Origin of the sequence: Sphingopyxis flava (assembly GCF_900168005.1) — a bacterium.
Lineage (GTDB): Bacteria > Pseudomonadota > Alphaproteobacteria > Sphingomonadales > Sphingomonadaceae > Sphingopyxis > Sphingopyxis flava.
The window spans coordinates 57,036-155,155 of the sequence record NZ_FUYP01000009.1 but is presented as its reverse complement, the minus strand read 5'-3'; the positions used below and the strand labels follow the sequence as shown (position 1 = coordinate 155,155).

The 98,120-nt window shown below is 63.9% G+C and carries 90 protein-coding genes and 3 tRNA genes; 60 read left to right on the top strand and 33 right to left on the bottom strand.

Annotated features, from left to right (window positions below; genetic code table 11):
* Positions 1 to 97: 97 nt before the first annotated feature.
* From B5X69_RS21425 to B5X69_RS09430, 5 genes are all read right to left on the bottom strand, one after another.
* Complete coding sequence (locus tag B5X69_RS21425) at positions 98 to 877, bottom strand: energy transducer TonB (RefSeq protein ID WP_079638449.1); 780 nt, start codon at positions 875 to 877, stop codon at positions 98 to 100.
* Positions 816 to 1,493: a Fe2+-dependent dioxygenase gene (locus B5X69_RS09445; RefSeq protein WP_079638448.1), complete on the bottom strand. Its 678-nt coding sequence runs from the start codon at positions 1,491 to 1,493 to the stop codon at positions 816 to 818. Before B5X69_RS09445 ends, B5X69_RS21425 begins: the two co-directional genes overlap by 62 nt.
* A 76-nt stretch (positions 1,494 to 1,569) precedes the next feature.
* Positions 1,570 to 3,876, bottom strand: coding sequence for a catecholate siderophore receptor Fiu (locus tag B5X69_RS09440; protein WP_079638447.1), 2,307 nt, complete (start codon positions 3,874 to 3,876; stop codon positions 1,570 to 1,572).
* A gap of 118 nt (positions 3,877 to 3,994) precedes the next feature.
* The gene (locus B5X69_RS09435; RefSeq protein WP_079638446.1) at positions 3,995 to 4,717 is read right to left on the bottom strand and encodes an energy transducer TonB; all 723 of its coding nucleotides are present in this window, start codon (positions 4,715 to 4,717) and stop codon (positions 3,995 to 3,997) included.
* A gap of 36 nt (positions 4,718 to 4,753) precedes the next feature.
* Positions 4,754 to 5,620, bottom strand: coding sequence for an alpha/beta fold hydrolase (locus B5X69_RS09430; protein ID WP_079638445.1), 867 nt, complete (start codon positions 5,618 to 5,620; stop codon positions 4,754 to 4,756).
* Positions 5,621 to 5,709: 89 nt separating this feature from the next.
* On the opposite strand from B5X69_RS09430, the gene B5X69_RS09425 reads away from it, so the two are divergent.
* A complete protein-coding gene (locus B5X69_RS09425) occupies positions 5,710 to 6,501 on the top strand; it encodes an SDR family oxidoreductase (RefSeq protein ID WP_079638444.1) in 792 nt (263 codons plus the stop codon).
* A gap of 65 nt (positions 6,502 to 6,566) precedes the next feature.
* On the opposite strand, the gene B5X69_RS09420 is transcribed toward B5X69_RS09425, so the two are convergent.
* Both B5X69_RS09420 and cpdR read right to left on the bottom strand, forming a co-directional pair.
* A tRNA-Val gene (locus tag B5X69_RS09420) sits at positions 6,567 to 6,641 on the bottom strand.
* 71 nt (positions 6,642 to 6,712) lie between these two features.
* Positions 6,713 to 7,090, bottom strand: coding sequence for a cell cycle two-component system response regulator CpdR (gene cpdR / locus B5X69_RS09415; RefSeq protein WP_053554171.1), 378 nt, complete (start codon positions 7,088 to 7,090; stop codon positions 6,713 to 6,715).
* 209 nt (positions 7,091 to 7,299) lie between these two features.
* Here cpdR and B5X69_RS09410 point away from each other — a divergent pair, with 209 nt between their 5' ends.
* Positions 7,300 to 8,100 (top strand): N-formylglutamate amidohydrolase, encoded by an 801-nt coding sequence (locus tag B5X69_RS09410; RefSeq protein ID WP_139375730.1) that lies wholly within the window; start codon positions 7,300 to 7,302, stop codon positions 8,098 to 8,100.
* A gap of 167 nt (positions 8,101 to 8,267) precedes the next feature.
* Here B5X69_RS09410 and B5X69_RS09405 read toward each other — a convergent pair.
* A tRNA-Pro gene (locus B5X69_RS09405) sits at positions 8,268 to 8,344 on the bottom strand.
* A 259-nt stretch (positions 8,345 to 8,603) separates the two neighbouring features.
* Here B5X69_RS09405 and thyA point away from each other — a divergent pair.
* From thyA to B5X69_RS09385, 4 genes are all read left to right on the top strand, one after another.
* The gene (thyA, locus tag B5X69_RS09400) at positions 8,604 to 9,539 is read left to right on the top strand and encodes a thymidylate synthase (RefSeq protein WP_281250926.1); all 936 of its coding nucleotides are present in this window, start codon (positions 8,604 to 8,606) and stop codon (positions 9,537 to 9,539) included.
* A 94-nt stretch (positions 9,540 to 9,633) separates the two neighbouring features.
* Positions 9,634 to 10,947, top strand: coding sequence for a 3-methyl-2-oxobutanoate dehydrogenase (2-methylpropanoyl-transferring) subunit alpha (locus tag B5X69_RS09395; RefSeq protein ID WP_079638442.1), 1,314 nt, complete (start codon positions 9,634 to 9,636; stop codon positions 10,945 to 10,947).
* Positions 10,948 to 10,967: 20 nt separating this feature from the next.
* Positions 10,968 to 11,972: an alpha-ketoacid dehydrogenase subunit beta gene (locus B5X69_RS09390; protein ID WP_079638464.1), complete on the top strand. Its 1,005-nt coding sequence runs from the start codon at positions 10,968 to 10,970 to the stop codon at positions 11,970 to 11,972.
* Between the two features lie 4 nt (positions 11,973 to 11,976).
* Positions 11,977 to 13,272, top strand: a complete 1,296-nt coding sequence (locus B5X69_RS09385) for a dihydrolipoamide acetyltransferase family protein (protein WP_079638441.1) — start codon at positions 11,977 to 11,979, stop codon at positions 13,270 to 13,272.
* A gap of 39 nt (positions 13,273 to 13,311) precedes the next feature.
* Here the strand turns inward: B5X69_RS09385 and B5X69_RS09380 are convergent, their stop codons facing one another.
* Positions 13,312 to 13,890: a hypothetical protein gene (locus tag B5X69_RS09380; RefSeq protein WP_245798683.1), complete on the bottom strand. Its 579-nt coding sequence runs from the start codon at positions 13,888 to 13,890 to the stop codon at positions 13,312 to 13,314.
* Between the two features lie 143 nt (positions 13,891 to 14,033).
* Between B5X69_RS09380 and B5X69_RS09375 the strand changes: the two genes are divergently transcribed.
* Both B5X69_RS09375 and B5X69_RS09370 read left to right on the top strand, forming a co-directional pair.
* On the top strand, positions 14,034 to 15,233 hold the full coding sequence (locus B5X69_RS09375) for an AI-2E family transporter (RefSeq protein ID WP_245798682.1): 1,200 nt from the start codon (positions 14,034 to 14,036) through the stop codon (positions 15,231 to 15,233).
* A gap of 43 nt (positions 15,234 to 15,276) precedes the next feature.
* Positions 15,277 to 15,353 (top strand) — tRNA-Asp (locus tag B5X69_RS09370).
* 82 nt (positions 15,354 to 15,435) lie between these two features.
* On the opposite strand, the gene B5X69_RS09365 is transcribed toward B5X69_RS09370, so the two are convergent.
* From B5X69_RS09365 to B5X69_RS09350, 4 genes are all read right to left on the bottom strand, one after another.
* The gene (locus B5X69_RS09365) at positions 15,436 to 15,669 is read right to left on the bottom strand and encodes a DUF2842 domain-containing protein (RefSeq protein ID WP_079638439.1); all 234 of its coding nucleotides are present in this window, start codon (positions 15,667 to 15,669) and stop codon (positions 15,436 to 15,438) included.
* On the bottom strand, positions 15,666 to 16,247 hold the full coding sequence (locus tag B5X69_RS09360) for a 5-formyltetrahydrofolate cyclo-ligase (RefSeq protein ID WP_079638438.1): 582 nt from the start codon (positions 16,245 to 16,247) through the stop codon (positions 15,666 to 15,668). Before B5X69_RS09360 ends, B5X69_RS09365 begins: the two co-directional genes overlap by 4 nt.
* A 221-nt stretch (positions 16,248 to 16,468) precedes the next feature.
* A complete protein-coding gene (locus B5X69_RS09355; RefSeq protein ID WP_079638437.1) occupies positions 16,469 to 16,957 on the bottom strand; it encodes a cell division protein ZapA in 489 nt (162 codons plus the stop codon).
* Entirely contained in the window at positions 16,950 to 17,156 is a 207-nt protein-coding gene (locus B5X69_RS09350) for a hypothetical protein (RefSeq protein ID WP_079638436.1), read from the bottom strand. Before B5X69_RS09350 ends, B5X69_RS09355 begins: the two co-directional genes overlap by 8 nt.
* Before the next feature lie 289 nt (positions 17,157 to 17,445).
* Here B5X69_RS09350 and tkt point away from each other — a divergent pair, with 289 nt between their 5' ends.
* The 5 genes from tkt to B5X69_RS09325 all read left to right on the top strand — a co-directional run bounded on the left by tkt (position 17,446) and on the right by B5X69_RS09325 (position 23,362).
* Positions 17,446 to 19,413, top strand: coding sequence for a transketolase (gene tkt / locus B5X69_RS09345; RefSeq protein ID WP_079638435.1), 1,968 nt, complete (start codon positions 17,446 to 17,448; stop codon positions 19,411 to 19,413).
* A gap of 36 nt (positions 19,414 to 19,449) precedes the next feature.
* Positions 19,450 to 20,457: a type I glyceraldehyde-3-phosphate dehydrogenase gene (gap, locus tag B5X69_RS09340; RefSeq protein ID WP_079638434.1), complete on the top strand. Its 1,008-nt coding sequence runs from the start codon at positions 19,450 to 19,452 to the stop codon at positions 20,455 to 20,457.
* A gap of 83 nt (positions 20,458 to 20,540) precedes the next feature.
* On the top strand, positions 20,541 to 21,737 hold the full coding sequence (locus tag B5X69_RS09335) for a phosphoglycerate kinase (protein ID WP_079638433.1): 1,197 nt from the start codon (positions 20,541 to 20,543) through the stop codon (positions 21,735 to 21,737).
* Positions 21,738 to 21,836: 99 nt separating this feature from the next.
* Complete coding sequence (locus tag B5X69_RS09330) at positions 21,837 to 22,706, top strand: fructose bisphosphate aldolase (protein ID WP_176141557.1); 870 nt, start codon at positions 21,837 to 21,839, stop codon at positions 22,704 to 22,706.
* Positions 22,706 to 23,362 (top strand): O-methyltransferase, encoded by a 657-nt coding sequence (locus B5X69_RS09325; RefSeq protein WP_079638432.1) that lies wholly within the window; start codon positions 22,706 to 22,708, stop codon positions 23,360 to 23,362. Before B5X69_RS09330 ends, B5X69_RS09325 begins: the two co-directional genes overlap by 1 nt.
* Before the next feature lie 86 nt (positions 23,363 to 23,448).
* Here the strand turns inward: B5X69_RS09325 and B5X69_RS09320 are convergent, their stop codons facing one another.
* Complete coding sequence (locus tag B5X69_RS09320) at positions 23,449 to 23,862, bottom strand: hypothetical protein (protein ID WP_245798681.1); 414 nt, start codon at positions 23,860 to 23,862, stop codon at positions 23,449 to 23,451.
* A 35-nt stretch (positions 23,863 to 23,897) separates the two neighbouring features.
* Here B5X69_RS09320 and thiE point away from each other — a divergent pair, with 35 nt between their 5' ends.
* The 4 genes from thiE to B5X69_RS09300 all read left to right on the top strand — a co-directional run bounded on the left by thiE (position 23,898) and on the right by B5X69_RS09300 (position 28,365).
* Positions 23,898 to 24,536 (top strand): thiamine phosphate synthase, encoded by a 639-nt coding sequence (gene thiE, locus B5X69_RS09315; RefSeq protein ID WP_079638430.1) that lies wholly within the window; start codon positions 23,898 to 23,900, stop codon positions 24,534 to 24,536.
* Positions 24,537 to 24,813: 277 nt separating this feature from the next.
* Positions 24,814 to 26,778, top strand: a complete 1,965-nt coding sequence (locus B5X69_RS09310) for an OPT family oligopeptide transporter (protein ID WP_079638429.1) — start codon at positions 24,814 to 24,816, stop codon at positions 26,776 to 26,778.
* A gap of 105 nt (positions 26,779 to 26,883) precedes the next feature.
* Positions 26,884 to 27,447, top strand: coding sequence for an elongation factor P (gene efp / locus B5X69_RS09305; RefSeq protein ID WP_079638428.1), 564 nt, complete (start codon positions 26,884 to 26,886; stop codon positions 27,445 to 27,447).
* Positions 27,448 to 27,546: 99 nt separating this feature from the next.
* On the top strand, positions 27,547 to 28,365 hold the full coding sequence (locus tag B5X69_RS09300) for an inositol monophosphatase family protein (RefSeq protein WP_079638427.1): 819 nt from the start codon (positions 27,547 to 27,549) through the stop codon (positions 28,363 to 28,365).
* Between the two features lie 37 nt (positions 28,366 to 28,402).
* On the opposite strand, the gene B5X69_RS09295 is transcribed toward B5X69_RS09300, so the two are convergent.
* Positions 28,403 to 28,885 (bottom strand): YbjN domain-containing protein, encoded by a 483-nt coding sequence (locus tag B5X69_RS09295; RefSeq protein WP_079638426.1) that lies wholly within the window; start codon positions 28,883 to 28,885, stop codon positions 28,403 to 28,405.
* A gap of 216 nt (positions 28,886 to 29,101) precedes the next feature.
* Here B5X69_RS09295 and B5X69_RS09290 point away from each other — a divergent pair, with 216 nt between their 5' ends.
* From B5X69_RS09290 to B5X69_RS09180, 24 genes are all read left to right on the top strand, one after another.
* Complete coding sequence (locus B5X69_RS09290) at positions 29,102 to 29,476, top strand: NADH-quinone oxidoreductase subunit A (RefSeq protein ID WP_079638425.1); 375 nt, start codon at positions 29,102 to 29,104, stop codon at positions 29,474 to 29,476.
* On the top strand, positions 29,473 to 30,027 hold the full coding sequence (locus B5X69_RS09285) for a NuoB/complex I 20 kDa subunit family protein (RefSeq protein WP_139375729.1): 555 nt from the start codon (positions 29,473 to 29,475) through the stop codon (positions 30,025 to 30,027). Before B5X69_RS09290 ends, B5X69_RS09285 begins: the two co-directional genes overlap by 4 nt.
* Positions 30,027 to 30,923: an NADH-quinone oxidoreductase subunit C gene (locus B5X69_RS09280; protein ID WP_079638424.1), complete on the top strand. Its 897-nt coding sequence runs from the start codon at positions 30,027 to 30,029 to the stop codon at positions 30,921 to 30,923. The genes B5X69_RS09285 and B5X69_RS09280 overlap by 1 nt, the downstream gene beginning before the upstream one ends.
* Before the next feature lie 35 nt (positions 30,924 to 30,958).
* Entirely contained in the window at positions 30,959 to 32,176 is a 1,218-nt protein-coding gene (locus B5X69_RS09275) for an NADH-quinone oxidoreductase subunit D (protein ID WP_139375734.1), read from the top strand.
* Positions 32,176 to 32,844: a complex I 24 kDa subunit family protein gene (locus tag B5X69_RS09270; RefSeq protein WP_079638422.1), complete on the top strand. Its 669-nt coding sequence runs from the start codon at positions 32,176 to 32,178 to the stop codon at positions 32,842 to 32,844. The genes B5X69_RS09275 and B5X69_RS09270 overlap by 1 nt, the downstream gene beginning before the upstream one ends.
* Positions 32,844 to 33,002: a hypothetical protein gene (locus tag B5X69_RS21420; protein WP_176141556.1), complete on the top strand. Its 159-nt coding sequence runs from the start codon at positions 32,844 to 32,846 to the stop codon at positions 33,000 to 33,002. The genes B5X69_RS09270 and B5X69_RS21420 overlap by 1 nt, the downstream gene beginning before the upstream one ends.
* A complete protein-coding gene (nuoF, locus tag B5X69_RS09265) occupies positions 33,002 to 34,291 on the top strand; it encodes an NADH-quinone oxidoreductase subunit NuoF (RefSeq protein ID WP_079638421.1) in 1,290 nt (429 codons plus the stop codon). Before B5X69_RS21420 ends, nuoF begins: the two co-directional genes overlap by 1 nt.
* The gene (gene nuoG, locus B5X69_RS09260; RefSeq protein WP_079638420.1) at positions 34,291 to 36,303 is read left to right on the top strand and encodes an NADH-quinone oxidoreductase subunit NuoG; all 2,013 of its coding nucleotides are present in this window, start codon (positions 34,291 to 34,293) and stop codon (positions 36,301 to 36,303) included. The genes nuoF and nuoG overlap by 1 nt, the downstream gene beginning before the upstream one ends.
* Positions 36,300 to 37,343, top strand: coding sequence for an NADH-quinone oxidoreductase subunit NuoH (gene nuoH, locus B5X69_RS09255; RefSeq protein WP_079638419.1), 1,044 nt, complete (start codon positions 36,300 to 36,302; stop codon positions 37,341 to 37,343). The genes nuoG and nuoH overlap by 4 nt, the downstream gene beginning before the upstream one ends.
* The gene (gene nuoI, locus B5X69_RS09250; RefSeq protein WP_079638418.1) at positions 37,340 to 37,828 is read left to right on the top strand and encodes an NADH-quinone oxidoreductase subunit NuoI; all 489 of its coding nucleotides are present in this window, start codon (positions 37,340 to 37,342) and stop codon (positions 37,826 to 37,828) included. Before nuoH ends, nuoI begins: the two co-directional genes overlap by 4 nt.
* 12 nt (positions 37,829 to 37,840) lie before the next feature.
* Entirely contained in the window at positions 37,841 to 38,452 is a 612-nt protein-coding gene (locus tag B5X69_RS09245) for an NADH-quinone oxidoreductase subunit J (protein ID WP_079638417.1), read from the top strand.
* Positions 38,449 to 38,754 (top strand): NADH-quinone oxidoreductase subunit NuoK, encoded by a 306-nt coding sequence (nuoK, locus tag B5X69_RS09240; protein WP_053554267.1) that lies wholly within the window; start codon positions 38,449 to 38,451, stop codon positions 38,752 to 38,754. Before B5X69_RS09245 ends, nuoK begins: the two co-directional genes overlap by 4 nt.
* Positions 38,755 to 38,758: 4 nt before the next feature.
* Positions 38,759 to 40,807, top strand: coding sequence for an NADH-quinone oxidoreductase subunit L (nuoL, locus tag B5X69_RS09235; RefSeq protein WP_079638416.1), 2,049 nt, complete (start codon positions 38,759 to 38,761; stop codon positions 40,805 to 40,807).
* Complete coding sequence (locus tag B5X69_RS09230) at positions 40,804 to 42,345, top strand: NADH-quinone oxidoreductase subunit M (RefSeq protein WP_079638415.1); 1,542 nt, start codon at positions 40,804 to 40,806, stop codon at positions 42,343 to 42,345. The genes nuoL and B5X69_RS09230 overlap by 4 nt, the downstream gene beginning before the upstream one ends.
* On the top strand, positions 42,342 to 43,781 hold the full coding sequence (gene nuoN / locus B5X69_RS09225; protein ID WP_079638414.1) for an NADH-quinone oxidoreductase subunit NuoN: 1,440 nt from the start codon (positions 42,342 to 42,344) through the stop codon (positions 43,779 to 43,781). The genes B5X69_RS09230 and nuoN overlap by 4 nt, the downstream gene beginning before the upstream one ends.
* The gene (locus tag B5X69_RS09220) at positions 43,664 to 44,503 is read left to right on the top strand and encodes a biotin--[acetyl-CoA-carboxylase] ligase (RefSeq protein WP_342745792.1); all 840 of its coding nucleotides are present in this window, start codon (positions 43,664 to 43,666) and stop codon (positions 44,501 to 44,503) included. The genes nuoN and B5X69_RS09220 overlap by 118 nt, the downstream gene beginning before the upstream one ends.
* A gap of 2 nt (positions 44,504 to 44,505) precedes the next feature.
* Positions 44,506 to 45,291, top strand: a complete 786-nt coding sequence (locus tag B5X69_RS09215; protein WP_079638412.1) for a type III pantothenate kinase — start codon at positions 44,506 to 44,508, stop codon at positions 45,289 to 45,291.
* Positions 45,288 to 46,922, top strand: coding sequence for a ribonuclease J (locus B5X69_RS09210; protein ID WP_079638411.1), 1,635 nt, complete (start codon positions 45,288 to 45,290; stop codon positions 46,920 to 46,922). The genes B5X69_RS09215 and B5X69_RS09210 overlap by 4 nt, the downstream gene beginning before the upstream one ends.
* Before the next feature lie 21 nt (positions 46,923 to 46,943).
* Positions 46,944 to 47,204, top strand: coding sequence for a DUF1467 family protein (locus B5X69_RS09205; protein WP_079638410.1), 261 nt, complete (start codon positions 46,944 to 46,946; stop codon positions 47,202 to 47,204).
* 354 nt (positions 47,205 to 47,558) lie between these two features.
* A complete protein-coding gene (locus B5X69_RS09200; RefSeq protein WP_079638409.1) occupies positions 47,559 to 48,809 on the top strand; it encodes a lipoprotein-releasing ABC transporter permease subunit in 1,251 nt (416 codons plus the stop codon).
* Complete coding sequence (locus B5X69_RS09195; RefSeq protein ID WP_079638408.1) at positions 48,802 to 49,479, top strand: ABC transporter ATP-binding protein; 678 nt, start codon at positions 48,802 to 48,804, stop codon at positions 49,477 to 49,479. Before B5X69_RS09200 ends, B5X69_RS09195 begins: the two co-directional genes overlap by 8 nt.
* Before the next feature lie 27 nt (positions 49,480 to 49,506).
* Positions 49,507 to 49,983 (top strand): glutathione peroxidase, encoded by a 477-nt coding sequence (locus B5X69_RS09190; RefSeq protein WP_079638407.1) that lies wholly within the window; start codon positions 49,507 to 49,509, stop codon positions 49,981 to 49,983.
* Between the two features lie 118 nt (positions 49,984 to 50,101).
* Positions 50,102 to 53,593, top strand: a complete 3,492-nt coding sequence (gene dnaE / locus B5X69_RS09185; RefSeq protein WP_079638406.1) for a DNA polymerase III subunit alpha — start codon at positions 50,102 to 50,104, stop codon at positions 53,591 to 53,593.
* A 105-nt stretch (positions 53,594 to 53,698) separates the two neighbouring features.
* Positions 53,699 to 55,303, top strand: a complete 1,605-nt coding sequence (locus B5X69_RS09180) for a long-chain fatty acid--CoA ligase (RefSeq protein ID WP_079638405.1) — start codon at positions 53,699 to 53,701, stop codon at positions 55,301 to 55,303.
* 123 nt (positions 55,304 to 55,426) lie between these two features.
* On the opposite strand, the gene B5X69_RS09175 is transcribed toward B5X69_RS09180, so the two are convergent.
* The 4 genes from B5X69_RS09175 to B5X69_RS09160 form a co-directional block, all read right to left on the bottom strand.
* Entirely contained in the window at positions 55,427 to 56,512 is a 1,086-nt protein-coding gene (locus B5X69_RS09175; protein ID WP_079638404.1) for a PA0069 family radical SAM protein, read from the bottom strand.
* Between the two features lie 72 nt (positions 56,513 to 56,584).
* Positions 56,585 to 57,109, bottom strand: coding sequence for a molybdenum cofactor biosynthesis protein B (gene moaB, locus B5X69_RS09170; protein WP_079638403.1), 525 nt, complete (start codon positions 57,107 to 57,109; stop codon positions 56,585 to 56,587).
* Positions 57,099 to 58,868 (bottom strand): lytic transglycosylase domain-containing protein, encoded by a 1,770-nt coding sequence (locus B5X69_RS09165; RefSeq protein WP_079638402.1) that lies wholly within the window; start codon positions 58,866 to 58,868, stop codon positions 57,099 to 57,101. The genes moaB and B5X69_RS09165 overlap by 11 nt, the downstream gene beginning before the upstream one ends.
* Positions 58,869 to 58,871: 3 nt before the next feature.
* Positions 58,872 to 59,660 carry a uracil-DNA glycosylase family protein gene (locus B5X69_RS09160; protein ID WP_079638401.1) on the bottom strand — a complete coding sequence of 263 codons (789 nt, stop codon included), beginning with the start codon at positions 59,658 to 59,660 and terminating at the stop codon, positions 58,872 to 58,874.
* 119 nt (positions 59,661 to 59,779) lie between these two features.
* Between B5X69_RS09160 and B5X69_RS09155 the strand changes: the two genes are divergently transcribed.
* The 8 genes from B5X69_RS09155 to B5X69_RS09120 are packed head-to-tail and all read left to right on the top strand — an operon-like array spanning position 59,780 to position 69,585.
* Positions 59,780 to 61,435: an electron transfer flavoprotein-ubiquinone oxidoreductase gene (locus tag B5X69_RS09155; RefSeq protein ID WP_079638400.1), complete on the top strand. Its 1,656-nt coding sequence runs from the start codon at positions 59,780 to 59,782 to the stop codon at positions 61,433 to 61,435.
* Positions 61,436 to 61,475: 40 nt separating this feature from the next.
* Complete coding sequence (locus B5X69_RS09150; protein ID WP_176141555.1) at positions 61,476 to 63,104, top strand: tetratricopeptide repeat protein; 1,629 nt, start codon at positions 61,476 to 61,478, stop codon at positions 63,102 to 63,104.
* Positions 63,101 to 63,949, top strand: coding sequence for a 4-(cytidine 5'-diphospho)-2-C-methyl-D-erythritol kinase (locus B5X69_RS09145; protein WP_079638399.1), 849 nt, complete (start codon positions 63,101 to 63,103; stop codon positions 63,947 to 63,949). The genes B5X69_RS09150 and B5X69_RS09145 overlap by 4 nt, the downstream gene beginning before the upstream one ends.
* A complete protein-coding gene (locus tag B5X69_RS09140) occupies positions 63,946 to 64,677 on the top strand; it encodes an N-formylglutamate amidohydrolase (protein WP_079638460.1) in 732 nt (243 codons plus the stop codon). Before B5X69_RS09145 ends, B5X69_RS09140 begins: the two co-directional genes overlap by 4 nt.
* Positions 64,678 to 64,736: 59 nt before the next feature.
* Positions 64,737 to 66,599 (top strand): dihydroxy-acid dehydratase, encoded by a 1,863-nt coding sequence (ilvD, locus tag B5X69_RS09135; protein ID WP_079638398.1) that lies wholly within the window; start codon positions 64,737 to 64,739, stop codon positions 66,597 to 66,599.
* Positions 66,596 to 66,991 (top strand): hypothetical protein, encoded by a 396-nt coding sequence (locus B5X69_RS09130; protein WP_139375728.1) that lies wholly within the window; start codon positions 66,596 to 66,598, stop codon positions 66,989 to 66,991. Before ilvD ends, B5X69_RS09130 begins: the two co-directional genes overlap by 4 nt.
* Positions 66,992 to 67,042: 51 nt before the next feature.
* Positions 67,043 to 68,389 (top strand): NAD(P)H-hydrate epimerase, encoded by a 1,347-nt coding sequence (locus B5X69_RS09125; protein WP_079638397.1) that lies wholly within the window; start codon positions 67,043 to 67,045, stop codon positions 68,387 to 68,389.
* Positions 68,386 to 69,585, top strand: coding sequence for a class I SAM-dependent RNA methyltransferase (locus B5X69_RS09120; protein ID WP_079638396.1), 1,200 nt, complete (start codon positions 68,386 to 68,388; stop codon positions 69,583 to 69,585). The genes B5X69_RS09125 and B5X69_RS09120 overlap by 4 nt, the downstream gene beginning before the upstream one ends.
* A 33-nt stretch (positions 69,586 to 69,618) precedes the next feature.
* Here B5X69_RS09120 and B5X69_RS09115 read toward each other — a convergent pair whose 3' ends face one another.
* The 9 genes from B5X69_RS09115 to B5X69_RS09075 form a co-directional block, all read right to left on the bottom strand.
* Positions 69,619 to 70,056: an MAPEG family protein gene (locus tag B5X69_RS09115; protein WP_079638395.1), complete on the bottom strand. Its 438-nt coding sequence runs from the start codon at positions 70,054 to 70,056 to the stop codon at positions 69,619 to 69,621.
* Positions 70,057 to 70,066: 10 nt separating this feature from the next.
* The gene (locus B5X69_RS09110; protein WP_079638394.1) at positions 70,067 to 70,498 is read right to left on the bottom strand and encodes an MAPEG family protein; all 432 of its coding nucleotides are present in this window, start codon (positions 70,496 to 70,498) and stop codon (positions 70,067 to 70,069) included.
* An 84-nt stretch (positions 70,499 to 70,582) separates the two neighbouring features.
* A complete protein-coding gene (locus B5X69_RS09105; protein WP_079638458.1) occupies positions 70,583 to 71,959 on the bottom strand; it encodes an alpha,alpha-trehalose-phosphate synthase (UDP-forming) in 1,377 nt (458 codons plus the stop codon).
* Complete coding sequence (locus B5X69_RS09100) at positions 71,956 to 73,749, bottom strand: glycoside hydrolase family 15 protein (RefSeq protein WP_176141554.1); 1,794 nt, start codon at positions 73,747 to 73,749, stop codon at positions 71,956 to 71,958. The genes B5X69_RS09105 and B5X69_RS09100 overlap by 4 nt, the downstream gene beginning before the upstream one ends.
* On the bottom strand, positions 73,734 to 74,465 hold the full coding sequence (gene otsB, locus B5X69_RS09095) for a trehalose-phosphatase (RefSeq protein WP_079638393.1): 732 nt from the start codon (positions 74,463 to 74,465) through the stop codon (positions 73,734 to 73,736). The genes B5X69_RS09100 and otsB overlap by 16 nt, the downstream gene beginning before the upstream one ends.
* 66 nt (positions 74,466 to 74,531) lie before the next feature.
* Positions 74,532 to 75,725, bottom strand: a complete 1,194-nt coding sequence (locus B5X69_RS09090) for a type III PLP-dependent enzyme (RefSeq protein ID WP_079638392.1) — start codon at positions 75,723 to 75,725, stop codon at positions 74,532 to 74,534.
* 154 nt (positions 75,726 to 75,879) lie between these two features.
* Positions 75,880 to 77,052 carry a carboxynorspermidine decarboxylase gene (locus B5X69_RS09085; protein WP_079638391.1) on the bottom strand — a complete coding sequence of 391 codons (1,173 nt, stop codon included), beginning with the start codon at positions 77,050 to 77,052 and terminating at the stop codon, positions 75,880 to 75,882.
* Positions 77,053 to 77,067: 15 nt separating this feature from the next.
* Positions 77,068 to 77,418, bottom strand: a complete 351-nt coding sequence (locus tag B5X69_RS09080) for a DMT family protein (RefSeq protein WP_079638390.1) — start codon at positions 77,416 to 77,418, stop codon at positions 77,068 to 77,070.
* 85 nt (positions 77,419 to 77,503) lie between these two features.
* The gene (locus B5X69_RS09075) at positions 77,504 to 78,712 is read right to left on the bottom strand and encodes a saccharopine dehydrogenase family protein (protein ID WP_079638389.1); all 1,209 of its coding nucleotides are present in this window, start codon (positions 78,710 to 78,712) and stop codon (positions 77,504 to 77,506) included.
* A gap of 67 nt (positions 78,713 to 78,779) precedes the next feature.
* Here B5X69_RS09075 and B5X69_RS09070 point away from each other — a divergent pair, with 67 nt between their 5' ends.
* The 4 genes from B5X69_RS09070 to B5X69_RS09055 all read left to right on the top strand — a co-directional run bounded on the left by B5X69_RS09070 (position 78,780) and on the right by B5X69_RS09055 (position 82,520).
* A complete protein-coding gene (locus B5X69_RS09070; RefSeq protein WP_079638388.1) occupies positions 78,780 to 79,769 on the top strand; it encodes a threonine ammonia-lyase in 990 nt (329 codons plus the stop codon).
* A 50-nt stretch (positions 79,770 to 79,819) separates the two neighbouring features.
* A complete protein-coding gene (locus B5X69_RS09065) occupies positions 79,820 to 80,275 on the top strand; it encodes a hypothetical protein (RefSeq protein WP_079638387.1) in 456 nt (151 codons plus the stop codon).
* Between the two features lie 21 nt (positions 80,276 to 80,296).
* Positions 80,297 to 80,893, top strand: coding sequence for a GNAT family N-acetyltransferase (locus B5X69_RS09060; protein WP_079638386.1), 597 nt, complete (start codon positions 80,297 to 80,299; stop codon positions 80,891 to 80,893).
* A gap of 82 nt (positions 80,894 to 80,975) precedes the next feature.
* Positions 80,976 to 82,520, top strand: coding sequence for a DUF1570 domain-containing protein (locus B5X69_RS09055; protein ID WP_079638385.1), 1,545 nt, complete (start codon positions 80,976 to 80,978; stop codon positions 82,518 to 82,520).
* Positions 82,521 to 82,582: 62 nt separating this feature from the next.
* On the opposite strand, the gene hemA is transcribed toward B5X69_RS09055, so the two are convergent.
* A complete protein-coding gene (gene hemA / locus B5X69_RS09050) occupies positions 82,583 to 83,803 on the bottom strand; it encodes a 5-aminolevulinate synthase (RefSeq protein ID WP_079638384.1) in 1,221 nt (406 codons plus the stop codon).
* Between the two features lie 115 nt (positions 83,804 to 83,918).
* Positions 83,919 to 84,725, bottom strand: coding sequence for a glutamate racemase (gene murI, locus B5X69_RS09045; protein WP_079638456.1), 807 nt, complete (start codon positions 84,723 to 84,725; stop codon positions 83,919 to 83,921).
* A gap of 131 nt (positions 84,726 to 84,856) precedes the next feature.
* Between murI and plsY the strand changes: the two genes are divergently transcribed.
* The 4 genes from plsY to topA all read left to right on the top strand — a co-directional run bounded on the left by plsY (position 84,857) and on the right by topA (position 91,111).
* Positions 84,857 to 85,459 carry a glycerol-3-phosphate 1-O-acyltransferase PlsY gene (gene plsY / locus B5X69_RS09040; protein ID WP_079638383.1) on the top strand — a complete coding sequence of 201 codons (603 nt, stop codon included), beginning with the start codon at positions 84,857 to 84,859 and terminating at the stop codon, positions 85,457 to 85,459.
* Positions 85,460 to 85,823: 364 nt separating this feature from the next.
* Positions 85,824 to 87,359 carry a VWA domain-containing protein gene (locus B5X69_RS09035; protein WP_245798680.1) on the top strand — a complete coding sequence of 512 codons (1,536 nt, stop codon included), beginning with the start codon at positions 85,824 to 85,826 and terminating at the stop codon, positions 87,357 to 87,359.
* Positions 87,360 to 87,473: 114 nt separating this feature from the next.
* Positions 87,474 to 88,466 (top strand): hypothetical protein, encoded by a 993-nt coding sequence (locus B5X69_RS09030; RefSeq protein WP_079638382.1) that lies wholly within the window; start codon positions 87,474 to 87,476, stop codon positions 88,464 to 88,466.
* A 98-nt stretch (positions 88,467 to 88,564) separates the two neighbouring features.
* On the top strand, positions 88,565 to 91,111 hold the full coding sequence (gene topA, locus B5X69_RS09025) for a type I DNA topoisomerase (protein ID WP_079638381.1): 2,547 nt from the start codon (positions 88,565 to 88,567) through the stop codon (positions 91,109 to 91,111).
* 312 nt (positions 91,112 to 91,423) lie between these two features.
* On the opposite strand, the gene era is transcribed toward topA, so the two are convergent.
* The 3 genes from era to lepB are packed head-to-tail and all read right to left on the bottom strand — an operon-like array spanning position 91,424 to position 93,812.
* Positions 91,424 to 92,317 carry a GTPase Era gene (gene era / locus B5X69_RS09020; protein ID WP_079638380.1) on the bottom strand — a complete coding sequence of 298 codons (894 nt, stop codon included), beginning with the start codon at positions 92,315 to 92,317 and terminating at the stop codon, positions 91,424 to 91,426.
* Entirely contained in the window at positions 92,314 to 92,997 is a 684-nt protein-coding gene (gene rnc, locus B5X69_RS09015; RefSeq protein WP_079638379.1) for a ribonuclease III, read from the bottom strand. The genes era and rnc overlap by 4 nt, the downstream gene beginning before the upstream one ends.
* Positions 92,994 to 93,812, bottom strand: coding sequence for a signal peptidase I (gene lepB, locus B5X69_RS09010; RefSeq protein WP_079638454.1), 819 nt, complete (start codon positions 93,810 to 93,812; stop codon positions 92,994 to 92,996). Before lepB ends, rnc begins: the two co-directional genes overlap by 4 nt.
* A gap of 203 nt (positions 93,813 to 94,015) precedes the next feature.
* Here lepB and pgi point away from each other — a divergent pair, with 203 nt between their 5' ends.
* The 3 genes from pgi to B5X69_RS08995 all read left to right on the top strand — a co-directional run bounded on the left by pgi (position 94,016) and on the right by B5X69_RS08995 (position 98,086).
* Positions 94,016 to 95,521, top strand: a complete 1,506-nt coding sequence (gene pgi, locus B5X69_RS09005) for a glucose-6-phosphate isomerase (RefSeq protein ID WP_079638378.1) — start codon at positions 94,016 to 94,018, stop codon at positions 95,519 to 95,521.
* Positions 95,522 to 95,628: 107 nt separating this feature from the next.
* Positions 95,629 to 96,975, top strand: a complete 1,347-nt coding sequence (gene gor, locus B5X69_RS09000) for a glutathione-disulfide reductase (RefSeq protein ID WP_079638377.1) — start codon at positions 95,629 to 95,631, stop codon at positions 96,973 to 96,975.
* A gap of 94 nt (positions 96,976 to 97,069) precedes the next feature.
* On the top strand, positions 97,070 to 98,086 hold the full coding sequence (locus B5X69_RS08995) for an NAD-dependent epimerase/dehydratase family protein (RefSeq protein WP_079638376.1): 1,017 nt from the start codon (positions 97,070 to 97,072) through the stop codon (positions 98,084 to 98,086).
* The last annotated feature ends 34 nt before the right edge of the window (positions 98,087 to 98,120 follow it).

Sequence of the window (98,120 nt, the reverse complement as noted above, 5' to 3'; positions counted from 1 at the left end):
CCATGCCGACCTCCTGCTCAGCCAGCAGGTTGAATCAGAAATCGACCCCCTAGGGAATCCCCTGTCGATTCAATCAAACCGAAATCGACTCTAGGCGCTATTTTGCACGCAGGATGAAGGGGATTTCGACCAATCCCTTGACCATCACCGCTTGCCCCCTTCGTATCGTCGGCGCCCAGCGCCATTTGCGTACGGCGCGCAGCGCTGCCTCGTCGAGACGCCGGAAGCCGCTGCTTTGGGCGACCGAAATAGCCGCGACCGAGCCATCCACATCAAGCGTGAGCGCGAGAAGCACCGTGCCCTCTTCGCGCTGGCGCCGGCTTTCTCTCGGATAGCTCGGTGGGGTTGAAGAGAGCATGTGCGCGGAAAGATCGTCCGCCTCGACCGTCGCAGGTGGCGCCGGGGGCGCGGGAGGGGCAGCGGGAGCCGGGGCCAGGGCCACCGGCACCGGCGGCGGAGGTGACGGGTCGGGCACAGCGAGCAGCGGTGAGCGCTCGACCGGGATCGGGGTCAGCGGGCGCGGAGCTGCGACCGGCGCCTGCTGCTGCTCGGGCACATCGCGCGGCGCTGCGGGCGGGGGAGGGGGCAGCGCGGCAGAGAGGTTGATCACTGCGAGCCTGGCCGCCTCGGTCTGCGCGCGGCGGTAGTTCGTCTGGAGCAGGGCCGCGAGTACTGCCGCTGCCACCATCAAAGACAGCGCCGCGGCGGGCAGATTGAGCTTGCGATCCTCGCCGTAGCGTCCGGAGGCTGCTCGCGCGCTCGGGCGGGCGAGATTGGGCCGCCCGGTCTCCCCGCTTTGCGGCAGCTCGAGCGCGTCAGGTCTCGGACCAGTGCCGGAGGAGGTTGTGGTAAACGCAAGTGAGTTGGAGGACAGCATCTTCGTCGGCTCCGTCGAGCGTGAGTTTCTGGATCGCGGTATCCATTTCGAACAGCATCCGCCGCTGCTCGTTGTCGCGCACCAGGCTCTGGATCCAGAAGAAGGAGGCAAGCCGGGCACCGCGGGTCACCGGTTCGACGCGGTGGAGGCTGTTTGCGGGATAGAGGAGGGCATCGCCCGCGGGCAGAGCGATCCCGCGCCCGCCGGGGCTCCCGCTGATGATCAGGCGGCCGCCCTCATACGCGTCCGGGTCGCTGAGGAAGAGCGTGCAGGACAGATCCGATCGCAGATGCTCGCCATTTGCAATGTGCATCACGGCACCATCGACGTGAAAGCCATATTCGCCCCCTCCCGCATAGCGATTGAAACGCGGCGGCAGAATCTTGCGCGGAAGCGCCGCGGCAAAAAAGGTCGGATTGCGCTTCAGCGCGGCAAGAACGGCGGCGCTGAGTTCAGCCTTGAGCGCAGATGTGTCGGGCAGTTGTTCGTTGTGCTTGACCTTCGCGCCCTGCGCCCCGACCGTCTCGCGCCCGTCGGTCCATTCGGCGCCCTCGAGGCGGCGGCGAAACTCCGCCACCTCATCGGCCGTCAGCACCTTCGGGATATGCAGCAGCATGGCTGAGCTCCAAATGTCTTTTCAAACGGCGAAGGCGGGGGGCAAGCCCCCCGCCAGGCCCCGGTGCCCTTCTCCCTCAAAAGCGGAAGTCGGCACTTAGCAGAAAGGTTTGCGGCTGCCCCGGGACATAGCGGTAGCCGCTCTTGTTGATCGCTGCGACATAATCTTTGTCGAACAGATTATAGGCGTTCGCACGCAGCATGATGTTATCGGTGATCGCGTAGCCGAGCATTGCATCGACGACGGTATAGCCCTCGGTGCGGGGCGGCGTGCCGACCGCGCCATCGGTGCCGCGCCGCATCCCGCTCGTGTAGCGAACGCCCCCGGCCACCTCGAGGCCAAAGGGGGTACGATAGCTGGTCCAGGAGGAGAAGCTGTCGTCGGGCGCGTAGGTGAGGCCGCTCGTGCCATCCACCGCGACGGGGTTTCCGTTTGTAACCTTCGTTTTCTGATGCGCATAGCCCGCCGAGATCGACCAGGCGTCGGTGATATTGCCGACAAGCGAGAGTTCAAGGCCCCGCACGCGCTTCGAGCCGCTCTGGATGTCGGACGGGTCCGCGGCGTTGATTTCGTTCAGCACCCTCGTCTGGAAGAGGGCTGCATTGAACGCGAGCGCGCCATCGAGAAGGTCCCACTTCAGGCCCGCCTCGATGGTTTTTGCCTTCTGGGGTGCGAAGTCGGGGTTGTTCGCATTGTCGCCGGTCGCAAGCGTGAAGGCCTCGCCGCCCGGGGGCTGCTGCGAGATTGCATAATTCACATAAAGGCTGACCGGCTCAGCGGGCTTCAAGACCGCGCCGAGCTTCCAGCTGAACAAAGTGTCCTTGGATTCAAGATCGGCGGTGGTGACGATCGACCCGAGGGGCGCGGTGCCGCAAGGCACGGCGCCGCGGCCTGTGCCGTTGTTGCAGACCGCATTGCTGAAAAAGCTTGTCTTATAGTGATCGATGCGCACGCCGCCCGTGACCAGGAGCAAGCCGCTAAAGAGCTTCGCGGTGTCGAACGCATAGAAGGCAAGGGTATTGGTCTTGCCCCGCGCCGCGGCACCATTGCGCGAATGGGTGTAGTCCCCGGTGTCGTTCCAGTCGGGACTATAAAGATTGGCGGGCGGCAGCGTACCCGCCGCGCTGTGGCTGTAGAGGATTTGCTTTTCGCCCGTAATCTCGGCGCCGATGCTGAGATTATGCTCGACTGCGCCGGTGGCAAAATCGGCCCGAAGGTTGAGCTGGTTGGTAAGGATGCGATTTCTGCTGTCGCGGATCGTCGGGTTGCCGCGCGTCATGCGATAGGCTGAAAGATCGTCAGGATTGGCGGGATCGCCACTAATATTGGCTCCCGTCGACATGAAGGCGGTCAGCAGATAATCCTGCCTTGTCTCACCGGCGCGTGCGACATTGGTCAGCCGAACGCTATCGGAAAAATCATGCTCGATGATGAGCGTTGCCATTTGCGCTGTTACATCATCGTGATCCTTGCGCGTGCCGTAAAAATTCTTCGAGTCAACCGGATGGCCCGCCAATGGCTCCAGTCCTGCCTGCGGCTGCCAGCCGGGAAGCGCAATCGTTGGAACATAGCCGTCGGGAATATTGTCCTGGTCGACATAGAGAAGGTTAAGCCAGGCGCGAGTTGAGCTGTCGAGCCCGAGGCCGAGCGAGGCGGCAAGACCAACGCGCTGATTTTCGACATGGTCGCGCCCGGCCACGTCGCTGTCCTGCCACAGGAGGTTCAGCCTGAGCGCGCTGCTGCTAAGCGCGCCCAGCGTCTGGTTGACGTCTGCCGTCACCCGCCTTTGCCCGTCAGTCCCGACCGATAGCGCGCCCGAAAGAGCGCTTTCCAGCGACGCACGCTTGCTGACCATGTTGATCGCGCCCGTGGGGGAGGTGCGGCCATTGTCCGTACCCGCCGGTCCCTTTGCGACCTCGACCGCGTCGGTATTGAAGACATCGCGCGAGATTGCGCCAAGATCGCGGATCCCGTCGACGAAGATGCTGCTCGACGTATCGAAGCCGCGCATGCGAACCGAATCGCCGCTCGTCGTGTTGCCATTTTCACCGGCGTAGAAGGTGCCGACGCCCGGGCTGTTGCGCAGCACCTCGCTCAGCGTCGTCGCGCCCTGTTCGGTGAACAATTGCTTGTCGATGATCTGGATGGTCTGGGGCGTGTCGCGCAGTGGCTGGGTGAATTTGGGGGAAGACGGCCTGTCGACCTTGTAGCCATCCTCGGCGATTGCGGTGTCGATGACCGTGACGCCGCCGAGGACCGGCTGTTTTGTCTGCTGTTCGCTCTCCTGCGCCGCTGCGGGAGAGGCCGCAAAACCAAAGCAGCTCAGCGCCAGATAGGCAGGCGCGGCCGCTGACATGGTTTCGCGCAAACGCAAGATTGACATTTATTTCCCCTTTTTTCGAGAGTTTCATGGAGCCGTGCCGCCGCTATTGCGAATCGCTCGCAGAGTCAATGAGATTGCGAATCGTTCGCGATATTGTCGCAATGCCTGAATCGGTCGTTCAGCGGCTGCGCTCGAGCCACCAGCTTTGGCGCCAGCCATATTGGCTCGCGACAGGCACTCCGCGGCCGTTCGTCGCCGGCTTGAAGCGGAAACGCTCCTCGATAAGGCGGCAGGTTGTCGCATCGAGCAAGGGATCGCCGCTCGAACGCGAAACACGGCAGCCGCTAACCTGCCCGGACGGCTCGATCGTGAAGCGCACCTCGACCTCGCCCCCGACCTTGGCGCGCGCCGCGGGCCTTGGATAATCCTTGTCGCGGATCGTACCGCTGACCCACACGGGACGCGTTCCGCCGCCGGTGCCGCTGCCAGACCCGCCCGCGCCGCTTCCCTCCCCGCGTCCGCCTGCACCCGATCCCGCGCCGGGTTCCGCCGCTGCCCCCGCCGAGGCATCGCTGCCCGTCCCGGGGGCCGGCGCGGCGGGGACGGTCGGTTTTACGGGTGGCAGCTTGGGCTCGGGCGCCGCGATCGGGGCCGCCTTGGCCTTCTCGTTCGGCTCGCCGGCCTTGCCGCTTGCCACCTCGTCGAAGCGAGGCTTGAGCGGCGGCTCTTCACGCGGCTGCGGCGCCGGAATCGAGATCGCGCTGATTGCGGCATCGGCAATTCGCACGACCGAGAGATCGAGCCCCCTCAACAGAGCCATTCCGACGGCCGCGACAACGAGCAGAGTGCTGCTTGCCGCAACCCAGCGCTGCCGTGCCGATATCTGACCGCTGTAGCTCATTATTCCATCCCGGCGGCCGAGCGCCTCGGGAGGAAATTACAGAAATTCGTCTAGCGTGGACATGAACCGTTCGAACTGGTCGTGATGGAGCCAGTGGCCGGCATTTTCGAATTCGATCACCTTGGCATTGCGAAAATGGACGAGCCGGCCGTCCTTTTCCGGGTTCGAGGCCCAGCTGTCGGCGCCGTAGAGCAGCAATGTGGGGCAGGTGATCGCCGACCACAGCGCCTCAATATCGGCTTGCGGCATGTCGAACACCGACCAGACGTTGAGGTAATTGTCGAACTTCCAGCTCCAGCTGCCATCCTCGTTGCGGTTGATTCCCTGAACGGTGAGGTGGCGCGCCTGCTCCGGGGTCAGATAGGCATTTTCTGCCATCATCCGGGCGAGGGCGTCGTCGAGCGTCGCATAACGCTTGGGGATCCTGCCGGCCGCTGCGCGCTTGTCCTCGATCCACTTGCGGAAGCGATCGGCAACCGGCACCGCCGCGCGCTTTGCGCGCTCCTTGGGGGAGGGCCCAAGACCTTCGATCGCGACGATCTTGCGGACATGGTCGGGGTAAAGACCCGTGTATCGCAGCGCGATATTGCCGCCCATCGAATGGGCGACAATCGTGACAGGGGCGAGGTCGAGCTGATGGATGAGCTGCGCGAGGTCATAGACGAAGGCGTCCATGTCGTAATTGGCGTCGGGCGACCAGGCGCTGTCGCCGTGGCCTCGAAGGTCGGGTGCGATAATATGATATCGCTCTGCGAGCTTCTCAGCGACCCAGTCCCAGCTTCGGCAATGGTCACGTCCGCCGTGTACGAGCAGCAGCGGCGGAGCGCCTTCATTTCCCCAATCGACATAGTGCAGCTTGAGGCGCTGCGAAATGAAGCTGTTGGAGGTGGGACCTCTTGCCATCGGTTCGTCCTTGCTGTCTGGTTGGGTTTCAAAAGGCGACCGAACCCGATCCGTCAACCCCGGATCGGGCGCTTCAGGGAGATAGCAGCATGACCAGTTTTCGCGACAATCTGTTCGAGGGCAAGACGGCGTTCGTCGCCGGCGGGACGAGCGGGATCAACCTCGGCATCGCCAAGCGCTTTGCGCAATTGGGGGCGAAAGTCGCGGTTGCGGGCCGCGACCCTGACAAGGCTCAGCGCGCCGCCGCGGAAATCGGCCATGATGCGATCGGCCTCTCGGGCGACGTGCGCGATTACGACGCGATTCGCGGCGTGATGGAGACGGTCGCGGGCAAGCTCGGCGCGATGGACTTCGTCATTTCTGGCGCGGCGGGCAATTTTCTCGCCCCCGTGCTGGGCATGTCGGCGAACGCCTTTCGCACCGTTGTCGACATCGACCTCAACGGCACCTTCAACGTCTTTCGCGGCTGCCACGATCTGCTCAGCCGCCCGGGCGCCTCGCTGATCGCGATCACGGCGGGGCAGGCGGTCAACGCGTCGGCGCTTCAGGCGCACGCCTGCGCCGCGAAGGCGGGGATCAACCAGCTGATCCGCGTGCTCGCACTCGAATGGGGGCCCGATGTGCGCATCAACGGCATCTCGCCTGGCCCGATCGCCGATACCGAGGGTATGAAACGTCTGGCGCCCGATGCTGCCACGCGCGAGGCGCATTATGCCCGGATCGCGATGAAGCGTTGGGGCCGGATCGAGGAAGTCGCCGAATCGGCCGTGTTCCTCTGCTCGCCTGCCGCCGCCTACATCACGGGGACGATCCTCGACTGCGACGGTGGCAGCCAGATCGGCGACGCGTCGCGCGGGGACCCTGCGCGCGGCATGGCTTGATCGGGCCCGAGGGCGATGAAACGCAAAAACGCCGCCAACCCCTCAAGGGTCGGCGGCGCTTTGAATGGTGGGCGTGGCAAGGATTGAACTTGCGACCCCTGCGATGTCAACACAGTGCTCTACCACTGAGCTACACGCCCATCCCTTGGGGTGACGCGCCCCCTAATCACCTCGACGCGGCTTGGCAAGCCCTTCGCACGTCGAGGCGGTGTTATTGTTGGCTTGACCGGTCGGCGCGGCCGAAGAGATTGTCGACTTCGCGTACCAGATCCTTGAGGTGAAACGGTTTCGACAGCAGTTTCGCTTGCGGGACATTTTCCTCGGCGCGCAGCGAGACCGCAGCGAAACCGGTGATGAACATCACCTGCGTCTGCGGGGCGGCTTTCGCAGTATGCTGCGCAAGCTCGATTCCGTCCATCTCGGGCATGACGATGTCGGAGAGCAGCAGGTCGAACGTGCCCGAATCGATGTAAGGCACCGCCTCGGTGCCGCGATCGACCGCGGTGACGTGATACCCGGCGCTGGTCAGCGCGCGCGCGAGATATTCGCGCATCACGTCATCGTCCTCGGCGAGCAAGATGCGAATCATGTGAACTTCATGCCCCTGGTCCCGTGCTGCCGCCCTTTGGGGCGAAGCCTTCTAATGACGGCCGATATAGCGCGAGAGATTTAACAAATTGACCCTGCGCGGCTGGATTTGGGCGCGCTTTTTTGGCACCCCTCATTTCCATGCCGCGCCGCTCCATCCCGCCGCCTTCTATCGCTGTCAACCGCCCCGCGGCGGATGGAAGCGTGATCGTGTCGGTTCCGCATGCCGGGCGCATTTATCCTCCCGAAATACTGGCCGCGACGCGGGTGCCGCGCGAACAGCTTGAGCGGCTCGAGGATAGCTGGTGCGACACGATTGCTGCGCGGGCCTGCGAGGCAGGGGCCGTGGTTGTCGAAGCCCTCTGGGCGCGCGCCGTTGCAGACTGCAACCGCGGCGAAGGACAGATGGCACCGGGCGAGGTCGACGCATCGCTGCACACGCAATTTTCGGCTCCCGGACGCAAGGAACGCGCCGGCCTTGGCGTTATCCCGACTCGGCTTGCCGGTTGCGGCCCGCTTTGGCGTCGTCCCATTGATCGCGCAGCGCTGCACTGGCGCCTTGAGTCTTTTCACCGGCCCTATCATGCCGCGCTCGCGGAGGAACTGGCGGCCGCGCGGCATCGGTCCGGTCGCGCGGTCCTCATCGATCTTCATAGCATGCCGCCCATCCCCGGGGGCCAGCCGGGGCACGGCGCGCAGATTGTTGTCGGCGACAGGTTCGGGACAACGGCTGCCGCCGGGCTTGTCGATCTGGTGATGGAAGCGGCGAGGGGACTGGGTGTGCCCGCGGTACGCAACCAGCCCTATGCGGGCGGCCATATTGTCAGGACGCACGGGAAGCCCGAGCGCGGCGTCCACGCCATTCAGATCGAGATCGACCGGAGCCTTTACCTCGCCTCCGACCGTTTGCCGGATCGCGCCCGGGCCGCTCGGCTTGCCGACTGGTTCGCTCATCTGGCAGCGCGGCTCGCCGCGGCGGGCGACGATTCGCTCCCGCTCGCGGCTGAATAAAAAACCACCTCGTACCAGGGTACGAGGTGGCCAGGGTCCAGGGAGGACGCACCCGCGTCATGCGACGGGGCACTCGCCGTAATGGAAAGGGGGTAAACCAGAACGGCGTGACACCAATCTAGGTGTTCCGCACGCAGGTTACAAGAGCGGTGATTGCAGATGGAAACTGGTCGGGGAGAGAGGATTCGAACCTCCGGCCCCTGCCTCCCGAAGACAGTGCTCTACCAGGCTGAGCTACTCCCCGACCGATCCTGCGCTGGCGGACCAGCGCGAAGGCAGGGCGGTCCTCTAGACGCGCGTTTCGTGAACTTCAAGCGCCAATCAGCACATTGCGCGCGATTGCCGGTTCAAGGTGCGAAGAGGGGCGCAAAAGCCAAACGCGCGGCACGCCCAATCCATAAGGAACGCCGGGGTGAAGCTGATCTGGAAGAGACGGGTGCCCGCGAAAGCTTGCCGCCCAGGCGCGCGGGCCTTAGCAACGATGCGCAACCCGGGAGCGATTCTTGCCTGATTCCGTTCATTATGAGCTTCAGTATCTCGACCTGATGCGGCGGATCTGGAGCGAAGGCGACGAGCGCGTCGATCGCACCGGGGTCGGCACGCGGTCGCTGTTTGGCGAAACGATGCGATTCTCGCTCGCTGACGATGCCATTCCGCTGCTGACGACCAAGCGCGTCTATTGGAAAACCGCGCTGCGCGAGCTTTTGTGGTTCCTCACCGGAAACACAAACATACGTCCGCTCGTTGCCCAGGGCGTGCGGATCTGGACCGACTGGCCGCTCGAGCGCTACCGCCGGGAAAGCGGCGAGGCAATCAGTGCGGCGGAATTCGAGGCGCGCATTCTCGCCGACGAGGATTTCGCCGCGACCTGGGGCGACCTGGGGCCGGTCTATGGGCATCAGTGGGTCGATTGGCCGCGCTATGAGCCCGTGGAAGGCGGGCTCTATCGGCGCGCCGCGCGGGGGCATAACCAAATTGCGGCGCTCGTCGAAGGTCTGCGTAACAGTCCGGGGTCGCGGCGCCATATCTTTACCGGCTGGAACGTCGCCGATCTCGACCGGATGGCGCTGCCGCCCTGCCACATGACATACCAGTTTCACGTTCGCAGCGACGGCGGGCTCTCGTGTCTGCTCTTCCAGCGTTCGTGCGATCTGGGCCTTGGTTTTGCCTTCAACATCTTCGAGGCGGCGCTGCTGACGCGGATGATCGCTCAGCAATGCGACCTTCACGCGCGGGAACTGGTGTGGACGGGGGGCGACGTGCACCTCTACCTCAATCACGCCGACCTCGTCGAAGCGCAGCTTGGGCGCGTTCCAGGCGGCGCGCCGAAGCTGCGGATCCTGCGGCGCGCGGAGACTATTTTCGATTACCGATTTGAAGATTTCGAGGTCGAGCATTATGCACCGCAGGCCCATATTCCGGCCCCCGTGGCGGTCTGAGGCGCGGCCATTGCATTGGCGCAAGGAAAGCAATAATATGTCGCCAAATTGAAATATAAGGGCGCAGCGATTCGCGCCTCGAAGGGACGAAGCTATGCCCAAGACGCCCCCCGAGCGGAGAGAGGGGAGCCAGCCAGCGAGCAATTTGCCGCCATTGTCGCTCCACATTCCCGAACCGCGCTACCGCCCTGGCGACACGCCTGATTTCGGCGATATCGACATCCCCGCGGTCGAGGCGACCCCGCGCCCAGGTGAAGCGACCAAGCCCGAAGCAATGCGCCACCTTTGCTACGGACTCGTGCGGGTGCTCGACTTCGATGGCGAAGCGAAGGGACTGTGGAACCCCAACCTCGCACCCGACCGGCTGCGTTCGATGCTGCGCACGATGGTGCTGCTGCGCGCGTTCGACGACCGCATGTTCAGAGCCCAGCGCCAGGGCAAGACGAGCTTTTACATGAAGTCGACCGGCGAAGAGGCGACCTCGGTCGCCTCGACGATGGCGATCGACCGGACCGACATGGTGTTTCCAAGCTATCGTCAGCAGGGGATACTGATCGCGCGCGACTATCCGCTGATTCAGATGATGAACCAGATTTATTCAAATCGCGGCGATCATCTGCTCGGGCGGCAACTGCCGATCATGTACTCAGCGCCCGAGCACGGATTTTTCAGCGTTTCTGGCAATCTCGCCACCCAATATCCACAAGCCGTGGGCTGGGCGATGGCGTCGGCATCGAAGGGCGACACCCGAATCGCGACCGCCTGGTGCGGTGAGGGCTCGTCGGCCGAGGGCGACTTTCATTCAGCGCTCACCTTCGCCACTGTTTATAATGCCCCCGTCATCTTCAACGTCGTCAACAACCAATGGGCGATCTCGAGCTTTTCCGGCTTTGCCGGAGGAGAGCGGACCACCTTTGCCGCGCGTGCCGTGGGCTATGGTATCGCCGGCTTGCGCGTCGATGGGAATGACCCGCTCGCGGTATATGCCGCAACCCAGTGGGCCGCGGACCGGGCGCGGACCAATAATGGCCCGACTTTGATCGAGCATTTTACCTATCGCGCCGAGGGGCACAGTACCTCCGACGACCCGAGTGCCTATCGCGCGGCGCAGGAAGCGCGCGCGTGGCCGTTCGGCGATCCGATCGCGCGGCTTCGCCAGCATCTCGAGCGCCTCGGCGAATGGGACGCCGAGCGTCACGAAGCGCAGGCGAAGGAGCTCGACGAGCTCGTCAAGACGACGCAGAAGCAGGCAGAGAAACTCGGTATTTTGGGTCACGGCATGCATCAGCCGTTCGAAACGATGTTTGAGGATGTGTTCGAGGAGATGCCCTGGCACCTCAAGGAACAATGCGCGCAGATGCTTGCCGAGCAGGAAGCGAAGTTCGGCCCCGACTGGAAGCCCGAATAATGGCGGACGACACCAAGACCATGAACATGATCGAGGCGATCAACAGTGCGATGGACGTCATGCTGGGGCGCGACGACAAGGTTGTCGTGCTGGGCGAGGACGTCGGCTATTTCGGCGGTGTGTTTCGCGCGACCGCTGGATTGCAGAAAAAGCACGGAAAAACACGGGTTTTCGACACGCCGATCAACGAATGCGGCATCATCGGTGTGGCGGTCGGCATGGGGGCTTATGGGCTGCGCCCGGTGCCCGAAATCCAGTTTGCCGATTATATCTATCCTGGTCTCGACCAACTCGTGAGCGAGGCGGCGAGGCTGCGCTACCGCTCCGCGAATGACTTTATCTGTCCCATGACCGTGCGAACGCCGTTCGGCGGCGGCATCTTCGGCGGTCAGACGCACAGCCAGTCGCCCGAGAGCATCATGACGCATATCTGCGGCGTGAAGACCGTGATCCCCTCGAACCCCTACGACGCCAAGGGGCTGCTGATCGCTGCGATCGAGGACAATGATCCTGTCGTGTTTCTCGAGCCGAAGCGCATCTACAACGGCCCGTTCAGCGGCTATTATGACCGTCCGGTCGAACCCTGGTCGAAGCATGCGGCAAGCGCGGTGCCCGAGGGCTATTACCGCATCGACCTTGGCAAGGCTGCGACCGTCCGCGAGGGCGAGGCGGTCACCGTACTTGCCTATGGCACGATGGTTCATGTGGCCAAGACGATCATTGACGAAATGGGCGCCGACGCTGAAATCCTAGACCTGCGCACGCTGCTCCCGCTCGATATCGAGGCGATCGAGGCTTCGGTAAAGAAGACCGGTCGCTGCCTCATTATTCACGAAGCGACACGGACCTCGGGCTTCGGCGCTGAACTTGCGGCCCTTGTGCAGGAACGCTGCTTCTATCACCTCGAAGCGCCGGTCGAGCGCGTTACGGGCTTCGACACGCCCTACCCGCACAGCCTCGAATGGGCCTATTTTCCGGGCCCCGTCCGTATCGCAACAGCGCTGAGCAAGATTTTGAAGGACTGACGTCATGGCCCGCTACTCATTCCGTCTGCCCGACATCGGCGAAGGCATTGCCGAGGCCGAGATTGTCGCCTGGCACGTGCGTGTCGGCGATCGCATCGAGGAAGATGCTCAGCTCGCCGACATGATGACCGACAAGGCGACCGTCGAAATGGAATCGCCGGTCTCGGGAACGGTGGTGGAAATTGCCGGCGAGGTCGGCGATCTCATTGCGATCGGCTCGACGCTTGCGGTGATCGAGACCGACGGGGATGTGGACGAGGTTCGCGAGGAGGAAGCGCAAGAGGTTGCGGCGGAAACGCCGGGAGCAGAAGAGGTGTCCGAGGCCGAGACTGCAAAGGCTGCACCCGAGCCGGTGCGCGCCGAGCCTGCCGAAATGCCCGCCCCTGTTCCTCGCGCGACGGAAGCTGCAGCGCCAGCCGCAAAGAGCGCAGGGCCTGGAAAGCCCGTGCTCGCATCTCCCGCGGTTCGCGCGCGCGCCAAGGATTTGGGCATCGACCTTTCGCAGGTTCACAGCGATGGCGAGCGGATCCGTCATTCGGACCTCGATGCATTCCTGCGCTACAATAGCGGCGAGGGCTATCACGCGCCGGGCGCGAGCCCCGCGCGCGCTGACGAGCCGATCAAGGTGATCGGGATGCGCCGCAAGATTGCGGAAAATATGGCGGCGTCGAAGCGCGCGATCCCCCATTTCACCTATGTCGAGGAAATGGACGTGACGGCGCTTGAAGAGATGCGCGCCGACCTCAATGCCAATCGCGGCGAGCGCCCCAAGCTGACGATGCTGCCTTTCCTGATCGTCGCTATTTGCCGCACGATCCCGCAGTTTCCGATGATCAATGCGCGCTACGATGATGAGGCAGGCGTGGTGACGCGCCACGGCGCGGTGCACCTCGGCATGGCCACGCAGACCGATGCCGGGCTCATGGTGCCCGTGATCCGCGACGCGCAGGACAAGAATGTCTGGCAGCTTGCCGCCGAAATCAGCCGCCTTGCCGAAGCAGCCCGTACAGGCAAGGCGACGCCCGCGGAGCTAACGGGCGGAACGCTCACAGTGACCTCGCTCGGGCCGCTCGGCGGCATCGCGACAACGCCGGTCATCAATCGGCCGGAGGTCGCGATCATCGGCCCCAACAAGATCGTCGAGCGCCCCGTTTTCGACGGTGACGACATCCGCCGCGCCAAGCTGATGAACCTGTCTATCAGCTGCGATCACCGTGTCGTCGATGGCTGGGACGCTGCAAGCTATGTGCAGGCGCTCAAGAAGTTTATTGAAACGCCGGTGCTCTTGTTCGCCGATTGATGGCGGGCGACGCGAAGCGCGATCGCCTCGCGCCTGTATTTAGCGGACCACGCCCCGGAACATGAGCTTGCCCGAGCCTCCTGCGGGTACCGGCTTTTGAATCGCCCAGCGAAGATGTGTGACGTCGGCGGGCTGTGCGGGGCGGCGCGTACCGTCAGCAAGCGCGACGGTCATTTCACCCAGCCGGCCCCAGCTGCGTCCGCCATCGACGGACACGAGGGCGCCCTTGTCTCCGGCATCCGCGTATCGCACCGCGGCGGGAAGGGGATTGGTGATGACGAAGCGGTCCGCCGCGCGCTCACTGGCGTTGCGGTAATGGAGGACGAACACGAGCCTGTCGCCGGGCGCGACCGCTTTCGGTTCTTCGAGCAGGATACGCGTTCTTCCCGCGCCGTCTCTCGTCACACGCTCGACGAAGATATTATTGTCGAGCGCGATCTGGTCTGAAGCCAGCGCCTCAGGCGGTGCGAGCGCCGCGCAGGCAATAAGGGCGGCTGTCCGCATCACGAGCTGGCGAGGCCGCAGGGGAGAGGCGAAGACGCGCGTCCGGCTCTCGCCGGCGGCATGCACGAAAGGCAGGAAGGCTGGAATGATCGCGTCTCCGGAGGCTGATCCCAAGGCAGGTCTTGGAACCGAAAGGGAAATTAATGGTTAACATCGCAGTTACTTTGTTGACCGGCCCGGAGGGGCCGGCCAGCACCCGGCTGGCGCGGCGAGCAAAGCTCGCGTAAGAAGAGGCGATTGACCGGGAGACAGGAAAAGTGGCGGACGACGGGGGGAAAAGGGAGGCTCGCGGCCCTCGCGCCAATCCCCTGCATCAGATAGAAGTCGATGATCTTCGTCGCGACCGGCTGCTCGCGGCCCTGACGCTGATTATCGGTGCCGCATTTTGTCTCGGTCTTCCCTTCGCGCTTCAGGCGGGCGCAGAGTTTTTCCTGCCTCTGACCGCAGCGATCGTGATCGCGATCGCGCTCGTTCCGGTGCTCGAGTGGCTCGAGCGGCGCGGCGTGCCCTCGGGGCTTGCATCCTTTCTGTCGCTTGCGGCCTTCCTGCTCGGGATCAACGCGGCGCTCGCGATCATCGTCGTGCCCGCGACCGGCTGGTTCACGCGGCTCCCCGAATCGATTCCCCGTATCCAGAGCAATCTCGCGCCGCTGATCGACTTTTATTCCACCTTACAGAAATTTGTCGACCGGACGCTCGCTTCGGTGGCGTCAGGCAGCGAGGCGACCGCACAAGCGATGGCGGCAACCGCGCCGACCTCGGTCGTCGATTATTTCATCTCGGCGGCGCCTTCCGCGGCGATCCAGCTCTTCTTCGCGGTCCTTGTCGTCTTCTTCTTCCTCGCGGGCTGGACGAGGCTGCGCAATGCGACGATCCGCCGCCGCGGCAGCTTTGACGGTGCAATGCAGACCGCGCGGGTCATACAGAATGTCGTCGATGCGACCGCCGATTATCTGGCGACCATCTCGATGATCAACGCCGTTCTCGGGCTCATCGTCGCGCTCTTGCTGTGGGCGCTTGGCATGCCGTCGCCCTTCATGTGGGGCGGTATCGTCGCGATTTGCAATTTCGTGCCGTATCTGGGGCCGATTGTGGCCGCGATCCTGCTCGCGCTTGGCGGACTCATGACATTCGACGCGGTCGGATTTGCGCTGCTGCCCGCCCTGATCTTCATCGGCGTCCACCTCGTCGAGGCGAATCTGATCACGCCGCTCGTGCTCGGCAGAAGGCTTACCGTCAACCCGCTGCTGATTCTCGTGTCGCTGAGCTTTTGGGGCTGGGTGTGGGGAACCCCCGGGGCGCTCCTTGCCGTGCCGCTGCTGCTCATTCTCCAGACAATATTGCATTCGACCGGAACGCCCGATTTCGCCGGATTCCTGTTCGAGCGCGGGACGCTGACCACCGTCGATGAGATGCGCGCGCGTTTAAATCGCGACGAGACCCAAAGCGACGGTTGACAGGTCGCGACGCGGCGCATATTGGCGCGGCTCCCGAGCACACGCGGGTGTAGCTCAGTTGGTTAGAGTGCCGGCCTGTCACGCCGGAGGTCGCGGGTTCGAGCCCCGTCACTCGCGCCATTTCCTGTCCTTCTGGACGAAATGGCCACCGTAGCTTGGGAGTTCATGTCATCGCGAGGCAAGGGCCGGCGGGCGCGGATTCTTAGCCGCGCCAGCGCCCCAGCTCCATCCAGCGCAGCAAGGGCTTCAGCGGCAGGATCCAGACGATACCCGCGGCGAGGTAGAAGATCGCCTGGACGAGAATCGGCCAGCCGCCGACCCACGGGGACAGGCTGACGATGACGGCGGCCCAGACTGTGATCAGCAGCAAGATCAGAAAGATGCCCGCGGGCTTGCGCCAGCTTGGTTGCTGAGGACTGGCGGGCTCTTCACTCACAAGCGGTCTCCACAGACGATCAATTCCTGCTCGGTCAGCACGGCGTCGAGCCGCGCATCGGTCGATTCGGCGGGTATGGCATCGACTTCCTGAACCGACCAGCCGACACCGATACGAATGATCTGGGGATGCGCCGCGAAATAGCGGTCATAATGCCCCCCACCCTGGCCGAGACGGCCCCCGGTCCGGTCAAAGCCGAGAAGCGGACAGAAAATGAGCGCCGGCTCGACAGGGCGTCCCTCGTCAGCAGGCTGATGCGTGCTCCACGGCCCCTTCGCCAGCGCCTCGCCCGGCGCCCAATGCCGGAAATCCATGGTCTCGCTGCGCTCGCGGTGGAAGGGAAGGACGAGGGAATAGCCTGCGAGCGCCGGGAGGATATCGGGCTCGTCGCCCCAGGCAACATAGGCTGCGACCGGTTCGCGTCCCGCGATGAGGTCGGCGAGCGACTGGGGGAGGGTGCGGAAGGCAGCGAGGCGTGCCATGCCATCCAGATTTGCAGTAAAATGCCGGCGGCGAAAGCGGAGCCGCTCACGCAGGGCCTGCTTTTGCCGGACCGCCTCGAGGGAGATGTCGGTCATCGCCGTTCCTGGCTCTTTCTATCGGCGGGTTGGCGGGACCGCCGTGGTCGTTTGCCGGAAAATCCTCTGACGCCAGTAACGTCAGGTGGGGGCCATATACGTCGGGCCAGGGCCCGGGCAGGGACAGCTCCCTTGGATGATGTATCGCCTCAGGGATATTCGCAGCGGCTCGTGCCGGGCAGTGCCCGCCGCACCCTATTTAGGGACGCGTGGTCAGCGTCTCAAGGGATTTGCTCGACTTTCGTTGCGAGCGCCTCGATCCAGTCCGCAATCTCGATCAGCGCGCGGTCGTGACGGCTCGAGGGCGGGGCGGGGACGACCGGCGCGCCCTGGCGCAGCTTTTCGAGTTCGGCAAGCGCGGCCGCCTCGCGTTCGGCAGCAGCGCGCGCTTCGGCCAGCGCCTCCTTCTCACGTAGCTGTGCGGCCTTAAGTTCATCCTTCGCTGCCGTCTCGCGGCTTTCGGCAAGCGCGACAGCAGCGCGAAGCGAATCGGTCTGGGGCGCCGCTTGTTCGACCTTTCCGCGCGCCTCCTGCGTTTCGTCGGCGAGCATGAGCGCCGCAAAGAGAAGCTGGCGAACCTCGGTGCCGCCCTGAATGCTGCGCGCCTTCTCGTCGATGACGGCAGCGAGCTGGCGAAGCCGATCCTCCTGCCCGTCGGCGCAATGAACGTCATAGGCGCGTCCGGCAATGCTGAGGCGAACGTCAGCCATGCTTCGCCTCCGCGATCAGCCGGTCGAGTTCGCCGATCACTGCTGCGACCTCGGCCTTCAACGTAGAGGATTCCGGAGGTGAGGCTGGTGCCAAGGGGGCAGGCCGCGCGGCCCGCTCGGCGAGCGCCTTCTCGATCCGGCTCAGCGCCCGTTCGATGCGGCCGATGGCGAGGCTGGATTCGTCGAGATCGAGTTCCATGGGCGAAGACGTAGCAGCGCCGCCCGGCGGGCGCAATTGCCGAGGCCGGGCCGGACAAGGCAATCGCCCCGTGCCAGCGGTCATTTGGCCTGGCCGTGCTGAACTGACCCAGGGGATGCTTCGCACAGGGTTGGGGCATCTAATGGCGGACACTGCGCCCCGACTGCGGAACGCGGTTGGGGCGCGAAACCAGCTTTTTGCGGGATTTCTTGCCGTGGGCGGTTGACTCCTGCCCGCCGCGCCGCAAAGGGCAATCGCGCACGCCAGCCCAGCCATTTCCGGGGGACGAATGACACTGCCCGAACGCCAGCTCGCCAACGCCATCCGCGCGCTTGCGATGGATGCCGTACAAGCCGCCAACAGCGGTCATCCCGGGATGCCCATGGGCATGGCCGACGTCGCGACCGTGCTCTATTCCGACTATCTGAAGTACGATCCCGCCGACCCGGCGTGGCCCGATCGCGACCGATTCGTTCTGTCGGCAGGGCATGGCTCGATGCTTGCGTATGCGACCCTGCACCTTGCAGGCTATGCGCACCCCACGATCGAAGAAATCCGCAGCTTCCGGCAGATCGGCAGTCCCTGCGCGGGGCATCCTGAGAATTTCGAGCTCGCCGGCGTTGAAACGACGACCGGGCCGCTGGGGCAGGGGCTCGCGACCGCAGTCGGCATGGCGATGGCCGAGCGGCACCTTAACGCGATCTATGGCGACGCGCTGGTCGATCATCGCACCTTTGTGATCGCGGGCGACGGCTGCTTGATGGAAGGGATCAACCATGAGGCTATCGGCCTCGCGGGGCATCTGCAACTTTCGCGGCTGGTCGTACTGTGGGACGACAACAAGATCACGATCGACGGGTCGACAGACCTCTCGACCAGCGAGGACGTCAAGGCGCGCTACGCGGCGACCGGTTGGCACGTCGAGGCATGCGACGGGCACGACCCCGCCGATATCCGCCGGGCGATCGACGCTGCGCTTGCTGACCCGCGGCCGTCGCTGATCGCGTGCAAGACGATCATTGGCTTTGGGGCGCCGAACAAGCAGGGCACGTCAGCGACGCACGGCGCAGCGCTCGGCACCGAGGAAGTGGCGGCAGCGCGCGAGACGCTCGGCTGGAGCGCCGAGCCCTTCGTGATCCCTGGCGATATTGCGGCCGCCTGGAAAGGCTTCGGGGACAGGGGCAAGGCACTCCATGCCGCTTGGAAGGACCGCCTTGCAACGAGCGAAAAGAAAAAGGATTTTGAGGCGCGCATTGCAGGCAAAGTGACGCCTGGGTCGGCCTTCAACGCCTATCTCGACGGGCTCGTCGCCGAGCCGCCGAAGGTGGCGACCCGCAAGGCGTCGGAAAATACGCTGAGCGCTCTCACCGCCGATATTGCAGCGCTCGTGGGGGGAAGCGCTGACCTTACAGGTTCGAACAATACCAAAACATCATCGACCAAACCGTTAACCAGAAACGATTATTCTGGCCGATATATCTATTATGGTATTCGCGAGTTCGGCATGGCCGCGGCGATGAACGGCATGGCCCTGCACGGCGGCATCATCCCTTATGGCGGGACATTTCTGGTCTTTTCCGACTATTGCCGCGGCGCGATCCGCTTGTCGGCGCTTCAGCGCCAGCGCGTCATCTATGTGATGACGCACGACAGCATCGGACTGGGCGAGGATGGGCCCACGCACCAGCCGATCGAGCATCTCCAGTCGCTGCGCGCGATGCCGAACCTCCTCGTCATGCGTCCGGCCGATGCGGTCGAGACTGCCGAATGCTGGGCGCTCGCGCTGGCCCAGGAGGATCGTCCGACCCTGCTCGCGCTCACCCGCCAGAATCTGCCGCCATTGCGTCATGACGTCACGGAAAATCTTTGTGCAAGAGGCGCATATCGTATCCGCGATGCCAAGGCCGAGCGCAAGGTGGTGCTGGCTGCAACCGGTTCTGAGGTGTCGCTCGCGATCGAGGTCGCCGAAAAGCTCGAGGCGGCAGGCCAGGGCGCCGACGTCGTCTCGATGGTATCGTGCGAGCTGTTCGACGAGCAGGGCGCGGCTTATCAGGCCGATATCCTGCCCGAGGATGCGCTGATCGTGTCGATCGAGGCCGGCACCACCTTCGGGTGGGAACGTTATACCGGACGCCGCGGCCTGCGCTTTGGCATCGACAGCTTCGGGGCTTCGGCGCCGATTGAAGACCTATTCAGGCATTTCGGCCTTACCGCCGATGCTATCGCTCCCCAAATCCTGAACCGGCTGGGGCAATAAGAACCCGCCGCTCCCACGCAGAAAGGACGTTTCGTCATGGCAGTGAAAGTCGCAATCAACGGTTTCGGACGCATCGGACGCCTCGTCGCGCGCGCCATTCTGGAACGCCCCGATTGCGGGCTTGAACTTGTCGCGATCAACGATCTTGCCGACGCGAAGGCCAATGCGCTTCTCTTCAAGCGCGACAGCGTTCACGGCCCCTTCCCGGGTGAGGTGACGGCCGAGGGCGACCAGATGTTCGTCAATGGCAAGGCAATCCGCGTTACCAAGGAACGCGATCCTGCAAACCTGCCGCACGGCGAGTTGGGGATCGACATCGCGCTTGAATGCACCGGCTTCTTCACCGACGCCGAAAGCGCCGGCAAGCACCTCGCCGCAGGCGCGAAGCGCGTCCTCATCTCGGCTCCTGCAAAGGGCGTCGACCAGACCATTGTGTACGGCGTAAATCACGACAAGCTCACCGCCGATCACAAGATCGTCTCGAACGCGAGCTGCACCACCAACTGTCTTGCGCCGGTCGCCAAGGTGCTCAACGACACGCTCGGAATCGAGCGGGGTCTCATGACGACGGTGCATGCCTACACGAACGACCAGAAGATCCTCGACCAGATCCACAGCGACATGCGCCGTGCACGCGCTGCCGGCATGTCGATCATCCCGACCACGACAGGTGCGGCGCGCGCGGTCGGCGAAGTGCTCCCGGAACTGAAGGGCAAGCTCGACGGGTCGGCGATCCGCGTCCCCACGCCGAACGTGAGCCTCGTCGACCTCACTTTCACGCCGAAGCGCGACACGAGCGTCGAGGAAGTCAACAAGATCCTCAAGGAGGCGTCGGAAGGCGCGCTGAAGGGCGTACTGGCCTATTCGGACGAGCCGCTCGTCTCGATCGACTATAATCATTGCCCCGCGAGCTCGACCGTCGACAGCCTCGAAACCGCGGTGCTCGAAGGCAAGCTGGTCCGCGTCGTCAGCTGGTACGACAATGAATGGGGATTCTCGAACCGCATGGTCGACACCGCGACCGTGATCGCAGGGCTGCTCTGATCATATTTCCCGCTCAGGCTGAGCTTGTCGAAGCCTGGGCGGGGCAATCCTTCGGCAGGTTCAGAAGTGGGCGGAGTATAGCAATGGGTAGCTTCAAGACCCTCGACGATATCGGCGACGTCACCGGCAAGAAGGTGTTGGTCCGCGTCGACCTCAACGTCCCGATGTCCGATGGCGCGGTCGCCGACGACACGCGAATTCGCGCGGCGATGCCGACCATCCGCGAACTGTCGGACAAGGGCGCCATCGTCCTCTTGCTCGCCCATTTCGGGCGGCCCAAGGGCGCCAAGAACCCCACCCAATCCTTGAGCCTTGTGATTGACGGCGTCGCCGATGTGCTCGGCCATTCGGTGATGTTCATTCCCGATTGCATCGGCGACGGCGCCAAGGCGGGAGTGGCTGTGCTCGCCGGGGGCGACGTTGCGGTCCTTGAGAATACGCGCTTCCATCCGGGCGAGGAAAAGAACGATCCGGCCTTTGCCGATGCGCTTGCCGAAGTGGGCGACCTCTACGTCAACGATGCCTTTTCGGCCGCACACCGCGCACATGGCTCGACCGAAGGCATTGCGCACCGGCTGCCCGCCTTTGCGGGGCGTGCGATGGAGGCCGAGCTCAAGGCGCTCGATGCGGCGCTCGGCAATCCCGCGCATCCCGTCGCTGCCGTGGTCGGCGGCGCCAAGGTCTCGACCAAGATCGACGTGCTCCAAAATCTCGTCGGCCAGGTCGACCATCTGATCATCGGCGGCGGAATGGCGAACACCTTTCTTGCAGCCCGCGGCGTCGATGTCGGAAAATCGCTGTGCGAGCATGATCTGGTTGAGACCGCGAATGCGATCTTCGACGCCGCCGACAAGGCCGGCTGCACCATTCATCTGCCCTATGACGTGGTCGTCGCGAAGGAATTCGCGCCCAACCCGCCAACGCGCACCGTCAACGTCCACGAGGTCGCCGCCGACGAGATGATCCTCGATGTCGGCCCGGCAGCGGTCGAGGCGCTCGCCGATGTGCTCAAAAATTGCCGCACGCTGGTGTGGAACGGCCCGCTCGGCGCCTTCGAGACACCGCCTTTCGACGCGGCGACGGTTGCGCTTGCCAAGACGGCCGCGGCGCTGACCCGCGAGGGGTCGCTGATTTCGGTCGCAGGCGGCGGCGATACCGTCGCCGCGCTTCACCATGCCGGCGTGGCGGACGATTTCACCTTTGTCTCGACCGCCGGCGGCGCCTTCCTCGAATGGATGGAAGGCAAACCGTTGCCGGGCGTCGACGCGCTGAAAGCATAGAGTTTTCGCGCCATTGCATCCTGCGTGCGGGACAGCTATGCGCGCCGCGACATACGTATGCAAACAACCGGAGATCTTATGACCACCGCCAATGCCGCCATGCTCGACCAGATCAAATCGGGCCAGGGTTTCATCGCCGCGCTCGACCAGAGCGGCGGTTCGACGCCCAAGGCATTGAAAGGCTATGGCATCGGCGAGGACGCCTTTTCGAATGACGAGGAGATGTTCGGCCTGATCCACGCGATGCGCAGCCGTATCGTCACTGCGCCCTGCTTCAATGGCGAGAAGGTCATCGGCGCGATCCTCTTCGAACGCACGATGGACGGCGAGGCCGGGGGCAAGCCCGTGCCGGCGCTCCTGTGGGATCGCGGCGTGGTGCCCTTCCTGAAGGTCGACAAGGGACTGGAGGCGGAGGCCGACGGTGTTCAATTGATGAAGCCGATGCCCGATCTCGATGCGCTGTGCGATCGGGCGGTCGCGAAGGGCGTGTTCGGTACCAAGATGCGCAGCGTCATCAACCTCGCCAATCCGGCGGGGGTCAAGGCGACCGTCGAGCAGCAGTTCGCTGAAGCCAGGCGCATCGCCGCGCACGGCCTCGTCCCGATCATCGAGCCCGAGATCAACATCAAGAGCCCCGAGCGCGACGCTGCCGACCGGCTGCTGCTGAAGGAAACGCTCGCGGCGCTTGACGCTTGGGAGGGCGCGCCGGTGATGCTGAAGCTGTCGCTCCCGACCGAGGCAGGCCTGTTCCAGCCGCTGGTCGATCACCCCAAGGTACTGCGCGTGGTCGCGCTGTCGGGGGGCTTCTCGCGCCCCGAGGCGTGCATTGAACTGGCGAAGAACCCTGGCATCATCGCGAGCTTCAGCCGCGCCTTGCTCGAGGATTTGCGCGTGTCGATGAGCGACGAGGAATTCAACGCCTCGCTCGCTGGCGCGATCGACGAGATTCACGCCGCCTCGGTGGCCTGATGGCGAGCGGCTGGGAAGCCGTCGACGACTATATCGCCGAAAAGCTCCTCGGCGAGGATGAGGCGCTGTCCGCGGCGCTCGCGAACAACAAGGCGCAAGGCTTGCCCCCGATTGATGTATCGGCGGCCCAAGGCAAGATGCTGTCATTGCTCGCGAAGGCAGTGGGCGCGCGCGATATTCTCGAGATCGGGACGCTTGGCGGCTATTCGACGATCTGGCTTGCGCGGGCGCTGCCCGAGGGCGGAACCCTGGTCACGCTGGAGATCGATCGCAAGCATGCGCAGACCGCGCGCCTCAATCTGGAGCGCGCGGGCGTATCGGACAAGGTCGAGATCCGGGTCGGCCCCGCAAGGGAGAGCCTTGCTGCGATGAGCGGCGAGAAGTCCTTCGATTTCGTTTTCATCGATGCCGACAAGCACAGCAATGCCCATTATGCGGCCGAGGCGATCCGCTTGGGGCGCAGCGGTACGGTCATTGTCGTCGACAATGTCGTGCGCGAGGGCGGGGTGCTCGAGGCGAATAGCGGCGATCCGCGCATCGATGGCACGCGCGCGCTTTTCGACATGCTGAGCGCCGAGCCGCGCCTCGAGGCGACCGCGGTGCAGACCGTCGGGGCCAAGAAATGGGACGGGTTCGTGCTGGCGCGGGTGCGTTAAGCGGGTCCGCCGCTCTCACCGGGCGCGTCGAGGCTTTAAGCTTTCTTGAGCAAGCAGGCACCCGCGCCTGTCTGAAGGCGAAGCCGTCAAAGCCCGCCGTCGAAACGAAAGGAAAAGCGGTAATCCTCAGGCCCGATCGGCCGATCAACCATTTTTTGGGGTGTGACGCCTTCAAGCAGGAACGTGCCGTCCGCGAGCGGGACCCGCTTCCCCAGAATCGCCTCGAATGGCTGCGCCCGGTTGCCAGGTCGGATCCACAGCATCTTGAGCCGCACCTCTCCTGCCCAGATGCAGCGGACATCGACGGGGCAGCGGCTGTCTTCGAGTATCTCTACCGGCTCGATCACCGGGCCGTCGGCATAGGCGCGTTGACCGAGCGCGACGCTGGAGGCGTCGGGAAGCGGCGGTGTATCAGACGAGGCGGACCCGCTTGCGGCGCAGGCGGAGAGGGCGAGGGGGGCGATCAGCGACAGGGCGGCGGAGCAGGGCATTTTCTGCATTTGCCCGGGCATGGCGGCGTGGCTATGAACCCGCCATGACCACAGCGAATTGCCAACTCTATCTGATCTCGCCGCTCGACGTCGGGGGCGATTTTCCGGCACGGCTCGAAGAAGCGCTTTCCGCCGCTCCTGTCGCGGCCTTCCAGTTTCGCGTCAAGGACGTGGACCAGCATGAAGCCGCGCGCCTCGCCGCGCCGCTGCAGGCGATCTGCGCGGCGCACGACACCGCGTTCATCGTCAACGACGATATGGCGCTTGCGAAGCGCTTGCGCGCCGACGGCGTGCATCTGGGGCAGGGCGATGGCGACCCCAGGGAGGCGCGGCGTCTGCTGGGGCCCGACGTCCAGATCGGTGTAACCTGTCATGCCAGCCGCCACCTTGCGATGGAGGCGGGGGAGGCGGGGGCCGACTATGTCGCTTTTGGCGCTTTCTTTCCGACCACCACCAAAGCCGTCGAGCATCGCGCCGATCCGGAAATCCTGCGCTGGTGGCAGGGCCTGTTCGAACTTCCTTGCGTCGCGATCGGCGGGATCACGCCCGCCAATGCCAGGGAGCTGATCGACGCCGGGGCTGATTTTCTCGCGGTCTCGGGCGCGGTCTGGAACGACAAGGACGGGCCAGCGGCAGCCATGCGCGCTTTCGCCGCTCTGCTCGAGGGTCAGGGGGCGGGATAGTCGCGCTCAGGGGCGTCGCTGTCCTTATCTCGCCGTCGTTCGTCCTTGCGCCAACCGAACAGGCCCGCGCAAGGCGTCGCGCGCCGCGGGCTTTTTGGCGCCGTCCGGCGCGGGGGGCGAAGCTGATCGCTATAATCGATGCTCATCATGCGCGCCGCTATGACAGCTGCGTGCAAGGCAAGATTGGATCGATGCGACAAATCGGCTTCAGTTCGTCGCCTTTTCGCTTGCGCAATGCGCTTCGCGGCGCAACAGCATGGCGTCGGGGAGACATTTTATGACAACGAGGGACCAATCCGCCATGGAACGGCGCGAACTCACGCTGCGGGGGATCATCCTTGGCGGGCTGATCACTCTCCTGTTCACGGCTGCAAATGTCTATCTCGGCCTCAAGGTCGGCCTTACCTTCGCGACGTCGATTCCCGCGGCGGTTATCTCGATGGCCCTGCTGCGTTTTCTGACGGGTTCGACAATCCTTGAAAATAATATCGTCCAGACGATCGCCAGCGCGGCAGGGACGCTCGCGGCGATTATCTTTGTCCTGCCGGGCCTCGTGATTGTCGGGTGGTGGCAAGGCTTCCCCTATTGGACGACCGCCGCCGTCTGCTTCATCGGCGGGACGCTTGGCGTGATGTTCTCCGTGCCGCTGCGCCGCGCGCTCGTGGCGGGATCGGACCTGCCTTATCCCGAAGGCGTTGCCGCCGCGGAAGTGCTGAAGGTCGGCTCGCGAGCCGGGGACGGTGCTGACGAGAATCAGCGCGGGTTGCGCACGATCATCTTGGGCTCGGTCATTGCGGCGGGTTTCTCGCTGCTCGGGGCGATGAAGGTCGCCGCGAGCGAGGTCGGCAAGAATTTCAAGCTCGGCGCAGGTGCGAGCGGGGTCAGCGCCAGCCTGTCGCTCGCGCTGATCGGTGTGGGTCATCTGGTCGGACTTTCTGTGGGCATTGCGATGTTCGTCGGCATGCTGATCGCCTGGGGCGGCCTGATGCCAGCGCTCACTGCGGCCCAGGGCGCAGCGGGGCCGGTCGACGAGGTCGTCGGAGCGGTCTTCTCGCAGCAGGTGCGCTTTATCGGTGCTGGAACAATCGGCGTCGCGGCGCTGTGGACCCTCCTCAAGATCGTCGGACCGATCGTCAAGGGTATCCAGGGTTCGATCGCCTCGTCGCGGGCGCGCGGGCACGGCGAGGTCGTCGAACTTGGAGAACGCGACCTGTCGTTCGGCATCGTCGCCGGCACGATTTTCGGCTCGCTGATCCCGATCGCCGGACTGCTCTGGTTCTTCGCCCAAGGCGGGCCGATCGCGCAAAATCCGCTGGGCGTGATTCTCGCAACCCTCGTTTTCGTTCTCATCATGGGCGCCATCATCGCCGCTGTCACGGGCTATATGGCCGGCCTGATCGGCGCGTCGAACAGCCCGGTTTCGGGCGTGGGCATCCTCGCCGTGATCGCTGCCTCGCTGATGCTGCTCCTTTTCTTCGGCCGCAATCAGGGCGAGGCCGGCACGGCAGCGCTTGTCGCCTATGCACTCTTCACCACCGCGATTGTCTTTTCGATCGCCACCATCTCGAACGACAATCTCCAGGATCTGAAGACCGGCCAGCTCGTCGGCGCAACGCCCTGGAAGCAGCAATTCGCGCTGGTCATCGGCGTCGCATTCGGATCGCTGATCATTCCGCCAGTGCTCGACCTTCTCAATCAGGCGTTCGGCTTTGCGGGCGCCGCCGGGGCGGGGCCGGACGCGCTTCCCGCGCCGCAAGCGGCGCTGATCAGTGCACTTGCCAAGGGGGTGCTCGGCGGCGATCTGCGGTGGGATCTCATCGGCTACGGCGCCTTGATCGGTGTTGCCGTGATTGCGCTTGACGAGATTCTCGGACGCCTTGGCAAGATGCGGGTTCCGCCGCTCGGCGTCGGGATGGGCATCTATCTGCCGATGTCGCTGACCCTCCTGATTCCGATCGGCGCACTCATTGGCCATTTCTGGGAAAAGCGCGCCGCGTTGAGCCGCAAACCGGAATTCTACAGCCGCATGGGCGTGCTGCTCGCGACAGGGTTCATCGTCGGCGAAAGCCTGTTCGGCGTGCTCTTTGCCGGCTTGGTCGCAGGATCGGGACGCGATGCGCCGCTTGCCCTCGTGGGCGCGAATTTCGAGCCGGCCGCGATCGGCGTCGGCGTGCTCCTCTTCGCGGGCGCGATTGCCTACGCCTACCGCCGGACGCGGGCCATGGCCGACGGCGCGGCCTAAGTCGCTTGCCCTTACGCGCGTCCGCGGCTAAGGGCGCGCTCCTGTGACCGGTGCACGCGCGTGTGCCGGCGGCTCTTTCCATCCTTGTTGAAGCGAGTGTGCGCGATGAAGATCACCGGCGTTGAAATCCGTCCCGGCAATATTATCGAGTATGAAGGTGGCATCTGGAAAGTCACCAAGATCCAGCACACCCAGCCGGGCAAGGGCGGGGCCTATATGCAGGTCGAGGCCAAGAACCTCATCGACGGGCGCAAGCTCAACAATCGCTTCCGCAGCGCCGACACGGTGGAGAAGGTTCGGCTCGACACCAAGGATTTCCAGTTCCTCTATGCCGAGGGCGATGATCTCGTCTTCATGGACAAGGACACGTTCGAACAGATCAACATCGCGAAGGAAGTCGTCGGCGAGGCGCACGAATTCCTGCAGGACGGCATGGATGTCGTGCTCGAGCTCTGGGAGGAGCGTCCGATCTCGGTCGAACTGCCCGAACAGATCGAGGCGACGATTGTCGAGGCTGACGCGGTGGTGAAGGGCCAGACAGCGTCTTCCTCCTACAAGCCTGCCATTCTTGACAATGGCGTGCGCGTCATGGTGCCGCCGCATATCACGAGCGGCACCCGCATCGTGGTCAATGTCTATGACCGCGAATATGTGCGGCGCGCCGACTGAATAATGTCGCTCCACCGAAAGCTGGGGCCGCGATCATTTTAGAGTGCCGACAGCGATTCTGGGCTTGCGCGCAGGACGACATGTTGGAGGAAAAAAGCAATGGCCATTTCCGGCATCATCACCGTCATGGAACGCGCCGCCCGCAAGGCTGGCACCAAGCTTCGCCGCGATTTTGGCGAGATCGAGCATCTTCAGGTCTCGCAAAAAGGCCCGGCCGACTTTGTGTCGAAGGCCGACCAGGCCGCCGAGCGCACCCTTTATGACGAGCTCAGCCACGCCCGCCCGGGCTGGGGTTTCCTGATGGAGGAAGCGGGCGAAATCGCGGGTGAAGACGGCAAGCCGCGCTTCATCATCGACCCGCTCGACGGCACGTCGAACTTTCTTCACGCGATTCCGCAATTTGCGATCTCGATCGCGGTGCAGGAGCCGAAGCTCGGGGGAGGCTGGGGCGATATTACCGCAGCGCTCGTCTATCAGCCGGTGACCGACGAAAGCTATTGGGCCGAGCGCGGCCGCGGCGCGTGGCTGCACGATCGCCGCCTGCGCGTCGCCTCGCGCCGCCATCTTCATGAATGCCTGATCGCGACGGGCATCCCCTTCATGGGGCACGGCGATATGGCACAGTGGAGCCGCATTTTCGGCGCGGTGGCGCCCGAAGTGGCCGGCATTCGCCGCTTCGGGGCGGCGAGCCTTGATCTTGCATGGGTCGCCGCAGGCCGCTTCGATGGTTTCTGGGAGAGCGATCTCAACGTCTGGGACGTTGCCGCCGGCATGCTGCTGGTGCGCGAGGCGGGCGGCTTCGTCAGTGATTTTCGCGGCGGCGATCGCGCAGTCGAGCGCCGCGAATTCATCGCAGGCAGCGGCGCGGTCCATTCCAAGCTGCAAAAGCTGGTCGCCGGCGCCTTGCGCGGCGCCTGACCCGGCGAGGCAGCCCGGGGAAGGACCGCGGGCCTTCCTATTTCTCGAAGATGTGCTCGCGAAACGAATCCATCAGCGATCCCCATGTATTGAGCGTCTCGCCGACATTCTCGCGTGGGATCCCCGCGAAATCGAGATCGACGTCCATCTCGAGCACCGGGTCGCCCTCGTCATCCTTGTAGGCGCGGGCGAAGCGCTTGGTCTTGTTCCACTCGTTGAAACGCTCAAGGTCGAGATTCTTCGCGTCGCTGAACCCCATATAATATTGGAGCGTCTTGCATTTCCGATTGTCGGTGCAATTCATGAAGATGACGAGGAACTGCACATTGTTCCGGGCGCTCTCGATATAGGGGTCCTTGCCGTCTTCCAGGACAAGCCTCGCGGGCCAGCCGCGCGACTCGAGGATCGTCTTGATCGCCGCCGGATTTTGGGCACTGACGAGTTCGGCCTGCGCAGGAGTCGCGGCCAGCCCCGTGGCAGCGATTAGGGCGAGAGCCGCCCCGAGCATCGATTTCGGCATGAAAACTCCCCATTCACGGCCAGGCGCTGGCTGCCTGGCTTCTCGACCCCGGCGGCACGCGTAACACAGCGGCAGCATCCGCCGCCAGCCGCTCTTGAGCATTTGTCAGCAGCGCCCGCATTTTCCTGCCTCCAATGCTTGCGAGCCGCGGCGTGCTGGCCTAAAGCGCCCGCACAAATGGGTGGCCCACACCCGAAAACATGACTGCGAGCTCCCATGGTCGACCTGACGCAATATCTGCCAATCCTGATTTTCCTGGCCATCGCGCTCGGATTGTCGGCGGCCTTCGTCTTCTTGCCGATGGGGGTTGCCCGCCTCACTGGCGCGCACAAGCCCGACCCGGCCAAGCTGACCGAGTATGAATGCGGTTTTCCCGCCTTTGAAGACGCCCGCAGTCAGTTCGACGTGCGATTCTATCTGGTCGCCATTTTGTTCATCATCTTCGACCTCGAGGCCGCCTTCCTCTTCCCCTGGGCCGTCAGCCTGGAGGAAATTGGCTGGGCAGGCTGGGCGACGATGATGGTCTTTCTCGCCGAGCTTTCGGTCGGCCTTGTGTACGCGTGGAAAAAAGGCGCGTTGGATTGGGAATGAGCAGCGCAACGATCCTGAGCTCCGGCCAGATGCCGGTCGCCCCTGGCACCAACCCCGACCAGGGCTTCTTCGACGATCTCAATGCCGAGGTCGGCGACAAGGGTTTCCTTGTCACCTCGACCGAAGATCTGTTCAACTGGGCGCGCACGGGCTCTTTGTGGTGGATGACCTTCGGCCTGGCCTGCTGCGCGGTCGAGATGATCCACGTCAATATGCCGCGCTACGACATGGAGCGTTTCGGCGCTGCGCCGCGCGCCTCTCCGCGCCAGTCGGACGTAATGATTGTCGCGGGCACGCTGTGCAACAAGATGGCGCCCGCGCTGCGCCGGGTTTACGACCAGATGTCGAACCCCAAATATGTCATCTCGATGGGCAGCTGCGCGAACGGCGGCGGTTATTATCACTACAGCTATTCGGTGGTTCGCGGCTGCGACCGCATTGTACCGGTGGACATTTATGTCCCCGGCTGCCCGCCGACTGCTGAAGCCTTGCTCTATGGCGTTATGCAATTGCAGCGGAAGATCCGCCGCGTCGGGACGATTGAACGCTGATGACACATCCCGCTCCCCTCGTTGCGCCGCGCGAGAATCTCGCTGCCGCGCTGGAAAAGCTGCTCGGCAAGGATCTGCTCGCGCATGTGCGGGCGGTCGACGAAGACAGCATCACCGTAACCCGGGAGGCGATCGCCGGCGTGATGCTGCAGCTTCGCGATGCGCTCGAATATCAGCAGCTCATGGAGATGGCCGGGGTCGATTATCCGGACCGCCCCGAGCGTTTCGAAGTGGTCTATCACCTGCTCAGCGTCACCAGGAATCACCGGCTGCGCGTGCGCGTCGCGACCGATGAGGCGACGCCTGTGCCCTCGGTGGTGCCGGTGTGGCCAAATGCGGGATGGCTCGAGCGCGAGGTGTTCGACATGTATGGGGTGCTCTTTAGCGGCAATCCCGACCTTCGCCGCATTCTCACCGACTATGGCTTCGAGGGCCATCCGCAGCGCAAGGATTTTCCGCTCACCGGCTATACTGAGCTGCGCTATTCCGAAGAGGACAAGCGCGTCGTCTATGAGCCGGTGCGATTGGCGCAGGACTTTCGCAATTTCGACTTCCTCTCGCCGTGGGAAGGTGCGGATTACATCCTGCCTGGCGATGAGAAGGCCGGCGGGACGGGGGAGGCGCCTGGCAAGGGCGCGCCGAGCCCGATGACCGCCGATGCGGTAAAGAAGGCAGGCGAGGCAAAGGCCCCGCCGCCGCCGACCCCAAAGACGACCGATCGCGAAGCGCAAACAGGGGCGGGCAAGGGGGCGAACAAGGCGGCCGCCCGGCCGAGCAAGGACGGCGCGAAGGCAAAGCCCGCGGCGAAGTCCAAGACGCCGGCCACGGCAAAAGCCGAAAAGGGGTCCAGCAAGGCGCCTGCGAAACCGCGCAAGCCTAAAGGAGGCGACGCATGACCGGCTCTCCCCAGGTCAAGCATCACGGCAGCGACATGTTCGAGGGCTATCCCCTCGACACCGCCGACACCGCGGGCGACCAGGTCGTTACCAATTATACGATTAACTTCGGACCGCAGCACCCGGCGGCGCACGGCGTGCTGCGGATGGTGATGGAGCTCGACGGCGAAATCATCGAGCGCGTCGATCCGCACGTCGGGCTGCTTCACCGCGGCACCGAAAAGCTGATCGAATACAAGACCTACCTGCAGGCGCTGCCCTATTTCGACCGGCTCGATTATTGCTCGCCGCTTTGCATGGAGCACAGCTATGTCCTCGCGATCGAGAAGCTGCTCGATCTCGAAGTGCCCGCGCGCGCGCAATATCTGCGCACCCTGTTTGCCGAGCTGACGCGCATCTGCAATCACATGCTCAACATCGGGTCGCACGTGATGGACGTCGGCGCGATGACCCCGAACCTCTGGGTGTTCGAGCTGCGCGAGGATTGCCTCAACTTCTTCGAACGCATGTCGGGGGCGCGCATGCACCACGCCTGGTTCCGACCGGGCGGCGTACATCAGGACGTGCCTGAAAAGCTGCTCGTCGACATCGGTGAGTGGGTCGAGACGCGGCTGCCCAAATTGTTCGGCGACGCGATGAGCCTTGTCATCGACAACCGGATCTTCAAGCAGCGCAACGTCGACATTGCAACGGTGAGCAAGGAAGACGCGCTGGCGTGGGGCTTCTCGGGCCCGATGATCCGCGGTAGCGGCATCCCCTGGGACATCCGCAAGGCGCAGCCCTATGACGCTTATGCGGCGATGGAGTTCGACATTCCGGTCGGCACTAAGGGCGACTGCTACGACCGTTTCATGGTTCGCGTCCAGGAAGTCTATCAATCGGCGCGCATCATCAAGCAGTGCCTGCGCGACATGCCTTCAGGTCCCGTTGCGAGCCTCGACCGCAAGGTCGTGCCCCCCAAACGCGGCGAGATGAAGCAGTCGATGGAATCGCTCATTCATCACTTCAAGCTTTACACCGAGGGTTTCCACGTCCCGGCAGGCGAAGTCTATGTCGCGACCGAAAGCCCCAAGGGCGAGTTCGGCGTGTATCTGGTCAGCGACGGCACCAACAAGCCGTACCGCTGCAAAATCCGCCCGACGGCGTTTTCGCACCTGCAGGCGATGGACATGATGGCGAAGGGCCACATGCTCGCCGACACCACTGCAATCATCGGCGCGATCGACGTCGTTTTCGGAGAGTGTGACCGCTGATGGCCGACGCACCGCAAATCCCTGACGAGGCCGAAGTCCGCGCGCGCTGGGGCGCCTTTGCCTGGACGGCCGAAAATGCCGAGAAGGCCAAGCAGATCATCGCGCGCTACCCCGCGGGGCGTCAGCGTTCGGCCGTGATGCCGCTTCTCGATCTTGCCCAGCGGCAGGTCGGCGCCGAGACCAGCACCCAAGGCTGGCTGCCCGTCCCGGTGATCGAATATGTCGCAGCGCAGCTCGATATGCCCTACATCCGCGCCTTTGAGGTCGCGACCTTCTATACCATGTACAATCTCGCGCCGGTCGGCCGCTATCATGTGCAGGTCTGCGGCACGACGCCGTGCCTGCTCCGCGGGTCGGACGATGTGATGGCCGCGTGCAAGAACCGCGGCATGGTGAAGGGGCGGACCACGCCCGATGGCCTCTTCACGCTGTCCGAGGTCGAGTGCATGGGCAATTGCGCCAACGCGCCGATGGTCCAGATCAACGACGATAATTACGAAGATCTCGACTATGACAGCATGACGCGCATCCTCGACGATCTCGCCGCGGGCAAGGCGCCCAAGGCGGGCACGCAGAACCCGCAGCGTCACACGAGCGAGCCCGAAGGCGGCCCCACGACGCTCAAAGCGATGGTCGAGGCGAACCACGACTACCGGAAGGAATGGTGATGACCCAGAAGGATATCATCACGATTCTCGCGATTATCGGCGCGCTCGTCGTGCTCGGTTTCGTGCTGCGCGTGACCTTTGCGCTTCTCGGGCCGCTGCTGATCGTCGCGCTCGGCTATATTGCTTACACGATGCTCAAGAAGGGTGGGGGTCGCTGATGCTCGCCGACAAGGACCGGATTTTCACCAATCTCTACGGATTCCAGCCGTGGAACCTCAAATCCGCGCAGGCGCGCGGTGATTGGGACAAGACCAAGGATCTGATGAGCCGCGGCCAGGACGCGATCATCGAGGAGATCAAGGCATCGGGCCTGCGCGGCCGCGGGGGTGCGGGCTTTCCGACCGGCCTCAAATGGTCGTTCATGCCGAAGGAGCCGCGCGCCGACCGCCCGAGCTTCCTCGTGATCAACGCCGACGAATCCGAGCCGGGGTCGTGCAAGGACCGCGAAATTATCCGTCACGATCCGCACAAGCTCATCGAAGGCGCGTTGATTGCGGGCTATGCGATGCGCGCGCGCGCTGCCTACATCTACATTCGCGGCGAGTTCATCCGCGAGGCCGAAACATTGTTCGCCGCGGTGCAGGAGGCCTATGATGCGGGCCTGCTCGGCAAGAATGCGGCGAAGTCGGGCTATGATTTCGACGTCTTCGTCCACCGCGGCGCCGGCGCCTATATTTGCGGCGAAGAAACCGCGATGATCGAGAGCCTCGAGGGCAAAAAGGGGCAGCCGCGCCTGAAGCCGCCGTTCCCGGCGGGCGCGGGCCTCTACGGCTGCCCGACGACCGTGAACAATGTCGAGAGCATCGCGGTTGTCCCGACGATCCTCCGGCGCGGCGCTGTCTGGTTCTCCAGCTTCGGGCGCGAGAACAACAAGGGCACCAAGCTCTTCCAGATCAGCGGCCATGTAAACAAGCCGTGCGTCGTCGAGGAGGAGATGGGCATCACTTTTCGCGAACTCATCGATACCCATTGCGGCGGTATCCGCGGCGGCTGGGACAATCTGCTCGCCGTGATCCCCGGCGGCTCGTCGGTCCCGCTGGTTCCGGCGGCCCAGATCATGGACGCGCCGATGGATTTCGACGGCCTCAAGGATTTGGGTTCGGGCCTCGGTACTGCCGCCGCGATCGTGATGGACAAGTCGACCGACGTCGTTCAGGCGATCAGCCGGATCAGCTATTTCTACAAGCATGAAAGCTGCGGCCAGTGTACGCCGTGCCGCGAAGGCACCGGCTGGATGTGGCGCGTGATGGAGCGGCTGCGCACCGGCGACGCCGACATCAGCGAGATCGACACCTTGTTCGACGTGACCAAGCAGGTTGAAGGGCACACCATCTGCGCGCTCGGCGACGCGGCCGCATGGCCGATCCAGGGCCTGATCCGTCACTTCCGCCCCGAAATCGAACGCCGCATCCGCGAGAATGGCGGCGCGTTGGAGGCCGCCGAATAATGCCGAAGGTTACCGTAGATGGCGTAGAACTCGACGTTCCGCAGGGCGCGACCGTCCTGCAGGCGTGCGAAATGGCGGGGAAGGAAATCCCGCGCTTCTGCTACCATGAACGCCTGTCGATCGCCGGCAACTGCCGTATGTGCCTCGTCGAAGTGTCGCCCGGCCCGCCCAAGCCGCAGGCGTCGTGCGCGCTGCCCGCCGCTGAAGGGCAAGTGATCAAGACCGACAGCCCGATGGTGAAGAAGGCGCGCGAAGGGGTGATGGAGTTTCTGCTCATCAACCATCCGCTCGATTGTCCGATCTGCGACCAGGGCGGCGAGTGCGATCTGCAGGACCAGTCGATCGCCTATGGCCGCGGCGCTTCGCGCTTTGATGAAAACAAGCGCGCGGTAACCGAGAAATATATGGGCCCGATCGTCAAGACGGTGATGACGCGCTGCATCCAGTGCACGCGCTGCGTCCGTTTTGCCGAGGAGGTCGCGGGGGTTGAGGATATCGGCGCGATCTATCGCGGCGAGAATATGCAGATCACCTCCTACCTCGAGCGCGCGGTCGCGAGCGAGCTTTCGGGCAATGTCGTCGACCTCTGCCCGGTCGGCGCGCTGACGTCGAAGCCCTATGCGTTCGAGGCGCGTCCGTGGGAACTCACCAAGACGCTCGGCATCGACATGATGGACGCGGTCGGCACCAACGTGCGCATCGACAGCCGCGGGCGGCAGGTCCTGCGCGTCCTGCCGCGCGTCAACGATGATGTGAACGAAGAATGGGCGAGCGACAAGACGCGCCACCACGTCGATGGCCTCATTCGCCGCCGCCTCGACCGTCCGTTCGTGCGCAAGGACGGCGAGCTTGTCGAGGCAAGCTGGGCAGAAGCCTTCGAGGCGATCAAGGCGGTGAACGCCGGCTCGTCGGTCGCCGCAATCGCGGGCGACATGGCCGATTGCGAGACGATGTTCGCGGCGAAGGCGCTGGTAACCGCGCTCGGCGGCCATCTTCTCGAGGGGCGCCAGACCGGGCTCGACTATGACGTCACCAGCCTGTCGGCGGTCAACTTCAACACGACGATCGCTGAGGCCGAGAATGCCGACGTGATCCTGCTTGTGGGTACGAATCTGCGCTGGGAAGCGCCGCTCATCAACACGCGCGTCCGCAAGGCGGTGTGGAAAAAGGGCGCGAAGGTGTTCGGCATCGGCCCCGAGGTCGATCTGACCTACAAGGCCGGGTGGCTCGGCGACGACGCCTCGCTGGTCGCGAAGCTGCCGAGGCATGTCACCGACGCGCTGAAGGCTGCTGAGCGCCCGATGCTGATCTTCGGCGGCGGTGCCTTGTCGGTACCAGGCGTGCACGGCGCCGGCCTCGCGCTGGCCAAGGCAGTGAATGCAGTCAAGGATGGGTGGAACGGCTTCAACGTCGTCCATTTCTCGGCCGCGCGCATGGGCGCGCTGATGCTCGGCTATGCACAGCCGGGCGGCATCCGCGACATCATTGCGGCGAAGCCCAGGCTTGCCTTCTTCCTCGGCGCCGACGAGGTCGATTTTTCGGCCTTTACGGAGACGTTCAAGGTCTATGTCGGCCATCATGGCGATAAGGGCGCGCACGCCGCCGACGTCATCCTGCCAGCGGCGGCGTGGACCGAGAAGGATTTCACCACGGTCAACACCGAAGGCCGCGTCCAGCGCAGCGAGAAAGCGGTGTTCGCCCCGGGCGACGCCCGCGAGGATTGGAGTATCTTCCGCGCGCTCGCCGATGCGCTCGGCGTCCATGTCGGCTTCGACAGTTTCGCCGAATGCCGCGCCGCGATGATCGCCGCGGTGCCGGCGCTCGGCATCGAGGGGATCGCCGACTATGGCTGGACGGCGCCCAATCTGCCCGCGAAGCCCGAGGCACGCGCGATTCCGTCGCCGATCAAGGACTTCTACCTCACCAACGCCATCTGCCGCGCCTCGCCGACGATGCAGCGCTGCTCGGAAGAATTGCTTCACGGCGTCGACTATGCGGAGGCGGCGGAATGACCGCGTTTTTCCAATCCCTTGGCATGTCCTACGAGTGGGCGTGGGGCGTCGCGACGGTTTGCGGCATTCTGCTGATCGCGCTGCCGCTGATGCTGGCGGTTGCGATGATCATCTATGCCGATCGCAAGATCTGGGCGGCGATGGCGCTTCGGCGCGGGCCGAACGTCGTCGGACCCTTCGGTCTGCTCCAGAGCTTTGCCGACGGCCTGAAAGTCTTCCTGCAGGAAACGATCATCCCGAGTTCGGCGAACCGCGGGCTGTTCCTGATCGCGCCGATCATCACCTTCACCGTCGCGCTCATGGCGTGGGCGGTGATCCCGTTCAATTCGGGCGCGGTGCTCGCCGACATCAACGTCGGCCTGCTCTATATCCTCGCGGTGAGCTCGCTCGGCGTCTATGGCGTCATCCTGTCGGGTTGGTCGTCGAACTCCAAATACCCCTTCTTCTCCGCGATGCGCGCCTCGGCGCAGATGATCAGCTATGAAGTCTCGATCGGCTTCATTCTCATTGGGGTCGTCCTCTTCGCCGACAGCTTCAACCTCAACGAGATTGTGAAAGCGCAGCTCGGGCACGGGCTCGGGCTGGTCAACGCCTTCGGCTTCAACCTCCTGCTCTTCCCGCTCGCAGTGCTCTTCTTCATCTCGTCGCTCGCCGAGACGGCGCGAACGCCGTTCGACCTCACCGAGGCCGAAAGCGAGCTCGTCGCAGGCTATCAGACCGAATATTCGTCGATGAGCTTCGCGCTCTTCTGGCTCGGCGAATATGCAAATGTGCTCTTGATGTGCACGCTCAACGCCGTGCTCTTCTGGGGCGGCTGGCTGCCGCCTCTCGACTGGGCGCCGCTTTATGCGGTTCCGGGGATCATCTGGCTGTTCGCGAAGATCCTCTTTTTCTTCTTCGTCTTCAGCTGGGTGAAGGCGACCGTTCCCCGCTACCGCTATGACCAGCTGATGCGCCTCGGCTGGAAGGTCTTCCTGCCGATCTCGCTGATCTGGGTCTTCCTGGTATCCGGCTATTTGATGCTGACGAGGTATTCATGAGTTCCATCGCCCACTTCGTCAAAACCTTTACCCTGTGGGAATTCGTGCAGGCGCATTGGTTGACGCTCAAATATTTCTTCAAGCCGAAGGCGACGATCAACTATCCCTTCGAGAAGAATGCGCTGAGTCCGCGCTTTCGCGGCGAGCATGCGCTGCGCCGTTATCCGAACGGCGAGGAGCGCTGCATTGCGTGCAAGCTGTGCGAGGCAATCTGTCCTGCGCTGGCGATCACGATCGAGGCCGAGCCGCGCGAGGACGGAAGCCGCCGCACGACGCGCTACGACATCGACATGACCAAGTGCATCTATTGCGGTTTCTGTCAGGAAGCCTGCCCGGTCGATGCGATCGTCGAGGGGCCGAACTTCGAATTCTCGACCGAGACGCGCGAGGAACTGCTCTATGACAAGGCCAAGCTCCTCGCCAACGGCGACAAATGGGAGCGCGCGATCGCGGCCAACCTTGCCGCCGACGCGCCCTATCGGTAAGGGCGCGCGCACATGATTCAGCTCATCGCCTTCTATCTCTTCGCGTTCCTCGTCATTGCGTCTGCAGCAATGGTGGTTTTCGCACGCAATCCGGTCCACAGCGTCATGTGGCTGATCCTTGCCTTCTTCAACGCGGCGGGGCTGATGCTGCTCGCGGGCGCCGAATTTATCGCGATGCTGCTCGTCATCGTCTATGTCGGCGCGGTCGCGGTATTGTTCCTGTTCGTGGTGATGATGCTCGATATCGATTTCGCCGAGCTTCGTGCCGGTTTCGTCCGCTACCTTCCGCTCGGCGCGCTCGTTGCGATCATCCTCGCGGCCGAGCTCGTCTTTGCGCTTGGCGCATGGAGTGCTGGCGGCATCGACCTTGCGGCGCGCGCGGCGCCCGCCGTCGCTGACAAGAGCAATATCCAGCAGATCGGCGAACTGCTCTACACGCGCTACATCTTCCTCTTTGAAGCGGCGGGCATCGTCCTTCTCGTCGCGATGATCGGCGCGATCGCGCTCACGCATCGCCAGCGCGGCGGAACGCGCAGTCAGAAAATCGCGGCACAGAACCGCCGCCGTCCGGACGAAGCGACGCGGCTGGTCGATCCGGGTGTCGGGCAGGGGATGGAATTGTGATTTCGGTCGGCCATTATCTCGCCGTTTCGGCGGTGCTGTTCACGCTCGGCGTGCTCGGCATCTTCATCAACCGCAAGAACATCATCGTCATCCTGATGGCGATCGAGCTCATCCTGCTCGCGGTAAACATCAACCTCGTCGCGTTCAGCGCGGCGCTCGGCGACCTTGTCGGGCAGGTGTTCGCAATGTTCGTGCTGACCGTCGCTGCCGGTGAAGCGGCGATCGGGCTTGCGATTCTCGTCATCTATTTCCGCGGCCGCGGCACCATTGCCGTCGACGATGCCAACCGGATGAAGGGGTAAACCGGTGATTCAGGCGATCGTTTTCCTGCCGCTGCTTGCGGCTCTCGTAGCAGGCCTTGGCCAGCGCTTCATCGGTACTGCGGCCTCGAAGATCGTGACGACCGGCGCGCTCTTTGCAAGCTGCGCCTTGAGCTGGCCGATCTTCCTTTCTTTCCTCGGCGGCGATGCCGAGGCGAGCGTGACGCCCGTGCTCCACTGGGTCTCCTCGGGCGCGCTTCAGTTCAACTGGGAGCTGCGCGTCGACACGCTGACCGCGGTGATGCTGGTTGTGATCACGACCGTGTCGGCGCTCGTCCACCTCTATAGCTGGGGCTATATGGAGGAGGATCCGGACCAGCCGCGCTTCTTCGCCTATCTCTCGCTCTTCACCTTTGCGATGCTGATGCTGGTGACGGCGAACAACCTCGTTCAGATGTTCTTCGGCTGGGAAGGCGTCGGTCTCGCTTCCTATCTCCTCATCGGATTCTGGTACAAAAAGCCAAGCGCCAATGCTGCGGCGATCAAGGCATTTGTCGTCAACCGTGTCGGCGACCTCGGCTTCATGCTCGGCATCTTCGGCACCTTCCTCGTGTTCAATACCGTGTCGATTCCCGAGATACTGGCCGCAGCGCCTGGCATGGCGGGGTCGACGATCGGCTTTCTTGGCCAGCGGTTCGACACAATGACCGTGCTCTGCCTGTTGCTGTTCATCGGCGCGATGGGCAAGTCGGCGCAGCTTGGGCTGCACACCTGGCTTCCCGACGCGATGGAAGGCCCGACGCCCGTCAGCGCATTGATCCACGCTGCAACGATGGTCACCGCGGGCGTGTTCATGGTCTGCCGCCTGTCGCCCATGTTCGAGGTCGCGCCCATCGCGCTCGGTGTCGTCACCTTCGTGGGCGCAGCGACATGCCTTTTCGCCGCGACGGTCGGCACCACGCAGTGGGACATCAAGCGCGTCATTGCCTATTCGACCTGCTCGCAGCTCGGCTACATGTTCTTTGCAGCAGGCGTCGGCGCCTATGGCGCCGCGATGTTCCACCTCTTCACCCATGCCTTCTTCAAGGCGCTGCTGTTCCTCGGCGCTGGCTCGGTGATCCATGCGATGCATCACGAGCAGGACATGCGCTATTACGGCGGCCTTCGGAAGCACATCCCGCTCACCTATTGGGCGATGATGGCCGGAACGCTGGCGATCACCGGCGTCGGCATCGCAGGTGTGTTCGGCTTTGCCGGCTTCTATTCGAAGGACGGCATCCTCGAGGCGGCCTATGCGTCGGGCGGGGGCGGCCAGATTGCCTTCTGGGTCGGGACCTTCGCCGCGCTCCTGACGAGCTTCTATTCGTGGCGCCTCGTTTTCCTGACTTTCTTCGGGAAGCCGCGCTGGGCCGCGAGCGAGCATATCCAGCATGCCGTGCACGGCGATCATCACGACCGCCCGGCGGACGAGCATGCAGGGGGCGATGTCCATCACGCCCACGCCGCCGATGCGCACGAGGGCACGGCAGGCTATCACCCCCACGAAAGTCCGCTCTCGATGCTCATTCCGCTCGGCGTGCTGTCGGTCGGCGCGATTTTCGCGGGCTATCTCTTCCACCATCCCTTTATCTATCCCGAAGAGGGGATGGCGTTCTGGAATGGCAGCCTCGCATTCGACGCGCATCTGATGCACGCAGCGCACGAGGTGCCGACGCTTATCAAATGGATGCCTTTCGCGGCGATGGCGATCGGTCTGCTGATTGCGTGGAACAGCTATATCCGCAACACGGCGCTGCCCGCGCGGTTTGTCGCGCAGTTCGGGTTGCTCCACCAGTTCCTGTTCAACAAATGGTATTTCGACGAACTCTACAATCTCCTCTTCGTGAAGCCCGCTTTCGCGATCGGCCGCTTCTTCTGGAAGCGCGGGGATGAAGGCACCATCGACCGCTTCGGACCCGATGGCGTCGCGGCGCTCGTCCAAGGGGGGACCCGGCTCGCGGTCCGGCTGCAATCGGGTTATGTTTATGGATATGCGTTCGTGATGCTGCTCGGTCTCGTCGGCCTTGCCAGCTGGGTGATGGTGAGGTTCCTGTGAGCGGGCTTCCCATTCTTTCGCTGATGCTGGCGATCCCCGCGGTCGCCGCCATCCTCTGCCTGTTCCTCGAGGCAAGGCCTGCGCGGCTTGTGGCGCTCGCGGCGACGCTCGTCGATCTTGCGCTCGCCATCGCGCTTTGGGCGAATTTCGATATCGGCGGCGCCCAGTGGCAATTTGTCGAGCGCGCCGACCTGTTCGGCCGATTCCAGTGGGCGCTTGGCGTCGATGGCGTTGCGATGATGCTGATCGTGCTCAGCACCTTCCTGATGCCGCTGTGCATCCTTGCAAGCTGGGAATCGATCAAGCAGCGCGTCGGCCTCTACATGGCGATGTTCCTGATCATGGAAGTCATCATGATCGGCGTCTTCGCCGCTCAGGACCTGCTTCTCTTCTACATCTTCTTCGAGGGCGTGTTGATCCCGATGTATTTGATCATCGGCATCTGGGGCGGACAGAATCGCATTTATGCGTCGTTCAAATTCTTCCTCTACACGCTGCTCGGCTCGGTACTGATGCTGCTTGCGATGATCGCGATGATCCGCGAGGCGGGGACGACCGAGATTCCGGTTCTCATGAACTACGACTTCCCGCCCGAAATGCAGACCTGGCTGTGGCTTGCCTTTTTCGCGAGCATGGCGGTGAAGATGCCCATGTGGCCGGTCCACACCTGGCTTCCTGACGCGCACGTCCAGGCGCCCACGGCGGGCTCGATGATCCTTGCCGGCGTGCTCCTCAAAATGGGGTCCTACGGTTTCCTGCGCTTCATGATGCCGATGTTCCCGGACGCGTCGGCGCAGTTCATGTGGCTCGTCTTTGCGCTGTCGATGGTCGCGGTAGTCTACACCAGCCTCGTCGCACTGGTGCAGAGCGACATGAAGAAGCTCATTGCCTATTCGTCGGTTGCGCACATGGCGATTGTCACTGCGGGACTTTATGCCTTCAATCAGCAGGGTATCGAGGGCGCGCTTATCGTCATGCTGAGCCACGGCGTCGTCTCGGCCGCTCTCTTCTTCTGCGTCGGGGTAATCTACGATCGCCTGCACACGCGTGAGATCAGCCGCTATGGCGGCCTCGCCGTCAATATGCCGGCCTATTCGCTCTTCTTCATGCTCTTCACCATGGCGTCGATCGGCTTGCCTGGCACGAGCGGCTTCGTCGGCGAATTCCTCAGCCTTGCCGGCATTTACGAAGCCTCAAGCTGGACCGCGTTCGTCTGCACCACGGGGATCATCCTCGGTGCTGCCTATATGCTCTACCTCTATCGCCGCATCGTGTTCGGCGAACTCACCAAGGACGATGTGAAGGCCATGCCGGACATCACGCCCCGCGAATGGGCGATTTTCGTACCGCTTGCTGCGGTCGCGCTGTGGATGGGCGTCTATCCCGAAAGCTTCCTTGCGCCGATGCGCGGCGATGTGACGACGGTGGTCGCACGGCTCGCCCCCGCAAAGCCTGAAGGCGACGCGCGCCTGACGGCAGGCAAGCCAGAGGCCGCGGCGCCGCACGGCGAGGCTCATCATGCGGGAGGCGTCCAATGACCGGCGACCTCGCGCTCATCTGGCCCGAGCTGATCCTCACGATCGGCGGGCTCGTCACCCTGATGCTTGGCGCCTTCGCGGGCGATCGTCAGGTCGGCCTTTATCAGTTCGCCGCGCTCCTCACGCTCGCGGCGGCTGGAGCGGCGGTGGTGGCCTTGTCGGGCACCGACGCTGCGGTCTTTTCAGGCACGCTTGCGGTTGACGGCTTTGGCGGCTTTGCAAAGCTCATCATCTATGGAGCGAGCTTGATCTGCATCGCGGTGGCTCCCCGCTATTTCGGCGCCGCGATGCGCGCTGAATATTCGGCGCTGATCCTGTTCGCCGCGCTCGGCATGGGTATCATGGCGTCTTCGCGCGACCTCATGACCCTCTATGTCGGGCTCGAGCTCAATAGTCTGGCCTCCTATGTGCTCGCGAGTTTTCTGCGCGGCGACGACCGGTCGAGCGAGGCGGGGCTCAAATATTTCGTGCTCGGCGCGCTCGCCTCGGGTATTCTGCTGTTCGGTATTTCGCTGCTCTACGGCTTTTCGGGCACTACCGATTTCGCCGGGGTTGCGACCGCAATGGCGGGCGGGATCGATATAGGCCTCTTGTTCGGTATCGTCTTTGTGATTTCCGGTCTCGCCTTCAAGATCAGCGCGGTTCCCTTCCATATGTGGACCCCCGACGTCTACGAGGGCGCGCCGACGCCGGTTACGACCTTCTTCGCGAGCGCACCGAAGGTTGCCGCGATGGCCCTGCTGACGCGCGTCCTCATCGAGGCGATGGGCGCTGCGGGTCCGGCGCTCGCCGCCTGGCAGCAGATCATCATCTTTCTCGCGCTTGCCTCGATCATTCTCGGTGCGGTCGGGGCGATCGGGCAGAAGAATATCAAGCGCCTGCTCGCCTATTCATCGATCAACAACGTCGGTTTCATGCTGATCGGCCTCGCTGCGGGAACGCAGCAGGGCGTCGAGGCGGTTCTCACCTATCTCCTCGTCTATGTCGTCACCACGATCGGCGCCTTCCTGTTCGTCATGCAGCTTCGGGATGCCGACGGGCGGATGGTCGAGAGCATCCCCGCTTATGCCGGCTTGTCGAAGCGCCAGCCCGGGCTCGCCGCGGCGATGGCGGTGTTTCTCTTCAGCCTCGCTGCGATCCCGCCGCTGTTCGGGTTCTGGCCAAAATATCTCGTTTTCGAAGCTGCGGTGAACGCGGGCCTCGTGCCGCTGGCAGTCGCGGGCGTCGTGGTTTCGGTGATCGGCGCCTTCTATTATATCGCGATCGTCAAGACGATGTTCTTCGACGAGGAAGCCGAGATGGCGATCCGAAGTGATGGATCGAGAACCGAGGGGGCAGTCATCACCGTAAGCGCCCTCTGGTTGTCACTGGTCGGCTTCTTGTTCATCCCGATGCTCGCGGCGGCAGCCCAAAGCGCCGCGTCGGTGCTGTTCTGATCGCGCCGATCGAGCGCATCGCCGAGACCGGTTCGACCAACGCCGACCTGCTCGCCCGGCTTGCGCGCGGCGAGCATGTCGGCGAGGGGCATTGGCTGATCGCTGACCGGCAAACCGCCGGGCGCGGGCGGCTCGGCCGCGCGTGGGGCGACGGCGAGGGCAATTTCATGGGCTCGACTGTCGTGCAGCTGACCGCGGGCGATCCGTCGCCTGCGACGCTGGCCCTCGTGGTCGCGGTCGCGCTCGCCAGGGTTGTGAAGGCATTGGCCCCGACGGTTGCCTTCGCGCTCAAATGGCCGAACGACCTCATGGTCGGCGGCGCGAAATGTGCGGGCATCCTGCTCGAGCGCAGCGGTGACGCGGTGGTCGTGGGTGTCGGGGTCAATCTTGTCTCGGCGCCCGACCTGCCTGACAGGAAGACCTTTGCCATTGCGAGCGCAGGGGCGGCGATCGACCGCGACCGCTTCGCCGAGGCGCTCGCAATCGCGCTCGTCGATGCGCTGCGCAGCTGGCGGCTGGAAGGCGTCGAAGCCATTGTGCGCGCCTGGCTGCCGTTCGGCCATCCGGTCGGAACGTCGCTTCGCGCGTCTGAAGCGGACGTCGAGGGGTCATTCGATGGCCTCGCCCCCGACGGCGCGCTGCGCTTGCGCCTGGGAGGCGGGAAGCTCATGTTGATCCACGCGGGCGATGTCGAGCTTCGTCCCGCCGATAAAGGGGAATAACCGTGCTGCTCGCGATTGATGTCGGCAACACAAATGCCAAGTTCGCGCTTTTTCGCGGCACCGAGCTGCTCGCGCGCTGGCGGATCGCGACTGACGACCGCCGCACGGCCGACGAATATATGGTCTGGCTCGACCAGCTTCTGCGCATCGAGGGGCACGACCGCAGCGACGTCGACGCAGTGATCATTTCGACCGTCGTGCCGCGAGCGCTCCACAATCTGCGCTTGCTTGCCGACAAATATTTCGGGGTCGAGGCGTTCATCGCGGGCCGCGATCCGGTGAGCTGGGGCATTGCGCTCAGGGTCGACGAGCCGCAGTCGGTTGGCGCTGACCGCGCCTGCAATGCCATTTCGGCGCAGGCAATCGCCCCCGGGGTAGACAAGCTTGTCATCAGCTTCGGCACCGCGACGACATTCGACCATATCGGTCCTGAAGGCGGCTATCTTGGCGGTATCATCGCACCGGGGGTCAATCTTTCGCTTGAGGCCCTGGTCGCTGCGGCAGCAAAGCTGCCGCGGATCGCCATCGAAGCACCGGCGAGCGCCAGTGTCATTGGCCGCACCACCGAAAGCCAGATGCTGATCGGCGTCTACTGGGGCTATGTCGCAATGATTGAAGGGCTCATCGCGCGGATGAAGGCCGAGGTGGCAAAGCCGATGACCGTCATCGCGACCGGCGGCCTTGCCACGCTCTTTGAAGAACATGCCCATCAGTTCGACCGGATCGAACCCGATTTGACGCTGAACGGCCTGATGCACCTCTACCAGCAGCGGAGTGCTGGCGCATGACGACACCCGGCAAGGAACTGCTCTTTCTCGCACTCGGCGGGTCGGGAGAGATCGGCATGAACGCCAATCTCTATGGGTGTGACGGCAAATGGATCATGCTCGACCTCGGTGTGACCTTCGGCAGCCAGGATTATCCCGGCATCGACATCGTCATGCCCGATCTTGAATTTATCGAGGATCGCAAGGAGGATCTGATCGGCATCGTGCTCACCCACGGGCATGAGGATCACATCGGCGCCATTCCCTATCTTGCTGCCGAGCTTGGCGTGCCGCTTTTTGCCAACCGTTTCACCGCGGGACTTATCGCGCACAAGCTCGCCGAAGAGGGGCTCGAGAAAGAGATCGAAATCAAGATCGTCGATATCGACGACAGTTTTCAGCTCGGCCCCTTCGGCATTCGGCTCGTCCCGCTTGCCCATTCGATCCTCGAAATGAGCGCGGTGGTCATCGACACGCCATATGGCCGCATTTTCCACACCGGCGACTGGAAGCTCGACGAAGAGCCGATCCTTGGCGTTCCCGCGACCGCCGCGGCGCTCGCGGCGATTGGCGATGAAGGCGTCGATTGTCTGGTCTGCGACTCGACCAATGCTTTCAATGTCGAGGCGTCGGGCAGCGAGGGCGCTTTGCGCAAAGGACTGGAAGCCGCCATCGGCGCGGCAAAGGGCAGGGTGGTCGTCACGACTTTCGCCTCAAACGCGGCGCGGCTCGCCACGCTCGGTGCGGTGGCAAAGGCCACGGGACGCAGCCTGTGCGTCGCGGGGCGTTCGCTCGACCGCATTCTCGGTGTCGCCCGGTCGGTTGGCTATCTTGAGGACTTTCCCTCCACGGTCGATTTCGATGAAGCGATGCGCCTTCCGCGCGACAAGCTGATGGTGATCGCCACTGGTGGGCAGGGCGAACCGCGCGCAGCGCTCGCGCGCATTGCAAACGACACGCACCAGATCAAGCTCGAGGCGGGCGACACGGTCGTATTCTCGTCGAAGCAGATACCGGGCAACGAGGTCGCAATCGGACGGATCATGAACCAGCTCGCCGCACGCGACGTGCTCACTGTTACCGAAAAGCAGGCGCATATCCATGTCAGCGGTCACCCCGGAAAGCCCGAACTCGCTGCGCTTTATGGGTGGCTGCGGCCCAAGCTCATTGTTCCCGTCCACGGCGAAGTCCGGCACATGCATGAGCAAGCGCGCTTCGCTCTCGAAAGCGGGGTGCCCGGCGCATTGGTACAGGAGAATGGCGATCTTGTTCGCCTTGCACCAGGTCCTGCGAGGATCGTCGAGCGCGTTCGCTCGGGCCGCCTGATCCTCGATGGCGACGTGATTCTTCCAGCAGACGGCGAGACGATCAACGAAAGACGCAAACTCGCGCTTAATGGCCATATTTCGGTCGCGACAATTTTCTCGGGCAACCGCTTCGTGGAAAGTGCGATCAGCTATCGCGGCGTGCCTGTCGAGGATGACCGCGAGGCCTTCATCGATGAAATGCGCGATGCCGCTGAACTGGCCGCCACGGGTCCTGCCCGTGACCGCGAGAAGCTGCGCGAGGCGATCCGGCTCGGCGTGCGGCGGATCGCGACCGACTGGACGGGCAAGAAGCCCGTCGTCGACGTGATGCTTGTCGATATCTGAGCAGCAAGGATAGCGATTGCGATGAAATGGACCTCGGCGCTTGCCATCTATCTTCTCTTCTGGGCCTTTAGCGCCTTTTTCGTGCTGCCCTTTCACGGGCGCAAGGCAGAGGATGATGCGGTGCCATTGGTAAAGGGGCAGGAACCAGGAGCGCCGGCGACAGTGCGCCCGCTGCGCATACTCATTCAGATGACCATCGTCGCGACGATCAGCTTCCTGATTTACTATGTCGCCTATGTCCGCGGCTGGGTCGATCCTGACGTTCTTAGCGGACGGGCCTGACCCCCCGGGGCCGCGAAAATCACAACGCCCGGGCCTCGCAAGAGACCCGGGCGCCTGTGACGAACACTCGCCATCCCCCTTTGCGCAGACCAGGCGAATGGCCTGCACTCCCTGGCACCGGGCCTTTCGCCGCTTGAACCAGATGATGATGGGCTACGTTGATCGCCGGGCTTTGTCACGCTCGGCGAGTGCTCGTCCGCGCTTTTGCTTCGCCCTGTGGCCGATGGGCAACAGGTTGTCGCGAGCCGTTCGCAGAAAGAGCGGTCCCCGGCGGCCATTGCCAGCGGCGCGGCGCGCCCTTAAAGCGGGTTCATGTGTATCGCTACACATGCGTTCTGAAGGATCTTTCAACCGATGATTCTGCGTCCTTACGAGCGCACCATCTTTAAACGTTACATGCTGCCGCAGCGGGGCGAGGGGTTCATCTTCGTCGCCGCCGCGTTCAGCTTCATCGCGGTCACGCTCGGCGTTGCGGCGCTGGTAATCGTGATGAGCGTGATGAACGGAGTGCGCGCGGATCTCTTCGACAAGATCGTCGGGCTCAATGGTCATGCGGTCGTGCAGGGCTTTGGCGGCCGCCTCGATGACTGGCAGGATGTTCTCAATCAGGCACGAAAGACGCCGGGGGTCGTGTCCGCGACCCCGCTGATCGAGCAGCCCTTGCTTGCCACGTCGAACGGCCGCGTCGAGGGCATTTTGGCGCGCGGAATGCTGGTCTCGGACATTCGCCGCAACGAGACCCTCAACGCCCGGGTCTTGCAGGGCGGCCTCGAGACGCTGACGCCGGGATCGGGCAATGTCGCGATCGGCAGCGAGCTTGCGCGCAATCTGGGGGCGCAGGTCGGATCGACGCTGACAATCATCAATCCGGCCGGTCGTTCGACCCCCTTTGGCACCGTGCCGCGCGAAATCGGCTACCGCGTGTCGGCCGTCTTCGAGATCGGCGTCTATGATTTCGACAAGGCCTATGTCGTCATGCCCATGGAGGATGCGCAGCTTCTTCTGCTCACGGGTGATCAGATCGGGATGATCGAGATCAAGACCACCGACCCCGACAAGGTTGACACAATTCTGCAGCCGCTCGCCGAAAAGCTCGCCTCGCAAGCCGTGATCTCCGACTGGCGCTCGATGAATTCGAGCCTGTTCGAGGCGCTGTCGATCGAGCGCGTAGCCATGTTCGTGATCCTGTCGCTCATTGTACTCGTCGCAGCCTTCAATATCGTGTCCTCGCTCATCATGCTGGTGCGCGCAAAGACGCGCGACATGGCGATCTTGCGCACCATGGGCGCCCCGCGCGATGCGGTGCTGCGCATCTTCATGGCGATCGGTCTGTCGATCGGTATCGCGGGCACCCTCTTTGGCATGGTGATCGGGTTCAGCCTCCTTTATTTTCGTCAGGGCGTGCTGCGCAGCGCCGAATTCATCACCGGCCAGCCGCTTTGGGATCCCTCGATCCGTTTCCTGTCCGAATTGCCGTCAAAGCCCGATCCGTTCGAGATCGTCGGCATCGCGGTGATGGCGATCGTTTTCAGCTTCCTCGCGACGCTCTATCCCGCCTTCAAGGCCGCCAACACCGACCCGGTGCAGGTCCTGCGCTATGAGTGACGTCGTGCTCGAACTTGTGGGCCTCAAGCGCAGCTTCACCCAGGGCGAGGTGACGATCGACGTGCTGCGCGGCGTGGATGCCCATCTCGAGCGCGGCGAGATTGTCGCGCTGCTCGGCCCGTCGGGCTCGGGCAAGTCGACAATGCTGCAGGCTGTGGGCCTCCTTGAGGGCGGCTTTGGCGGCACCATCCGGATCGATGGCGAGGATGTCACCCGGCTCAGCCAGGGCGACCGTACGCGCACGCGGCGCGAAAAGATCGGCTTTGTCTATCAGTTCCACCACCTGCTTCCCGATTTCAGCGCGATCGAGAATGTGGTTCTGCCGCAGCTCATCCGCGGCGCAGCGCAGCGCGAGGCGGAAGAGCGGGCTGCCGATCTGCTCGGACGATTGGGTCTTGCGGGCCGTTTGCACCACAAGCCGAGCAAGCTTTCGGGGGGCGAGCAGCAGCGTGTTGCCGTTGCGCGCGCGCTTGCGAACCGTCCGCTCCTGGTTCTTGCTGACGAGCCCACGGGCAATCTCGATGAGGCAACCGCCGACCGCGTGTTCGAGCAGTTCGTGAAGCTTGTCCGCGACCACGGTTCGGCGGCGCTCGTTGCGACTCATAACGAGCGGCTTGCAGCGAGGATGGACCGCGTGCTGCGCTTACATGAGGGGCATATCGAGGCCTAGGCTCTGATCGACAGAAGGGGAGGGACCATGACGCTTTACGATCTTTCCGCGCCGCTTCCGGAGGGTGGCACACGCTCCATGGCCGATTATCGCGGCAAGGTGCTGCTCATTGTCAACACCGCGTCGAAATGCGGCTTCACGCCTCAATATGCCGAACTTGAAGCACTCTACCGCGATTACAAGGATCGCGGCTTCGAGGTGCTGGCTTTTCCGTGCAACCAGTTCGGCGCCCAGGAACCAGGCGACGCCGACGAGATCGCGAACTTCTGCTCGCTCACCTATGATGTGACCTTTCCGGTAATGGCGAAGATTGACGTCAACGGCAGCAATGCGGACCCGATCTTCAAGCATTTGAAGCGCGAGAAGACGGGTCTGATCGGTAGCGGCATCAAGTGGAATTTCACCAAGTTCCTGGTCGATCGCAGCGGCAAGGTCGTCTCGCGCCATGCGCCTACGACAAAACCTGAGCAGCTTCGAGCCGAGATCGAGGCGCTGCTGGACTAAAGGCTCAAAAGGGGGGCAGCGCAAAAGCGCATCAGCCTCCCCCATGATGGCCCTTAACACGTGCTTCGCGGGCAGATGGGCCTTTTCCGAATCGCCCCGTCCGCCTAGCGTCGCCCGCATGGCCTACAGCCCCTTCGTTCCCTTGCGCGTCTTTTCCAGTTTCACCATGCTGGAGGGAGCGATCGAGCCAAAGTCGCTTGCCAAAGCCGCGCGTGAGCGCGGTTTTCCCGCGATTGCAGTGGCCGATCGCAACGGGCTTTATGCTGTCATGGCGTTCGGCGATGCATGCCAGGCGGCGGGCGTGCAGCCGATCATCGGCGCTCTTTTGAGCATCGCGCGGCCAGGCCAGCGCACTGCGAATGGGGCGCCGCTCATCGACTGGGCGGCGCTCTATGCACAGGACGCGAATGGCTATGACAATCTTTGCGCCCTCGTTTCGGCCGCGCACCTTGATCGACCGGTCGAGCAGGATCCGCATGTTGCGCTTTCAGCGCTTGCCGGGCGCACGGATGGGCTCATCTGCCTGACCGGCGGCGGCGAGGGGGCGTTGGCGCGCCTGCTTGCAGATGATCAGAAGGCGGCGGCGGAGGATTATGTCGAGCAGCTCGAGGCGCTGTTTGGCGACCGGCTCTATATCGAGCTGTCGCGGCGCGGTGATCCGGTCGAGGCGGCCGCCGAGACGGCGCTCATCGAGATGGCCTATCGACGCGCATTGCCTTTGGTCGCAACCAATCCCGCCAATTTTGTCGAGCCGCAATTCCATCCCGCGCACGATGCGATGCTCTGCATTGCCCAATCGGCCTATGTCGAAAGCGAGGATCGACGCGTGTCGAGCGCCGAGGCCTGGCTGAAGCCCGCCGAGGCGATGGAAGATGCGTTTTCGGATCTGCCCGAGGCGATACGCAACACGCTCGTCGTCGCGCAGCGCTGCGCCTTCATGGCGCCAAAGCGCGCCCCGATCCTCCCCAGCCTGGCCGGCGACCGCGAGGGCGAGGCGGCGCAGCTCAAGGCCGATGCCCATGCGGGCCTTGAGCTGCGCCTCGCGCTCTATCCCGATCTGAGCGATGCGGAGAGGCAGGCCTATGTCGACAGGCTTGAATATGAGATCGGCGTCATCACGCAGATGGGGTTTCCGGGCTATTTCTTGATCGTGGCGGACTTCATCAAATGGGCCAAGTCGCATGATATTCCCGTCGGGCCGGGGCGCGGTTCGGGCGCGGGATCGGTGGTCGCCTGGGCACTCACCATCACCGATCTTGATCCGCTGAAACTGGGCCTTCTGTTCGAGCGCTTCTTGAACCCTGAACGCGTGTCGATGCCCGACTTCGATATCGACTTTTGCGAAACGCGGCGCGGCGAGGTCATCCGCTATGTGCAGGAAAAATATGGCCGCGACACGGTCGCGCAGATCATTACCTTCGGTAAGCTGAAGGCACGCGCTGTTCTCAAGGACACCGGCCGCGTGCTCCAGATGAGTTATGGCCAGGTCGACCGGCTGGCGAAGCTGGTACCGAACCACCCGACCGATCCCTGGACGCTCGAACGCGCGCTGAACGGCGTGTCCGAACTCATGACCGAATATAAGCAGGACGATGGGGTTCGCCGCCTGTTCGATATGGCGCGGCAACTCGAGGGCCTGCCGCGCCACAGCTCGACCCACGCAGCGGGTGTGGTCATCGGCGACCGGCCGCTCGACCAGCTCGTGCCGCTCTATCGTGACCCGCGCTCGGATATGCCGGTGACGCAATTCGACATGAAATATGTCGAGAGCGCAGGGCTTGTTAAGTTCGACTTTCTGGGGCTCAAGACGCTGTCTGTGCTCAAGGAGGCGGGGCGCCTCCTTGCGCTCAGAGGGATTGACGTTGATCTGGGTCAGCTTGGCTGGGACGATCCTGCAGTCTACGAACTTCTCCAGCGCGGCGATACCGTCGGAGTGTTCCAGCTTGAATCCGAAGGAATGCGGCGCACCCTGTCGGCGGTGAAGCCGACGAATTTCGGAGACATTATCGCGCTCGTTGCCCTCTATCGTCCAGGGCCGATGGACAATATCCCTCTTTTCGGCGCCCGCAAGAACGGGCGCGAGGCGATCGCCTACCCGCATCCGCTGCTGAAAGACATCCTCGAGGAAACCTACGGCATCTTCGTCTATCAGGAGCAGGTGATGCAGGCCGCGCAGATCCTTGCGGGCTACAGCCTGGGCGGCGCCGACCTCTTGCGCCGCGCGATGGGCAAGAAGATCCAGGCCGAGATGGACGCCCAGCGTGAAACCTTTGTGAAGGGCTGCGCTGAACATAATGGAATCGATGCAAAAAAGGCGAACGAGCTGTTCGACTTGATTGACAAGTTCGCTGGCTATGGCTTCAACAAGAGCCACGCCGCCGCCTATGCGCTTCTTGCCTATCAGACCGCGTGGCTCAAGGCCCATCATCCGCATGAGTTTTTCGCCGCTTCGATGTCGTTCGACAGCCACCAGACCGACAAATTGTCGGTCTTCATCGACGACATGCGGCGGCTCGGCATCGCGGCTGCGCCTCCCTCGGTGAACGAGAGCGAGGCGGATTTCTCGGTCGGCCGCACCGACGAGGGGCTCGTAGTGCGCTACGCGCTCGGCGCGCTCAAGGGCGTCGGCGAGCGCGCGATGGAGGAGCTGGTTGCTGAGCGACGCGCGCGCGGCGATTTTGCGAGCCTCGACGATCTTGCCAGCCGCATCGATCCCAAATTGCTCAACCGCCGGCAGATCGAGGCGCTGGCAGGCGCGGGCGCGTTCGACAGTCTCGAGCCCGAGCGCCCGCGCGTCTTCGCGGGCGCGGAGGCGCTGCTCGCCTGCGCCAATGCGTCGGCGCATGAACGCTCGACCGGGCAGGGCGGGCTCTTTGGCGGCGATATCGATCTCGCGCCCGTCCTCCAGCTTCCCGCCGCCGAGCCCTGGACGCTTGCGGAGCGGATGAGCAGGGAAAAGGATGCTTTTGGCTTCTATTTCTCCGCGCACCCGGTCGAGCAATATGAAGCGATCATAGCGGCGCGCGGCGCGCGCACCTACGGCGACATCTGCGAGACGGTCGAAATGACGCCCGGCACCCGAATTCCGATGACGATGGCTGCGATGGTCGAAAGCGCGCGTCCGCGCGTCTCGCAGCGCGGCAATCGCTTCCTCAACCTAACCCTTTCGGACCGGAGCGGGCAGTTCCAGTCGAGCTGCTTCGACGAGCAGGCAGGCAAGGTTCTGGAAGCCCTGGCCGCGGAGGGGGGCTGCGCGCTTCTGTCGGTCGAACTTGATTTGCTTGAAGGCGAGGAGACCCCCCGGGTCACGGTGCGCGGGGCGCAATCGCTCGCGGACATGGCGGCAACGGCAGCGCTGCAGCTGACCTGCCGCGTCGAACAAGCGAGCGCCATCGACGACATGGTGCGGATATGCGAACGCCGCGATGACGCGCGCGGGCGCATCGTCATTACGACCGAGGATTCGCTCACCGGCGATCCGGTGCGGATCAATCTGGGCCGGAACTTTGTTCTCGGCCCCGACGTGGTGGCGCGGCTCGAACTCGTGGCCGGGATCGCTGAACCTTCGCTGTCGCTATATACTCCCCGCGATTTTCGGGCGCGGGGCTGAGTCTGCAGACCCGCCGCGCCTAATCCCTCCTTGGCGCCCGCTTGACGCTTGCACAGCGCGCAATCGCGATTATCCCATAAATCATAGCAATGAGAGGATGCCGATATGGGAATGCAAGGCCAGCCGCTTCTCGTCACCAGCCTGATCGATCATGCCGCGCGCGAACACGCGGGCCGTGAGATTGTTTCGCGCTGGGCCGACGGCAGCATCACGCGCTCGAGCTGGGGCGAGGCGGGGACCGATGCGCGCCGCTTCGCGTCGGCATTGACGAGGCTCGGCATGACGAAGGGGGACCGCATTGCAACGCTCGCGATGAACCATGGCCACCATCTCGTCAGCTGGTACGGGACGGCAGGAATGGGCGGGGTGCTGCACACGGTGAACCCGCGCCTGTTCGACGAGCAGCTCGTCTACATCATCAACCATGCCGAGGACCGAATGCTGTTCCTCGACGCCGTCTTCTTGCCGATCGTCGAGCGGCTGCGTCCGTTGCTCGAAAAAATTGAGCATTTCGTCCTGTTCGACGCGCCCGCGCAGGAGGGCTATCTTTCGTACCGCGATCTGATCGCCGAGGGCGATGCAGGTTTCGCCTGGGTCGACCTTGAGGAGCGCGATCCGGTTGGTCTTTGCTACACCAGCGGAACGACAGGCAATCCCAAGGGCGTGCTCTACGAGCACCGCTCGAACGTCATTCACGCCGTAACCGAGATTCAGCCCGACGCGTTCAACCTGTCAAACCGCAGCGTGGTGCTGCCGATCGTGCCGATGTTCCACGCCAATAGCTGGGGCATACCCTATGCTGCAGCGACCGTCGGGGCGAAAATGGTATTTTCGGCGACCAACGATGCCCAGCTTCTTTGCGAACTGATGCATGCCGAGGGTGTCACTCACAGTGCGGGGGTGCCAACTGTATGGCTTGCCATGTTCGCGCATATGGACGCGACTGGGATCGATTTTGGCGCTCTTGAGCATGTCATTATCGGCGGATCGGCGGCGCCGCGCGCGATGATCGAGCGCTTCATGAAAGCGGGGGTCTATGTCGGACACGCTTGGGGAATGACCGAGACGAGCCCGATCGGCACGATGGGCCGGCGCCCATGGAACTGGGATGACCTCAGCTTTGACGAGCAGGTCGATGTCATATGCCGCCAGGGCTGTCCGCCGTTCGGGGTCGAACTGCGCATCGTCGACGATGAGGACCATGTCCTGCCGCGCGACGGGAAGACCAGCGGGCGGCTTCAGATTCGCGGGCCGTGGATCATCCAGCGCTATTTCAAGGGTGAGGCTGATGCCGCCGATGCCGATGGGTGGTTCGACACCGGTGATGTCGCTGTCATTCATCCCGACGGCGTCATGCAGATCACCGACCGAGCAAAGGACGTGATCAAATCGGGAGGCGAATGGATCAGTTCGATCGAACTGGAGAACGCCGCGGTCGGCGCGCCAGGTGTGCAGGAAGCGGCAGCGGTCGGCGTCTACCATCCGAAATGGGATGAGCGCCCGATCCTGCTCATCGTACCCAAGCCCGGCGCCGAGGTGAGCGCGTCCGCCATCATCGATTATCTCAAAGACAAGGTCGCCAAATGGTGGCTGCCCGACGAAATCCTCTTCGTCGACGCCTTGCCGCACACCGCGACGGGAAAGATACTGAAGCGCCAGCTTCGCGATGATTACAAGGATTTCAAGCTGAAATCGCTTGCAGAGACCTGAGTCCACGCGCGCTTCTCGCACCCGGCGGACACCGCGACGCCAAGGCGAGACGCTGGGCACGGGCAGGCCCGACGCGCAATGGATCGCGTCCTTTTCCCCGGGGATGCCCCTCGCCTGGACAGGTCAGAATAATTCCATCTGCCCTCCGCGTTCGGGCGGGCGGAAGAGGTCGGTGCGGATCGCGGGAAAGCTCCGGTCCATACCATGGGCGCGCGCTGCGCGCTTTACTCGCTGGCGGATCAGCTGCGGCCAGATGCCGCGACCTTTCATGCGGCTGAAGAAATTGGGATCATTGTCGCGGCCGCCGCGAATGTCCTGAACCATATGCATCACTTTGTCGGCGCGATCGGGGTAATGCGCTGCCAGCCATGCCCTGAACAGAGGGGCGACCTCGAAGGGAAGGCGCATCAATATATAGGAAGCCCGGATCGCCCCCGCGCCGGCGGCGGCGGCCATGATAGCTTCGATCTCATGGTCGGTAATCGCGGGGATGATCGGCGAGATATTGACCTGCGTCGGGATGCCCGCGTCGACGAGCGCGCGGATCGCCGCGAGGCGGCGCTGCGGATGCGGCGCGCGGGGCTCAAGGGTGCGGGCGAGTGCCGCGTCAAGCGTGGTCACCGAAATCGCGACCCCGACCAGCTCGTCCTTCGCCATCTGCGCCAGCAGATCGATGTCGCGCAGGAGCCGATCGGACTTGGTGGTGATGAGCAGCGGATGCCTTGCCTCGGCGAGCACCTCGATCACCGACCGGGTAATGCCCCAATCGCGTTCGATCGGCTGATAACCGTCGGTGTTGGTCCCGATGGCAAGCGGTGCGACCTTGTAATTGCGGCTCGCCAGCTCGCGCCGCAGCAGCTTGGCCGCGTCCGGCTTGGCGAACAGCCTGCTTTCGAAGTCGAGCCCGGGAGAAAGGTCGTGGAAGGCGTGCGTCGGACGCGCAAAGCAATAGATGCAGCCATGCTCGCAGCCGCGATAGGGGTTGATCGAGCGGTCGAAGCCGATGTCGGGAGACGTGTTGCGCGCGATGATGGTCTTTGGATGCTCGATCGTTACGGTGGTGCGCAATCGGGGCGGTGCGCCGTCGATATTGGCCGCCGCGTCGAGCCAGTCGCCGTCGGCCTCGCGAGCGAGCGAGCCTGTGCGAACTGGGGGAGGGTTTTCGGGCGCGCCGCGGCCGGCGAGGAGAGGAAGGGGCTTGGCAGGCACCCCCCAAGACTATCGCAATTAATAGAACAAAGAAAGAACAAACTTCGCCCCGTCACCTGCCGGGGTCTGCGATCACTCCATCAGCCGGGGCATGAGCTCGACGAAATTGCAGGGCCGGTGCCGGCTATCGAGCTGCGCCGACAAGATTCCCTCCCAGGCATCTGTCACCGCGCCCGTCGAGCCGGGGAGCGCAAAGATATAGGTGCCGCGCGCAACAACAGCGCAGGCACGCGACTGGATCGTCGAGGTTCCGATCGTCTGATAACTCAGCCAGCGGAAGAGTTCGCCAAAGCCGGGGATATCCTTTCCGTCGAGGCGGTGCAGCGCCTCGGGGGTCACGTCGCGTCCGGTGAGCCCGGTGCCGCCGGTCGTGATCACGGCATCGACCTCGGGATCGTCGATCCAGTTGTGAAGGCGCGACACGATCAGGTCGGCCTCATCGGGGATGATCGCGCGCCCGGCGAGAATGTGGCCCGCCTCGGTCAGCAATTGCTCGAGCCTATCGCCCGATCGGTCCTCGGCCGCGCTGCGGCTGTCTGAAACCGTCAGGACTGCGATGCGCACCGGCTTGAAGGGGAGGGCCGGATCAATCGGCATTGCCAAGGCCGCCAGCCCAGGTCAGGCGGATGCGATCCTTGCTGTCCGGAAAGCGCGGCCATTTGCCCTGTGCGAGCGCGGCGCGGCTGACCGACGGCTTGCCTTGCTGCGCTTCGTACATCCAGTAATTGCGCAGCACCGTGCCGACATAGCCCCGAGTTTCCCAATAGGGGATCGATTCCATGTATAGCAGCGGATCTCCCTGATCGCGAATTTCGGTCTGCCAGCGGGCGACGGGTGCCGGGCCGGCGTTATAGGCGGCGATGACCTTGGGCAGGAGCCCGCCGGTCGACGCGTCGCGGCTCAGATACTGAAGATATCGCTGGCCCAGATCCATGTTCACCGACGGGGTCTTGAGATCCTCAAGTGCCGCCTTGATCTTGTCGCCGTCCCAGCGAGCGACATCGCCCGCGGTTCCAGGACGCACCTGCATCAGCCCATAGGCGCCCGCGGGGCTGACCGCGGCGCGGCGGAAACGCGATTCCTGAAGCGTGTGCGCGAAGACCAGCGCCGGGTCGACTTTCCAACCGCCATTGGGCTCCCACCTTGGCTGCGGATAGCGCGTTGAGGCGGCGAGCTTGCGGCCTTGCGGCGTGTTGTGCGCAAGCCAGAGCTGAGTCTCGGGAAGGCTCAATGCCTCGGCCATGCTGATCAGCTGTTCATGCTGGCGCGGATCGCCGATTCGCGCCTGGCGGCGGAGCGCTTCGCCTGCATAATTGTCCTCGCCAATTTCCACGAGCGCGATCGCAGCGCGGACATTCGGCTGCTTTTCGAGCGCGCGCCACGCGCTGCGATCAGCGCGCAGACTCTCGCGCTGACTGGCCGCTTCCTGGCCCAGCGTTTCGCGCGCCAGCAGGCCGTAGAAAGTTTCGGGGTTCGCAGCCGCCGCGCGCAGGCGCGACTGGACGAGATCGGGCCGGGCCGAGGCGATGGCGGCGCGCGCTGACCAATAATAGCCTGCGGCTCGCAATTCGCTGTCGGGCGCTTCCCTGGCAACGCGGTCGAAAGCCGCGAGCGCCGTGGGATAGTCGCGCATGCGCCAGGAGGCGAGGCCGCGCACCCAGGCACCCTGCGTCGCCCAGGCGCTCGTCCCGCTGGTGCAGTCCGCCGCCAGGCGCAGCGCATTCGCGTCGTCATTCTCGATATAGTAAGACCATGCGACCTTCTGACGCCACTCGTCGCGGGCCTCGGGGCTGAGCTTATCGAGCACTGCATTGAGCAGCGCCTCGGCGCCCGCGGGGTCGTCATTCTTGATCCGCTCGGGTATGCTCGTCGCAAGGCCCGCTGCAAAGGGGTCACTGACCGTGTCGGCGCCGCGACGTCGCGGCGCGCTACCCGCCCAGGAAAGAGCCGTCTCGGGAGGAAGGGCCGGCAGGTCGCTCGCGCCGCGCCGCGTGGCAAGACGCCCCAGCTGGGCTGCTTGGGGAAGCCAGGGCGAGCGCGAGAGAATCGGCATGAGATCGGCGACTTCAGCGCGCGGGCTATTGGCGGCCAGCCAGAACTCGGCGCGGAGGAAATCGTCGAGCGGTCCGTCCTTCGCCTCGGCGAGCATGGATTTCGCATCGGCCCAGCGCTCGCCGCGGATCGCTGCAAGAACCTGCGAATAGAATTGTCTTTGCTTCGAGGAAAGAATCCCCGGCACCGTCTGCGGCGCGCTGTACAAGGCGCGATCGCCGGCGTCGGTCGCCATCGCCGGCGAGGTGGTCGCCGCGGCGGAAAGAAGGAGCGGAGCGGTCAATGCCGCAATCGAGGTTTTCATCTGTCAACGTCCCCGGTTGAACAGTTTGAGGCTATCCCAGGCGGCCGCCTTGTGGGCCGGACGGGCGAGCAGCATCGCAGGATGCGCGATCGCTGCCGCCGTTATCCTGCCGCCTGAATGGTTAATATCGAGTAACCTTCCGCGGGCATCGGGAAGGGCAAGACCTGCCGCCATTTGCACAATGTCACCGCCGATCAGCAGCAGCTTTCCAGGATCGGCGAGCGCCAGATGATGGGCGAGCAGCCTTTCTAGTTCGGCGCGATCACGCGCATCGCAGCGCCCCCCCGGCGGGCGTGTGACGGCGAGGCTGGCGAAGTAGCAGTCGGTGCGCACCGTCCCGATCGCCTTCAGCGCAGCGTCGAGAAGCTTGCCCGGCGCGCCGCTGAACAAGGCGCCTTCGCGCTGGTCGTCGATCTCGGGCCAGGCGGTGAGCAGCATCAAGGGGGCGCGCTGCGCGCCCACCGGTAGCACACGGCGATTGTCCCACTGGCTCCCCGGAACGTCGGGATGCTCTGCGAGAAATGACTGAAAACCGCTCCAGTCGTCGGGGAAGCTTACCGGCCCCTTCTTTTGGGGGACGGCCTCCTCGACAGCCGGGCGCTGGAGGGCTGCGGGCAGGGGTGGCGGTTCGGTTTCGACAGGGGCAAGCGGGCGGGCCTTGGACCCCGGGTCATTTGCGGCCGGCGCAAGGAGCCAGCCTGCGGGCCTTTCGCCGACGAGCGCGTCTACCCCCGCATGCGACCACCAGTCGCAGATGCTTTCTGCCAGCAAGGCCGATTTTTGCCCACCCATGAATTTGTTTCAAACAGGCAGTTGACGGACGCGTCAATTGGCGGGCATCGCAATTCGTGACAAGATGAGCGCCGAACGCGATGAATGATCGGCGCGGGGACTGCAGAAAGGTATTATCGGTGAGCGAACGGGAATCGATGCCCTATGACGTGGTCATCGTCGGCGCAGGTCCGGCGGGACTTTCAGCGGCGATCCGCCTCAAGCAATTGGCGAATGAGGCAGGCAGCGACCTTTCGGTCTGCATCCTTGAAAAGGGATCCGAGGTCGGCGCGCACATCCTTTCAGGAGCCGTCATCGACCCCCGGTCGCTCGACGAATTGATTCCCGACTGGCGGGACATGGGCTGCCCGCTCGCCGAGGTGCCGGTCAACGACAACCAGCATTGGGTGCTGACGAAGAAAAAGAAATTCGCTCTGCCCGAGTTCATCTCGCCCGCTTTCATGCACAACAAGGGGACTTACACCGGCAGTCTCGGCAATCTGTGCCGCTGGCTTGCCGAGCAGGCCGAGGGACTGGGGGTCGAAATCTTCCCGGGATTCCCGGCTGCCGAAATCCTCTACAACGAGGATGGGTCGGTGAAGGGCGTCGCGACGGGCGACATGGGCGTCGCGCGCGATGGCAGCCACAAGCCCGATTATGCGCCCGGACTTGAGCTCCATGCCAAATACACCTTCTTTGCCGAAGGCGTGCGCGGGCATCTTACCAAGATCCTGAAGCCGCAATTTGCCCTCGACGCCGATTGCGAGCCGCAGGTGTACGGCCTCGGCGTCAAGGAGCTGTGGGACATTGACCCTGCGAACCACGCGCCGGGCCGGGTGATCCATACGCAAGGCTGGCCGCTCGATTCCAACAGCAATGGCGGCGGCTTCCTCTATCACCAGGCCAATGGACAAGTCGCATTGGGATTTGTCACATGGCTCAACTATCGCAACCCGCACACTTCGCCTTTTCAGGAAATGCAGAAGTGGAAGACGCATCCCGAGATCGCGAAGATATTGAAGGGCGGCAAGCGCGTATCCTATGGCGCGCGTGCGATCAGCGACGGCGGCTATCAGTCGGTACCGAAGCTCGCGTTTCCGGGCGGCGCACTCATTGGCGACAGCGCGGGCTTTCTGAACGTACCGCGCATCAAGGGGACGCACACCTCGATGAAATCGGGGATGATGGCAGCCGAGGCGGCTTTCGCCGCGGTCACTGCCGGCCGCGCCGGCGACACGCTCGATGCCTATCAGGCGGCCTATGACGAAAGCTGGGTCAAGAAGGAGCTTGGCATCGTCCGCAACGTCCTGCCGCTTGTGGAAAAATATGGCGATCTGGCAGGAACCCTTCTTTCGGGCATCACCATGTGGCTCGAAAGCTTCGGCATTCGCATGCCCTTCACGATGAAACATCACCCCGACAATACGACGCTTTACCGGGCCGACATGATGTCCAAACCCGACTATCCCAAAGCTGACGGCGTGTTGACGTTCGACCGATTGTCCTCGGTATTTCTTTCGAACACCAATCACGAGGAGGACCAGCCGGTTCACTTGCAGCTGAAAGACCCGTCGATCCCGGTCGAGTATAACCTGCCGCTCTACGATGAGCCCGCGCAGCGCTATTGCCCGGCTGGCGTTTACGAGATCGTCGGCGCCGAAGAGGGCGACCCGAAGTTCGTGATCAACGCGCAGAACTGCGTCCATTGCAAGACGTGCGACATCAAGGATCCCACCCAGAACATCAACTGGGTCACTCCTGAAGGCGGCGGAGGCCCCAATTACCCCAATATGTAAGGCTGCTCGCTCCGTTGCGATCCTGACCACTGTTGCGGCCATGCTTGCTGCGACCCCTGCCCATGCGGAGGCCGATCGTGGTGGCGGGGCCCTGAACGCGTTCGTTCGCGCACGGCTCGCCCAGGAGGCGGGCGAACCTGCCGCCGCGCTGTCGGAGCTGAAAACAGTGGCGAGCCTTGCCCCCGATCTTCCCGGCGTGCGGGGACAGATCCTCGAGCAAGCGATCCAGGCCGGTGATTTCGTCGCCGCCCGCGGCGCGGCTCGAGCGCTTTGGAAAAGCGGCGAGCGCCGGTTCGATGCGCAGCTCGTACTGCTTGTCGACGCGCTTCGCCGATCGGACTGGAAGGGCGCGCGCGCCCTTTTGGCGGGACGCCCCGACAAGGCTGGGGTCGATGCTGTGGCAAGGCTCATTACCCCCGCGATCAATGCCTGGATCGACGTGGGCGCGCGCGCGCCCAATCCCGAGCGCCATCTGATCGCCGCGAGCCCCGCCGCGCGCCCCGAACCCGCGCTCCTGCTCGAGGCGGCGCTCGTTGAGCTGGCAGCGGGGCGACCTGCCGATGCCGTCGCACAGGTCGACACGATCATGCTCAGCGACCGCTCAAGTCAGCTCGTCGCGCTGCGCGTCGCAGCCTCGCTCGATCGGGCGAGCGAGACAGCCGCCGCCAAGCAACTTCGGGGGCGCATCGCACTCGCCGCGGGAGAGCGTGACGACCCACTCTTGCTGCTGCCCGATCAGCCGGTTTCATCGCCCCCCGCAGGGGTCGCCCACTGGTTGGGACTGCTTGCCGATGGTCTGTCGCGCACGCCGCATAGCAGGCCCGCGGTCCCGCTGCTCTTTGCGCGCGCGGCCCATTGGCTGAACGCGGAGGATCAGCAGGTTCGAACCGCTTTGGTCGAGGCGCTCGAGCGGAATGGCCAGCGGGAGAGCGCGTTGGCCCTGCTGTCCGGAGGGCGCGAGCCGCTACCCCCGGTGCTCGGATTGCGCCGCGCCGAGTTGCTCGCCGACGGCGGCGAGGTGACGCGCGCGCTGGCGGCGGCCGAAGCCGCGGTGAAGGGGGACGGCCAACCGCGCAGCCTCCTCCTTCGCCTCGCCGACCTCGCGCGCCGATCGGGCGACAGCGATGCGGCGCTGCGCGCCTACTCGCGACTGGAAGCGGGACTTGGCGAGCGAGAGGAGGATATCGCGCTTCGCGCCCTCCTCCTGATCTCGCGCGCTGACTTGCTGCTGAAAGCCGACGACTGGGATGGAGCCGAGACCCTGATCGAGCAGGCCGTCGCTCTGCGGCCCGACGATGCGACCGTGCTGAACTTTGCAGGATATTCGGCGCTCGAACGGCGCAAGAATGTCGAGCGGTCGCTGCGACGGATCGAAGCGGCATGGCAGAAGGAGCCGCAGGACCCGAGCATCACCGACTCGCTCGGCTGGGCCTATTTTCTGACAGGACGGATCGAGGATGCCGTGCCGCTGCTTGAAAAGGCGCAGCGCGGTGATCCTGAAAATGCCGTCATCGTCGAGCATCTCGGCGACGCCTATTGGCAAGCAGGGCGCCGCTTTTCGGCGCGCTATGTCTGGCGAGCCGCTTCGCTGACCGCGGAGGCGGACATGGCGACACGGATCGCCGCAAAGCTTCGCGACGGGCTCACGCCCGCAACCGTTGCACCATGACGCGCCTCACCGAAGCGGGCTGGGCGAAGATCAATCTCGCGCTGCATGTGCGGGCGAGGCGCCCCGACAATTATCATGACATCGAGACGCTGTTTGCCTTCGTTGACGGGGGCGACACGCTGGAGGCGGGCATTTCCAGCGCCGATACGCTGTCGATTGCGGGCGAGTTCGCAGCCGGGCTAAGCACGGGCACTGACAATCTGGTCCTCCGCGCGGTCGCCTTGCTGCGCGGGCGCTATGGAGCAGCGCGCGTCCCGCCGCTTGCGGTGCGGCTGACCAAGACATTGCCTGTCGCGGCGGGGATCGGTGGCGGGTCGGCGGATGCGGCCGCCATGGCGCGGCTCGTGCGGCGGCATTTCCTCCCCGAACTTGGCAATGCGGCGCTCGCGCGACTGGTGGCGCCCCTCGGCGCAGATGTCGCTGCTTGCATTGCCAGCGAAACTTGTCTGGGCATCGGGACCGGGTCTGAACTCGTCCCAGCGCCGGAAATTGCGCTTGCCGGAACGCCGGTGCTTTTGGTGAACCCGCGGCAAGCTGTGGCCACCGGGCCGGTGTTCGCGGCCTGGGACGGAACCGACCGTGGACCGCTCTTCACCGGCGCAGACCTTCGCGCGCAGCTGTTCGCCGCGCGCAACGACCTTCAGCGCCCGGCGATCGCACAATGTCCCGCGGTCGCCGAAATATTGACCGAGCTTGGCGGACTGAAGCCGTGGCTCGCGCGCATGTCGGGCTCGGGTGCAACCTGTTTCGCGCTGTTCGACGCGCCCGCCGAACGCGATGCAGCCGCTCGCTATCTGAAGGAGCGCAGGCCCCAATGGTGGCAGATGGCAGGGGCGCTGCGATGAGCGAGGCCTGGTGCGATCTTGGAACGCCGCGCGCGGGCGGGGTCTTGCTGATCGGCGATCACGCGTCAAACCATGTCCCGCTCGACATCGATCTTGGCATTGATCCCGCCCTTCTTGAAACGCACATCGCGATCGATATAGGCGTTGCCGAGGTGGCGGCGCTGCTTGTCGAAAAGGGGGCGATCGATGCCGCTATCCTGGGCGGGGTGTCCCGGCTCGTTGTCGACTGCAATCGCGATGAGGACGCGCCGGGGACTATCCCGATCGTGAGCGACGGCCATGCCATTCCGGGCAATGCGCTCACGCCTGCGGCCCGCGAGGCGCGGCTTGCGCGCATATTCAGGCCCTATCATGCCCACATCGCGAAGGTGATCGCAGCAGCGCGGCCCGCGATGATATTATCGCTGCACAGCTTCACGCCGGAACTTGCGAGCGATCCCGAGCAAAGCCGGCCCTGGGACGCTGGTGTCCTCTATAATGCCGATGACCGGCTTGCAGGGCCCGTGATCGCGGCGCTTGCGAGCGAGGGGCTGCTTGTCGGAGACCAGCAGCCCTATTCGGGCAGGCTGCTCAATGCGACGATGAACCGCCACGCCGAAGCAAATGCGATTCCCTATGTAGGGATCGAAATGCGTCAGGATCTGGTCGGGGACGCAGCGGGGCAGGCGCGCTTTGCTGATCTGCTGACCCGCACGCTGCGGAAAGCGGCGTTGAAACTGCCGGCATAGGCGTGTAGAGGCCCTTCCAACCTCTCTTCTATGAAATAAAATTATCAGGAATTCTTCAAATGCCTTCTTATCGTTCGCGAACTACGACCCACGGCCGCAACATGGCCGGCGCACGCGGTTTGTGGCGCGCAACGGGGATGACGGACAGCGACTTTGGCAAGCCGATCATTGCCGTGGTCAATAGCTTTACGCAGTTTGTTCCCGGGCACGTCCACCTCAAAGACCTCGGTCAGATGGTGGCGCGCGAGATCGAGGCAGCCGGCGGCGTCGCCAAGGAATTCAACACGATCGCGGTCGACGACGGCATCGCGATGGGTCACGATGGCATGCTCTATTCCTTGCCAAGCCGCGACCTCATTGCCGATAGCGTCGAATATATGGTCAACGCGCACTGCGCCGATGCGATGATCTGCATTTCCAACTGCGACAAGATCACGCCGGGGATGCTGATGGCAGCGCTGCGCATCAACATCCCGACGATTTTCGTCTCCGGCGGACCGATGGAAGCCGGTAAGGTGGTGCTCAAGGGCAAGGAAATTGCTCTCGATCTGGTCGATGCAATGGTCGCGGCTGCCGACGAACATTACAGCGATGAAGAGGTCGCGGCGGTCGAGCGCTCGGCATGCCCTACCTGCGGCTCCTGCTCGGGCATGTTCACCGCCAATTCGATGAACTGCCTCACCGAGGCCCTCGGCTTGTCGCTGCCCGGAAATGGATCGACGCTTGCGACACACGCCGACCGCAAGTCGCTGTTCCTTCGCGCAGGGCACATGATTGTCGAAATGTGCCGCCGCCATTATGAGGAAGGGGATGAGCGCGTGCTACCGCGCACGATTGCGAGCTTCGAGGCATTCGAAAATGCCATGAGTCTCGATATCGCAATGGGGGGATCAACGAATACGGTGCTCCATCTCCTGGCCGCAGCGCACGAGGCGGGTGTTGATTTCACGATGGAAGACATCGACCGGCTTTCGCGTCGTGTGCCGTGCCTGTCGAAAGTCGCGCCGGCGAAGAGTGACGTCCACATGGAGGATGTGCACCGCGCTGGCGGGATCATGGCGATTCTCGGAGAACTTGAGCGCGCGGGGCTGATCCACGCGCATCTGCCGACCGTGCACAGCGCAACCCTGGGGGATGCGCTGAGCACATGGGATATTGGTCGCACCAGCGATCCGGCGGTGCAGCAATTTTTCATGGCAGCACCGGGCGGCGTGCCGACGCAGACCGCGTTCAGCCAGGACCGGCGCTGGCCATCGCTCGATCTCGACCGCGAAGCGGGCGTGATCCGCTCGGCAGAGCATGCCTTCAGCAAGGACGGCGGACTTGCAGTGCTCTCGGGAAATATTGCGCGCGATGGCTGCATCGTGAAGACTGCGGGCGTCGACGATTCCATCCTCCAGTTCACCGGTCCTGCGAAAGTCTATGAAAGCCAGGATGCGGCGGTCGCCGGGATACTGACGGGGCAAGTCGAGGCGGGTGACGTGGTCGTCATCCGCTACGAAGGGCCGAAGGGCGGGCCGGGCATGCAGGAAATGCTCTATCCGACGAGCTATTTGAAGTCGAAGGGATTGGGGGCAGCCTGCGCCTTGATCACCGACGGGCGCTTTTCGGGCGGCACATCGGGCCTCTCGATCGGCCATGTTTCCCCCGAAGCCGCCGAAGGCGGAGCCATCGGGCTCGTTGAGGATGGAGATCTCATCAAGATCGACATTCCCGGGCGTACGATCGACCTCATCATCTCCGATGAGGTGCTTGCGGCACGCCGCGCGGCGATGGAAGCCAAGGGCGAGGCGGCCTGGCAGCCCGCCAAACCCCGTCCGCGCAAGGTTTCGGTGGCGCTTCAGGCCTATGCTGCGATGACGACCAGTGCGGCGCGCGGCGCGGTGCGGGACCTTTCGCAGCTGAGGAAAGCCGGAGGATGAAGCCGAGAAAGGCGGGCTTGTTGGCGTTGCCGCTGCTGCTTCTCGGCGGCTGCGGCGCGGCCCCGGACAATAGCGCCCTTGCCCGTGCCGAGGCGCGGCAGGGTGAGGAGGCCGCGCTCAATGGGCGCATCGACTGCGCGCTCGAAGGCGCGAAGCATTTTGACCGGACGTGTACGCTTGAGGAAATGAGCGGGGCGCAAACAAATATCCTGATCGTAGGCCGCGCCGATACCGGCTACCGGCGTCTTGCGATTGCTAAGGACGGGCGCGGCGTCGTGTCCGCCGACGGAGCCGAGCCGGCAAAGGTCATGATCGTCAAAGAGGGAGTGATCGAGGTCGCGGTCGGCCGCGACCGCTACCGATTGCCCGCGAATACGACCGGGGCAAGATAGCCGGCGCGCAATGGCGATTTCCATGACCGGTGCGATGTCGTAAGCTTAATCATGCCGTCTCCTGTCGACGCTCCCATCCTTACCGCCGACGCGATGCGCGCCGCCGAGGCGGCGTGCGCTGCGTCGGGAACCTCGCTCGCGACGCTGATGGAGCGCGCCGGCGCTGCGGTTGCGGACTTTGCGTGGCGGATGGCGGCAGGAAATCCCGTGCTCGTTCTGTGCGGACCTGGCAATAATGGCGGCGACGGCTATGTGGCGGCCCGCTGGCTTGCCCGGCGCGGCGTGCATGTACGGGTGGCGGCGCTCGCCGAACCCGCGAGCGAACTCGCGCGCGCGGCCCGGCGCGCGTGGGGAGGGCCCGTCGAGGTGCTGGGTGACGATCTCGCCCCCGCGCCTTTGGTCATCGATGCGCTGTTCGGCGTCGGACTTTCGCGGCCTCTCCGAAAAGATCTGGCGGCGCGCCTGCGCGGCCTCGCGAAGCGGCGGGTCCTTGCGGTCGATGTGCCAAGCGGAGTCGAGGCAGACGGCGTGCAACCCTGGGCGCCGGCGCTTTCAGCCGATGTGACGGTCGCGCTCGGCGCGCTCAAACCCGCGCATGTATTGCTGCCCGCCGCTGCCACTTGCGGCAAGGTCGTGCTTGCGCCAATCGGGATCGAGGCTCAATCGTCGCTTCGGACGCTGCCGCGATACGAATGCGATAGCCCCGGGGCAGCTGCCCACAAGTTCAGCCGGGGTATGGCGCTGGTGCGCGCTGGCCCGATGCGGGGAGCGGCGGGACTTGCCGCCTCGGCGGTGCTGCGCGCGGGGGCGGGTTATGCAATATTGAGCGGCGCGTCTGGCGCGCCTCTTTCGGCCATTATCGCGGAGGACGGCGATCATTTTGCCGAGCGGCTCGCTGATGAACGTCTTGGCGCCGTGGTGATAGGACCGGGCTATCCGGCCAGCGATGCGCTCGATCGCGACGTGGCCGCGGCCTTGAAGAGCGGGAGGGCGCTCGTCCTCGATGCCGCTGCAATAGTCTCGGCGCTGCCGAGGCTCGGAGGAGCGCCGGCGATCCTGACGCCGCACGCGGGCGAATTTGCGCGCGCCTTTCCCGGCCTTGAAGGCAGCAAGATCGATCGGGCGCGGGCTGCTGCGAGCAAGAGCGGTGCCGTCGTCATCTACAAGGGTGCGGACACTATTGTCGCTGCGCCCGACGGGCGCATCGCAGCTGCCTGGCCAGGCTGCCCCTGGCTTGCCACCGCCGGAACGGGCGATGTGCTCGCGGGAGCGTGCGCGGCGATGCTCGCGCGCGGCGACGAGGCCTTCGACGCTGCGGTTGCAGCGGTAAGCTGGCATATTTCGCGCGCGCGGGCTATCGGCCCCGGCCTTGTAGCCGATGATCTGGTAAGGGCATGACCGATAAAGATTTGATCGAACGCATCGCCGCGCGGGGCGACGGCGTGACTGCGGACGGGCGCCACGTCGCAGGAAGCGCGCCGGGAGACCGGGTGGCGGCCGACGGGACCCTTATTCCGGGGCCAAACCGCGCTGAGCCGGTTTGCCGCCATTTCATGCGATGCGGCGGCTGTCAGCTCCAGCATGTGGCCGAAGGGGCGCTCGCAGACTTTGTGCGCGATCGCGTCGCAGGCGCGCTTGCCGCGCAACAGGTGCACGCCAACGCGATACGCGCGGCGTTGCTCTCGCCGCCGCAAAGCCGTCGCCGCGCGGCGCTGACTGCCCTGCGGACGGGACAGCAGATCGCGGTTGGCTTCAACGCGGCGCAGAGCAACCAGATTATCGACATGCGCGAATGTCCGCTTCTGATGCCCGCGCTGTTCGCGCTGATCGCGCCGGTGCGCAAATTGCTGGGTTTGATTGCGCCGCAGCGGCGCTTCTTGAAGATCAAGCTGCAGATGCTCGATCAGGGCGTCGAGCTGGTGCTCGAGGGCGTGCGCGCCGAAGGGCTTGACGCGGCGATGGCGCTTCAGGATTTTGCGAGCGCCAATCGCCTTGCGCGTCTCGCGATCGATCAGGGGGACGGTCTTGAGACAATCTGGCAGCCCGAACCGCCAACGGTGCACTTTGGCGAAATTGGGGTCGAAGTGCCGCCATTTGCCTTTTTGCAGGCGACCTCTGCCGGGCAGGCCGCGCTGGTCGAGGCGGTGCGCGAGGCTATCGGCGATGTCCCGGCCGTGGCGGATCTGTTCGCGGGAGTGGGAACCTTTGCCCTGTCGGTTCAGGAAGGGCGCAAAGTCTACGCGGCCGAAGGCGCGCGCGATGCCATATTGGCGCTCGCCAGCGCCGCGAACCGCGCGCAGGCGCTCGTCACGGCCGAGCATCGCGACCTGTTCCGCCGACCGCTCATTCCCGGCGAACTTGATCGCTTTGGCGCGGTCATTCTGGATCCGCCCCGCGCGGGCGCCGAGGAACAGGTCAAGCAGCTTGCTGCATCCAAGGTGCCGGCGATTGCCTATGTGAGCTGCAACCCCGCGAGCTTTGCGCGCGATGCAAAGCTGCTCGCCGCAGGCGGCTATCGCCTCGACTGGGTGCAGCCGGTGGGCCAGTTCCGCTGGTCGACACATGTCGAGCTCGCGGGATGCTTCACAAAGTAACCGGCGCCCCGCGTTTCGGGGCGCCGGCCATATTCAGTGCAGCACGAAGGCTATGAAGGCGTGCAGGCACAAGGCGAATAAGGCGAGGCTGGCAAGCACGAAGACGCCGAAGCGCCACATCACCCGGTTCACCGTTGCCTGAATGAGGCTGTGAAGAATGCGCAAGCCCACATAAGCCCAGGCGATCTGGGCGTTGAGCCCGCCGCCCATGCCCGCGATGGCGAGCGCGATGGCAACAGCGTAAAAGACGGTCGGCTGCTCCATCAGATGATTATAATTGTGCGCCTTCCACTGCACCTCGGGCGGCAACACATCGTCGAGATTCTTTCCGGTGCCGCCCACCAGCTTCGCGGCATCGATTTTCGCGCGGCTCATGGCGGGAAGGCGCGTTGCGTACATCCATAGCCACATCACCATCGACCAGAGCGCGAGCGTCGCAACGGGTCCGAGAATCGCGTTCGTATCGGTCATGATCTCCTCCTCAACCCAGCGTTGCGATCACGGCGAGTACCGCCAGCGCAAGCAGACACAGCGTGGATAGCGAAAAGAGCGTGAAGCGCACCGGAACGCGGTTAACCGTCACCTGCCATAAGCTGTGAAGGATGCGTAAGACGACATAGGCCCAGGCGATCCAGCGCGTGTAGCTGACGTCGCCGCCCGAGAGATGCAAAAAGACGATGACCGCATAGAAGAGCGTCGGCTGCTCGAGCAAATGCGTGTAATTGTGAGATTTCCAATTGACGCTGGATGGCAGCACGTTTTCGAGGTCGGCGCCTCGGCCGCCTGGCGGCGCCGCTTTCAAGTTGATCCCGGCCTTCGCCATTGCCGGAAAGCGGGTCGCTGCGACCCAGAAAAGCATGATCAATGTCCACAGGACCAGCACTGCGCCAGGCGCAAGAATGCTTTGCGACATAATTCCCCCTTTCGATCGCGGCGCATGTGGTCGGCCGCGTGCAGGGGATGCTAGGGCCCAGCCGCGACAATGCAAGGCTGTGGGTCAGCCCTTCAGCGCTTCGATGAAATCCTCAGCCCAGCTGATGACGTCGCGATCGCGCACGACGGCGTTGAGCGCCCTCCAGCGAGCCTTGCGCTCCTCGAGCGGCATATGGATCGCAGTCCAAAGCGCGCGGGTCACTTCGTCATGGTTGAGCGGATTGACGAGGACCGCATCGGTCAATTGCTCGGCTGCGCCTGCAAAGCGCGAAAGAATGAGAACGCCAGGGTCCTCGGGGTCCTGCGCCGCGACATATTCCTTGGCAACGAGATTCATTCCGTCCCGAATGGGCGTCACCAGCCCGATCTTGGCCGCCCGGTAGAAGCCGAAAAGTTCGGCGCGGCCAAAGCCGCGGTTCACGTACCGAATGGGAACGAGATCGACGTCCGAATGGGCGCCATTAAACTGACCTGTCTTCTGCTCGAGCGTGGCCCGGATTTCCTGATAGGAGCGGACATCCTCGCGCGAGGGGGGCGCGATTTGAATATAGAGCAACCGGTTTACCATGTCGTCCTTGGTGGCGAACAGGCGCTCCATCGCGTCGATGCGCTCGGGCAGACCCTTGCTGTAGTCGAGCCGGTCGACGCCGATCACGACCGTCCTGCTGCGCGCGCTGCCGACGAGGCGCACCTGCGCGCGCCGTGCAACCTCGGTCTCGCCCAGCGCCATGAATTCCTTATGGTCGATCCCGATGGGGAAGGCGCGCGCTACGACGGTGCGGCCGCCGAGCTCTACCGTGCCCTTCTGTTCATCGACCCCGGCGTTCAGTTCCTTGCGGCAATAATGGAGGAAGCTCTCGAGCCATTCGAACGATTGAAAGCCGATCACGTCGTAATGGAGCATGGCCTTCACCAGCCGTTCGTGAAAGGGAAGCGAAACGAGAAGGCGGGTCGGCGGCCAGGGAATATGGAGAAAAAGGCCGATGCGGTTCTTGAGGCCATGCGCCCGCAGACGTTCGCCGAGAGGCAGGAAATGATAATCCTGCACCCACACGAGATCATCAGGCTCAACGAGCGGGATCAGGCTGTTCGCAAAGCGCTCGTTGACCCGCTCGTAGCCCATACCGAATTCATTTTCATATTCGGCAAGATCGATGCGATAGTGGAAGAGGGGCCAAAGCGTCCGGTTTGCGTAGCCGTTATAATATTCTTCGACATCCTGGGGTTCGAGGTCGATCGTTGCGGTGGTGAAGCCGTTGCTGCGCGCCATGGTAAGCTGGCCGGTAAAATGCTCGACTTCCTCGCCCGACCAGCCGAACCAGATCCCGCCATGCTGACGCAGCGCGCCATTCATCGCGACGGCGAGGCCGCCCTGCGCCCCCGCAGCGCCGCGCCCCTTGTCGACCGACACCCGGTTGGAGACAACGATCAGCCGGCTCATCGCACCGTATCCCAGCTTCGCGACAGCAAGCCTGCGCAATTGATGATGCCGACCAGCGAATAGGTCTGCGGGAAGTTCCCCCACAATTCGCCATTTTCGAAATCCATATCTTCCGAAAGGAGCCCCGAGGGCGTCCGGTGAGCGAGCATCGCTTCGAACAGTTCGCGCGCCTCGTCCGACCGCCCACACAGATGCAGCGCTTCGATCAGCCAGAAGGTGCAGACATTGAAGGCAGTTTCGGGCTGCCCGAAATCATCTTCGCTGTCATAGCGCAGCATGTTCCGGCCGCGCCGCAGGGCCTTTTCGACTGCGCCAAAGGTCGCCTGAAAGCGCGGGTCGTCGGCGCGAATGAAGCGCAGTTCGACCATCTGGAGCAGGCTTGCGTCCAGATGCGAATGGCCAAAGGCCGCGCCATAATGCCCCTCGGCCCCGCACCAGGCTTCGCGTTCGATTGTCGCGCGAATCTTCGCGGCGCGATCGTTCCAGAAGGTTTCGCGTTCGGGCTTCCCCAGCCGCGTTGCCACATTGGCAAGCCGGTCGCACGCCGCCCAGCTCATCACCGCCGAATAGGTGTGGACAAGCTGTCGGGTGCGAAACTCCCAGAGGCCGGCGTCGGGCTGGTCGTGCATCTTCCACGCCACCTCGCCGACGCGCTCGAGGCTTTCGAAGTCGCGCTCGTCGGCGAGGCGAAAGAGGCGCTGGTCAAAAAAGCCCTGCACCGTTGGCAGTACGATCTGACCGTAGGCGTCGTGCTGGATTTGCGTCCAGGCGGCGTTGCCGATGCGCACCGGTCCCATGCCGCGATAGCCGGCGAGGTCATGGGCGACACTTTCGTCGAGCTCGGTCACGCCCATTACCGAATAGAGCGGCTGGATGTGCCCGCCCGCGGCGCGGTCGACGATGTTGCGCAGATAGGCGAGATATTTCTCAAGCACGTCAAGTGCGCCGAGGCGATTGAGCGCCTGCACGGTATAATAGGCGTCACGGATCCAGCAGAAGCGATAGTCCCAGTTGCGCCCGCTATTGGGTGCTTCGGGGATCGAGGTGGTGAGGGCAGCGACGATTGCGCCTGTTTCCCCATGCTGGCAAAGCTTGAGCGTGATCGCAGCGCGGATGACAGCGTCCTGCCAGTCCATCGGCGTTGCGAGCCCGCGCACCCAGCTTCGCCAGTAGAGATCGGTCGCCTCTTCCATGGCGCGGAGCGCCTGCGACACATTGCCGGTAAAAGGCTCATCGGGACCGAGAAAAAAATGCAGATCCTGCTCGACGCGGAAGGAGCGGCCTTCCATGAGATAACCGACGGGCGCGTCAGTCGTCAGCCGAAGCGGCTGGGGACCGATCAAATAGCGGATATGGTTGGTGCCGCGCGTTGTTGGTGCGACCTCGGCGCCATAATCGCGCATTGGCACCAGCTCCATCTCGAGGCGCGGGCTGCCCGAAACCGGACGGACGATGCGAACGAAGGCCACAGGGCGGAACATTCGCCCGGACCGCTCGAAGCGCGGGCAGAAATCGATGACGTCGACCGCGCTGCCGTCCGCAGCCTCCAGCCGGGTGACGAGGATCGGCGTGTTGCGGCGATAGCGCGGGGTCGCCTTGACCTGCCCTGCGAGCCGGATCCGCCAGACGCCGGCGTCTTGCCGGTCGCCTCCGAGAAGCGCGCAGAAGACAGGGTCGCCATCGACGCGCGGAACGCAGCCCCAAACGAAGCCGGCCTCGCCGTCAACGAGCGCGCTGACTTGGCAATTGCCGACGGGCCATAGAGCTAGCGAGCTCAAAGGATGAGCCATTGATGCACCATTTCCGGGTCGGCGAGGCGATAATGGGCAGCGGTCGGCCGCGGCGGGCCAACGAGGATGCCGTGCCCGCCTGCGGATGTCACCGCGTTGAAGCCATCTTCGTCCGTCGTGTCGTCGCCGATAAAGATCGGCATGGCGCCTGCAAAGGGCGGGCCGGCCATGAGCCGGGCTACCGCAACGCCCTTGTTGGCACTTTTCGGGCCCAGTTCGACCACCATCTTGCCGCGCCGGGCGGCAAGGCCTTCGCGGGCTGCCATTTCATCCATGACCGTATAGACGGCTGGAGCGGCTTCGGGTTCCTGCCGATAATGCACCGCGATACCGTGCGGCTTGATTTCGACGAGAAGTTGCGGCCAGGCGGCGGTTAGCGCGGCAAGGGCGGTACGGCTTGCGTCCGACAAAATGGGGGATGTGTCCGCCGCCTCGCACATCTCCGCTCCGTGTGAGCCGACCATCAACAGACCGACAGGGCCAAGATAGGTCCGGATGTCGGCAATTGCGCGGCCGCTAACGATGGCTATGCGGCCATCGAGCGCGCGGTTGAGGGCCGTGAGCTGTTCGGGCATGCCGTCGGGCACATGGATGCCGTCGGGCGTGTCGGCGATTTCGACGAGTGTGCCGTCGAAATCGAGAAAGAGCGCAAGCGAATGGTGAGCGGCGAGCCCGGCAAAGGGCGGGGGTGGTGGAAGGTCGATGCCTTTGTGCATTGCCGCAAAAAATTAGGGACGCCGACCCGCCCGGTCAACCGCCCCTGAATTTCGCCTTCCGGACGCTTAGAAAAGCTTGGTCACTGTTGCAGAGCGGCGTTCCTCTTCGACCTCGCCGGTATAAAGGCTCGCCATCGGCTCGTCGCTGACGACGTGGATGGCTTCGGCGCCAAAGCCGTTGAACTTGGTGCGCATCGCGCAGCCATAGGCGCCGAGCATCCCGATCTCGATGAAATCGCCCGCCTTGACGTCGCCCGGGAGAAAGAAGGGCCCCGCCATATGGTCAAGATCGTCACAGGTCGGACCATAGAAGCTGAACGGCAGCAACTCGACATCGCTTTTCGCGTCGCCCAGCAGCGTGACGGGAAAGCGCCATCCGACGTGGGCGGCGTCGAAAAGCGCGCCATAGGCACCATCGTTAATGTAGAGCTCCTCGCCGCGGCGCTTTTCGACGCGCACGATGAGCGAGCTATACTCGGCCGACAGCGCGCGACCCGGCTCGCACCACAGCTCGGCGGAGTAGCTGATCGGCAGGCTTTCGAAGATACGGTGAATCGTGTCGAAATAAGCATCGAGCGGCGGGGGCTCCATGCCGGGATAGGAGGAGGGGAAACCGCCGCCGACATCGACGATGTCGACGGTCACCGATGCTGCGACGATCGCGGCGCGGACCCGCTCCATCGCCTGCGCATAGGCGTGCGGCGTCATCGCCTGGCTGCCGACGTGGAAACAGATGCCGAGTGCGTCGGCCGCCTGACGGGTTGCCATCAGCAATTCGGGCACTTCGTCGGGTTCGGCGCCGAACTTGGCGGCAAGGCTGAGTTTCGAATGGTCGGAGGAGACCCGCAGCCGCACCAGAAGATTGAGATCAGCGGCACCTTCGGTCGCGCGGACGATCTTCTGAAGCTCGTCCATCGTGTCGAGCGAAAAGGTGCGCACCCCGTGCTTCCAATAGGCTTCTGCAATCGCTTCCTCGGCCTTGACCGGGTGCATGAAGCAGAGGGTGGCATGGGGCAAGGTGCGCGCCACCAGCCGCACCTCTGCGATGGAGGCAACGTCATAATGGGTAACGCCTGAATCCCACAGCACGCGCAGCAGGTCGGGCGAGGGATTCGCCTTGACCGCATACATGGTCGTGCCGGGAAATCGCTCGATGAAGAAACGCGCTGCGCGCCGCGCGGCATGCGGGCGGACAAGCGTAACAGGTTCGACCGGCGAAAGTGCCTGAATCAGCCCGTGGGCGCTATGGTGCTGGTGCAACTCAAGGGACCCCCAAAAAATATGTTAAACGACAAGGGCTGCCTTGCGGTTATTGGAAGTCCCCCTGGGGCAGCGAGGGGCGCATATATGGTTGGGGGGGCGGGCTGTAAAGACCCTTTGCATCGCAAAAATCGCGCGGCCGCCCCGCCGCCCCTCAGCTCAGCCGGGACTTGAAATCCTCATAGCCGAAACGGCGAATCTCCCTGATTTCGTCGCTTTCGCTATCCCATAGCCAGATCGACGGCAGCGGAACGCCATTGAATGTGTTCGTCTTGACCATCGAATAATGCGCCTGGTCGAGGAAGGCAAAGCGCTGCCCGACACGAGCGCCGCCGGGTAGGCGATAGTCCCCGATTACGTCTCCCGCAAGACAGGAGGGGCCGCCGAGTCGTGTTGCGGTGCCGCGCTCCTCCTCGGCCAGCATGGCCGGGCGATAGGGCGCCTCGATGACGTCGGGCATATGGCAGGTTGCGCTGATATCGGTGATCGCTATCGGCATGCCATTGCTGAACAGATCGAGGATTTCACCCACGAGAATGCCGGCGTCGAGCGCGACGGCCTCGCCCGGCTCGATCATCAGCTCACAGCCGGTCGCGGCGCGCACTTCCTTGAGGAAGGCGATCAGATCGTCGACCTGGTAATCGGCACGTGTCACATGATGTCCGCCGCCAAAATTGATCCATTTGAGCTGCCCGAAGAAGGGACGGAGCATAGGCTGGACTGCCCGCCAGGTTCGCTCGAGCGGCGGGAAATCCTGCTCGCACAGGCTATGCATATGGACGCCATCGACGCCCTCCATATGCTCTGGCAGCAATTGAGTGATCGGAAAGCCAAGGCGGCTGCAGGGCGCTGCGGGGTCATATTTTGAGACTTCGCCTTCGCTGTGCATCGGGTTGATGCGCAGGCCAATGTCGAAAGTCTCGCCCTTCGCGCGAAGCGTATCGAGGAGCGGGCGGAAGCGCGCGATCTGGCCCGGCGAATTGAAGATCAGGTGATCTGAGAGCGCGGCGATCTCCGGCAGATCGGCTTCCTTATAGCCTGCGCAATAGGTCGCGACCTCCCCGCCATACTCCTCGCGGCCGAGCTTCGCTTCATAAAGTCCCGATGCGCAGACACCGTCGAGATAGCGCGCGACGGTGGGCCCGAGCGACCACATCGAAAAGGCCTTGAGCGCCGCGAGCACGCATGCACCCGACGCATCGGCGATCCCGCGCAGCACGGAAAGATTGGCGCGAACCTTGGCCGCGTCGACGACAAAGGCGGGCGAGGGGACGCGACTCAGATCAAAGCGGGCGAAGGCTCCGGGGTCGCCAGCACGGGTTTCCATGGACTTGCGTTCCTGTCAGGCCGGAAGCGGCCCCTTGAAGATGAAGAAGGCTCCCGCGGCAATCAGGGTGAAGCCGACGAGGTGATTGACCGTCAATCGCTCACCCAGCCAGAAGACCGCGAAGCCTGCGAAGACGAGCAAGGTAATCACTTCCTGCATCGTCTTCAATTCCGCAGTCGAATAGACGGCGTGGCCGATGCGATTGGCCGGCACGGCAAGACAATATTCGAAGAAGGCGATCCCCCACGCCATGACGATCGCCAGCCAGATCGGCCGCGAGAGGTCGCCGAGATGGCCATACCAGGCGAAGGTCATGAAGATGTTGGAGACGAAGAGCATGCCGATCGGCACGAGATACGCAGTCATGATGCCCCCGCGTCATGCCAGCAAAAGCGGTATCGCTGGCGCTGTTGATGATCATAAGCGCCCCGGCTTCGCCGGAGCGCCTCATTCAGAAGGCGAGCGGAGCGTCGAGCTCCTTCACCTGCCACGGCAGACCATGCTTCATCAGCATGTCCATGAAAGGATCAGGATCCATCTGCTCCATGTTGAAGACGCCATTGCCGCTCCACGTGCCGGTGACCATCATCGCGGTACCGATCATCGCGGGCACGCCCGTTGTATAGCTGACCGCCTGGTTGCCGGTTTCGGCATAGGCGTCCTCATGATCGCAGATGTTGTAGAGGTATAGCGTCTTTTCCTTGCCATCCTTGCCAAGACCGGTTGCGATCACGCCGATGTTGGTTTTGCCCTTTGTCGTTTCGCCGAGGCTTGAAGGTTCAGGGAGCACGGCCTTGAGGAATTGCAGAGGGATGATCTCGCGGCCTTCGTAAACGACCGGATCGATCCGCGTCATGCCGACGTTCTGGAGAACCGTGAGGTGCTGGATATAGGCGTCGCCGAACGTCATCCAGAAGCGGATGCGCTTGATCTCGGGAAGGTGGGTTTTGAGGCTCTCGATCTCCTCATGATACATAAGGTACATATTCTTCGGTCCGACTTCTTCAAAGTCGAAGCATTGCTTTACCGACATGGCGGGGGTTTCGACCCACGCGCCATCTTCCCAGTGGCGCGCGACCGCGGTCACTTCGCGAATGTTGATCTCCGGGTTGAAGTTGGTCGCGAAATGCTGGCCGTGATCGCCGCCATTGCAGTCGAGGATATCGAGCGTTTCGATGCGCTCGAAATGATGCTTCTTCAGCCAGGTTGCAAAGACGCTGGTCACGCCGGGGTCGAAGCCTGATCCCAACAGAGCCATCAGCCCCGCGTCCTTGAACCGATCATGATAGGCCCATTGCCAATGATATTCGAACTTCGCCTCGTCGCGCGGCTCATAGTTGGCGGTATCAAGATAATGCGCGCCGGTCGACAGACACGCCTCCATGATAGTGAGGTCCTGGTAAGGAAGCGCGAGGTTGACGACATGCGTCGCGCCGATTGAGCGGATCAGCGCCGCCGTCGCGTCGATATGGTCGGCGTCGACCTCGGCCGTCTTGATTGTGACCCCGGTCCGCTCCTTCACCGATTGTGCAATCGCGTCGCACTTGAACTTGCGGCGGCTCGCGAGCGTGATGTCGGGAAAGATGTCGGCGTTCATCGCCATCTTGTGCACCGCAACCGAACCGACGCCGCCTGCGCCGATCACCAGAACCTTGCTCATCGTGAAAATCTCCTGTCCGCGAAGCGTTGCGGCTTGCCTTGTATGCGCTGCCCTATAGGACGAAGCCATGACACAGCAAAGCCCCGATCCCCTGCGCGATCCGGCCCGCACCCCATCCCTTGCCGGGATCGAACGCGCGGCGGCGAAAGTCGCTCCATTGCTTCCAGCGACGCCGCTTCTGCCGCTCGAGATCGATGGCACGACCGTCTGGTGCAAGGCCGAGTGCCTGCAGCCGGTGGGCGCCTTCAAGATCCGCGGCGCGTGGCATCGCTTGACCGACCTGACGGAGAAAGAGGCAGCCGCCGGCGTCGTGGGCGTCTCGAGCGGCAATCACGCGCAGGGCGTCGCGTGGGCGGCGAGGAGACTGGGGATTCGAGCGACGATTGTCATGCCCAGCAATGCGCCGCGCATGAAGCTTCAAGCGACCAAGGCGCTCGGGGCCGAGGTGGTGCTTTATGATCGCGTGGCGGAGTCGCGCGATGCCGTCGCGGCGAAGCTCCTCGAAGAGCGCGGCGGAACGCTGGTCCACGCCTATGGCGATCCCTGGATCATCGAGGGACAGGGGAGCGCAGGGATCGAGACGCGTGCCCAGCTTGCCGCGCGCGGTCTCATGGGGCCCGACAAGGTCATCGCCTGCTGCGGCGGCGGGGGCCTTTCGGCCGGGCTCGCGCTCGCATGCCCCGATGCCGAAATCATCGCGGTCGAGCCTGAGGGGTGGGATGACGTCACCCGGAGCCTCGAGGCGGGGAGAATTCTTTCGGTGGAGGATCTATCCTATCCTACCGAATGCGATGCGCTACAGACACCCGAGACGTGGCCGATCAATTTTGCCGTGCTCCAGGCGCGCGGCGTGCGCGGGATCGCGGTCTCGCGCGAGGAGGTGCGCCGTGCAATGCGCGTCGCGTTCGAGAAGCTCCATCTCGTCGTCGAGCCAGGCGGCGCGGCGGCGCTCGCGGCCCTGCTCGCCGGGAAGGTGGCCCCTGGCCGCGCGACGCTCGTCACCCTGTCGGGCGGAAATGTCGATCCGCAGCTCTACGCCGAGATCCTCGCAGGATAGGGGAAACTTATGCCCGCGCACGCGTTCTGACGATGAGAAGGAGAGGCACGATGAAAATGAGCATGATCCTTGCGGCGGGCGTAGCGATGGTGCTGCTCGCCGGCTGCGAAAAGGCGGAAGCGCCCGCGCCATCGGACACGCCGACGACGACCACCGAGGTGCCCGTCAATTCATCCTCCGACGAAACCACGCAGGCTGGTGAAAGCGACCCGGCAACCGCGCCGCATCGTTTTGCAAGCTGGGCAGGCAAATGGACTGGGGTTGAGGGCATGTATGTCACCATCACGCCTACGCAAACCGAACGCTATTCGCTCGAAATGCAGTCCGATCTGGACACCAAGGGGACCTATGTCGGACGCGACAGCGAGCATGGCATCCAGTTCGAGCGTGGCGGCGAAGCCTTGTCACTCCATCGCGGCAGTGGCGAGGATACCGGGCTCAAATATCTTGCGGACAAGAAGGAGTGCCTGATCGTCAAGGCAGGCGAGGGTTATTGCCGCGACTGATCCTGTCCTAAGGAGGGGGGAATGACCAAGGTTGCAGCGGCCGCACCCGCTGAGCACCCGGCCGTGGCCGAGACGCTCGCGCAGGCGTTTCAGAGCGACCCGGCGCTATCGTGGATATTAGCTGATCCCCATCACCGCGCGAAGGCTTTGCGCGCTTTGTTTCGGGTGCTCGTGCCTGCCGATGCCCGCTGCGGCGTCGTTCTGCGCGCCGCTGGTGACGAGGCGGCTGCATTGTGGCGCGCACCGGGGCACGCGCACGGCGGTACGATGGAGTTCCTGCGCACCCTTTTTCCGATCCTTTCCGCCTTCGGTACCGCCCTGCCGCGCGGGCTCAAGGTTCAGGCGAGCATCGCTGCGAACCGGCGAAGGGGGCATTTTTGGTATCTCCACTATGTTGGCGTCCGGCCCACAGATCAGGGCAAGGGGCACGGCGGGCGGATTATCCGGGCCCAGACCGCGATCGCTGATGCGCAGGCGCTGCCTTGCTGGCTCGAAACCGCGACGCATGAGAATGTCCCGCTCTACGAGAGGCTCGGTTTCTTCGCCGTGGCCGAATGGGACGTGAAGGACGGCGGCCCGCATTTCTGGGGGATGACGCGTGAGCCCCTGCGCCTGTAACTCATGCCCTCCGGGCTTGATCAGGGATGGAAATCGCCGACGCTCGCGTTAGACTGGCCCCCTGCTATTACCGGGGGAAATCATGCGTCTACATCGTCTTTTCTATCTCTTCATGCTGGCTCTGCCACTTTCTATGGCGGCGCCGGCACAGGCGGAATGGCGCGTGGCAAGCAGCGCGCATTTCCTCGTTTACGGCGACCTCAGCGCCGGCACGCTGCGCGAATATGCGGAGCGTCTTGAACATTATGATAGCGCCCTGCGCCTCATTACCGGCCAGCCCGAAACGGGTGCTTCGAGCCGGAACCGCGTCAGCGTCTACCTGCTGCCGAGCCTCAGCGATCTGCGCAGGCTTCATACCGGTGGCCGTAGCGGCTCGACGGCCGCGGGATTTTATATTCCCTCCTATGAAGGATCGCGTGCCTTCATGCCCGCCGACATGTCGAGCGACAATCTCTCTGCGCAAGCCGTGATGTTTCATGAATATGCCCATCACCTGCTGTTGACGAGCGCGACCGAATATTATCCGCGCTGGCTCTCCGAAGGGATGGCCGAATTCTTCATGGTGAGCCGTCTCAACCGGGACGGCAGCATCACCATCGGCATGCCGAACGAGGACCGCTCCTACGCCTTGACCGCGTTCAGCCGCATGCGGGCGTCGGAATTGCTGGCCTCCGACACGAAGAAGCTTTCGGTATTCGACGAAAGCCAGCTTTACGCGTCCGGGTGGCTGATGACCCATTATCTTTTGCTCGGCGGCGAACGCGATGGCCAATTGGTCCAATATGTAGCGCGGATCAACAAGGGCGAGCCATGGGCCGAGGCTGCAAAAGCGGCTTTCGGAGACTTGGGCAAGCTTGATCAGGACCTTGAACGCTATCGCCGCACGCGCGGGATGAAGGTGTTCACCATTGCTGCCGACAAGCTCAGCACGGGCAAAATCGGAATAACCGAGCTTTCCCCCGGCGCGGCGGCGATCATGCCCTATCGCATTCGCTCAGCGCGCGGTGTGACCGAGCAGATGGCGGCGGCCCTGGTGGCCGAAGCCCGCCCGGTGGCAGCCCTCTATCCGAATGACGCCTTCGTGCAGCGCACCATGGCCGAGATCGAGTTCGATGCCAAAAATGACGCCGAAGCCGAGGCAGCGGCCGATCGCGCGCTTGCGCTCGACCCCAAGATGGTGCCGGCGATGATCTACAAAGGGCGTGTCCTTGCTCGCCGCGCGGCCGAAAGCAAGGAGGCGAAGGATTGGGCCGCGGCGCGATCCTGGTTCATCAAGGCAAACCATGCCGACCCCGATTTCGCGCTGCCGCTCGTTCTCTACTATGATAGTTTCACGCAGGCAGGGGAGGCGCCGCGCAAGGACGCGGTCACCGCGATTCTGCGCGCGATCGAACTGGTTCCCCAGTCCTCGGAGATCCGCATGCGGGTGGGACGCCAGTTGGTGATCGAAAAGGATCTTGCGCTGGCGCAGAAGGTGCTCGCCCCCGTCATCTTCAACCCGCACGCGGCCCGCAATGAGAGGCTGTCGAAAATCGCCGCGCTGTTCGAGGCGAAGGCAGCGGCCGATGATATACTAAAGGCAATGGACGCGGCAGGCCAAGAGGAGGAGGCCGAAGACGCAGAATGAGCGGCGGCGAGGGCGGTGATCCGTGCACCAGGGTGGCGCCCGGATCGCCCAAGGGCCAGCGCTTAAGCTGCTTTTTGAAGTTCGAGGTCGAGCCGGTCCCAGATCTCGACTAGCGCGGCTGTAAGGTCGCGCATCATGGCTTCGTCATGCGTGGGTCCCGGCGTGAAGCGCAGGCGTTCGGTGCCGCGCGGAACGGTCGGAAAATTGATCGGCTGCACATAGACGCCATATTCGGCGAGGAGGATGTCGCTGATCTTTTTCGCGCGCACAGGGTCGCCGACCATCAGCGGGACGATGTGCGTGGTCGAATTCATCACGGGCAGCCCTGCATCGCGAAAGCTCTGCTTGAGGAAGGCCGCCGCTGCCTGCTGCGCGTCGCGCTCGACGCTCGATTGCTTGAGGTGGCGCACGCTTGCAAGCACGCCCGCGACGAGAACCGGCGACAGGCTGGTGGTGAAAATGAAGCCTGGCGCGTAGCTGCGGATGACGTCGATGATATTCCTGTCGGCCGCGATATAGCCGCCCATCACGCCAAAGGCCTTGCCCAGCGTTCCCTCGATGATGTCGACGCGGTGCGCAGCCTCGTCACGATCGGTGATGCCGCCTCCGCGCGGGCCGTACATGCCGACCGCGTGAACCTCATCGCAATAGGTCAGGGCGTTATATTTCTCTGCAAGGTCGCAGATGGCGTGGATGGGAGCGATGTCGCCGTCCATCGAATAGACGCTCTCGAAGGCGATGACCTTGGCCGCCTGCGGATCGTCGGCGGCAAGCAATTCCTCCAGATGAGCAAGGTCATTGTGACGCCACACGCGCTTCTCGCAGCCCGAATTGCGGATGCCTGCGATCATCGAGGCGTGGTTGAGCTCGTCCGAATAGATGATGCAGTTCGGCAACAGCTTGCCGAGCGTGCCGAGCGTCGCTTCGTTCGAAATATAACCCGAGGTGAAGAGCAACGCGCCCTCCTTGCCGTGAAGATCGGCAAGCTCGGCTTCAAGATCGATGTGATAATGGGTGTTGCCCGCGATGTTGCGCGTGCCGCCAGCGCCCGCGCCGACGTCGTGCAGAGCCTCTTCCATCGCGGCGACGACTTTGGGGTGCTGGCCCATCGAGAGATAGTCGTTCGAGCACCAGACGGTGATCGGCTTGGGCCCATTGTGTCCGGCAAAGCAGCGCGCGTTGGGAAAGGCGCCCTTGTTGCGCAAGATGTCGATGAAGACGCGGTAGCGCCCTTCCTCGTGAAGGCGGTCGATGGCCCGAGCGAAAATGTCGTCGTAGTTCACTTTTATAACCCCGCGGGTTGGTCGGCGCGCGCCGCCCCCTCCGGCGACGGTGTTTGGCGGGGCGATAACCCCAAAATCCGCCTGAATCCAGTGCGAACGATTCGCAATGCATGGGTCAAATTGTCTCAATATGCCCGATGCCATAGGGCGCGAGTGCGCTCCGCGATGGCGGCGGTGAGGCGTTGCTGTGAGTGAAAGCGGCCGTCCCGGGCCGCGCCTCGGCAGGCCAGCGCTGGCCTTGGGTAAGCGAGGCGATACGCCGTGCAATGCCCGCAGCGCCGTCTATGAGCGCAACGCCGGGTCCGGCAAGCGCTTGCAATTCGTCTCGCAGCAACGGGAAATGCGTGCAGGCAAGGACGATGACGTCGATCGCATCCCCGCCTGGCTGGTCGCGGAGCCCCGCAATAGCATCGCGAACGGCGCCGAGATCGACGGGGAGTCCGTGAAGCTTTGCCTCGGCGGCGGTGACAAGGCCGGGGCTTCCATGACGCAGCACCGTCTTTCCGGCCGCAAAGCGAGCGCTCAGATCGTCGACATAGGGCTGGCGCACCGTAGCCTCGGTGCCAAGGACACCGATCACGCCGCTTGTCGTCATTTCTGCCGCAGGCTTGATTGCGGGCACCGTGCCCACAATGGGCAGATCGAGTGCGGCACGGACATGGGGAAGGGCGATGGTCGAGGCGGTGTTACAGGCAATTACCGCGAGCCGAGGCTGATAGCGCTCGACCAGCCGCCCAAGCAGCGCCGGGACGCGAGCGGCGAGTTCCTCGTCGCTTTTCTTGCCATAGGGGAGCCCGGCATAGTCGGCGGCATAGACGATGGGCGCGGTCGGGAGCAGCGCGCGCGTCGGCCCGAGCACGGTGAGCCCGCCGAGGCCGCTGTCGAAGAAGAGGATCGGGGCGTCGGGGGAAGGGGCGTGCATGGCGATCCGCCTAGCAGGGGTGCTGCCGCGGCTCAATCGGTTGGTCGAATTCAGCGCCCCCTCGATCGAACCCGTTGATTGCGCCGCCCAGTATCGCCACATTGGCGCGCATCGCGAGCAGGGGAAGAGGGATGACGATATTTTTGCTGATCGCTGCAGGCTATCTGCTCGGCTCTATCCCCTTTGGCGTTCTTCTGACACGTGCCTTCGGGGCGGGCGACCTGCGGCAGATCGGCTCCGGGAATATCGGCGCGACGAATGTTCTGCGCACCGGGCGCAAGAGTCTCGCGGCGGCGACGCTGCTCCTCGACGCGGCAAAAGGGGCGGTCGCGGTGCTGCTTGCGCGGTACTGGCTGCCGGAACTTGGCGATCACGGCGCAATGATTGCGGGCGCAGCGGCGGTGATCGGGCATTGCTATCCCGTCTGGCTCAACTTTCGCGGCGGCAAGGGCGTTGCGACAATGCTCGGCCTCGCGCTTGCGCTCGCCTGGCCGATCGGCGCGGTTTTCATGATCATCTGGCTCGGGACGGTGCTCGTGACCCGCATTTCATCGCTTGGCGGCATGGTGGGCGCCGTATCGGCGCCTGTTGCCGCGCTGGCGTTCGGCTTTGCCGTCTATGCGGTGGGGCTCGCCGGGCTCGCCATCATCCTTTTGTGGCGTCACCGCGAGAATATTGCGAGGCTGCGCGCCGGAACCGAGCCGCGCGTCGGCAGGAAAAGGGGCGCCGCGTGACGTCGGCCTGGTAGCCGGTGCGGGATCACCCTGTCGATACACCGAAGGTAAGCGGAGCATTGCAAAATAGGCGCAAGCTGCTTCCGGCCCGGATCCGGAATTGAGTTCGGCGAGGCGCTCAGCGCGCGCGCCGCGCGGCATCCCGAAGGCGGCCAAGGAAGAGCCTTTTCATCGCGGTGAGGTGCGGCTTTCGGGTCATGGACGAATGGGCGCCGCAGTAACGAGCGGCGCGCTGGCCAATCTTTCCTGGGTGTGACGCCTTGCGTTTTCGCCTCGTCAATCATCCCCTTGGTCGCGGTTCAGCCACGGTTCAGCGGCCGAACTTCAGGCTGATGATATTATATCACATGCGGGGAGATGGTCGATGCGAAGCCGGTTTCTGACGGGGGTTATGATGGCCGCGCTCGTTGCAGCTGTTCCAGCGCCGCTTGCCCCATTCACCGCGAAGGCGCAGCCCGCGGGGCAGCGGGAGGGCTTTTGCCGCACCGCTGACCCTCTGCCGAGGCTCGGGCCTGAAGCGTCACAGCGTCAGGGACCTGCGGGCGAGCCCGGCCGCAGTCCGAGCTATGACGCGGTGCCGCCGCCGCCGCCGCCCGCTCCGCCCGCGCCCACCGCGTCCGCAGCGCCGGGCCGAGACGTCATCGTCACAGGAGCGCCCGTCGCTGAAGAGCCCGCGATGGCGGCGCCAGCGCCTTTTGATGCGGCATCGTCTGGCGGCTCTTCCGAGGCCGCCCGTGCGATTGTGCGCCCCTGGCCGCACCCGCGGCCTCAGCCGCAACCGCAATCCGGCATTCTCACCGCCGGCGAGCATGATGATCTGCTCAACCCCGAGCTCTATGCCGCTTATGTCAACCGCAGCAATCTCGGCCAGAAAATTCGCGCGCTGCCGCGCGTCGACACGATGCGGGCGGTGACGGTGAAGGTGAGCGACCGCAATGGTCAGCCGATCCCCTTTGCCGAAGTGACCGTGACATGCAGCGATGGCAACAGCCTTTCGCTTGCAACGCACACCGATGGGAGTGCCGTCTTCTTCCCGGGGCTCGACCGGCTGAGCGAGAGGATTACCGTGTCCGCGCGGCGGGGAGGACGGACGATCGCAGAGGCGCGGCCCGTCTTTGTGTCAGATGCTCCCGGCGGGCAGCTCGTCGGGCTGACCGCCAACCAGATGGCGGCGGGCGCGACGAAGCTCGACCTGATGCTGGTTATCGATACGACAGGGAGCATGGGAGACGAGATCGCCTATCTGCAGGCCGAGCTCCGATCGATCATCGCTGCAATAACGGCAAAACACCGCGATCTCGATATCCGCATCGGCTTTGTCTTCTACCGCGATCTTGGCGATGACTATGTGACGCGGACGATTGCCTTCGATCGTGGCATCGGACGCGCGCAGGGCGTGCTCGCCCAGCAATATGCCAGCGGCGGCGGCGATTATCCGGAGGCTATGGATCAAGCCCTGATCCGGGCGGTGGGACAGAATTGGCGGCCAGATGCCGTAAAGTCGCTTCTCCTCGTCGCTGATGCCCCGCCGCATGACGATCGCTTCGCCCGGACCTGGGCCGCGGCGGAGGCGGCACGCGCGAAGCGTATCCACATCACGCCCGTTGCAGCCTCGGGCGTTGCCGACGAGGCCGAATATGCCATGCGCGCGATGGCGGCCGTGACCCAGTCGCGCTATCTCTTCCTCACCGACGACAGCGGCGTCGGCAATCCGCACGCCGCGCCCGCCATCGATTGCTACCTCGTCACCCGCCTCGACGCCTTGGTTCGCCGCGTCATCGACAGCCAGATCAGCGGTCGGCGGATCGAGCCTGAGGATCAGGAAGTTATCCGGCGTGTCGGCCAGTATGACGCCGGCAAGTGCATCCTGCCCGCGGGCTTTCGCTGGGACAATCAGTAAGGATTGACTTGCCTTTGCATCTGCCCGATGCGCAGGCCGTGGGTTGCTTCGATTAGCCTTTCTCTTCGGTCGGTGGGGTCGACTGGCGGGGGGAGGGGTCGGAGGGTAATAGTCATGAAGGCATTGCTGTCGGCAGCCGCGATCGCGGCGTTGCTGGCCCAACCCGTTGCCGCCGTCGCGAAGGACCAGGAACCCGTCAAGATATCGGGGGCCGCCAATGCGAAGGGCGTCACCGCCGTTACCATCGGCGCTTTCAATGTCGGTTTCATCTTCGAATCGATCGACCGCACTGCGGCCAGCGGCGGTTTGATGGGGGCGCTGGGAGGCACCACGAAGGCGAAGAGCGAACTCGTGGGCGTCACACCCGAGATGATGCAGGCGGTGACCGATGCCGCCTATACCGACTTCGTGAACCAGCTGACGGCGGGGGGATATGAAGTCCATCCCGCGGGCCATCTGTTCGGTCACGCCGCCCTCGCCAAGACCAGGTCGCAGGAGGTGCCGCTCGATATCAATATTGCTCTCGAGAAGGGGAGCAAGGGCAAAGCCACCTATTTCAAGCCCTCGGCGCTACCCTCACTGCTGATGATCCCGGGAGATTTCATGGGATCGGGAATGAGCAGCATGGGGATCAACATGTCCGCGGGCCAAGCGAGCATGGCGCTTTCAAGCTATGCAAGGGAGGCCGGGGTCGGGGTCATCGACATTGTCTACCTCATCGACTTTTCGCAGCAGAAACGCCCGGGCGCCTTCAGCTTCGGCGGGCTGCAGGTGAACAGCGCGCTGTCGGTAAGCGCCGATTATTCGCGAATGACCCTGATCGCCCCGAGCGGCAAGCAGGCGGTGATCACCGTCAAGGCCCCGGTCGCGGTCGAGGGCGAGTTCATCGAAAAGAGCGATGCGACGAGCGGGACCGACAAGGCGCTGCAATCAGGAGCGAACGTCGCGGGCGGCGTCGCCGCGGTGATGGGCTTCGGCGGCCTGCGCTTCGGAAAGACGCGCAAGTTCGCCTTCACGGCCAAACCCGGCAACTATGAGGAGGGGGCGGCGAAAGCCGCGAGCCTCGCAAGCGAGATGCTGCTCGGCCGATTGAGCGCGCTGCGTTGACCCCGGCGCGGGCGCTTTCTAAATCCGCTTGACGGAGGACGGGAGCGCCCGCCACCCTCGCGCGTACGTACGTAAGGTTTTCGGGGAACGAATTTTCCATGCAATTGGTGATTGTGGAGTCGCCTGCGAAGGCGAAGACGATCGAGAAGTATCTGGGGCGCGATTTTAAGGTGCTGGCCTCCTATGGCCACGTGCGCGATCTGCCGCCCAAGGACGGTTCGGTCGACCCCGATGACGGCTTCGCCATGCAGTGGCAGCTTTACCCTGACAAGGCAAAGCGGCTGAAGGAGATTTCGGATGCCGCAAAGCGGGCCGACCGCCTGATTCTTGCGACCGACCCCGATCGAGAGGGCGAGGCGATCAGCTGGCATGTTCAAGAGCTGCTGCGTCAGAAAAAGGCGCTGCCGGCCGCCGTCGACCGCGTCACCTTCAACGCGATCACCAAGCAGGCGGTAACCGACGCGATGGCGCATCCGCGCGGGCTCGACGACGATCTGATCGATGCCTATCGCGCGCGCCGCGCGCTCGATTATCTCGTCGGCTTCACCCTGTCGCCCGTGCTTTGGCGCAAGCTGCCCGGTGCGAAGTCGGCGGGGCGTGTCCAGTCGGTCGCGCTGCGGCTGGTTGTCGAACGCGAACGCGAGATCGAGGCTTTTGTCGCGCAGCAATATTGGTCGGTCGCCGGTCTCTTTGAAATGGACGGCACGTCCTTCAAGGCGCGCCTCGCGCGCTGGCGCGGCGAGAAGATCGAGCGGCTCTCGATCGGGACCGAAGCCGACGCGCGCGCTGCCGAAGCCGATGTGAAGGCGGGCCATTTTACCGTCGATGCGGTCGAGACCAAACCGCTGACCCGCAACCCGCCGCCACCCTTCACCACCTCCACTCTCCAGCAGGAGGCGGCGCGCAAACTCGGCTTTTCGGCGAGCCATACGATGCGGATCGCGCAGAATCTCTACGAGGATGGCGCGATCACTTACATGCGAACCGACGGGGTTCAGATGGACACGAGCGCGATCAGCGCTGCGCGGCGCGCGATCGCCGACCGCTACGACGGCGGCTATGTCCCCGACAAGCCGCGCCAGTATCAGACCAAGGCGAAGAATGCGCAGGAGGCCCACGAGGCGATCCGTCCGACCGACTTTGCCAAGGACAAGGCCGGCAGCGGCGACCATGCGCGCCTTTATGAACTCATCTGGAAGCGCGCGCTCGCAAGCCAGATGGCTTCGGCGCGGCTTGAACGCACGAGCGTTGATCTATCCGACGGCACCGGCAAGACGATGCTGCGCGCGACCGGGCAAGTGGTCAAATTTCCGGGCTTTCTCGCGCTTTACGACGAAGGCCGCGACGACCATAGCGACGAGGACGACGCGCGCTTGCTCCCTGCGATGACAAGGGGCGACGCGCCTGCCAAGACGGGGGTCGAGGTCGAGAGCCACGAGACGCAGCCGCCGCCCCGCTATTCGGAGGCGAGCCTCGTCAAGAAGATGGAGGAGCTCGGCATCGGGCGTCCCTCGACCTATGCCTCGATCCTCCAGGTCCTCAAGGACCGGGCCTATGTGACGGTCGAGAAGAACCGTTTCATTCCCGAGGAGAGCGGACGGCTGCTGACGGCGTTTCTCGAACGATTCTTCACCCGCTATGTCGGCTATGATTTCACCGCGGAGCTTGAGGAAGAGCTTGACGACGTCTCGGGAGGACGCGCGCAGTGGCAAGCGGTGCTCGACCGCTTCTGGCGCGACTTCAAGCCGCGCACAGGCGAAGTGATGGATCAGAAGCCGTCGGAGATCACCGCGGCGCTAGACGAGTTTCTCGGTCCCTATCTCTTTCCAGACAAGGGTGATGGCAGCGACCCGCGCCTTTGCCCCAATTGCGGCAGCGGACGCCTCGCGCTGCGCGGCGGACGCTTCGGGCCCTTCATCGCGTGCAGCAATTACCCCGACTGCAAATATACCCGCAAATTTGCGCAGCCGGGCGGGAGCGAGAATGGCGGCGACAGCGGCCCTGAAACGCTCGGCACGGATCCTGAAACCGGACTCGAGGTGACAAGACGGAGCGGACGCTTCGGCCCCTATATCCAGCTCGGGGAGGGCAAGGAGGCAAAGCGCTCGTCGATCCCGAAGGATATTCCGGCCGACGATTTCGACCTCGATTATGCGCTGCGGCTTCTCAGTCTGCCGCGCGAGGTCGGGGCGCACCCCGAGAGCGGAAAGACGATCCTGGCGGGCCTCGGGCGCTATGGTCCTTATCTGCTTCACGATGGCAAATATGCAAAATTGAGCGGCACAGCCGAAATCTTCGAAATCGGAATGAACGCCGCCGTTGCGCGTATCGCCGATGCAGCCAATGGTGGCGGCCGCGGGCGCGTGAAGGCGCAGCCGCTCCAGACCTTTGGCCCGCACCCCACGAGCGGGGGCGAGATGAAGCTGATGGAGGGGCGCTTTGGTCCCTATGTGACCGATGGAACGACCAACGCGACCTTGCCGAAAACGGCGGACCCCGCAACATTGACGGCCGAGGAGGCGATCGCGCTGATCGATGCCCGCGCAGCCAAGGGGCCAGCGAAGGGCAGGAAGAAGGCGGCGCCGAAAAAGAAAGCCGCAGCGAAAAAGGCGCCAGCGAAGAAGAAGGCAGCGAAGGAAAAGTGACGGGGTAAAGCGCCGCCACGGCGATTTTCGCGCCCTCCCGGAAGATGCGAAGCGGCCGAGAAGGATGCCGCGCGGGGCTCCTGCTTGGCGCCAGCGGCATCGGCAAAGTGAGTGCTCTGCTCGCCCGGACATTTGGCGGGTCATTTGCCGCCCAATGACTGGCCGCGGACCTGTCCCGCGCAGGCTGCAAGAGCGGCGCGGATGCACCCGCCGGCCTTATGGTCGCGGCGTGCCAGCTCGTAGGTTCCCCATGGCCGGAGCTACGCAAGTGCGAGGAGCAGGACCGTCAAGGGGTGCGCGCCATGCCTTCGGTCAATCGACCCAGTCGAGCCCCATGTCGCGATAGACGCCTCGGTCTTCGTCCCAGTTTTCCTTGACCTTGACGTGGAGAAAGAGGTGGACCTTTCGGCCCATCAATTCGCTGAGCTCGGCGCGCGCGCGCGCGCCGATTTCCTTGATGCGGCTGCCGCCCTTGCCGAGCACGATCGCGCGCTGATTGTCACGCGCGACATAGATTTGCTGATGGATTTCGGCGCTGCCGTCGGGGCGGGTCTTGAAAAGCTCGGTTTCGACCGTCGACTGGTAGGGCAGCTCCTCGTGGAGCTGGCGGTAGAGCTGCTCGCGCGTGATCTCGGCGGCCAGCATCCGCTCGGGCGCGTCGCTCACCTCGTCCTCGGGAAAATGCCACGGGCCCTCGGGCATCAGCCTCGCCAGATGCGCCTTGAGATCAGGCACGCCGTCGCCGCTGCTCGCCGCGATGAAGAAGCTTTCGTCGAAGGCGACCTTCGCATTGAGCTCGGTCGCGATCGCGAGCAGCTTGTCTTTCCTGGTGAGGTCGACCTTGTTGAGAACGAGATATTTCTTCTCGGGTCGGTTCGCGACGCCCTCGAGTACGCGTTCGACGCGGCCCGTCAATTTGGCCGCGGCATCGACCATCACAAGGATCGCCTCGGCCTCTTCAAGACTGCCCCAGGCGGCTGCGACCATCGCGCGATCGAGCCGGCGGGTCGGCGCAAATATGCCTGGCGTGTCGATCAGGATGATCTGTGCCTCGCCTTCCATCGCGACGCCCATGAGCCGCGTGCGCGTCGTCTGCGCCTTGGGACTGACGATCGCGACCTTCTGACCGACAAGCGCGTTGACGAGAGTCGATTTCCCGGCATTGGGAGCACCGACGACGGCGACGAAGCCGCAGCGCTGGGTCATCTCGTCTCTTCCTCTACAAGCCGCGCGAGCAGGGCCGCGGCGGCATTTTTCTCGGCCGCCTGCTTCGAGGCACCTTCGCCTTCCGCCTCGGCGAGTTTGCCGATGCTCACCGCGACGCGGAAGCGGGGAGCATGGTCGGGGCCGTCGCGGCGGACCATCCGGTATTCGGGCGGCCGCCGCTTGCGGGCGAGCGCCCATTCCTGAAGCGCGGCCTTGGGATGTTTCGGCGCTGCGACCTGCCCCTCGATCATTTCGCCCCAGTGCCGGAGGATGAAGGCGCGCGCTGCTTCTTCACCAAGGTCGAGCCACAGCGCGCCGATCAGCGCCTCAACGACGTCGGCGGCAATATTGTCGCTCTGTCGTCCCCCGTCTCCGATGGCTTGCGCCCCGAAGCGGACATGCGCGTTGAGGTCGAGGCCTTGTGCGATGCGCGCGCAGGTCTCACCAGAGGCAAGCGCGTGGAGGCGAGAGGAGAGCTCGCCCTCGGCCGCTTTGGGAAAGCGGCGGTACAATTCCGACGCGATAACCAGTCCGAGCACCCGGTCGCCGAGAAACTCGAGCCGCTGATAATCGCCCGCGCCGCTGCTGCCGTGGGTCAGAGCTTCGTGATAGAGCGCGAGATCGCGAGGCTCGGCGCCGATGAGGGCGGCGATGGTCTCGGCTGAGGCGCTCCCGCTCAAAAGCCTTCCCCGATGCGCTCCCACCGCGCGGCTGTGAACCAGCTGATCGGGTTGATCCAGCTTGCCGAACCGTCGGTTGAAAACATGCCGACAAGCGCATGGCCGACGAGATTCTTCATCGGCACGGCGCCGCCAAGGCCGCCCTCTTCCATGCGGACCCGGCTGTCGGCGCTGCGATCGCGGTTATCGCCCATCAGGAAGACGCTGCCTTCGGGAACTTTATAGGGTACGGTATTGTCGACCGGCAGGTCTACAATGTCGAGAACAGCATAGCTCTTGCCGTTCGGCATGGTTTCCTTGAACTGCCTGTAGCGGCACTGGCGCTGGCCGTTCGGGCCAATCTCCTCGAACTGCATCTCGTAGCAGGGAAGGGCGTTGTTCGCGCGCGCGGCCTCGATCATATTCTCGGTTACGGGAATGACGAAATCGGCCATCGGCTCGCGCTTCAAGGGTTCGCCATTGATCCATACGATGCCGTCGCGCACCTGGACCGTATCGCCCGGCAGGCCGATAACGCGCTTGATCCAGTCGTCCCTGTTCTGCGGCGGCGCCTTGAACACGACGACGTCTCCGCGCTCGGGCGTGCGGGCGAAGAGATGCCCCGGGATGAGCGGAATGCTGAACGGCAGGCTGTATCTCGAATAACCATAGGCCATCTTGTTGACGAGCAGATAGTCGCCGATCAACAGCCGCGGCTGCATCGATTCAGAAGGGATATTGAAGGGCGAGAGAAAAAAACTGCGAAAGATGAGAACCGCGACCGCGAGCAAGGCGAGGAAACGAACCGTATCGACGGCCTCTTCCTTCGCCGACATCGGCGGCGTCGCTTTGGGATCGGTGGCGGGCGAGTTATCGGCAGTAACGCTGGCGTCGGTCATGCCGCGCATTGGCGACGAATAGGTCTGCACGTCAAGCGAATTACGGCGGATGACGCTGGCGCAGCGGTGGCCGCGGGCCTATGGAAGAACCGCTTTCAAACCTCCTTCGCTCGACGCGAACGAAAATCAGAGGAATTGCGATGACCACCGCCGCCGACGCTTGGCAAGCGCTTGCCGATTGGGAGCCGCGCCCGCTCGCCGGCCTCGTTGGCGCCGATCCCGAAGCCCGCCTCCAGCTCCTCGTGCGCAGCGTCGCTGATATCCGGTTCGATTTCGCCAAGACCCATCTCGACGAGGCCGCGATCGCTGCGCTCCTCGATCTTGCCAAGGCGCAGGATTTCGCCGGCAGACGCAAGGCGCTTTTCTCGGGCGGGATCGTCAACCCGAGCGAAGGGCGCGCCGCGGAACATAGTGCAGAGCGCGGCGAGGGAGCGCCTGATCCGGTTCATCGCGCTCAGCTCCTCCACCAGCGGATGCGGATGCTCGTCGACGCGATCGAGGCGGGCGCGTTCGGCGAGATCCGGCACCTCCTCCACATCGGCATCGGTGGGTCGGCGCTCGGTCCCGACCTGCTCGTGGATGCGCTCGGGCGTCATGGCAGCCGCTATGACGTCGCCGTGGTATCGAATGTCGACGGAGCAGCGCTGAGCGAGGCGTTCGCCGGGTTCAGTCCTGAGCATACGCTTGTGGCCGTCGCGTCGAAAACCTTCACGACGACCGAGACCCTGCTCAATGCGGCCTCGGCGCTGCAATGGCTCGAAGAGGCAGGTATCGAGGATGCGCTTGGCCGCTTCATCGCGCTGACGGCCCATCCGGACAAGGCGATGGAGTGGGGAATCGACGAAACGCGCATCCTGCCGTTCAGCGAAACGGTTGGGGGACGCTATTCGCTATGGTCGTCGATCGGTTTTCCTGCTGCGCTCGCGCTTGGCTGGGACGCCTTTGCCGATCTTCTCGAGGGCGCTGCCGAAATGGACAGGCATTTCCGCCTCGCCGAGGGCGCCGATAATATCTGCCTGCTCGCAGCCTTTGTCGATCAGCTCTATGCCAATCGTCTGGGCTGCCAGACGCGCGCTGTTTTTGCCTATGACGAGCGGCTGCGGCTGCTTCCGGCCTATCTTCAGCAGCTCGAAATGGAATCGAACGGCAAATCGGTGACGCTGGACGGGGCTCCGCTCGGCCGCGCCAGCGCGCCGATCACCTGGGGCGGGGTCGGCACCGATGCGCAGCATGCGGTGTTCCAGCTCCTCCATCAGGGCACGCACCTCACCCCCGTTGAGTTCATCGTCGCGCGCGAGCCCGACCATCTGCTCGATGACGCGCATCACGAAACGCTGGTGGGCAATTGCATCGCGCAGGGCGCCGCGCTGATGGCGGGGCGCGCAAGCGAGGACGGTGCGCGCCATTATCCGGGCAATCGTCCCTCGACGACCATACTCCTCGACCAGATCAATCCGCGCAGTCTGGGCGCATTGATCGCATTTTTCGAGCATCGCGTCTTCGCCAACGCCGTTTTGCTCGGGATCAATCCGTTCGACCAGTTCGGGGTCGAACTCGGCAAGGAAATGGCAAAAGGTCTCGCCGAAGGATCGATGGAGTTCGACCCTGCGACCCGGGCGCTGATGCTGGCTGCGCTTGGAGATTGATGCGCCTTTGGCTTTTCTCGAGCGCAAAAATCGATTGGCATTGCGCGCCTGCGTAACCAAATAGGCGGCGGCGGCGAACGGCTGCCCGCCAGCTCTAGGGGTCCTCCATGTCCAAATTCGACTATGATCTGTTCGTCATCGGTGCCGGTTCGGGCGGCGTGCGCGCTTCGCGCGTGGCCGCGTCGCACGGTGCGCGCGTGGCGGTGGCGGAGGAGCACCGGGTCGGGGGGACCTGCGTTATTCGGGGCTGCGTGCCCAAGAAGCTGCTTGTCTACGGCGCGCATTTCGCCGAAGACATCCATGATGCCCGGCAGTTCGGCTGGGACGTCCCTGACTGCCGCTTCGACTGGACACGGCTGCGCGACAATGTGCTTGCCGAGGTGAGCCGGCTCGAGGGCCTCTATGCCCAGACGCTCGACAATCACAAGGTGGCGCTGTTCAGGACGCGCGCCACGCTCGTCGGGCCGCAGAAGGTTCGGCTCGCCGACGGGCAGGAGCTGACCTCCGAGCGCATATTGATCGCAACGGGGGGCTGGCCTTTCGTGCCGGAGTTTCCCGGCAGCGAGCATGCGATCACCTCGAACGAGGTGTTCCATTTGCAAGAATTGCCCAAGCGCATCGTCATCGCCGGCGGCGGCTATATCGCCAATGAGTTTGCCGGAATCTTCAACGAGTTCGGCAGCAAAGTGACGATCGTCAACCGCGGCGACGCGATCTTGCGCGGCTATGACGAGCAGATCCGCGACCGCTTGCTCCAGATTTCCATGACCAAGGGCATCGAGTTCCGCTTCAACGCGCCCTTTCAGTCGATCGAGAAGCAGGCGGACGGCTCGCTCCTCGTCCATCTTGAAAATTGCGAGCCAATTCCCGCCGACGCAGTGCTGGCGGCGACCGGGCGCGTGCCCAACACCAGGGGGCTGGGGCTTGAAGAAGTGGGCGTCGAGCTCGACCGCAATGGCGCGGTGAAAGTCGATGAGACCAATCAGTCGTCTCTCGAGAGCATTTATGCGGTAGGGGACGTCACGAACCGTATCCAGCTCACCCCCGTTGCGATCCGCGAAGGTCAGGCCTTTGCCGACAGTGTCTTTGGCGGCAAGCCGACCATTGTCGACTATTCGAATGTGCCAAGCGCGGTCTTTAGCCACCCGCCGATCGGCGCGGTCGGAATGACCGAGGCCGAGGCGCGCAATAGGCTGGGATCGATCCGCGTCTATACGAGTGATTTTCGCGCGATGAAGAACGTCCTTGCCGGCCGCAACGAGCGCGCTCTTTACAAGATGGTGGTCAATGAGGCGACCGATCAGGTTGTCGGCCTCCACATGATCGGCCCCGATGCGCCCGAGATATTGCAGGCGGCGGCCGTCGCGGTGAAGGCGGGACTGACCAAGGCGGATTTCGACGCGACGGTTGCGTTGCACCCGAGCATGGCCGAGGAGCTTGTGCTGATGAAATAAGGAGGCGCCCGCCCCGAGGCGTCGTCCCCGATCCCTGACTATCGCGAGCGAATGCGGCCTGCTAAATTCCTGCGATGCAATCGGGGGAGGGGCTATGGCGGGTACGGTTCTGGTCACAGGAGGGAGCGGCTATATCGCCGGATTCCTGATCCGGCAGCTGATCGAGAATGGTTGGCAGGTCCGCACCACGGTTCGCAGCCTGGCGCGCGAGGCCGAGGTGCGGGACTGGTTGCAAGTCGACGACGGCAGGCTGCGCTTCTTCGCTGCCGATCTGGAACAGGATGCGGGGTGGGCCGAGGCGATGGCGGGGTGCAGCCATGTTGCGCACGTCGCATCGCCCTTTCCGATCGATGTCCCAAGCGATGCTGACGCGTTGGTGGTGCCGGCGCGCGAGGGGGCATTGCGTGCGCTGCGCTTCGCGAAGGCGGCGGGAGTGCAGCGCTTTGTCCTCACCTCGTCGATGGCGGCGATCGCTTATGGCCATGGCAAGGGCCGCGATCTTTATGACGAGGCGGACTGGACCAATCTCGATGATCCTAAAGTGATGCCTTATCCGCGATCAAAGACCGTTGCTGAACGATCTGCCCGAGAGTGGGCAAGGGCCGAGGCTCCCGAGATCGAATTTGCCTCGGTGAACCCGGCTGCGGTCTTCGGACCTTTGCTGTCGGACGATCTGTCGACTTCGATCGAAGTCGTAAAACAGCTTCTCGAAGGCAAGGTGCCCCTGTGCCCCGACATCGGATTCGGCATCATTGACGTTCGCGACGTGGCCGATCTCCACTATCGCGCGCTGAATGCGCCGCGGGTCCGCGACGATCGGTTTGTCTGCTCGGGACCATTTCTCAAGATGATCGACGTTGCAAACCTTTTGCGGACCAATCTTGGCGATCAGGCACGAAGGGTTCCTGCGAGGAAGATGCCCGGCTGGCTGCTCAAGATGTTCGCCTTGGTGCGGCCTGAACTCAGGCAACTCGTTGCCGAGCTTGGAAATGTGCGCGGGGGCGATAGCCGCCATGCGATGGAGCGGCTCGGATGGACCATGCGCCCGCCGGAGGAGGCGATTCTCGCAACAGCGCGCGACTTGATCGGCCGCGCCATCGTGAAGGTCTAGGAGGTTTGCCCATCCGCCCGGGTGTGGAGGAGCA

Coding starts and splice junctions, on each gene's coding strand:
- B5X69_RS09180 (WP_079638405.1), top strand. CDS start 53,699: ATGGGAATGCAAGGCCAGCCGCTTCTCGTCACCAGCCTGATCGATCAT.
- B5X69_RS09425 (WP_079638444.1), top strand. CDS start 5,710: ATGACCAGTTTTCGCGACAATCTGTTCGAGGGCAAGACGGCGTTCGTC.
- nuoF (WP_079638421.1), top strand. CDS start 33,002: ATGCTCGCCGACAAGGACCGGATTTTCACCAATCTCTACGGATTCCAG.
- B5X69_RS09075 (WP_079638389.1), bottom strand. CDS start 78,712: ATGAGCAAGGTTCTGGTGATCGGCGCAGGCGGCGTCGGTTCGGTTGCG.
- B5X69_RS09440 (WP_079638447.1), bottom strand. CDS start 3,876: ATGTCAATCTTGCGTTTGCGCGAAACCATGTCAGCGGCCGCGCCTGCC.
- ilvD (WP_079638398.1), top strand. CDS start 64,737: ATGCCTTCTTATCGTTCGCGAACTACGACCCACGGCCGCAACATGGCC.
- B5X69_RS09275 (WP_139375734.1), top strand. CDS start 30,959: ATGTTCGAGGGCTATCCCCTCGACACCGCCGACACCGCGGGCGACCAG.
- B5X69_RS09130 (WP_139375728.1), top strand. CDS start 66,596: ATGAAGCCGAGAAAGGCGGGCTTGTTGGCGTTGCCGCTGCTGCTTCTC.
- B5X69_RS09100 (WP_176141554.1), bottom strand. CDS start 73,749: ATGGCTCATCCTTTGAGCTCGCTAGCTCTATGGCCCGTCGGCAATTGC.
- B5X69_RS09350 (WP_079638436.1), bottom strand. CDS start 17,156: ATGGAACTCGATCTCGACGAATCCAGCCTCGCCATCGGCCGCATCGAA.
- B5X69_RS09085 (WP_079638391.1), bottom strand. CDS start 77,052: ATGGAAACCCGTGCTGGCGACCCCGGAGCCTTCGCCCGCTTTGATCTG.
- lepB (WP_079638454.1), bottom strand. CDS start 93,812: ATGTCGGCGAAGGAAGAGGCCGTCGATACGGTTCGTTTCCTCGCCTTG.
- nuoI (WP_079638418.1), top strand. CDS start 37,340: ATGAGTTCCATCGCCCACTTCGTCAAAACCTTTACCCTGTGGGAATTC.
- B5X69_RS08995 (WP_079638376.1), top strand. CDS start 97,070: ATGGCGGGTACGGTTCTGGTCACAGGAGGGAGCGGCTATATCGCCGGA.
- gor (WP_079638377.1), top strand. CDS start 95,629: ATGTCCAAATTCGACTATGATCTGTTCGTCATCGGTGCCGGTTCGGGC.
- B5X69_RS09190 (WP_079638407.1), top strand. CDS start 49,507: ATGACGCTTTACGATCTTTCCGCGCCGCTTCCGGAGGGTGGCACACGC.
- dnaE (WP_079638406.1), top strand. CDS start 50,102: ATGGCCTACAGCCCCTTCGTTCCCTTGCGCGTCTTTTCCAGTTTCACC.
- B5X69_RS09070 (WP_079638388.1), top strand. CDS start 78,780: ATGACACAGCAAAGCCCCGATCCCCTGCGCGATCCGGCCCGCACCCCA.
- topA (WP_079638381.1), top strand. CDS start 88,565: ATGCAATTGGTGATTGTGGAGTCGCCTGCGAAGGCGAAGACGATCGAG.
- B5X69_RS09295 (WP_079638426.1), bottom strand. CDS start 28,885: ATGCCGAAATCGATGCTCGGGGCGGCTCTCGCCCTAATCGCTGCCACG.
- gap (WP_079638434.1), top strand. CDS start 19,450: ATGGCAGTGAAAGTCGCAATCAACGGTTTCGGACGCATCGGACGCCTC.
- cpdR (WP_053554171.1), bottom strand. CDS start 7,090: ATGATTCGCATCTTGCTCGCCGAGGACGATGACGTGATGCGCGAATAT.
- otsB (WP_079638393.1), bottom strand. CDS start 74,465: ATGCACAAAGGCATCGACCTTCCACCACCCCCGCCCTTTGCCGGGCTC.
- efp (WP_079638428.1), top strand. CDS start 26,884: ATGAAGATCACCGGCGTTGAAATCCGTCCCGGCAATATTATCGAGTAT.
- B5X69_RS09310 (WP_079638429.1), top strand. CDS start 24,814: ATGACAACGAGGGACCAATCCGCCATGGAACGGCGCGAACTCACGCTG.
- B5X69_RS09430 (WP_079638445.1), bottom strand. CDS start 5,620: ATGGCAAGAGGTCCCACCTCCAACAGCTTCATTTCGCAGCGCCTCAAG.
- B5X69_RS09055 (WP_079638385.1), top strand. CDS start 80,976: ATGCGTCTACATCGTCTTTTCTATCTCTTCATGCTGGCTCTGCCACTT.
- B5X69_RS09320 (WP_245798681.1), bottom strand. CDS start 23,862: ATGCAGAAAATGCCCTGCTCCGCCGCCCTGTCGCTGATCGCCCCCCTC.
- B5X69_RS09195 (WP_079638408.1), top strand. CDS start 48,802: ATGAGTGACGTCGTGCTCGAACTTGTGGGCCTCAAGCGCAGCTTCACC.
- B5X69_RS09140 (WP_079638460.1), top strand. CDS start 63,946: ATGAGCGAGGCCTGGTGCGATCTTGGAACGCCGCGCGCGGGCGGGGTC.
- B5X69_RS09125 (WP_079638397.1), top strand. CDS start 67,043: ATGCCGTCTCCTGTCGACGCTCCCATCCTTACCGCCGACGCGATGCGC.
- B5X69_RS21425 (WP_079638449.1), bottom strand. CDS start 877: ATGCTGTCCTCCAACTCACTTGCGTTTACCACAACCTCCTCCGGCACT.
- pgi (WP_079638378.1), top strand. CDS start 94,016: ATGACCACCGCCGCCGACGCTTGGCAAGCGCTTGCCGATTGGGAGCCG.
- nuoN (WP_079638414.1), top strand. CDS start 42,342: ATGACCGGCGACCTCGCGCTCATCTGGCCCGAGCTGATCCTCACGATC.
- B5X69_RS09115 (WP_079638395.1), bottom strand. CDS start 70,056: ATGACCGATACGAACGCGATTCTCGGACCCGTTGCGACGCTCGCGCTC.
- nuoG (WP_079638420.1), top strand. CDS start 34,291: ATGCCGAAGGTTACCGTAGATGGCGTAGAACTCGACGTTCCGCAGGGC.
- B5X69_RS09210 (WP_079638411.1), top strand. CDS start 45,288: ATGACGACACCCGGCAAGGAACTGCTCTTTCTCGCACTCGGCGGGTCG.
- B5X69_RS09035 (WP_245798680.1), top strand. CDS start 85,824: ATGCGAAGCCGGTTTCTGACGGGGGTTATGATGGCCGCGCTCGTTGCA.
- B5X69_RS09205 (WP_079638410.1), top strand. CDS start 46,944: ATGAAATGGACCTCGGCGCTTGCCATCTATCTTCTCTTCTGGGCCTTT.
- B5X69_RS09300 (WP_079638427.1), top strand. CDS start 27,547: ATGGCCATTTCCGGCATCATCACCGTCATGGAACGCGCCGCCCGCAAG.
- nuoH (WP_079638419.1), top strand. CDS start 36,300: ATGACCGCGTTTTTCCAATCCCTTGGCATGTCCTACGAGTGGGCGTGG.
- B5X69_RS09150 (WP_176141555.1), top strand. CDS start 61,476: ATGCTTGCTGCGACCCCTGCCCATGCGGAGGCCGATCGTGGTGGCGGG.
- B5X69_RS09395 (WP_079638442.1), top strand. CDS start 9,634: ATGCCCAAGACGCCCCCCGAGCGGAGAGAGGGGAGCCAGCCAGCGAGC.
- B5X69_RS09290 (WP_079638425.1), top strand. CDS start 29,102: ATGGTCGACCTGACGCAATATCTGCCAATCCTGATTTTCCTGGCCATC.
- B5X69_RS09065 (WP_079638387.1), top strand. CDS start 79,820: ATGAAAATGAGCATGATCCTTGCGGCGGGCGTAGCGATGGTGCTGCTC.
- thiE (WP_079638430.1), top strand. CDS start 23,898: ATGACCACAGCGAATTGCCAACTCTATCTGATCTCGCCGCTCGACGTC.
- B5X69_RS09245 (WP_079638417.1), top strand. CDS start 37,841: ATGATTCAGCTCATCGCCTTCTATCTCTTCGCGTTCCTCGTCATTGCG.
- B5X69_RS21420 (WP_176141556.1), top strand. CDS start 32,844: ATGACCCAGAAGGATATCATCACGATTCTCGCGATTATCGGCGCGCTC.
- B5X69_RS09145 (WP_079638399.1), top strand. CDS start 63,101: ATGACGCGCCTCACCGAAGCGGGCTGGGCGAAGATCAATCTCGCGCTG.
- B5X69_RS09200 (WP_079638409.1), top strand. CDS start 47,559: ATGATTCTGCGTCCTTACGAGCGCACCATCTTTAAACGTTACATGCTG.
- era (WP_079638380.1), bottom strand. CDS start 92,317: ATGACCCAGCGCTGCGGCTTCGTCGCCGTCGTCGGTGCTCCCAATGCC.
- B5X69_RS09445 (WP_079638448.1), bottom strand. CDS start 1,493: ATGCTGCTGCATATCCCGAAGGTGCTGACGGCCGATGAGGTGGCGGAG.
- murI (WP_079638456.1), bottom strand. CDS start 84,725: ATGCACGCCCCTTCCCCCGACGCCCCGATCCTCTTCTTCGACAGCGGC.
- plsY (WP_079638383.1), top strand. CDS start 84,857: ATGACGATATTTTTGCTGATCGCTGCAGGCTATCTGCTCGGCTCTATC.
- B5X69_RS09080 (WP_079638390.1), bottom strand. CDS start 77,418: ATGACTGCGTATCTCGTGCCGATCGGCATGCTCTTCGTCTCCAACATC.
- B5X69_RS09060 (WP_079638386.1), top strand. CDS start 80,297: ATGACCAAGGTTGCAGCGGCCGCACCCGCTGAGCACCCGGCCGTGGCC.
- B5X69_RS09330 (WP_176141557.1), top strand. CDS start 21,837: ATGCTCGACCAGATCAAATCGGGCCAGGGTTTCATCGCCGCGCTCGAC.
- B5X69_RS09385 (WP_079638441.1), top strand. CDS start 11,977: ATGGCCCGCTACTCATTCCGTCTGCCCGACATCGGCGAAGGCATTGCC.
- B5X69_RS09110 (WP_079638394.1), bottom strand. CDS start 70,498: ATGTCGCAAAGCATTCTTGCGCCTGGCGCAGTGCTGGTCCTGTGGACA.
- B5X69_RS09435 (WP_079638446.1), bottom strand. CDS start 4,717: ATGAGCTACAGCGGTCAGATATCGGCACGGCAGCGCTGGGTTGCGGCA.
- B5X69_RS09355 (WP_079638437.1), bottom strand. CDS start 16,957: ATGGCTGACGTTCGCCTCAGCATTGCCGGACGCGCCTATGACGTTCAT.
- B5X69_RS09160 (WP_079638401.1), bottom strand. CDS start 59,660: ATGGGTGGGCAAAAATCGGCCTTGCTGGCAGAAAGCATCTGCGACTGG.
- B5X69_RS09285 (WP_139375729.1), top strand. CDS start 29,473: ATGAGCAGCGCAACGATCCTGAGCTCCGGCCAGATGCCGGTCGCCCCT.
- B5X69_RS09030 (WP_079638382.1), top strand. CDS start 87,474: ATGAAGGCATTGCTGTCGGCAGCCGCGATCGCGGCGTTGCTGGCCCAA.
- moaB (WP_079638403.1), bottom strand. CDS start 57,109: ATGCCGATTGATCCGGCCCTCCCCTTCAAGCCGGTGCGCATCGCAGTC.
- B5X69_RS09165 (WP_079638402.1), bottom strand. CDS start 58,868: ATGAAAACCTCGATTGCGGCATTGACCGCTCCGCTCCTTCTTTCCGCC.
- B5X69_RS09325 (WP_079638432.1), top strand. CDS start 22,706: ATGGCGAGCGGCTGGGAAGCCGTCGACGACTATATCGCCGAAAAGCTC.
- B5X69_RS09335 (WP_079638433.1), top strand. CDS start 20,541: ATGGGTAGCTTCAAGACCCTCGACGATATCGGCGACGTCACCGGCAAG.
- B5X69_RS09390 (WP_079638464.1), top strand. CDS start 10,968: ATGAACATGATCGAGGCGATCAACAGTGCGATGGACGTCATGCTGGGG.
- B5X69_RS09280 (WP_079638424.1), top strand. CDS start 30,027: ATGACACATCCCGCTCCCCTCGTTGCGCCGCGCGAGAATCTCGCTGCC.
- B5X69_RS09105 (WP_079638458.1), bottom strand. CDS start 71,959: ATGAGCCGGCTGATCGTTGTCTCCAACCGGGTGTCGGTCGACAAGGGG.
- tkt (WP_079638435.1), top strand. CDS start 17,446: ATGACACTGCCCGAACGCCAGCTCGCCAACGCCATCCGCGCGCTTGCG.
- B5X69_RS09120 (WP_079638396.1), top strand. CDS start 68,386: ATGACCGATAAAGATTTGATCGAACGCATCGCCGCGCGGGGCGACGGC.
- B5X69_RS09270 (WP_079638422.1), top strand. CDS start 32,176: ATGGCCGACGCACCGCAAATCCCTGACGAGGCCGAAGTCCGCGCGCGC.
- B5X69_RS09360 (WP_079638438.1), bottom strand. CDS start 16,247: ATGACCGACATCTCCCTCGAGGCGGTCCGGCAAAAGCAGGCCCTGCGT.